88 protein-coding genes and 2 tRNA genes (2 of these 90 only partly in view) are annotated in these 115343 nt (G+C 75.0%); 63 read left to right on the forward strand and 27 right to left on the reverse strand.

All coding sequences use genetic code 11. The features are described from left to right. Positions 1-69: the 5' end (the start) of a glucose-6-phosphate dehydrogenase gene (gene zwf / locus rosag_RS06605; RefSeq protein ID WP_284349268.1), read on the reverse strand. 1461 nt of this gene lie to the left of the window's left edge; the window shows 69 of its 1530 coding nt (coding positions 1-69); its start codon is at positions 67-69; the stop codon falls past the left edge of the window. Next, on the reverse strand, positions 66-1019 hold the full coding sequence (gnd, locus tag rosag_RS06610; protein WP_284349269.1) for a phosphogluconate dehydrogenase (NAD(+)-dependent, decarboxylating): 954 nt from the start codon (positions 1017-1019) through the stop codon (positions 66-68). Before gnd ends, zwf begins: the two co-directional genes overlap by 4 nt. A gap of 424 nt (positions 1020-1443) precedes the next feature. On the opposite strand from gnd, the gene rosag_RS06615 reads away from it, so the two are divergent. From rosag_RS06615 to rosag_RS06655, 9 genes are all read left to right on the forward strand, one after another. Beyond that, positions 1444-2517 (forward strand): SPFH domain-containing protein, encoded by a 1074-nt coding sequence (locus rosag_RS06615; RefSeq protein ID WP_284349270.1) that lies wholly within the window; start codon positions 1444-1446, stop codon positions 2515-2517. Further along, a complete protein-coding gene (locus rosag_RS06620) occupies positions 2514-2900 on the forward strand; it encodes an S-adenosylmethionine decarboxylase family protein (protein WP_284349271.1) in 387 nt (128 codons plus the stop codon). The genes rosag_RS06615 and rosag_RS06620 overlap by 4 nt, the downstream gene beginning before the upstream one ends. Then, entirely contained in the window at positions 2897-3559 is a 663-nt protein-coding gene (locus rosag_RS06625) for a DUF4178 domain-containing protein (protein WP_284349272.1), read from the forward strand. The genes rosag_RS06620 and rosag_RS06625 overlap by 4 nt, the downstream gene beginning before the upstream one ends. Then, on the forward strand, positions 3541-4896 hold the full coding sequence (locus rosag_RS06630) for a DUF4178 domain-containing protein (protein ID WP_284349273.1): 1356 nt from the start codon (positions 3541-3543) through the stop codon (positions 4894-4896). The genes rosag_RS06625 and rosag_RS06630 overlap by 19 nt, the downstream gene beginning before the upstream one ends. Then, positions 4893-5078, forward strand: a complete 186-nt coding sequence (locus rosag_RS06635; protein ID WP_284349274.1) for a hypothetical protein — start codon at positions 4893-4895, stop codon at positions 5076-5078. Before rosag_RS06630 ends, rosag_RS06635 begins: the two co-directional genes overlap by 4 nt. Before the next feature lie 43 nt (positions 5079-5121). After that, positions 5122-5334: a DUF350 domain-containing protein gene (locus rosag_RS06640; RefSeq protein WP_284349275.1), complete on the forward strand. Its 213-nt coding sequence runs from the start codon at positions 5122-5124 to the stop codon at positions 5332-5334. Between the two features lie 86 nt (positions 5335-5420). After that, entirely contained in the window at positions 5421-6956 is a 1536-nt protein-coding gene (locus tag rosag_RS06645; protein WP_284349276.1) for a polyamine aminopropyltransferase, read from the forward strand. A gap of 86 nt (positions 6957-7042) precedes the next feature. Continuing rightward, the gene (locus rosag_RS06650; protein ID WP_284349277.1) at positions 7043-8584 is read left to right on the forward strand and encodes an NAD(P)-binding protein; all 1542 of its coding nucleotides are present in this window, start codon (positions 7043-7045) and stop codon (positions 8582-8584) included. A gap of 83 nt (positions 8585-8667) precedes the next feature. Then, on the forward strand, positions 8668-9090 hold the full coding sequence (locus tag rosag_RS06655) for a GlcG/HbpS family heme-binding protein (protein WP_284349278.1): 423 nt from the start codon (positions 8668-8670) through the stop codon (positions 9088-9090). A gap of 76 nt (positions 9091-9166) precedes the next feature. On the opposite strand, the gene rosag_RS06660 is transcribed toward rosag_RS06655, so the two are convergent. The 6 genes from rosag_RS06660 to rosag_RS06685 form a co-directional block, all read right to left on the reverse strand. After that, positions 9167-11779 carry an RtcB family protein gene (locus rosag_RS06660; RefSeq protein ID WP_284349279.1) on the reverse strand — a complete coding sequence of 871 codons (2613 nt, stop codon included), beginning with the start codon at positions 11777-11779 and terminating at the stop codon, positions 9167-9169. Positions 11780-11888: 109 nt separating this feature from the next. Further along, on the reverse strand, positions 11889-12209 hold the full coding sequence (locus rosag_RS06665) for a hypothetical protein (RefSeq protein ID WP_284349280.1): 321 nt from the start codon (positions 12207-12209) through the stop codon (positions 11889-11891). 54 nt (positions 12210-12263) lie between these two features. After that, complete coding sequence (locus rosag_RS06670) at positions 12264-13934, reverse strand: TROVE domain-containing protein (protein ID WP_284349281.1); 1671 nt, start codon at positions 13932-13934, stop codon at positions 12264-12266. A 318-nt stretch (positions 13935-14252) separates the two neighbouring features. Beyond that, a tRNA-OTHER gene (locus tag rosag_RS06675) sits at positions 14253-14375 on the reverse strand. A 5-nt stretch (positions 14376-14380) separates the two neighbouring features. Beyond that, positions 14381-14454 (reverse strand) — tRNA-Arg (locus rosag_RS06680). Between the two features lie 269 nt (positions 14455-14723). After that, on the reverse strand, positions 14724-14954 hold the full coding sequence (locus rosag_RS06685; protein ID WP_284349282.1) for a hypothetical protein: 231 nt from the start codon (positions 14952-14954) through the stop codon (positions 14724-14726). 312 nt (positions 14955-15266) lie between these two features. Here rosag_RS06685 and rosag_RS06690 point away from each other — a divergent pair, with 312 nt between their 5' ends. Continuing rightward, positions 15267-16442, forward strand: a complete 1176-nt coding sequence (locus rosag_RS06690; RefSeq protein ID WP_284349283.1) for a metallophosphoesterase family protein — start codon at positions 15267-15269, stop codon at positions 16440-16442. A gap of 184 nt (positions 16443-16626) precedes the next feature. On the opposite strand, the gene rosag_RS06695 is transcribed toward rosag_RS06690, so the two are convergent. Next, entirely contained in the window at positions 16627-18360 is a 1734-nt protein-coding gene (locus tag rosag_RS06695) for a BamA/TamA family outer membrane protein (protein WP_284349284.1), read from the reverse strand. A gap of 321 nt (positions 18361-18681) precedes the next feature. On the opposite strand from rosag_RS06695, the gene rosag_RS06700 reads away from it, so the two are divergent. Together rosag_RS06700 and rosag_RS06705 are read left to right on the forward strand one after the other, a co-directional pair. After that, the gene (locus tag rosag_RS06700; RefSeq protein ID WP_284349285.1) at positions 18682-18966 is read left to right on the forward strand and encodes a hypothetical protein; all 285 of its coding nucleotides are present in this window, start codon (positions 18682-18684) and stop codon (positions 18964-18966) included. Positions 18967-19294: 328 nt separating this feature from the next. Then, a complete protein-coding gene (locus rosag_RS06705) occupies positions 19295-19474 on the forward strand; it encodes a hypothetical protein (protein WP_284349286.1) in 180 nt (59 codons plus the stop codon). Here rosag_RS06705 and rosag_RS06710 read toward each other — a convergent pair. The 5 genes from rosag_RS06710 to rosag_RS06730 all read right to left on the reverse strand — a co-directional run bounded on the left by rosag_RS06710 (position 19458) and on the right by rosag_RS06730 (position 23299). Then, positions 19458-19925: an ester cyclase gene (locus tag rosag_RS06710; protein WP_284349287.1), complete on the reverse strand. Its 468-nt coding sequence runs from the start codon at positions 19923-19925 to the stop codon at positions 19458-19460. The two genes, rosag_RS06705 and rosag_RS06710, sit on opposite strands and share 17 nt — an antisense overlap. Positions 19926-19952: 27 nt before the next feature. Continuing rightward, on the reverse strand, positions 19953-20741 hold the full coding sequence (locus rosag_RS06715) for a class I SAM-dependent methyltransferase (protein ID WP_284349288.1): 789 nt from the start codon (positions 20739-20741) through the stop codon (positions 19953-19955). Beyond that, positions 20728-20928, reverse strand: coding sequence for a hypothetical protein (locus tag rosag_RS06720; protein ID WP_284349289.1), 201 nt, complete (start codon positions 20926-20928; stop codon positions 20728-20730). The genes rosag_RS06715 and rosag_RS06720 overlap by 14 nt, the downstream gene beginning before the upstream one ends. 179 nt (positions 20929-21107) lie before the next feature. Then, positions 21108-21806, reverse strand: coding sequence for a response regulator (locus rosag_RS06725; protein ID WP_284349290.1), 699 nt, complete (start codon positions 21804-21806; stop codon positions 21108-21110). Then, positions 21803-23299 (reverse strand): GAF domain-containing sensor histidine kinase, encoded by a 1497-nt coding sequence (locus rosag_RS06730; RefSeq protein WP_284349291.1) that lies wholly within the window; start codon positions 23297-23299, stop codon positions 21803-21805. Before rosag_RS06730 ends, rosag_RS06725 begins: the two co-directional genes overlap by 4 nt. A 192-nt stretch (positions 23300-23491) precedes the next feature. Between rosag_RS06730 and rosag_RS06735 the strand changes: the two genes are divergently transcribed. The 7 genes from rosag_RS06735 to rosag_RS06765 are packed head-to-tail and all read left to right on the forward strand — an operon-like array spanning position 23492 to position 34306. Further along, positions 23492-24085 carry a superoxide dismutase family protein gene (locus tag rosag_RS06735; RefSeq protein ID WP_284349292.1) on the forward strand — a complete coding sequence of 198 codons (594 nt, stop codon included), beginning with the start codon at positions 23492-23494 and terminating at the stop codon, positions 24083-24085. Between the two features lie 32 nt (positions 24086-24117). Further along, the gene (locus rosag_RS06740; protein WP_284349293.1) at positions 24118-24846 is read left to right on the forward strand and encodes a PEP-CTERM sorting domain-containing protein; all 729 of its coding nucleotides are present in this window, start codon (positions 24118-24120) and stop codon (positions 24844-24846) included. Between the two features lie 2 nt (positions 24847-24848). Then, the gene (locus tag rosag_RS06745) at positions 24849-26012 is read left to right on the forward strand and encodes an OmpA family protein (protein WP_284349294.1); all 1164 of its coding nucleotides are present in this window, start codon (positions 24849-24851) and stop codon (positions 26010-26012) included. A 26-nt stretch (positions 26013-26038) separates the two neighbouring features. Then, positions 26039-26773 carry a hypothetical protein gene (locus tag rosag_RS06750; protein WP_284349295.1) on the forward strand — a complete coding sequence of 245 codons (735 nt, stop codon included), beginning with the start codon at positions 26039-26041 and terminating at the stop codon, positions 26771-26773. Between the two features lie 10 nt (positions 26774-26783). Next, a complete protein-coding gene (locus rosag_RS06755) occupies positions 26784-27734 on the forward strand; it encodes a phosphodiester glycosidase family protein (protein ID WP_284349296.1) in 951 nt (316 codons plus the stop codon). A 48-nt stretch (positions 27735-27782) separates the two neighbouring features. Further along, positions 27783-32783, forward strand: a complete 5001-nt coding sequence (locus tag rosag_RS06760; RefSeq protein ID WP_284349297.1) for a hybrid sensor histidine kinase/response regulator — start codon at positions 27783-27785, stop codon at positions 32781-32783. 17 nt (positions 32784-32800) lie between these two features. Then, entirely contained in the window at positions 32801-34306 is a 1506-nt protein-coding gene (locus tag rosag_RS06765; protein ID WP_284349298.1) for a hybrid sensor histidine kinase/response regulator, read from the forward strand. 141 nt (positions 34307-34447) lie between these two features. Here rosag_RS06765 and rosag_RS06770 read toward each other — a convergent pair whose 3' ends face one another. Further along, positions 34448-35077 (reverse strand): response regulator, encoded by a 630-nt coding sequence (locus tag rosag_RS06770; protein ID WP_284349299.1) that lies wholly within the window; start codon positions 35075-35077, stop codon positions 34448-34450. Positions 35078-35289: 212 nt separating this feature from the next. Between rosag_RS06770 and rosag_RS06775 the strand changes: the two genes are divergently transcribed. From rosag_RS06775 to rosag_RS06785, 3 genes are all read left to right on the forward strand, one after another. Then, entirely contained in the window at positions 35290-35871 is a 582-nt protein-coding gene (locus rosag_RS06775; RefSeq protein ID WP_284349300.1) for a superoxide dismutase family protein, read from the forward strand. A gap of 261 nt (positions 35872-36132) precedes the next feature. Beyond that, a complete protein-coding gene (locus tag rosag_RS06780) occupies positions 36133-37215 on the forward strand; it encodes a mechanosensitive ion channel family protein (RefSeq protein ID WP_284349301.1) in 1083 nt (360 codons plus the stop codon). A 340-nt stretch (positions 37216-37555) separates the two neighbouring features. Next, positions 37556-37951: a cupredoxin domain-containing protein gene (locus tag rosag_RS06785; protein ID WP_284349302.1), complete on the forward strand. Its 396-nt coding sequence runs from the start codon at positions 37556-37558 to the stop codon at positions 37949-37951. Here the strand turns inward: rosag_RS06785 and rosag_RS06790 are convergent. After that, positions 37948-40653, reverse strand: a complete 2706-nt coding sequence (locus rosag_RS06790) for an ABC transporter permease (RefSeq protein ID WP_284349303.1) — start codon at positions 40651-40653, stop codon at positions 37948-37950. The two genes, rosag_RS06785 and rosag_RS06790, sit on opposite strands and share 4 nt — an antisense overlap. Next, complete coding sequence (locus rosag_RS06795) at positions 40650-40988, reverse strand: PadR family transcriptional regulator (protein WP_284349304.1); 339 nt, start codon at positions 40986-40988, stop codon at positions 40650-40652. Before rosag_RS06795 ends, rosag_RS06790 begins: the two co-directional genes overlap by 4 nt. A 253-nt stretch (positions 40989-41241) precedes the next feature. On the opposite strand from rosag_RS06795, the gene rosag_RS06800 reads away from it, so the two are divergent. The 10 genes from rosag_RS06800 (at position 41242) to rosag_RS06845 (ending at position 66203) form a co-directional block, all read left to right on the forward strand. Further along, on the forward strand, positions 41242-41712 hold the full coding sequence (locus rosag_RS06800; protein ID WP_284349305.1) for a hypothetical protein: 471 nt from the start codon (positions 41242-41244) through the stop codon (positions 41710-41712). A 19-nt stretch (positions 41713-41731) separates the two neighbouring features. Next, the gene (locus rosag_RS06805) at positions 41732-42895 is read left to right on the forward strand and encodes a sensor histidine kinase (RefSeq protein ID WP_284349306.1); all 1164 of its coding nucleotides are present in this window, start codon (positions 41732-41734) and stop codon (positions 42893-42895) included. After that, positions 42892-43767, forward strand: coding sequence for a LytR/AlgR family response regulator transcription factor (locus rosag_RS06810; RefSeq protein ID WP_284349307.1), 876 nt, complete (start codon positions 42892-42894; stop codon positions 43765-43767). Before rosag_RS06805 ends, rosag_RS06810 begins: the two co-directional genes overlap by 4 nt. A gap of 344 nt (positions 43768-44111) precedes the next feature. Continuing rightward, positions 44112-44420, forward strand: coding sequence for a hypothetical protein (locus rosag_RS06815; protein ID WP_284349308.1), 309 nt, complete (start codon positions 44112-44114; stop codon positions 44418-44420). 157 nt (positions 44421-44577) lie between these two features. Next, a complete protein-coding gene (locus tag rosag_RS06820) occupies positions 44578-45180 on the forward strand; it encodes a hypothetical protein (RefSeq protein ID WP_284349309.1) in 603 nt (200 codons plus the stop codon). Next, positions 45177-55394: a DUF6603 domain-containing protein gene (locus tag rosag_RS06825; RefSeq protein WP_284349310.1), complete on the forward strand. Its 10218-nt coding sequence runs from the start codon at positions 45177-45179 to the stop codon at positions 55392-55394. The genes rosag_RS06820 and rosag_RS06825 overlap by 4 nt, the downstream gene beginning before the upstream one ends. Then, entirely contained in the window at positions 55381-57540 is a 2160-nt protein-coding gene (locus tag rosag_RS06830) for a hypothetical protein (RefSeq protein ID WP_284349311.1), read from the forward strand. The genes rosag_RS06825 and rosag_RS06830 overlap by 14 nt, the downstream gene beginning before the upstream one ends. 19 nt (positions 57541-57559) lie before the next feature. Beyond that, positions 57560-58555: a hypothetical protein gene (locus tag rosag_RS06835; RefSeq protein ID WP_284349312.1), complete on the forward strand. Its 996-nt coding sequence runs from the start codon at positions 57560-57562 to the stop codon at positions 58553-58555. After that, positions 58552-62448 (forward strand): hypothetical protein, encoded by a 3897-nt coding sequence (locus tag rosag_RS06840; protein WP_284349313.1) that lies wholly within the window; start codon positions 58552-58554, stop codon positions 62446-62448. Before rosag_RS06835 ends, rosag_RS06840 begins: the two co-directional genes overlap by 4 nt. A gap of 56 nt (positions 62449-62504) precedes the next feature. Next, positions 62505-66203, forward strand: coding sequence for a cell envelope integrity protein TolA (locus rosag_RS06845; RefSeq protein ID WP_284349314.1), 3699 nt, complete (start codon positions 62505-62507; stop codon positions 66201-66203). Positions 66204-66245: 42 nt separating this feature from the next. Here the strand turns inward: rosag_RS06845 and rosag_RS06850 are convergent, their stop codons facing one another. Beyond that, positions 66246-66575 carry a hypothetical protein gene (locus rosag_RS06850; RefSeq protein ID WP_284349315.1) on the reverse strand — a complete coding sequence of 110 codons (330 nt, stop codon included), beginning with the start codon at positions 66573-66575 and terminating at the stop codon, positions 66246-66248. Positions 66576-66924: 349 nt separating this feature from the next. Between rosag_RS06850 and rosag_RS06855 the strand changes: the two genes are divergently transcribed. From rosag_RS06855 to rosag_RS06865, 3 genes are all read left to right on the forward strand, one after another. Then, positions 66925-67212 (forward strand): DUF2934 domain-containing protein, encoded by a 288-nt coding sequence (locus rosag_RS06855; RefSeq protein WP_284349316.1) that lies wholly within the window; start codon positions 66925-66927, stop codon positions 67210-67212. Between the two features lie 160 nt (positions 67213-67372). Next, positions 67373-67603 carry a YgaP family membrane protein gene (locus tag rosag_RS06860; protein WP_284349317.1) on the forward strand — a complete coding sequence of 77 codons (231 nt, stop codon included), beginning with the start codon at positions 67373-67375 and terminating at the stop codon, positions 67601-67603. Positions 67604-67717: 114 nt separating this feature from the next. Next, a complete protein-coding gene (locus tag rosag_RS06865; protein ID WP_284349318.1) occupies positions 67718-69082 on the forward strand; it encodes a universal stress protein in 1365 nt (454 codons plus the stop codon). Positions 69083-69221: 139 nt separating this feature from the next. On the opposite strand, the gene rosag_RS06870 is transcribed toward rosag_RS06865, so the two are convergent. From rosag_RS06870 to rosag_RS06885, 4 genes are all read right to left on the reverse strand, one after another. Continuing rightward, positions 69222-69914: a hypothetical protein gene (locus rosag_RS06870; RefSeq protein WP_284349319.1), complete on the reverse strand. Its 693-nt coding sequence runs from the start codon at positions 69912-69914 to the stop codon at positions 69222-69224. Between the two features lie 336 nt (positions 69915-70250). Then, positions 70251-71684 (reverse strand): hypothetical protein, encoded by a 1434-nt coding sequence (locus tag rosag_RS06875; RefSeq protein WP_284349320.1) that lies wholly within the window; start codon positions 71682-71684, stop codon positions 70251-70253. Positions 71685-71747: 63 nt separating this feature from the next. Next, entirely contained in the window at positions 71748-72374 is a 627-nt protein-coding gene (locus rosag_RS06880) for a YceI family protein (protein WP_284349321.1), read from the reverse strand. A gap of 223 nt (positions 72375-72597) precedes the next feature. Continuing rightward, positions 72598-73386, reverse strand: coding sequence for a DUF3108 domain-containing protein (locus rosag_RS06885; protein WP_284349322.1), 789 nt, complete (start codon positions 73384-73386; stop codon positions 72598-72600). 292 nt (positions 73387-73678) lie between these two features. Between rosag_RS06885 and rosag_RS06890 the strand changes: the two genes are divergently transcribed. The 8 genes from rosag_RS06890 to rosag_RS06925 all read left to right on the forward strand — a co-directional run bounded on the left by rosag_RS06890 (position 73679) and on the right by rosag_RS06925 (position 80913). Further along, positions 73679-74239, forward strand: a complete 561-nt coding sequence (locus rosag_RS06890) for a CBS domain-containing protein (protein WP_284349323.1) — start codon at positions 73679-73681, stop codon at positions 74237-74239. 70 nt (positions 74240-74309) lie between these two features. Further along, the gene (locus tag rosag_RS06895) at positions 74310-74825 is read left to right on the forward strand and encodes a hypothetical protein (RefSeq protein ID WP_284349324.1); all 516 of its coding nucleotides are present in this window, start codon (positions 74310-74312) and stop codon (positions 74823-74825) included. A gap of 313 nt (positions 74826-75138) precedes the next feature. Beyond that, the gene (locus rosag_RS06900; RefSeq protein ID WP_284349325.1) at positions 75139-75795 is read left to right on the forward strand and encodes a GNAT family N-acetyltransferase; all 657 of its coding nucleotides are present in this window, start codon (positions 75139-75141) and stop codon (positions 75793-75795) included. Continuing rightward, positions 75792-76892 carry a flavin-containing monooxygenase gene (locus rosag_RS06905; RefSeq protein ID WP_284349326.1) on the forward strand — a complete coding sequence of 367 codons (1101 nt, stop codon included), beginning with the start codon at positions 75792-75794 and terminating at the stop codon, positions 76890-76892. The genes rosag_RS06900 and rosag_RS06905 overlap by 4 nt, the downstream gene beginning before the upstream one ends. A gap of 65 nt (positions 76893-76957) precedes the next feature. After that, positions 76958-77743 (forward strand): helix-turn-helix domain-containing protein, encoded by a 786-nt coding sequence (locus rosag_RS06910; protein ID WP_284349327.1) that lies wholly within the window; start codon positions 76958-76960, stop codon positions 77741-77743. Positions 77744-78169: 426 nt separating this feature from the next. Beyond that, positions 78170-78604 carry a FixH family protein gene (locus rosag_RS06915; protein WP_284349328.1) on the forward strand — a complete coding sequence of 145 codons (435 nt, stop codon included), beginning with the start codon at positions 78170-78172 and terminating at the stop codon, positions 78602-78604. After that, the gene (locus rosag_RS06920; protein ID WP_284349329.1) at positions 78604-79881 is read left to right on the forward strand and encodes a cytochrome-c peroxidase; all 1278 of its coding nucleotides are present in this window, start codon (positions 78604-78606) and stop codon (positions 79879-79881) included. Before rosag_RS06915 ends, rosag_RS06920 begins: the two co-directional genes overlap by 1 nt. A 297-nt stretch (positions 79882-80178) precedes the next feature. Beyond that, positions 80179-80913 carry a Bax inhibitor-1/YccA family protein gene (locus rosag_RS06925; protein WP_284349330.1) on the forward strand — a complete coding sequence of 245 codons (735 nt, stop codon included), beginning with the start codon at positions 80179-80181 and terminating at the stop codon, positions 80911-80913. Between the two features lie 233 nt (positions 80914-81146). On the opposite strand, the gene rosag_RS06930 is transcribed toward rosag_RS06925, so the two are convergent. Further along, the gene (locus rosag_RS06930; protein WP_284349331.1) at positions 81147-82238 is read right to left on the reverse strand and encodes a S41 family peptidase; all 1092 of its coding nucleotides are present in this window, start codon (positions 82236-82238) and stop codon (positions 81147-81149) included. A gap of 145 nt (positions 82239-82383) precedes the next feature. Here rosag_RS06930 and rosag_RS06935 point away from each other — a divergent pair, with 145 nt between their 5' ends. Further along, entirely contained in the window at positions 82384-83658 is a 1275-nt protein-coding gene (locus rosag_RS06935; protein ID WP_284349332.1) for a PHP domain-containing protein, read from the forward strand. A gap of 393 nt (positions 83659-84051) precedes the next feature. Here the strand turns inward: rosag_RS06935 and rosag_RS06940 are convergent, their stop codons facing one another. Both rosag_RS06940 and rosag_RS06945 read right to left on the reverse strand, forming a co-directional pair. After that, positions 84052-84978, reverse strand: coding sequence for an endonuclease/exonuclease/phosphatase family protein (locus rosag_RS06940; RefSeq protein ID WP_284349333.1), 927 nt, complete (start codon positions 84976-84978; stop codon positions 84052-84054). Then, entirely contained in the window at positions 84975-85763 is a 789-nt protein-coding gene (locus rosag_RS06945) for a hypothetical protein (RefSeq protein WP_284349334.1), read from the reverse strand. Before rosag_RS06945 ends, rosag_RS06940 begins: the two co-directional genes overlap by 4 nt. A gap of 196 nt (positions 85764-85959) precedes the next feature. Between rosag_RS06945 and rosag_RS06950 the strand changes: the two genes are divergently transcribed. The 11 genes from rosag_RS06950 (at position 85960) to rosag_RS07000 (ending at position 99905) form a co-directional block, all read left to right on the forward strand. After that, positions 85960-87171, forward strand: a complete 1212-nt coding sequence (locus tag rosag_RS06950; RefSeq protein ID WP_284349335.1) for a Gfo/Idh/MocA family protein — start codon at positions 85960-85962, stop codon at positions 87169-87171. Continuing rightward, on the forward strand, positions 87168-88193 hold the full coding sequence (locus rosag_RS06955) for a sugar phosphate isomerase/epimerase family protein (RefSeq protein ID WP_284349336.1): 1026 nt from the start codon (positions 87168-87170) through the stop codon (positions 88191-88193). Before rosag_RS06950 ends, rosag_RS06955 begins: the two co-directional genes overlap by 4 nt. 433 nt (positions 88194-88626) lie before the next feature. Then, positions 88627-91233: a prolyl oligopeptidase family serine peptidase gene (locus rosag_RS06960; protein WP_284349337.1), complete on the forward strand. Its 2607-nt coding sequence runs from the start codon at positions 88627-88629 to the stop codon at positions 91231-91233. A gap of 286 nt (positions 91234-91519) precedes the next feature. Further along, positions 91520-92941: an ATP-binding protein gene (locus rosag_RS06965; protein WP_284349338.1), complete on the forward strand. Its 1422-nt coding sequence runs from the start codon at positions 91520-91522 to the stop codon at positions 92939-92941. Beyond that, positions 92938-94593, forward strand: a complete 1656-nt coding sequence (locus tag rosag_RS06970) for an FAD-dependent oxidoreductase (protein ID WP_284349339.1) — start codon at positions 92938-92940, stop codon at positions 94591-94593. The genes rosag_RS06965 and rosag_RS06970 overlap by 4 nt, the downstream gene beginning before the upstream one ends. 263 nt (positions 94594-94856) lie before the next feature. Then, a complete protein-coding gene (locus rosag_RS06975; RefSeq protein WP_284349340.1) occupies positions 94857-95864 on the forward strand; it encodes a sugar ABC transporter substrate-binding protein in 1008 nt (335 codons plus the stop codon). Further along, entirely contained in the window at positions 95846-96814 is a 969-nt protein-coding gene (locus rosag_RS06980; RefSeq protein WP_284349341.1) for an ABC transporter permease, read from the forward strand. Before rosag_RS06975 ends, rosag_RS06980 begins: the two co-directional genes overlap by 19 nt. Next, positions 96811-97596, forward strand: a complete 786-nt coding sequence (locus rosag_RS06985) for an ATP-binding cassette domain-containing protein (protein WP_284349342.1) — start codon at positions 96811-96813, stop codon at positions 97594-97596. The genes rosag_RS06980 and rosag_RS06985 overlap by 4 nt, the downstream gene beginning before the upstream one ends. Before the next feature lie 234 nt (positions 97597-97830). Then, positions 97831-98226 (forward strand): GxxExxY protein, encoded by a 396-nt coding sequence (locus rosag_RS06990; protein WP_284349343.1) that lies wholly within the window; start codon positions 97831-97833, stop codon positions 98224-98226. A 69-nt stretch (positions 98227-98295) separates the two neighbouring features. After that, positions 98296-99111: a cyclase family protein gene (locus rosag_RS06995; RefSeq protein WP_284349344.1), complete on the forward strand. Its 816-nt coding sequence runs from the start codon at positions 98296-98298 to the stop codon at positions 99109-99111. Between the two features lie 2 nt (positions 99112-99113). Next, on the forward strand, positions 99114-99905 hold the full coding sequence (locus rosag_RS07000; protein ID WP_284349345.1) for a BtpA/SgcQ family protein: 792 nt from the start codon (positions 99114-99116) through the stop codon (positions 99903-99905). 18 nt (positions 99906-99923) lie between these two features. On the opposite strand, the gene rosag_RS07005 is transcribed toward rosag_RS07000, so the two are convergent. Then, positions 99924-100187, reverse strand: a complete 264-nt coding sequence (locus rosag_RS07005) for a hypothetical protein (RefSeq protein ID WP_284349346.1) — start codon at positions 100185-100187, stop codon at positions 99924-99926. A 163-nt stretch (positions 100188-100350) separates the two neighbouring features. Between rosag_RS07005 and rosag_RS07010 the strand changes: the two genes are divergently transcribed. Together rosag_RS07010 and rosag_RS07015 are read left to right on the forward strand one after the other, a co-directional pair. Further along, on the forward strand, positions 100351-100992 hold the full coding sequence (locus tag rosag_RS07010; RefSeq protein WP_284349347.1) for a sigma-70 family RNA polymerase sigma factor: 642 nt from the start codon (positions 100351-100353) through the stop codon (positions 100990-100992). After that, positions 100989-103598, forward strand: a complete 2610-nt coding sequence (locus rosag_RS07015) for a protein kinase domain-containing protein (RefSeq protein WP_284349348.1) — start codon at positions 100989-100991, stop codon at positions 103596-103598. The genes rosag_RS07010 and rosag_RS07015 overlap by 4 nt, the downstream gene beginning before the upstream one ends. Before the next feature lie 2 nt (positions 103599-103600). Here the strand turns inward: rosag_RS07015 and rosag_RS07020 are convergent, their stop codons facing one another. Beyond that, on the reverse strand, positions 103601-104296 hold the full coding sequence (locus rosag_RS07020; RefSeq protein ID WP_284349349.1) for a hypothetical protein: 696 nt from the start codon (positions 104294-104296) through the stop codon (positions 103601-103603). A gap of 323 nt (positions 104297-104619) precedes the next feature. On the opposite strand from rosag_RS07020, the gene rosag_RS07025 reads away from it, so the two are divergent. The 6 genes from rosag_RS07025 to rosag_RS07050 all read left to right on the forward strand — a co-directional run. Next, a complete protein-coding gene (locus rosag_RS07025) occupies positions 104620-107352 on the forward strand; it encodes a CHAT domain-containing protein (RefSeq protein WP_284349350.1) in 2733 nt (910 codons plus the stop codon). Beyond that, on the forward strand, positions 107349-110054 hold the full coding sequence (locus rosag_RS07030) for a CHAT domain-containing tetratricopeptide repeat protein (RefSeq protein ID WP_284349351.1): 2706 nt from the start codon (positions 107349-107351) through the stop codon (positions 110052-110054). Before rosag_RS07025 ends, rosag_RS07030 begins: the two co-directional genes overlap by 4 nt. A gap of 93 nt (positions 110055-110147) precedes the next feature. Further along, positions 110148-111539 (forward strand): SWIM zinc finger family protein, encoded by a 1392-nt coding sequence (locus rosag_RS07035; protein WP_284349352.1) that lies wholly within the window; start codon positions 110148-110150, stop codon positions 111537-111539. Then, entirely contained in the window at positions 111536-113095 is a 1560-nt protein-coding gene (locus rosag_RS07040) for a DUF5691 domain-containing protein (protein WP_284349353.1), read from the forward strand. The genes rosag_RS07035 and rosag_RS07040 overlap by 4 nt, the downstream gene beginning before the upstream one ends. A gap of 11 nt (positions 113096-113106) precedes the next feature. Next, positions 113107-114204, forward strand: coding sequence for an ATP-binding protein (locus rosag_RS07045; RefSeq protein WP_345784825.1), 1098 nt, complete (start codon positions 113107-113109; stop codon positions 114202-114204). A gap of 18 nt (positions 114205-114222) precedes the next feature. Continuing rightward, positions 114223-115343 carry the 5' portion of a DUF5682 family protein gene (locus rosag_RS07050; protein ID WP_284349355.1) on the forward strand. It continues 1132 nt past the right edge of the window, so 1121 of the gene's 2253 nt are visible here — the first part of the coding sequence; its start codon is at positions 114223-114225; the stop codon falls past the right edge of the window.

Consider the following 115343-nt stretch of genomic DNA (forward strand, 5'->3'; position numbering starts at 1 on the left):
CACCGCCGGATCGCACGCGCGCGTGTCGTCGTGCCGGCTGCCCTCCGCCGGCGCCGTCAGCGCGCTCACGGCGTCGTTCCCGTCGCTGACGTCTTCTGCACCGCGTGCCCGCCGAACTGGTTGCGCAGCGCCGCCAGCATCCGGTCGCCGAAGCCCTCGGCGTCGCGCGAGCGCAGGCGCGCGATGAGCGCGTGCGTGATGACCGGCGCCGGCACGTCGAGCGCGATCGCCTCCGCGACCGTCCACCGTCCCTCGCCCGAGTCGGCGACGACGGGCGCGATCGCGGACAGCCGCCCGTCCTCGTGCAGCGCGCGCGCGGCGAGATCGAGCAGCCAGCTGCGCACGACGCTGCCGTGGCGCCAGATCTCCGCCACCTGCGCGAGGTCGAACGCGTGCGGCGCGTCGCCCATCGTCTCCTTGTGCCGCAGGATGGCGAAGCCCTCGGCCATCGCCTGCATCATGCCGTACTCGATCCCGTTGTGGATCATCTTCGCGAAGTGGCCCGCCCCCACCGGGCCGACGTGGCCCCACCCGCGGTCGGCGGCCGGCGCGAGCGTCTCGAGCGCGGGGCGCAGCGCGGCGATCGCGTCGTCGTCGCCGCCGACCATCAGCGAGTAGCCCTCGGCGAGCCCCCAGATGCCGCCGCTCGTGCCCGCGTCGACGAAGCGCACGCCGCGCGCGCGCAGCGCCTGCGCGCGGCGGATGCTCTCCTGGTAGTTGGAGTTACCGCCGTCGACGACGACGTCGCCACTGTCGAGGAGGGCGCCGAGCGCGGCCACCGTCTGCTCGGTGGGGTCGCCGGCGGGGACCATCACCCACGCCACGCGCGGGCCCGCGCCGAGCTTGGAGACGAGCTCCTCGAGCGCGCCCGCGCCCTCGACGTTCGCGCCCGCGGCGGTGACCGCCGCGCGCACCGCGTCCGGCGACCGGTCGAACGCCACCACCTGGTGCCCGCCGCGCGCCAGGCGCGCCGCCATGTTGGCGCCCATGCGCCCCAGCCCCACCATGCCGATCCGCATCGCGATCCTCCGTGGAGTTGGGGGCAAGATATCGCGGGAGTCAGGCCACGAAACCGAGCTCCACGGCACGGTGCTGCGTACTGCGGATCTTGGTTCGTGCCCTCGGCAGCCGTCGTCGCACCTGGGCTGTTGGCCTTTGGTGAGGATACGGATGCTCCGGATCCGTCGGATCATGCGGATCGATTTTCGATGCGCACAGGACGTCGCCGCCACGCGGAGCGATCCGAAGCATCCGCTGCATCCGGAGCATCCGTATCCTCCCCAAGAGCCCAAGGGGCCCGGCGCGACGGTGCATGCTCAGGATCCGCAGCCCCGCGCACACCGGATGCCGCCGTAACAGGCGACCGCCCCCGTCCGTAGTCTTCCCCAGGGACCGCCCGTCCGGCACATTAGGCCGTCCCCGTCCTCCTCTCGGAGCTTTCGCATGGGCCTCGGCGGCTTCTTCCGCAAGCAGTTCATCGACGTCATCCAGTGGACCGAGAGCGAGCAGGGCGTGCTCGCCTGGCGGTTCCCGATGGCCGACATGGAGATCCAGAACGGCGCCTCGCTCACCGTCCGCGAGTCGCAGCTGGCCGTCTTCGTGAACGAGGGGCGCGTCGCCGACACGTTCCAGCCCGGCCGCTACACGCTCGGCACGCAGACGCTGCCGCTGCTCACGAACCTCATGAACTGGGACAAGTTCTTCGAGTCCCCGTTCAAGTCCGACGTCTACTTCTTCTCCACGCGCGTGCAGACCGCGCAGCGCTGGGGGACGCAGAACCCCGTCACCATCCGCGACAAGGACTTCGGGATGGTGCGGCTGCGCGCGTTCGGCATGTACAGCTGGCGCGTCGCCGACCCGGTGGCCTTCATGCAGGCGATGAGCGGCACGCGCGAGGAGTACCGCGTCGCCGACGTCGAGCCGCACCTGAAGAACCTCGTCGTCTCGCGCATGTCCGAGGCGTTCGCGCAGAGCGCGGTGCCGTTCCTCGACATGGCGGCCAACACCTTCGCCGTCGGCAAGGCGATCGAGGCGCAGCTCGCGCCCGCGTTCAAGGAGCTCGGCCTCGCGCTGGAGTCGTTCACCGTCGAGAACCTGTCGCTCCCCGAGGAGCTGCAGAAGCGGCTCGACGAGCGCATCGGCATGAACATGGTCGGCAACCTGGGCGACTACACGCGCTTCCAGGCCGCGCAGGCGATCCCGATCGCCGCCGCCAACGAGGGCGGCGGCGGCGTGGCCGGCCTGGGCGCGGGGCTTGGCGCCGGCGCGATCATCGGGCAGTCGATGGCGCAGGCGATGGGCGGTGGCGGTCAGGCCCCGCCGCCGCCGACCGCGCCCGGTGGCGTGCCCACGCCGCCGAGCGGGCCGCCGACCGGCGCCGGGATGTCGCCCGGCGCGCCGGCCGACGCGCCGGCGTCGCGCGCCGCGGGCGCCGACACGAAGTTCTGCATGCACTGCGGCAAGTCGATCCCGCGCAGCGCCAAGTTCTGCCCGGAGTGCGGAGGGACCCAGGAGTGACCCTGCCCGCCGACGTGGGCGGCGTGGAGTGGGTGCTCGAGGCGTTCGGGTGCGACGCGGCGCGCCTGCGCGACGCGCGCGCGCTCGGCGCGCTCGTGGACGAGCTGGTGGCGACGCTCGCGCTGCGTCCCGTGGCGCCGGCGCAGTGGCACCAGTTCCCGGGGCCCGCGGGGATCACGGGCCTCGTGCTGCTGGCCGAGTCGCACCTCGCCGTGCACACCTTTCCCGAGCACGCGTCGCTCTGCCTGAACCTGTTCTGCTGCGTGCCGCGCGCGGAGTGGGACTGGGCCAACGGCCTCGCGCGCCACGTCGGCGCGACCGACGTGCGCGTGCGGCGGCTGGAGCGGGCATACGCGGGGCGACCGGCGACCGTCGGCGCATGACCGGACGCACCGCCAACTGCCCGAACTGCGGCGCGCCGGTCCTCTTCATCTGGTCCGGCGCCGTGCAGACCACGTGCGCCTACTGTCAGTCGGTGCTCGTGCGCCACGACGTGGACCTGATGCGCGTCGGCACGGTCGGCGACGTGCCGCCCGACGCGTCGCCCATCCAGCGCGGCGCCACGGGCCGCTGGCGCAACCGCGGCTTCACGGTCGTCGGCCGCATCGTCTACGAGCACGCGCGCGGCGCCTGGAGCGAGTGGCACCTGCGCTTCGACGACGGCAAGGGCGGCTGGCTCTCCGACGCGCAGCTGGAGTGGGCGGTGACGGAGCTCGTCGAGCCGACGCCCGCGCTGCCGCGCGATCCGCTGGGGCAGGGGCGGGGGATCATGCGCGGCATGACGCTGCAGCACGGCGGCGAGATGTACACCGTCACGTCGGTGACGCGCGCGCGCTACCGCGGCGTCGAGGGGGAGCTCCCCTTCGTCTACTGGGACAAGGCCGAGGTGCCGTTCGCGGACCTGCGCACGCCGTCGGCGCGCTTCGCGACCATCGACTACAGCGAGGACCCGCCGCTCTTCTTCGCCGGCGAGTTCGTGACCTTCGAGAGCCTGCAGCTGGGCGGGCTGCGCGAGTTCGAGGGATGGCCGCTCCCGCGCTGACCGCGCGCGCCGTCCGCGCGCTGAGCTGCCCCAGCTGCGGCGCGGCGATCGTGCTGCGCGGCTTCGCGTGGACGCAGACCGTCGCCTGCGCGAGCTGCACCGCGGTGCTCGACGCGAAGGACCCGAACCTCGCGATCCTCCAGGGCGCCGCCGCGCGCATGCGCGTCGCGCCGCTGATCCCGCTCGGCGCCCGCGGCGAGTGGCGCGGCGCGCCGTACGAGGTGATCGGCTTCCAGCAGCGCACGATCCGCTCGGGCGGGGGGACGTGGTCGTGGCGCGAGTACCTGCTGTTCAACCCGTACCACGGCTTCCGCTACCTCACCGAGTACGACGGCCACTGGAACGACGTCGTGCCGCTGCAGGCGCTGCCCGAGGTGGGCGGGCTCGCGCACCCGGTCGCGCGCTACGGCGGCGAGAGCTTCAGGCACTTCCAGACGGCGCGCGTCGAGACGACGTTCGTGATCGGCGAGTTCCCGTGGGAGGTGCGCACGGGCGACCACGTCGAGGTGCGCGACTACGTGGCGCCGCCGCGCGCGCTGAGCGCCGAGTCGACCGACGACGAGACGACGTGGTCGCTGGGGACGTACGTCGACGGCGACGCGGTCTGGCGCGCCTTCAAGGTCGAGGGGAAGCCGCCCGCGCCGAAGGGCATCTACAGCAACCAGCCGTCGCCCCACAGGGGGAAGGTGGCGGCGCTGTGGACGACGTTCGCGGTGCTCGTCGCGCTGCTGATGGTGACGCTGCTCGGCCGCGCGGTCACCGCGCGCAACGCGGAGGCGTTCTCGCGGCAGTACGTCTTCCGCGGCACGTCGGCGGACGTCGCGGCGCCCACGTCGGCGATCGACTCGGTGACGCGCGGCGCGGGGACGGCCTTCGTGACGCCCGCGTTCACGCTGGACGGCGCGCAGTCCAACGTCGTCGTCGAGACCGACGCGAGCGTGGACAACCAGTGGCTCTACGTGGAGTACGCGCTGATCAACGAGGCCACCGGGCAGGTGTACGACTTCGGCCGCGAGGTGAGCTACTACAGCGGCACCGACAGCGACGGCCGATGGAGCGAGGGCTCGCGCACCGACCGTGCGCGCATCGGCGCGGTGCCGGGCGGGCGCTACTTCCTGCGCGTCGAGCCGTCGGGCGACGCGGCGGGGCGCAGCATCGCGTACACGGTGCGCGTGCGCCGCGACGTCCCGAACCTCGTCTACTACCTGCTCGGCCTGATCGCGCTGGCGATCCCGCCGGTGCTCGGCACGCTGCGCGCGGCGAGCTTCGAGACCCGGCGGTGGGCGGAGAGCGACCACGCGCCTTCCAGCAGCGACGACGAGGACGACGACGAATGAGGACGCCGCTCTACGCCATCTTCGGCCTGCTGGTGCTGGCCGGCGCCGCCTGGGCCGACCTGCGCGGCTGGACGCCGATCCGCGCCGGCGAGGCGCGCGTGGGCCCGCGCTCCGTGCGCGAGAACCCCGGCGCCTACCGGACGGTCTACCGCAGCTCCACGCGCTACCGGCTGGGCAAGTAGCCGAGCATCCGCCAGCCGCCGCCTCCCCGACCCGGACCCGAGCATGACCTACGACCTCTCGACCAACCTGATCGCGGCGGTGCTGTTCGCGCTGCTCGGCATCGTCATCTTCGTGATCGCCTTCGTGGTGGTGGACAAGCTGACGCCGGGCGACCTGTGGCACGACATCATCCGCGACAAGAACACCGCGATGGCGATCGTGATGGCGGGGATCGCGATCGGGCTGTCCATCATCATCGCGGCGGCGATTCATTGAAGGCTGCGTGCATCGTGCTGCGTGAACGTCCTCGGGACGCCCCTCACGCAGCACGGAGCACGCAGCACGCAGCTTCCGTAGCCGAGATGGAATCCAAGGCAGAGAGTGCTCGTCCAATGGCGGTGGCGTTGTTCGTCACCGTGTTGTTGATCGCCGCCTGCGGGCTCGTCTACGAGCTCGTCGCCGGCGCGCTCGCCAGCTACCTGCTCGGCGACAGCGTCACGCAGTTCTCGACGGTCATCGGGACGTACCTGTTCGCGATGGGCATCGGCAGCTGGCTGTCGCGCTACGTCGGCCGCGGGATCGTGGCGCGCTTCGTCACCATCGAGCTGCTGGTGGCGGTCGTGGGCGGGTTCAGCTCGACGCTGCTCTTCCTGGCGTTCGCGTACACGGACGCGTTCCGGCTGACGCTCTACCTGCTGGTGGGCGTGATCGGCACGCTGGTGGGGCTGGAGGTGCCGCTGCTGATGCGCATCCTGCGCCACCAGTTCGACTTCAAGGACGTCGTCGCGAACGTCCTCACCTTCGACTACCTGGGCGCGCTCGGCGCGTCGCTGCTCTTTCCGCTGGTGCTGGTGCCGCGGCTGGGGCTCGTGCGCGCGGCGCTGCTGTTCGGGCTCGTCAACGCGCTGGTCGCGGTGTGGAGCATCTGGCTCTTCCGCGACCGGCTGGGCGCGCGCCGCGGGCTGGTCGCCGCGAGCGCGGTCGTGCTGCTCCTGCTCACCGCCGGCATGTGGCGCGCCGAGCGGATCACGCAGTTGGCCGAGGAGAGCCTGTACGCGGACGACGTCGTGCTGGCACGCAACACGCGCTACCAGCGCATCGTGCTCACCGCGTGGAAGGACGACCTGCGGCTCTTCCTCAACGGGCACCTGCAGTTCTCGTCGCGCGACGAGTACCGCTACCACGAGGCGCTCGTGCATCCGGGGCTGAGCGCGCTCCCGAACGCGCGACGCGTGCTGGTGCTGGGCGGCGGCGACGGGCTCGCGGTGCGCGAGATCCTGCGCTACCCGGGCGTGCGGGAGGTCGTGCTGGTGGACCTCGACCCGGCGATGACGCAGCTGTTCACGACGCACCCGCGGCTGACGGCGCTGAACGCGAACGCGCTGAAGGACCCGCGCGTGCGCGTGGTGAACGACGACGCCTTCGTCTGGCTGGCCGCGAGCCCCGACGTGTTCGACTTCGTCGTCGTCGACTTCCCCGACCCGTCGAACTACGCGGTGGGGAAGCTGTACACGGTGGCGTTCTACCGCCTGCTGGCGCGCCACGTGAGCCGCGACGGGCTGGCGGTGGTGCAGAGCACCTCGCCGCTGTTCGCGCGCCGCTCGTACTGGAGCATCGTGGCCACGCTGCGCGCGGCGGGGATGGCGACCTATCCGTACCACCTCTACGTGCCGTCGTTCGGCGAGTGGGGCTTCGCGCTCGTGCGCCCGAACGGCGGCGAGGGCTACGTGCCGCCCGCGACGCTGCCCGCGGGGCTGCGGTATCTCACGCCGCGCGAGCTGCCGCAGCTGTTCGCGTTCGCGACCGACATGCTGCCCGTGCCCGCGCGCCCGAACCGCCTCAACGACCAGGCGCTGGTCCGGTACTACGAGGAAGATTGGGCAGCGATGAATCGATGAGCGTCGAGCGTCGAGCGTCGAGCGACGAGCGAGACCCCTCGACGCTCGTCGCTCGACGCTCGACGCTTTCCCGACGTGAGCTGCTGGTGGGCGCAGCCGCCATGGCCGGCGTCGCGGCGCTCGCGGGCGCGCCTGCCCTCGTCCGCCTCACGCGCAAGGCTCCCCGCCCCCTCGCGGGCGCCCTCCTCGACGACTCCAGCGCCGCCGGCCACGGGCTGCGCGACGGACGCGCCGACGTCGCGGTGCGCCGTGTCGTGCGCACGCCCGTCGTCATCGTCGGCGGCGGCGTCGCCGGGCTCTCGGCCGCGTGGTGGATGCAGCGGCAGGGGATGCGCGACTTTGTCGTGCTGGAGCTGGCGCGGAACGCGGGCGGCAACGCGCGCGGCGGCGAGAACGCCGTCAGCGCGTACCCGTGGGGCGCGCACTACGTGCCGGTGCCGCATCCGCGCGCGGAGCACGTGCGGCTGCTGTTCGCGGAGATGGGGATCCTCGGCGCCGACGGGACGTGGAGCGAGACCGACCTCTGTCACGCCCCCAAGGAGCGGACCTTCATCCACGGGCGGTGGCGCGAGGGGCAGCTCGAGGCGTTCGCGATGGACGCCACCGAGCAGGGCGAGCTGCGGCGCTTCGAGGAGACCGTCGAGGCGCTGCGCGCGAGCGGCGCGTTCACGGTGCCGCTGGCCCTCGGCGCCGCGGAGCACGACGTCGCCGCGTCGCCGCTGGATGGGCTGACGGCCGACGCGTGGCTGGCGCGCGAGGGCTACCGTTCGCCGGCGCTGCGCTGGCTGGTGGACTACGCGTGCCGCGACGACTTCGGGACGCGCGCGCGCGACGCATCGGCGTGGGCGGCGCTGCACTACTTCGCCGCGCGCGACCACGACGAGGACGGGCCGCTGACGTGGGCCGACGGGAACGCGCGCCTCGTGCGGCACCTCGCGTCGCGCGTGGGCGACCGCGTCGTCACGGGCGCGCCGGTGCGCCGCGTCGAACGGCGTGGTGGCGGCCTGCGCGTGCTGGCCGGCGATACCGCGTGGGAGTGCGACGCGGTGGTGTGGGCCGCGCCGACCTTCCTCGCGCCGCACGTGGTGGAGGGCGCGCCCGCGGTGCCGTGGCGCTACGCGCCGTGGATGGTCGCCAACCTGACGCTCGACCGGCGGCCGGCCGCGCGCGCGCAGGACGCGCCCGAGGCGTGGGACAACGTGATCGCCGACTCGCCGGCGCTGGGCTACGTCGTGGCGACGCACCAGGCGCTGCGCGGCGTGCCCGACGAGCGTACGGTGTGGACGTACTACTGGCCGCTCGCCGACGCGGCGCCCGCGGACGCGCGCCGCCGCCTGCTCGCGCTGGACTGGCGCGCGTGCGCCGAGCATGCGCTGACGGACCTGGAGCGTGCGCATCCGGACCTGCGCGCCTGCGTGTCGCGCGTGGACGTGCTGCGCTACGGGCACGCGATGCCGCGTCCCGAGCCGGGCTTCCTGGCGGCGCGGCGCGCGTGGTGGGATCCGCCGCGCGACGCGCGCGTCCTCTACGCGAACTCGGACGTCAGCGGGCTGTCGCTGTTCGAGGAGGCGCAGTGGCGCGGGATCGCGGCGGCGGAGCGGGCGCTCGCGCTGGTGGGGCGCGTCTAGCGCCGCAGAGCGCCCCGGCGCGCCGCTGGAACGGGCGATGCGGGGCCGGGGCGCCACCTCACCCTTTCACCCGGGAGGCTCCCATGTCGAAGCCGCAGACCTCGCCCGCGCCCCTCACCCTGGAGGATGCGCGGCGCATCATCGCCGCCGGGGAGCGGAAGGCCGACGACATCGGCCAGCCGATGAACATCGCCGTCGCCGACGCGGGCGGGAACCTGATCGCGCACGTGCGCATGGACGGCGCGTGGATGGGCAGCATCGACATCTCGATTAAGAAGGCGTGGACGTCGCGCGCCTTCGACATCAGCACGAAGGAGCTGGCGACGCTCACGCAGTCCGGCGGCGACTTCTTCGGGCTGCACGCCTCCAACGACGGCCGGGTGATGATCTTCGCCGGCGGCGTCCCGCTGAAGCGCGACGGCGTGGTGGTCGGCGCGGTGGGCGTCAGCGGCGGGAGCGGGAAGCAGGACCACGAGGTGGCGGAGGCGGCGGCGAAGGCGCTCTGAGTCGGCCCGGAGACGCGAACGTCCGGCGGAGCGTGCTGCGCTCCGCCGGACGCGTCCTTCCATTCCTCCCCCACGCTCAGTCCTTGTACGGGTCGAACTCGTCCGCGCCGGCCATGACGACGATCAGCGGATGCAGCGTGTGCACGATCTCGATGGTGCTGCCCTGCGCCGCGAGCACGTCGGGCAGCCGACGGTAGGCGTGCGGGCTCTCGTCCAGCCCACCGCCGCGCAGGATCACGCCGCGCTCGCGCATCCAGCCGTCCATCATCTCCTGTGTCACCGCGCCAGGCTTGAGGATGCGGCCCGTCTTCCGGTCGCGCTTCCCCGCGGCGGCCGTGCGCGACAGCACCCGTCCGGCGCCATGCACCGTGGAGTGGAGCGCCGCCCGCTGCGCGTCGCGCACCGTGTCGGCCGCCGCGCCGCTGCCCGTGGGCGTCGCACCCCGGATGATCACCGCGTCGTCCCCCATCGAGCCGCCGACGAAGCCGAGCTGCCCCGGAAATGCCGGCGTCGCGCCCTTGCGCACCACCAGCAGCTCCTCGCCGCCGTGCACCTCCTTCCACGCGAAGTTGTGGTGGTTGTGCACGAGCTCCAGCTCGCGCGCGCCCATCAGCTCCACGACCTTGCGCGCGACCCACTCGCGCCCCGCGTAGGCGTAGCGGCCGGCGAGGTGCATCAGCGTCCAGTAGTCCTCGCCCATCGAGGTGCGCAGCGACAGCAGCGTCTCCTGCTCGCCCGCGCGCTCGCCCCACCGCTTTCCCTGCCCGAGCGCGTTGAAGCCCATCGCGATCGTGTGGCCGAGGCCACGGCTCCCGAAGTGGACGCCGACCCACAGCGCGCCCGTCTCGTCGGCGAACACGTCGACGTAGTGGTTGCCGCCGCCGATGGTGCCCAGCTGCTGCCGCGCCTTCGTCTTCAGCGCGGCGACCTCCTTCTTGCTCCCGGGCACCTCGCGCCACGCGGGATCGTCGAACAGCGGATCGTCCGTGGGTGCGTCGTCGGCGCGGTTGCGGCGGCCCATGCCGAAGCTCATCGACCCCGCGATCTCGTCGGCCAGCCCCTCGAGCGTGCGGCGCTGGCGTTCCGGCGTGTCGCCGAGGCTCGCCAGTGTATGGTTGGTGCGGATCGCGGCGTTGCCGCAGTTGTGGACGACGATGCCGCTCGCGAGGAACGAGTGCGCCGGGTCGCCCGTCACGACGTCGAAGACGTCGCACGAGCCGTGTGGCTCGACGCCCGTCACACGCACCCAGCACACCTCGCCCGTGACGTCGGGCTCCACCGCCGCACCGGGCGTGCGTCGCGATGGCCCGCGCCGGTCGTAGATCGCATGGTAGACGAAGCCCTCGGCCACGTCGTGCCGTGCAGCGACGTCGCGCACGACGTCACGCCAGTGCTCACCCCGTGCATGCCGCGCGCGCGCCTCCGCTTTCGCGGCCTCGCGCGCGCGCACCAACACGTCGCGCTCCCACACGACGCTCGCCACGCGTGCCGCCGCTCGCCGTTTGGCCGGCGCGTGGCAGAAGCCTACCTCCGTGGCGAAGCGCACCTGTGCGTCCTGTCCACCAAGGATCTGGAGCACCCAGGTGCACCGGTCGGCGCGCATGGGGCCGCTGATCGCGACGCTGGTCGGGAAGCCCAGCGAGTCGAGCAGCGCGGCGATGAACTCGATCGCATGGCGGTCGCTGCCGGCCTGCTTCACCTGGAGGTTCGGCACGACGCCGTTCGCATGCAGGCGCGGCGTCATCATCTCCGCGCTCGCGAAGCCCGACAGGAACTGCGCGCGCGCCCACGCCGGAAGGTCTGACAGCCAGGGCATCGGTCGCGCCGGCCATGCCTTCTTGCCGACGGGCGCCCCGAGCGACGCGAGCAGATGGTGCAACGCGGTCGACGCGACGCGAGCGTGCACCTCGGGGCGGTGCTCCCGGCGGCGCTGCCGGCGGTAGATGGTCGCGGGAAAGCCGATCGCCGCGAAGTCGGCGGCGAGTGCGGCGCCATCCTCCTCCGACGTCGTGTACGCGCTCACGAACTTCCCGTCGCGCGTGAGGTGCCCGTCTCCGCAGACGTAGCCCAGCAGCCGCAGCAGCGCCGGGAAGCGCGCGTCGTCCGTCCTCACGGGCAGCCAGCCGCGCTCGCGCAGCATGCGCGCGGCGTGCGGAGGCGGCGTCCCGACGTCCAGTACCGTCGTCGCGGGCGCCTCGTCCGGCAGTCCGACGTGAACGACGCACGCTACGCGGTCCCCGACACGCAGCGTGCCGGCCTCACGCCAGCCGTCGCGCGTCATGATGGCGTGGTCGTCCGTCGCCGTGAGCTCCCGCCCGTTCGACAGCACGAGGCGGAGCACCGCGCGGTGACCGCGCGCCACCGCGCCCACATGCGGGGAGACCGGCCGGACGTGCGTGCCATCCCAGCACGTGACCGGATCGCGGCCGCACACCGTCTCGATGGCGCGGCACCGCCCATCGGCGCCCACGACCGGCGTACCGGCCGCGAGGCAGGCGATGTCCACTCCCACGCCCATCACCGACACCTGCTCGTGGTACGCGGCGACGCCACCCACCGGCATCACGTAGCCATGGTGCGCGTCCGCCATCAGCGCGGACGCGGCCGCGTGGCGCGCCACGTCCCGCATCTGCGCCAGCGTGCCGGGCTCGTGCTCCCCGAAGACCGCGATGTTGTCGATGTGACGCACGTGCTCCTCTCCAGTGATAGATCGACGCGGTGCGCCATCAAACGCAGATGGCGCGCCGCGCGACGCATGACGGTCCGGGGAAGCAGGCGAAGGTGAGATCGAGGTGAGATCAGAGCGGGTCTTCCCACGGGTTCGCGTCCGTGCGCTCCTCCGCCTGCCGCGCACGCTCCAGGCGGCGCTCCGCGGCGCGCTGCGCGGCCGTGGACTCGAACAGGCTGTGCACGAGCGACGTGCGCACCCGCAGGCGCGAGCCGACGAGGTCGCGGAAGGTGAGCCAGCGCGGCGGCCAGCGCCGGTCGAGCTGGCGCTCGATCGTGCGCGCGGTCTCCGCCGACAGCTGGTGCCACCCGAACGCGCCGCGGAGCACGTAGTAGTCGCCCAGCGGCGCCTCCTCCTCCGGCGCCTCGAGGACGTTGGTCAGTCGGTTCATGGTGCGTGAGGGATGGGCCGACGCCGGGCGCAGGGCCGGTGACGTGCCCGGACCCTACGCCACGAAGTCGGCGATGACGTGCGGCGTCGCGGTGTCGAAGCCCACGACGTCGAGCATGCCGGCGTCGTCGGGGTCCGCGATGCTGAACCCGTTCGACGCCATCGCGACGACCACCAGCTTCGCCGCGATGCCCATGCGCTCCCGGTACGCGCGGAGCGCCTGCGCCGGGTGCACGGCCCCGGCCCACGTCTCGCTGTCCGTGTAGACGACGAACGCGTCCACCGCCCAGCGATGCTTGCGCGCCTCGATCATCGGGAGCGCGCAGTCGGTGCCGCCGAACGGCAGCGCGGCCGTGCGGGCCACGACGTCGTCCAGCCGCTGCCGCGCCGACAGCGCGAGCGGCGTGAGGCCGGTGTTGTAGCCGATCGCCGAGTGCAGCGACGGGTACGTGCCGTTGGTGAAGGCGACCGTGCGGCACGACGGCTCCGTCGCCACCGTCACGAGCGCCATCGCCGCCGACGCCTCGCGGCACGACAGGTACGGCAGCCCGTGCACGGGCGCCGCCATCGAGCCCGAGACGTCGAGGGCGAGCATCAGTCGCTTGCCCGTCGACGGCACGTTCCCGAAGGCGAGGTAGAACGCCGCGTCGAGCGCGTCCACGATCGCGGGCACCGGCACCCACCGCCCGGCGCTGCGCATGCCGTGGCCCTGCGCGTACGTCTTGGACGCCGCGAGCAGCGCCATCGGATGCACGCGCGCACGACGGATCGCCTCCACGTCGCCGAGGCGCGCCACGACCGCGCGGGTCGCGTCGCTCTCCGGCGCGAGCAGCCCGACGCGGCTCATGACGCCCAGGTTGCGGACGAGCGCCGTGAGGGGCATCCCCTCGAGCAGCGCCGCCCAGACCACCGCGTCCGTCAGCAGCTCGGTCGGCACCATCTCGCGCGTGAGCCCGTAGATGCGGATCACGCGCGCCGCGTCGGCCGGCGTCATCGTGCGGATCGCGTGCATCGCCTCGATCCGCTCGACGACGTCGGTCTCGACGTTCTCACGCCGCGTCGACGCGTCGGCCCACCCCTTCACGGCGTAGCGGAAGAGGAGGTCGTGCGTCGCGCTGGGCGGCGCGGGGTGCGCCAGCCGCAGCGCGTCGCGGTGCGACCAGCCGTCGCGCGCCTGGTACTTCATGACCTGGTACGCCAGGTCGCGCGCGCCGCGCTGCGTGTACCACCGCCCGACGGCGGTGCGCACGCCGCGGCCCCAGCCGCGGAACGCCTTCAGGTACTGCAGGAAGTGGAAGAGGTGCGTGCCGGTGCGCGCCACGCGCGGCAGCGCGGCCAGCGCCGCAGCGCGCGTCTCCACGTCGTCCGCGGCCGCGGCCAGCGCCAGCACGAACAGCGCGGGATCGTTGCGCGCGGCGCGGCCCGCCGCGCTGATCTCGACCACGCGCGCCACCGCGCGCGGGCCGTCCTCCGCGATGCAGGCCAGCGCGGCGGTCGCGCTCTCGCGCGTCAGCGCGCGCTCGCCGACGTGGAACGTCCCGCCCTCGGAGCCGAGGATCAGGAAGCGGTCGAGGCGCGTCCACTGGTCGACGGCCCAGGCGAAGCCGCCGGCCGAGTTGGGGACCTGCGTGCTGCCGGGGATCGGCTCGGCCTGCGGCGTGGTGCCCGCGACGCCGGATGCGAGGCGCCGGAGGCGCGTCGCGACGTGCTGCGTGAAGTCGAACATGCTCGCCCTCCTGAGGTCGAGTGGTGGTGCGCGTCGCACGCGACCGGTGTGTCGCGCGCGGGAGAATCGGACGGAGAAAGGGTGCGCTCGGCCCTGGGTCGCTCGTTCCAGGTAATGGCAGCGATAACCGAGTCGCGGCGCCCCGTCCGACAGAGACCGTCACACGAGCGGGCCGGGGAGTCGAACCCCTCGGCTTGCGCCTTGACCAGGTAACCCTCGACCGACGGCCCACCGCGCGACACACGCGGCGGACGAGGAATGGCGAGGGCATGACCCGTCGTGCGACGGAACGTGCTGCGTGGTGCGTGGTGCGTGGTGATGACCCGGCGGGACTCGAACCCGCGACCACCGTCGTCAGATCGAGAAGCCTCGCGCGTCGGCCCGCCGGAGCGGGCGAGGGTGTGAACGAGGCCGGCGCTCTACCCACTGAGCTACGGGTCACCACACATCGCCGGCACGATTCGAACGTGCGACCTCCTGGTTCGTAGCCAGGCGCTCTGCTCCGCTGAGCTACGGCGATTCGAGAGTGGTCCGCCGCCGAGCGACGGGTCGGCGCGCACGGGCAGGGGAGTCGCGTGTCTCGCTGCACGCACGTCCTCCCCGCCGGCCGACGACGGACCACGGGTACTGCAGGTATTGCAGGTACTGCTCATGTACTGCTGCTGCTTCCCCGAACCATCACTTGTCAATCAGCGATTGCAGGCGAGGGAGGCACATGCAAAACGCCCCACCTGGCCGATGGCGCAGGTGGGGCGAGGGTTCGCTCCCGGAGCCGGTGTGACGCGCGCGCTACCGCGGGCGCGCCCTCGTCCGGCCTCCTGCACCGATGTGGTCCTGCTGCAGCGACTGCTGCTCGTTGCGCGCGTACCGTCCCGCGACGCCGCGTCGATCGAACGACGGGACGAAGCCGACGCACCGCGGCGCCTCGCCCGTGCGCACGCTGCGCGCGTCACGCGCGGCGAGGCCGGCGTGCTGCGAACGCAGCGAGCGGATGGCGGGATCGGAGGCTCTGGCGGTCATGGAACGGGAGCGTCGGTGATGGGGAGCGTGGGGCCGCGAGGCCCGGAAACACAAAATCGCGCCGCCGATGGTCGGCCCGAGGCGGCGTGCTGTGCCTCGGGGTGAGGGCGAGCGCTCGCACGCGCATCGAATCATGACGCGCAGCGGTGCAGCTCGACTCGTGAACATCAGGACGCGACTCCCAGGGCGCCGATTCTACGGCGGCCACGCGCACTTGTCAACACCCTGCTACCATCTCGCGTAGTCGAGAACGCATCGTCGTGCATCGCGCGCGACGATCGCGACCGCACGCCCCACGACCGCCCCACGCCGATGACGTCCCGCCTTCTCGCCCGCGCCGCCGCGCACTTCGCCGGCGTCGCGCTCGCCGCCCCGGTCCTCGGCGCACAGCAGCCCGCCACCGCGACGCCTCCAGCCGCGCCGCCCGCCGAGCGCGTGGCCGCGATCGCGCCGCCGAAGCGCCCGCTGCCGCCGGAGCCCGCGAGCGCCAACGTCACGCGCTTCTCGTACATCGTCTACGGCGACACGCGCGGCCGCCGCGACGGCACGGCCGAGCAGTACGAGCACTCGCTGGTGGTGGACGGGATGATCCGCGCGATCCGCGCGCTCGAGAACGGCCCCGATCCCGTGAAGTTCGTGCTGCAGAGCGGCGACGCGGTGGTGAACGGCCGCGACCCCAAGCAGTGGAACGTCAGCTTCGTGAGCCTCATCAACCGGCTGACGACCGACGGCGGCGTGCCGTACTTCCTCGCGCCCGGCAACCACGACGTCACGGGCTCCGCGGACCTCGCGTCGCCCGGGCGGCAGGAAGGGCTGCGCAACTACCTGAGCGCGGTGAGCCAGCTGATCCCGCCCGACGGCGCGACGCGGCGGCTGCCCGGCTATCCCACGTACGCGTTCGGCTACGGCAACACCTTCGTCGTCGCCTTCGACTCCAACATCGCCGAGGACTCGACGCAGTACGCGTGGGTGGAGGCGCAGCTGAAGGGGCTCGACCGCAAGCGCTGGCAGCACGTCGTGGCGTTCTTCCACCATCCCGCGTTCTCGTCCGGGCCGCACGGCGGCGCGATCGTCGAGCGCCCGACCGCCGCGGTGCGCGCGCGCTACATGCCGCTCTTCCGCCGGTATGGCGTGACGCTGCTGTACACGGGCCACGAGCACCTCTTCGAGCACTACGTGGAGCGCTACCGGGACGCGAGCGGGCAGCAGCGGCGGATGGACCAGATCGTGAGCGGTGGCGGCGGCGCGCCGCTGTACGCGTACCAGGGCGAGCCGGACCTCCGCGCGTACCGCACGGCCAGCGGCGCGGACTCGTCGCGCGTGCAGCACCTCGTGCGGCCGGGCCCAAACCCGGGCGACAATCCGTACCACTTCCTCGTCGTGCACGTCGACGGGGCGCGGGTGTGGTTCGACGTGGTGGGGGTGGACTGGGGATCGAGCTATGCGCCGTACCGTTCCAATCGCGCGGTGCTGGGGGATGCGCCGTGACGGCGGAGGACGGAACGGCGGAGGACGGAACGGCGGAGGACGGAACGGCGGAGGACGGAACGGCGTGAGACGAAACAGCGGATGCTACGAGCCTGAAGCTCAGCGCATCCGCTGTTTCGTCTCACGCTTCATCGTTCTCCGCGGTTCCGTTCTCCGCCGTATCGTCCTCCGCCCGCGCGCGCGCTCACGGCCACCCAAGAATGGTCGCCGGCAGGTTGATCGCGCGCGCTCTCGTCACATCGTCCGGGTCCCGCCAGAACGCCCGCGCCGCGCTCGTCGTCGTGAACAGCAGGCGGTAGCGGCGCGGCGCATCCGGCGTCACGGGCACCGCGAGGTCCACGCGCAGCAGCCGGCGTGAGCGCGGCGGCACGGCCAGCAGCAGCCCCGCGCCCGCGCTCGCGCGCGCCACGGTGGTGACGCCGTACGGCACGTCGCCCGACCAGGTGCGGCCCGCGTCCGCGAACGTCGCCACGCCCCAGTGCGCGTAGCGTCCGATGCCGCCGACCGCGCGCCGGCTCTCGACGCGCACGACGGCGCGCCGCCCGCCCGCGAGCCATGTCCCGCGATAGCCGCGCACGCCCGCGTTGCGGTCGCCCAGCGCGAGCTGCACGGGCAGCCGCTCGCGCCACGCGCCGGAGAGCTCCGCGCTCGTCACCAGCGTGCGGCTCGCCGACGCCTTCAGGTACCACGCGGCGCGCCCGCTGGCGACGACGTCCTCCCACCGCGCGCGGTCCGACGCGCGCCGCCCCTCGCCGATCAGGCGCAGCCCGACGAACGAGCGCGCGGTGCCGGCGCCCGCGTACACGTCGGTGGAGAGCGCGTGGTCCGCGTCGTCGCCGCCGAACGCGCGCACGCCGCGCGCGGCCACGATCGCCGCCTGCACGCCGCGCGCGACGTCCTGCTCCGCCAGCAGCGCGTCGAAGCCGCGCGCCGTCGTGAAGTTGAGCAGGCGGACGCCGAACGCCGCGCCCACGCGCGCCGCCGTGTACGACGGGTAGCGATCGCGCAGCGCGTCGTCGTCCAGCGGCGCGACGCCGGAGTCGGTGAGCGCGACGCCCTCGGCGGCCGGACGCGAGCGGTCGTACGTCAGCAACGGCCCCGCGAACGCGCCCAGCCCACGCCCGCCGATGCGCGCGACGCCGCCGGCGACGAGGGTGCGGCGATCGAGCGCGAGCGCGGCGGTGGGCGCGTCGCGGCGCGCGAAGCCGCGGTACGCCGTGCCGTCCTCGAGGCCGACGTGCCAGCCGACGCGCTGCAGGTCCGTGAAGAAGGGGCGCGCGAGCGACGTCGCGAAGCGGTCGCCCAGCGGATCGCGCGCCGCCAGCAGGTCCAGGATCAGCGGGCGGCCGAACAGCGCGTGCTTGCGCAGGCGCAGCAGCACGCCGTCGCGGTACTGGTCGCCGTCGCGCCAGCCGCCCACGATCGACAGCCCGTACCCCAGCACGTTCGCGTTGCCGAGGGTGAGCGCGGAGGGGCCGCCGCGCCAGCCGCCGCCGATCACGAGCGGGATCTCGTCCACCGTCTCGACGGCGAGGCGCGCGGTGCTGCCGCTGTCGGGCGTCGCGGTCACGCGCACGTTGGCGAGGAAGCCCTGCGTGCGCAGCACGCGCGCGCTCTCGCGCAGCAGCGCGTCGTCGCACGCGTCGCCGGGGCGGGCGACGAGGAAGGCGCGCACCACGTCCTCGCGCGTCGCGGCCGACTGGAAGAGCGCGTGCAGCACCGCGCGCCCGAGCGGCGACCGCGTGCGCGTGACGAGGGTGGGGGGCTGCGTCGTCACGTCGATGGCGCCGATGCGCCGGCCGTCGCAGGCGGCGTTCACGGCGCCGGCGCTGTCGGGCTGGGCGCCGGCGCCGCGGGCGGCGAACATCAGCAACGCGAGCGATGCGGCGCACACGACCGGCGGATTCCACGCGCTCACCGTCGCACCTCGGACGCAGCGGAGGGACCGCGCGCCGGGTGACCATCGTCATGGCGCGCCCACGGAGGACACCGGGAGTCTACGGGCCGCGGAAGGGGCCGGCGAGCGTGTGTGGGTGGAGGCCCACGTTCTCGCCGCCTGTGTGGCCGCCGCGCCGCAGTTCGTGCGCGACGTGTGCGGGCCCGTGACGACGGTCACCCGGCGCGCGAGGAATCGGGCTGCACGGCCGTGCTCGGCGGGCCGGATCGCGTACTGTGTGATGGGACGTGGCGAGCGCGAGCGTGCGCGGTCGCGGTCCCGACGGCACCAATGGGGGATGACATGGGCACGGACACGATGCGGCGGGGAGGGGAGCGGCGCGGCGCGCGCTTCAGGCTCTGGGTGACGGGCGAGCGCTCCGCGCCGGCGCCGCGCTCAGGCCAGGCCGGCCGCGCCTGGACGTCGCGCCCGCCGTACGCCGTCGCCGCCGACGATCCGCAGCTCGCCGTCCTCCGCCGCGAGGCCGCCGCGCGGCTGCGTCGCGTGTGCGCCGGGATGCCCGACGACGCCTTCGAGGCGCTCGTGCGCGACGTCGCCGCCTTCCGCCTCCGGTGGTCGCCCTGTTGACAAGTCGCGGTCCGGGCGTTCGATAGCCTCGATAGACCCGGGCGATCTCGCGGCGCGTGCGGCGTGGGTCACACGCCGCCGGGCGCCCGATGCCGATCATGCGCCGGCGCCGGCATTCCCGTCGGCGGCCGGCCGCGGCGTCGGACGGCAGGAGGCCCGGGAGGGAGGACACATGGACAGGACTGGAGCGCGAGCGGGGGGCGGCAGGCCCTGCCCCGACTGCGGCGCCAAGCTGCCGCCCGGCGCCTACCTGTGCACGTCGTGCGGCGCGTGGCGTCCCTACCGGACGCGCGTGCGGTCCACCGCTCCGCTCACCGAGCCGACGCGCATGCCGCCGGACCTCCGGCTGATCCTGCGCGTGGCGCTGCTCATCGTCGCGCTCGGCGTCGCGGGCGCGTTCGCGCACACGCGCGGCGTGCTGCGGCTGGCGCGGGCGGTCCCGACGTCGTCGTCGCCGGCCACGCCCGCCACCCTCCCCGCCGACAGCACGCTCACCCGCGCGCGCTAGACCGCAGGCGCATCACGCGGCGATCGCTCCGCCGCATCGGCGGCGGCACCAGCCGCGCGCCCAGCTGCAGCACGCGTCCCAGGTCGTCGGCGTTGCGCCACGTCGTCAGCACGCGCCCGTCCGCGATGCGGAAGACGAACGTCGCGGTGAAGGTCTGCGTCCGCCGGGCGCCGGGGATGCCGAGGAACTCGTCCTGCACGCACCGGTTGGTGGCGCGCACCGCCACGCGGTCGCCCTCGGCGATCACGTCCTCGATCGTCCAGCGCTGCCGCACCGGGCCGATGGCGCGGAAGAGCGCGCGCACCCCATCGGGGCCCGCGGGCAGCGCGGGCGGGCCGCCGTGCATCGTCCATCCGGGCGCCGTCAGCGCGCACAGCGCCTCGACGTCGTGGCGGCTGACCAGGTCGAGCCACATGCAGGCGACCAGCTTGTTGCGCTCGAGATCGGACATCAGAAGGTCCTCCACGGTGTCGGGTGATCAGCGCGCCGTCGCGACGAGCACGGGCTGGAAGAGGATCCCGTCGCGCCGCTCGACCGACGCGAAGCCCGCCTCGCGCAGCAGCGCGCGCAGCCGGCAGACGGACGCCGCGTAGAGACGCGTGCGCAGCACGCGCGCGTCGCAGCCGCCGTCGGGACGCTCGGACGTGAGGTAGAGCCGCAGGTCGTAGTGGTCGGCGTCGGTCCACTCCCACACCTGCACCGCGACCAGCCGCCGGTCGCCGTCGTGGCGCAGGCCGTACGGATGCACCTCGGGCCCGCGGCGCGCGTGCGCGAGGTGCTGCGCCTGATGGTCGCGCATCGAGACGACGGCGACGCCGCCCGGGCGCAGCACGGCGCGCATCGCGCGGAAGGCGCGCAGGATCTCCGCGTCGTCGGGAAGGTGCGGCAGCACCTCGTCGCACGCCAGCACCGCCGACACGGGCGCGGACAGCACGCCATCGAGATCGCGGACGTCGGCGACCCTCGCCGCGACCGACAGGCCGCGACACGCGAGCTCCGCGCGCGCCCGCGCGACGGCCACCGGCGCCAGATCGGACGCGCTCACCGCGAAGCCGTGCTGCGCGAGCCCGATCGCCTGCGTGCCGATGCCGCACGCCGCGTCGTGCACCGCGTCGCCCGGCCGCACGTCGTGCTCGCACAGCAGCCCCGCCAGCGCGGCGCCCTGGCGCGCGACGCTCGCCGCCCAGTCCTGGTAGAGCAGGTGGTACGCCGGCGCCAGCGCGTCGAAGAACGTCCGCGCGTCGCCGATCGCGTCATCGGCGGGCACGGGCCCTCCCGCGCGCGATGGCGATCACCAGAGCGAGGAGTCGCGCGATCGGGGACGGCGTCCCCGCGGCGACGGCAGGGCGCCGGATCGAGCGGATGTCGTACGCCGCGGTCCGCGTCGCGAGGAGCGCGAGCTCCTCGGCGCCCAGCAGGACGGTCGGCTTGAGGGCGTGTTCGGCGGTGTGCATGGTGTCCTCCCCCTCCACGGATGCGCGCGGCGCGCGGAGCCTCCGACGCGTCGCGGCCCCAATTCCGTGCAGGAGGGCCTCGCGCGCACTCCCACGCAGGGGTGGACCGCGGCCCGACGATGGCTGGTCGCGTCCCCGACTTCCGACAGGGACGGGCGCGACCGTGGGCCGCGCGACGCCTACTCGAGCCCGTGCCGCGTCGCGAACAGCGCGGCCTGCGTGCGGTCGCCGACGCCGAGCTTGGGCAGCATCGCGCTCACGTAGCCCTTCACCGTGCCGAGGCTGAGCGAGAGCGCGGCGGCGATCTCCTTGTTGCTGCGGCCGCGCGCGATCAGCCGCAGCACGTCGCGCTCGCGGCCCGTGAGCGCGTCGAACGGCGAGGCGGGCGCGGGCGCGTGCAGCTGCCGCATGAGGAGCTGCTGCGCGCGCGGGTCGAGCGTCGGCACGCCGCGCGCGGCCCCGTACACCGCGCGCACCAGGTCGTCGCGCAGCAGGTCCTTCAGCAGGTAGCCGAGCGCGCCGGCCTGGATCGCCTCGCGCACGCGCGCATCGTCGCCATAGGTCGTGAGGATCAGCACCGCGGGCCGCTCGCCCGCGGGCTGTCCGCCCGCGGCGCGCAGCCGCCGCGTCGCCTCGATGCCGTCGATGCCGGGCATCGCGACGTCCATCAGCACGACGTCGGGATGCAGCGCCGCGGCCAGCCGCACCGCCTCCTCGCCGGTGGACGCCTCACCGACCACCTCGATCGTCTCGTCGTCGGGCGAGGGCGGCGCGTCGGCGAGGATCATGCGCAGCCCCGCGCGCAGGATCTGGTGGTCGTCGGCCAGCAGCACGCGCACGACGCGCGCGGAACGCGCATTCGCATGATGCGCGCTCACGGCGTCCCCTCGGCGTCCAGCGGCAGCTCGACCTCGACGACGGTGCCGCGCCCCGGCGCGCTGTCCACGCGCAGCGCGCCGCCCTGCTCGGCCGCGCGCTCGCGCATCGAGCGCAGGCCCAGCCCGTAGCCCGCCGGCCGGCGCGCGCCGCGGGCCTCGTGCGCCGCGAAGCCGATGCCGTCGTCGCGCACCACCAGGCGGCCCACGCCCGCGCGCACCTCCAGCCGCACGTCGGCGTGCCCCGCGTGCGCGTGCTTGACGACGTTGTGCAGCGCCTCGCGCGCGATGCGGTAGAGCGCCTCCTCGCGCGGCGCGTCCTGCGGCGCGTAGCCGTCGGCGTCGATCTGCACCGGGAGCCCGCCGAGCGCGCCCGATTCGGCGTGCGCGTGCAGCGCCGCCACCAGCCCGTCGTGGCGCAGGCGCGCGAGCCCCGCGTCGGCGGGCGGCGGCGCGGAGGTCTCGCCCGACGCGGCCGGGCGCAGCTCCGCCAGCAGCGCGCGCATCTCGGCCAGCGCGCCGCGCGTCAGCTCCAGCACCATGCTCGCGCGCCGCTCGCCCTCGTCCGGATCGCGCGCGTACGCGGTGCCGAGCGCCTGCGCCACCAGCGTCGCGGTGAAGAGCTGCTGCGTGACCGAGTCGTGCAGCTCGCGCGCGAGGCGGTGGCGCTCCTCCAGCACCGCGGCGCGCTGCGCGGCGTCGTGCAGGCGCGCGTTGTCGATCGCGACCGCGAGCTGGTCGCCGACGATCGTCAGCGCCTCGACGTCGTCGGCGCCGAAGGGCGCGGGCCGCTCGACGTTCAGCACGCCCAGCACGCGACCGCCCAGCAGCAGTGGCACCGCCAGCTCGGCGTGCGCGCCCGCGGTGCCGGGCGTCGCCACGTAGCGCGGGTCGGCGGTGGCGTCGTCCACGCACACCACCGTGCGCGAGCGCGCCGCGGCGCCCATCAGCCCCGCGCTCAGCGGCAGGCGGTGCTCGCCGAGGATGAGCTGCTTGTACGCGCCCCCGAAGCTGCGCAGCCGCAGCGCGTCGGGATCGTCGGGCCGGATGACGGCGATGGCGACGTTCTCGTAGCCGAGCAGCTCGTGCGTGGCGTCGGCGGCACGCTGCAGCAGGTCGTCGAGCTGCAGGTCGGTCGTCACGAGCCGCGCGACGTGCGCGATGAGCGCCAGCCGCTCCGCGCGCCCGCGCTCGCGCGCGACCTGCTCGGCCCCGCGCACGACGATCGCGGCCACCTCGGCCAGCGCGGCGAGGCAGGTCGCGTCGCCCGCGGTGAACGGCGGGCCGTCGGCGCGCGCGACCTCCAGCACGCCGATGGAGGCGCCCTCGCCGTGGACGCGCGTGGCGAGGGCGTACGCGCCGGCCTCGCGCCCGCAGGCGCAGCGCGCGCCGTCCGCCAGCGCGACGGCGCCGCCGTCGGCCGCGAGGACCGCACACACCTGCGCCAGGACGCGCGCCAGCTGGGGCGCGGCGTCGGCGGACGCGGAGGGCGACATGCCGCCAGTGTGCCACCGCCGGAGCGCACTGTCAAAGCGCGCCGGACGGTCGGCCACCGCTGGCACGCCCGAAATGAGCAGTTCCGATCATGCGGCGCGCGGACGGCCGGTCGTACCATGCCTGCGCCGGCTGCTCCGTCGGGTCGCGACGACGCGCGGACGGGAGCCGGCCTCCCATCACCGACCCATTCCATGTCCCGTCTCGCCACCACGCTCGCCACCACGCTCGTCCGCGCCGGCACGGCGGCGGCGCTCCTCGCCGGCTGCCGCGCCGACGAGTCCACCCTCGCGCCGCGCCCGCTGGCGACGGCGGCGCGCGCGGCGCAGGCCGCGACGCAGCTGACGGCGCAGCTGCAGGACGCCAGCGGCGCCGCGATCGGCACCGCGCGCCTCACCGAGGACGCCACCGGCGCGGTGCACCTCACCGTGCACGTGAAGGGCGTCACGCCCGGGCTGCACGGGCTGCACCTGCACGCGGTCGGCAGCTGCGTCGGGCCGGCGTTCACGTCGGCGGGCGGGCACTACAACCCCACCGCGCGCGAGCACGGCCACCTCAACCCGGCCGGCTTCCACGCGGGCGACCTGCCCAACCTGACCGTCAACGCGGCGGGCGTGGGACAGCTCAGCACCACCGTCGCGCAGTTCGCGCTCGCGCAGCTGCAGGACGCCGACGGCAGCGCGCTCGTGCTGCACGCGAACGAGGACGACCGCCGCACGAACGCGGGCCCGCAGGGTCCCGGCAACAGCGGCGCGCGCATCGCCTGCGGCGTCATCGGCGCCGAGTGATCGGCCGCACCTTCCTTCACGAGATCCGATCCATGCGACCGACCGTCTACCTCTCCAGCGCCGCCGCGGCGCTCCTCACGCTCGCCGGTGCGCCCGCCGCGCACGCGCAGCAGATCGCCACGCGCACCGACCTCGCCGCCATCCTCGGCGCCAGCATGCGCGTCGAGACCTTCGACGACGTGACCGATCCGGCGCGCGGCGTCTACGCGACGACCACGCACGGCTCGCAGCCGGGCCAGGGGCTGGCGCTGACGAGCGAGACCAACATGCGGGACCGCGGCCCGGGCCTCATCGAGCCCGGGATCGCGTTCACGAACCCGAACAACGGCCACTGGTTCTGGCCCACGGGCTGGGGCTCCTACGGCAACACGAGCACGGTGTACGCCGCGGGCCACCACGAGAACGACATCACGTTCACGTCGCCCACGCGCGCCTTCGGCGTCGACCTGTTCGTGTTCGCGGGCCAGCCGATCGCGACGACGCTGACGTTCTTCGACGTCGGCGGGCAGCTCATCGGCTCGACGACGCTGAGGCCGACGCCCGGGCAGTTCGTCGGCTGGCAGCACGAGGCGGGCATCGGGCGCGTGCACTTCTCGGGCGGCAGCAACGACGCCGTCAGCGTGCGCATGGACAACGTGACGTTCGGCGCGGGGGCCGCGGCGCCCGTGACGACGACGCCGGAGCCGGCGACGTTCGCGCTGCTGGGCGGCGGGCTGGCGGCGGTGGGCGTGGTCGCGCGCCGTCGCCGCCGCGAGGCCTGACCGTGCGCCGCCACACGACGCTCGTCGCGGCGCTGCTCGTCGTCGCCGCGTCCGCCCCGCGCGCCGCGCACGCGCAGCTGGGCGACCGGCTGCGCCGCGCCGCGGAGGCGGCGAAGCGCCGCGCCGGCGAGCAGGCCGAGGAGCGCGCCGAGCGTCCGAAGGTGTCGAAGGACGCGGCCGCGGAGGCCCCGGCCGAGGCGTCCGAGGCGAAGGCCGACACCGCGGCCGCGCCGACGGTGAACAGCGGCCGCGACTTCACGCCCGGCACGCGCGTGCTCTACGCGACCGACTTCACGCGCGACGAGCTCGGGGACTTCCCGCGGGCCTTCCGGCTGCGCGGCGGCAACACCGAGGTCGCCGAGATCGGACGTGCCCGATGGCTGCGCGCGACGAGCTTCGGCGAGTTCGAGATCCCGCTGTCCGAGAAGCTGCCCGAGCGCTTCACGATGGAGTTCGACTTCATCGGGCCGAGCGGGTGGAGCCAGTACCTGTACTTCACGCCGCACGACCCGAACGGCGACGAGCCGTACCACCTGCACCTGAGCGCCGAGGAGGGCGGCGTCGGTGGCCCGAACGGCTACGACGTCGCATCCGCGCCGCCCAGGGGGCGTGAGGGCGCGCCGCTGCGGGTGCAGGTGATGGCCGACGGCGACTACGTGAAGGTCTACCTGAACGGCGTGCGCGTGGCCAACGCGCCCAACGCCGCCCTCGGCCGCTCGCGCGTGATCCGCGTGCGGGTCAGCGCCAGCGACGAGGCACCGGTGATGATCGCGAACCTGCGCATCGCCGCCGGCGGCAAGGACCTGTACGCGGCGCTGGAATCCAGCGGGCGCGTCACGGCCGACGGCATCCTGTTCGACACCAACTCCGACCGCCTGCGCGCCGAGAGCACGCCCGTGCTGCAGGAGATCGCGGCGATGCTGGCCGCGCATCCCGAGCTGCGCGTGGCGATCGAGGGGCACACCGACGACGCGGGCGCGGCGGCCGCGAACCAGTCGCTCTCCGAGCGGCGCGCCGCCGCCGTCCGCCGCCACCTCGTGACCACGCTCGGCGTCGACGCGGCGCGGCTGACGTCCGCCGGCTTCGGCGCGACGCGCCCCGTCGCCCCGAACGACTCCGAGGCCAATCGCCAGCGCAACCGCCGCGTCGAGCTCGTGAAGCGCTGACGCGCCCGCATCCCATAGAGCATCCGATGATGATCCGCATCCTCTACCGCGCCGCGCTGCTCGCCGGCGCCGTGCTGACCCTCACGCCGGGCGCCGCGCACGCGCAGCTCGGCGGCCTCCGCAAGCGCCTCGAGGACCGCATGCTCGGTCAGGGCGCGACGGCGCAGCGCGCGCCGACGTTCGACGACCGCGTCCTCGAGATCACGGACGCGCGCCTGGAGCAGCTGCTGCGCGGCCTGAAGGCCGAGCAGGCGGCCGTGGCGAAGCAGGAGCAGGCCAACGCCGCGGAGAACGCGCGCATGGCCGAGGCCGAGAAGCGGAACGAGGCGTACGGGAAGTGCGCCGAGCCGTACACGAAGGAGCTGCTGCGCTACACCGGCATGACGATGGGCCTCGCGTTCGCCGCCAAGCGCGAGCAGGACAAGACCGGCAAGATGACCGGCCCGATGCAGGACTCGGTGAAGGCCGTCACCACGCGCATGCAGCAGGTCGCGCGCGACCTCGAGGCGAAGTGCGGCAAGAGCCCCGAGCAGCCGGAGTTCGACGCGATGGGCAGCGAGGGGAGCGATCCCGAGGCGCTGGGCGCGAAGGCGGCGGGGCTGAAGGACGAGCAGTACGCGGTGCTCCGCGAGCGCGCGGCGGCGTTCCTGCTCGCGCGCGGTGGGCGCACGGGCAGCTACGTCTACGTGGCGGGCGAGCGCGCCGCGCTGGAGCGGCGTGCGGGCGACCTCGCGGCCTTCCGGAAGCTGCTCGGCGAGTGACGTGAGCAGGATGAGTCGCGCGCTCGCGCGCGTGGCGGTGCTGCTGGCGGCGAGCGTGCTCTGTGGGGGGCTGCTGTGGGCCGCCACGCCGGGCGCGCTGCCGTCGTCGGCGCTCGCCGTGTGGCGCGACGGCCGCTGGGCGACGTGGTGGCGCAGCGACCGCGCGCCCGCGACGTGGGCGCCGCCGCACGCGCTGGGCGACGCGGTGCGGTGGCGCGCCGGCGCGCCCGGCGTCGAGTGGGGCGAGCTGCGGATGGCGGGCGACGGCGAGGCGTGGCGGCTGCGCGTGATCGTCGCGCGCGTGGACCCACGGCGCGTGCGGCTGTCGCTGGCCGCGTCGCGCACCGCCACGCGCGGCAGGTGGACGGTGGACAGCGCGGGTCCGCGCGCGGTGCTCGCGCTCAACGCCGGCCAGTTCGGCGGCGCGACGCCGTGGGGCTGGCTGGTGCACGCGGGGCGCGAGTACCGGCCGCCGGGCCGCGGCCCGCTCGCGCCCGCGGTGGTGATCGACACGGCGGGGCGCGTGCGGCTCGTGCCGCCCGACTCGCTGGATGCGCTGCGCGCCGCGCTGCAGACGGCGCCGGGCGCCGTCCGTGAGGCATTCCAGAGCTATCCCGCGCTGCTGGCCGGCGGCGCGGTGCCGGCCGCGCTGCGGGCACCCGGCCGCGGCGTGGACGTCGCGCACCGCGACGCGCGGCTCGCCCTCGGCACGCTCGCCGACGGGCGCGTGCTGATCGCGCTCACGCGCTTCGACGGATTGGACGGCGCGCTGGACGTGGTGCCGTTCGGGCCGACGGTGCCCGAGATGGCGGCGGTCATGGGCGCCCTGGGCGCGCGCGACGCGGTGCTGCTGGACGGCGGGATCTCGGCGCAGCTGCTGGTGCGCGACGCGCGCGACGGGCCGCGCCGGTGGCCCGGGCTGCGCCGCGTGCCGCTCGGCCTCGTGGGGACCGGCGGATAGATTGCGGCTCCCCCGCGTCTCCCGCCGCAGTCCCCGCGCAGTCCCGCCGTGTCTCCCGCCGCTCCCGCCCCAGCGCCCGCCGCGCTCCATGTCCTCTGCGCGACGGCCGCGCGCGCGCTCGCGCGCCCCGTGCGCATCACGCTGCACGACGTCCGCGGCCGCAGCACCTGGACCGCGGACGCCGGCCCGGATGGCGGCGCGACGCCGACGCTCGACGAGACGGCCGCGCACTGCGTGCCGTTCGGCGGCGCGCTGGCGAAGGGGACGCTGCACGTGGGCGGCGCGCCGTGCGACCACGCGGCGCGCGCGCTGGCCGAGTCGTTCGCGGCGCTGGCCGGCGCGACGCTGGCCGACGACGAGGCGGCGCGCCTGCGCGCGCGGCTCGCCGAGCAGGCGCGGCACGCCGACGAGATGCAGGCGCTCGCGGCGCTCGGCAGCTACGAGTGGCACGTGGCCGAGGATCGCCTGGAGTGGTCGGCGGAGCAGCTGCGCATCCACGGGCTCGACGCACGCACGCACCCGCGCACCTTCGACGACTTCCTCGCCTGCGTGCACCCGGACGACCGGGACGTCATCGCCGCGCAGACCCAGCAGATGCTGCGCGACGGCCGCGCCGAGGCGACGTACCGCGTGGTGCGCCCCGACGGCGAGACGCGCACGCTGTACGCGCGGAGCGAGGTGGTGCGCGGCGAGGACGGGCGGCCGGCGCGCGTGGTGGGCACGTCGCTGGACGTGACGCCGCTCCACGAGGTGGAGCGCGAGCTGCGCGCGGCCAACGAGCGGCTGGAGCAGCGCGTCGCCGAGCGGACGATCGCGCTGCAGCGCAGCGAGGAGCACTTCCGGCGCATGATCGAGCACGCGCACGACCTGATCGTGATCATGGACGAGACGGGCGTGACGCGCTACGGCAGCCCGTCGGTGCGCCACATCCTCGGCTACGCGCCGGAGGAGTACCAGGACACGTCGCTGGTCTCGTTCTTCCATCCCGACGACGCGCCGCGCGTGGTCGCGTGGCTCGGCGCGCTCGCGGCGCGCCCGGGCGAGACGCACCGCATCGAGTTCCGCTTCCGGCACGCCGCCGGGCACTGGGTGGACCTGGAGGCGGTGTGCGCCACGAGCGCCGGCTACCGGCCGGGCACGGGGCACGTCATCAACGTCCGCGACGTGACCGAGCGGCGGCGCGCGGAGGAGGAGCTGCGGCGCAGCGAGGAGTACTTCCGCACGCTGACCGAGAACTCGCACGACATCATCGTCGTCATCGACGGCGACACGGGGCAGCTCACCTACCAGACGCCGTCGATGCAGCGCATCCTCGGCTACGCGCCGGAGGACCTCGAGGGCCGCAACGCGTTCTCGCTCGTGCATCCGGACGACCTGGGACGCGTCATCCCCGAGATCGCGGCCGCGGTCGCGCAGCCGGGCGTCACGCGCCACGCCGAATACCGCTACCGGCACAAGGACGGCAGCTGGCGGCACCTGGAGACGTACGGGCGCACGCTGTCGCCCACATCGGCCGCGCAGGGGCTGGTGTTCAACACGCGCGACGTCACCGAGCGCACGCGCGCGGACGAGGCGCTGCGCGAGAGCGAGGCGCGCTACCGGTCGCTGATCGAGCAGCTGCCGGCGATCATCTATACCGCGTCGGTGGAGGCCGGGAACCCGACGCTGTTCACCAGCCCGCAGAGCGAGCGGCTGCTCGGCTTCTCCGAGGCGGAGTGGCTGGAGAATCCGCGCCTCTGGCTGGAGCGCATCCACGAGGAGGACCGCGCCCGCGTGGAGGCGGACTGGGACGCCGCGCACGCCGCCGGGCGCCGCTTCGCCGCCGAGTACCGCATGGTGACGCGCGACGGGCGCGTGCTCTGGTTCCGCGACGAGGCGGTGCTGCAGTGCGACGCGCAGGGACGCCCGCTCTACATCCAGGGCGTGATGCTCGACGTCACCGAGCGCCGCGAGGCCGAGCGCGCGCTGCAGGCGAGCGAGGAGCACTTCCGCCGCCTGATCGAGAACGGGAGCGACCTGCTCATCATCTCCGACGTCGCCGGGCCGCTGACCTACGTCAGCCCGTCGGCGGAGCGGCTGCTCGGCTACTCGCCGGCGGAGATGCTGGGCGCGGTCCCGCTGGACTTCGTGCACCCCGACGACGTGCCGCGGATCCACGCCGTGCTGCAGGCGGCGGGCGCGGAGCCGGGGAGCATCCGGCCGGTGGACTTCCGCATGCGGCACCGCGACGGGAGCTGGCGCCGCTTCCAGTCGCTGGCGCGCACGCTGCTGCCCGACGCCGCGGGGGCGGGGATCGTCTGCAACGCGCGCGACGTGACCGAGCAGCGCGCGGCGGAGGAGGCGCTGGCGCGCAGCGAGGAGCACTTCCGGCGGCTGATCGAGAACGGCAGCGACCTGCTGATGATCTCCAGCCCCGAGTTCGCGCTCACCTACGTGAGCCCGTCGGTGGAGCGGCTGCTGGGCTACACGCCGGAGGAGATGCTCCTCAAGACGCCGCACGACCTGGTGCACCCGGACGACGCGGACGCGGTGGTGGCGGTCACCAGCGCGATCCTCGCCGAGCCGGGCACCGTGCGCCGCATGGCGTGGCGCATCCGGCACAAGAACGGGAGCTGGCGGCTCATCGACGCGATCGGGCGCACGCTCGACCCGCACTCCGCGGCGGCCGGCGTCGTCTGCAATGGCCGCGACGTCACGGAGCAGCGCGCCGCGGAGGAGGCGCTCCAGCGGAGCGAGGAGCACTTCCGCGCCCTGATCGAGCACTCGTACGACCTCGTGCAGGTGATCGACGCGCAGGGGCACATCGCGTACACCGGCCCGTCGGTGCAGCGGCTCCTCGGCTACACGCCGGAGGAGATCGCGGGGATGACGATCCCCGACTTCATGCACCCCGACGACCTGCCGGCCGCGGGCGAGCTGGTGGCGCGCATCCTCTCGAACCCCGGCACCTCGGGCTCGCTCGAGTACCGCGTGCGCCACAAGGACGGCTCGTGGCGCTGGCTGGAGGCGTGGGCGCGCACGCTCTCGCCGACGTCCGCCGAGCAGGGGCTGGTCGCGAACGCGCGCGACGTCACCGACCGCAAGGCGAGCGAGCGCGCGCTGCAGGAGAGCGAGGAGCACTTCCGGCGCATGATCGAGCACGGCAGCGACCTGCTGCTGATCTCGCGCCGCGACGGCCGGCTCACGTACGCCAGCCCGTCGGTCGAGCGGGTGCTCGGCTGGACGCCGGAGGAGATGATCGCCGCATCTCCCGAGGAGCTGCTGCATCCGGACGACCTCGCGCACGTGATGGCGTCGATGCGGCGCGCGGCGGAGGCGCCGGGCGAGATCCACCACGTGGACTTCCGCGTGCGGCACCGCGCCGGCGGCTGGCGCCGCTTCGAGGCGCTCGCGCGCGCACTCGCGGCCGACCGGCCGGAGGCGGGCGTCGTCTGCAACGCGCGCGACGTCACGGAGCAGCGGGCCGCGGAGGAGGCGCTGCAGCGCAGCGAGGAGCACTTCCGACGGCTGATCGAGAACGGGAGCGACCTGCTGATGATCGCCGCGTCGGACCTCGCGCTGACCTACGTGAGCCCGTCGGCGCAGCGGCTGCTCGGCTACTCGCCGGCGGAGATGATCGGCTGCCGGCCGGACGACCTGCTGCATCCCGACGACACGTGCGCGCTTGAGGAGAACATGCGCCGCGTGGCCCTCGACCCGACGTACGTCACGCGCGCCACCTGGCGCATCCGCCACCGCGACGGCACGTGGCGGCTGTTCGAGGCGCTGGGGCGCTCGCTGCCGCTCGCCGACGGCTCGGTGGGCTTCCTCGTCAACGGCCGCGACATCACCGACCGGGTGGCGGCGGAGGAAGCGCTGCGCCGCGCGAGCGCGGAGGCGGAGCAGGCGCGCGAGGAGGCGGAGCGCGCGAACCGCGCGAAGAGCGAGTTCCTCAGCCGCATGAGCCACGAGCTGCGCACGCCGCTCAACAGCATCCTCGGCTTCGCGCAGGTGCTGGAGGACCTGGAGCTGCCGGCGGAGTACCGCGGCGGCGTGCGCCACATCCTGAACGGCGGGCGCCACCTGCTGAACCTGATCAACGAGGTGCTCGACATCGCGCGCATCGAGGCGGCCGAGCAGCCGATGTCGATCGAGCCGGTGCGCGCGGAGGGCGTGATCCGCGAGGCGATCGACATCGTGCGCCCGCTGGCGGAGCAGCGCGGCGTGTGGGTGGCGGAGCTGCCGCACCCGTCGGCCCAGCGGTTCGTGCGCGCGGACCGGCAGCGGCTGACGCAGGTGCTGCTCAACCTCCTGAGCAACGCGGTGAAGTACAACCGGCCCGAGGGCGCGGTGCGCATCGGGTGCGAGCCGGTGCGCGGCGCGGACGGCCGCGAGTCGCTGCGCATCCGCGTGCACGACCAGGGCGCGGGGATCGACGCCGCGCTGCGCGACCAGCTGTTCGTGCCGTTCGCGCGGCTGGGCGCGGAGCACACGGGCGTGGAGGGCACGGGGTTGGGGCTGGCGCTGTCGCAGCGGCTCGCGCAGGCCATGGGCGGCACGCTGTTCCTGGAGCGCAGCGACGCGGAGGGGAGCGTGTTCGCGGTGGACCTGCCGACGACGGACGGCCCGCTGGCGGCGCTGCCGATCGTCGCCACGCGCGCGGACGCGGCGGCCGGCACGCACTCGGCCGCGACGCTCCTCTACGTCGAGGACAACCTCGCGAACCTGTCGCTGGTCGAGACGATCCTGCTGCCGCGTCCGCAGTGGCGCGTCCTCCCGGCGCTGCAGGGGCGGCTGGGGCTCGAGCTGGCGGCGCAGCACCGGCCGGACGTGATCCTGCTCGACCTGCACCTCCCCGACCTGTCGGGGCGCGAGGTGCTGCGCGCGCTGCGCGCCGACGCGCGCACGGCGGAGATCCCGGTCGTCGTCATCAGCGCCGACGCGACGCCGCGCACGCGCGCGGCGCTGGAGGAGGACGGCGTGGCGGCGTTCCTCACCAAGCCGCTGGACGTGCGCGCGTTCCTGGCGACGGTGGAGCGCGTGCTGGCGGGCCGGCCGCGCCGGCCGTGAGCGTCGTGGAGACGGCCATGGACACGACGGACTGCACCATCCTGCTGGTGGACGACGAGGTCGCGAACCTCGACCTGCTGGAGGTGGTGCTGCGGCCGAAGGGCTATCGCCGGCTGGTGCGCGTGAGCGACGCGCGCCGGGCGATGGACGCGTTCGACGCGGCGCGGCCGGACCTCGTGCTGCTCGACCTGCACATGCCGCATCGCGACGGCTTCGCGGTGCTGGCGGACATCGCCGCGCGCGTGAGCGCCGACGCGTTCGTGCCGGTGCTGGTGCTGACGGCCGACGTCACCGCGGCGGCACGCGAGCGCGCGCTGGCGGGGGGCGCGCACGACCTCGTGCTGAAGCCGTTCGACCGCGTGGAGGTGCTGCTGCGCGTGCGCAACCTGCTGCGCACGCGGCTGCTGCACGAGTCGCAGCGCCGCGCGCGCGCGGCGGCGGAGCTGCTGGCGGACGCGGGCCGCGTGCTGGTCGCGTCGCTGGACGGCGCGACCGCGCCCGCGCAGCTGGCGGCGCTCCTGGCCGACCGCGTGGCGGACGCCTGCGCGGTGGAGCTGGTGGTGGACGGCGCGTGCGTGCGCGTGGCGGAGGCGGGCATCGGGGCGGCCGATGCGTCGTGGGAGGTGCGCGTACCGCTGCACGCGGCGGACGCGGCGCCGATCGGGTGGCTGTCGCTGGCGCGCGGCGCGACGCGCGCGCCGTTCGACGACGACGACCGCGCGCTGGCGGCGGAGGTGGCGCGGCGCGCGGGGCTGGCGCTGGAGCGCGCGCGGCTGCTGCAGGCGACGCAGGCGGCGGTGACGACGCGCGACCACGTGCTGGCGGTGGTCGCGCACGACCTGCGCGGCCCGCTGGCCGCCGTGCGCTTCGACGTCGAGATGCTGCGCGCGGCCGAGACGCTGGCGGAGCCGGACGCGCGGACGCTGGCGCGCGTGGAGCGGGCGGCGGCGCGCATGGACGGGCTGATCGAGGACCTGCTGGACGTCGCGCGGTTGGACCGCGACGCGCTGGCGCTGGAGCGCCAGCCGCAGGACGTGCACGCGCTGCTGGAGGAGGCGGCGACGACGCTGCGTCCGCTGGTGGCGTCGTACGGGCTGCGCTTCGAGGTGTCGTTCGACCTGCCGGGCGACGCGGCGCTGCCGGCGATGGACGTCGACGCGCGGCGGCTGCTGCAGGCGGTCTCGAACCTGGTGGGGAACGCGGCCAAGTTCGCGGCGCACGACGGGTGCGTGGCGCTGACGTGGACGGTGACGGACGGCGAGCTGCGGATCGCGGTGCGCGACGACGGGCCAGGGATCCCCGCCGATCAGGTGCAGCACATCTTCGGCGCGTTCTGGCAGGCGCGGCACGCGGACCGGCGCGGGCTGGGGCTGGGGCTCGCGATCGCGCGCGCCGTGGTCGAAGCGCACGGCGGGCGGCTGTGGGTGGAGAGCGTGGTGGGGGAGGGGTCGACGTTCGTGATCGCGCTGCCAATCGCGCGGTCGGAGGGGCAGGGGCTCCGTGAACTGCATCTGCAAGGATGAAAGTCTGACAAGATCTGATAACGACGGATGGCTCCGCGTGGCTGCGAGGGATCTCGCCCTCCACAGGAGCCATCCGTCGTTATCAGACGTTATCCGATCTTCATCCTTGCATGTCGTTCGGGTCCGGCGCGCCGACGCCCGTCAGCCCGCGTCGCGCAGGATCGGCCCCACGCGCGCGCGCTTCGACGTCCCGAGCTTCGCCAGCACGTGCATCGTGTGGTTGCGCGCGGTGTGCGCGCTCACGCCCAGCCGCTCCGCGAGCTCCGCGTTCGAGCACCCCTCGGCCAGCAGCCGCGCGACGATGACCTGCCGCGGCGTGAGCCCGAACCGCTCGCCGATCTGCGCGTCCGTCGGGCCCGCGGCGACGTCGGGCGTGGGCGTCGGGGCCTGCACCGCGGGCACGCGCGCCGTCGCGCGGCGCAGCAGCGCGTCCACGCGCGCCAGCAGCTCCATCGCGCTGAACGGCTTGGTGACGTAGTCGTCGGCGCCGTGCGCGAAGCCCTGCAGCTTGTCCGTCTCGTCGCGCCGCGCGGAGAGGATGAGCACCGGCGTGTCGAGCCCGCGCGCGCGCAGCTGTTGCAGCACCGTGTGCCCGTCGCGGTCCGGGAGGCCGAGGTCGAGCACGATCAGGTCCGGACGCTCGCTGGCGATCATCGCGGCCGCCTGGGCGGCGCGCGTGGCGAGCGACGTGTCGTGACCGCGGCGGCGCAGGTGGTCCTGGAGCGCCTCGGCGATCTCGGAGGTGTCTTCGACGATGAGGATGCGCGGCACGGAGCGTCGAGGAGCGGCGGCGGCCTGGTGGGACGGGGCCGCCGGATGCGCGGCCACCGGGAAGCTTAGCGGCCGCGACCATGTGGCGTCGACGCCACGACCTTCCCCATGGGCGGCGGGCCCGGCGCGCGCTATCGTAGCGGACCGCTGCGCCGGGCGATCCGCCGACGGGCGCGGGGCGGTCCCCTTCACCCACCAGCCGCGAGCATCCCATGACCCGTCCAGCCGCCGCTCTGACCGCCGTCGCCGCCGCCGCCGTGCTCCTCGCGGGCTGCCGGAGCGACGACGCCGGCATCGCCCCCCAGCAGCCGTCGGATGCCCCGTCGCTGGCGCGCGCCGCGGCGGCCTCCGGGGGCGCCACGCGCCTGACGGCGGAGATCGTCAACAGCGCCGGCGACGTGATCGGCGACGCGCGCCTCACCGAGGACGCGACCGGCACCGTGCACCTCACGGTGCACGTGAAGGGGCTGACGCCGGGGCTGCACGGCCTGCACGTGCACGCGGTCGGCAGCTGCGTCGGGCCGACGTTCACGTCCGCGGGCGGCCACTACAACCCGGCGTCGCGGCAGCATGGGCACCTCAACCCGCTCGGCTACCACGCGGGCGACCTGCCGAACCTGATCGTCAACGGGGCCGGCGTGGGGCACCTGAGCGCCAACGTCGACCAGTTCTCGCTGGCCGCGCTGCAGGACGCCGACGGCAGCGCGCTGGTGATCCACGCGAACCAGGACGACTACCGCACCGATCCGACGGGGAACAGCGGGGCGCGGATCGCGTGTGGAGTGCTGGAGTGAGGCGCTGCGGGAGGCGGGCTGCGGACTGCGGGTGCTGAGTCTGCATCCGCGCGCCGGACCCGCACTGCAACGGAAGCAAGGATAAAAATCTGAGAAGATCTGATAAGAGCGGAGGGCTCCGCGAGGCGGCGAGGAACGTCGCCCGACGCGGAGCCCTCCGTCGTTCTCAGATCTGTTGAGATCTTCATCCTTGCCATGCCGTTCGTCGTTCAGATCCGCCGTCCGCAGCGTTCGGAGTGCCGCTTGCAGGGAGCCCTCCCGATGTCGCTCCCCGACCTCCTCGGCCCGCTGCCGCCGACGCTGCGCGCGCTGGCGATCGTCGCCCTCGCGGCGCTCGTCGGCCTGCTCGCGCACGCGCTGCTCTACCGCGGGCTGCTGCGCCTGGGGCGGCGCGTGCCGGGCGTGCTGGTGTTCGACGGCGCGCTGCTGCACCGCACGCGCACGCCGATGCGGGCGTTCCTCCCGCTGCTCGCCATCCAGACGGCGCTGCCGCTGCTGCGCGCCTCGATGTCGCGGGCGGCCGAGGAGACCGCGGAGCGCGGGCTGTACGTGCTGCTGGTGGGCGCGGGCGCGTGGGTGCTGCTGGCGCTGACGCGCGTCCTCGACGACGTCGTCGAGCGGCGCTACGACATCGAGGTCGCCGACAACCTGCACGCGCGCCGCGTGCGCACGCGCGTCGGGCTGCTGCGGCGCGTGCTGGTCGTCGTCATCGTGTTCCTCGCCCTCGGCGCGGTGCTGATGCGCTTCCAGGGCTTCCGCGCGCTCGGCGCGGGGCTGCTGGCGTCGGCCGGCGTCGTCGGCATCATCGTCTCCATCGCGGCCCAGCGCCCGCTCGGCAACATCGTGGCGGGGGTGCAGCTCGCGCTGTCGCAGCCGATCCGCGTGGGCGACGCGGTCGTGATCGAGAACGAGTGGGGGACGGTCGAGGAGATCAACCTCACGTACGTGGTGGTGCGCATCTGGGACCAGCGCCGCCTCGTGCTGCCGATCAGCCACTTCTTCGAGCGGCCGTTCCAGAACTGGACGCGCTCCTCCGCGCAGGTGATCGGCACGGTGTTCCTGTACGTGGACTACACGGCGCCGGTGGCCGCCATCCGCGCGGAGTTCGACCGCGTCGTGCGCACGTCGCCGCACTGGGACGGCCGCGTCGCGCAGCTGCAGGTGTCGGACGCCAGCGAGCGCACGATGCAGCTGCGCGCGATCATGAGCGCCGGCAACGCGGGCGCCGCGTGGGACCTGCGCTGCGACGTGCGCGAGCGGATGATCGACTGGCTACAGCGGGAGCATCCGGAAGTCCTGCCACGCGTGCGGCTGGATGGAGCGGCCGGCGCTCTCGGAACCTGACGCTGCGTGCTGCGTGAACGGCCTCCGGACGCGTCGTCGCGCCGCGGAGACGGTGCCTGTTGGGGGGATGCGGATGCTCCGGATCTGAACGGATGCTTCGGATCGCCCCGCGTGGCGGCGACGCTCCCCGCACCCGCGAGGAATGATCCGTCTGATCCGTTCTCATCCGGAGCATCCGCATCCCCCAAAGGCCAAAGGGGGTCCGGCGCATCGAGGCCGGCCAAGCAGCACGGAGCACGCAGCGGGTTGGAAGGGTTGGGATGAAAGCGCGCCCCCGTGCCGTCAGCGGTCGGGGGCAGCCCATCGGCGTGGCGGCCCCGATCCCCTGCCAGGAGCTTCCATGCGCATCGCCCGCGCGCTCGTGCCGTTCGCCCTGCCGCTCGTGCTCGTCGTCCTCTCGGCCTGTGGTGGGGGCGGCAACGGGGGAGACGGCGGCACTGACTACTCGCCCGTGGAGCCGAGCGGCGGCGGCACCACCTCCACGCCGAGCACGAGCAGCGACATCCGCGTCTCGGACAACGCGTTCTCGCCCGCCGCCACCACCGTCGCGCCCGGGACCACCGTCACGTGGACGTGGGCCGCGAGCAGCGACCACGACGTCACGTTCACCGACGGCCCGCGCTCGCCCATCCAGCGCACCGGCACCTACCAGCGCACCTTCGCGACCGCGGGGAGCTTCCCGTACCGCTGCTCCATCCACGGCGCGGCGATGTCGGGCACGATCACCGTGCGCTAGTCGCGCCGCAGCGCCTCCACCGGCGGCAGCGCGGCCGCGCGGCGCGCCGGCAGCCAGCTCGCCAGCAGCGCGACGACGAGCAGCAGCGCGCACGTCGCGCCCAGCGTCAGCGGATCGGTCGGGCTCACGCCATACAGCAGGCCGCGCAGGAAGCGCGTCACCGCCAGCGCGCCCGCGAGCCCGATCGCCACGCCCGCGGCGGCCAGCGCCACGCCCTGCCGCGAGATCATGCGGCCGACGTCCAGCGGGCGCGCGCCGAGCGCGAGCCGCACGCCGATCTCGCGCTGGCGCAGGCTCACCCCGTACGCCATCACGCCGTACATCCCCACCGCGCCCAGCAGCAGCGCGACCGCGCTCGCGACGCCGAGCAGCAGCGTCGTGAAGCGCGTGCGCGCGGCGGCGGCGCGCAGCGTATCCGCCATCGGCCGCTCGTCGTACGTCGGCACCGCCGGGTCGAGCGCGTGCACCGTGCGACGCACCGCCGCCACCAGCGCCGCCGGATCGCCCGCGGCGCGCAGCGCGAGCGTGACGCTCGTGGGCGCCCACGCGGTGTCGCGCTCGAACGCGTGGTACGGCAGGTAGAGCGCCTCCTCCGCCGGCCGGTCGAGCGCCGCGAGGTGCACGTCGCCCACGACGCCGACCACGGTGAGCCACGGGCTGACGAGCCCCGCGCGCACGCGCTTCCCGATCGCGCTCTGCCCCGGCCAGTAGCGCTGCGCGAACGCGCGGCTGACGATCACCTCGGTGGAGGCGCGCGCGGGATCCTGCGGCGCGAAGGTGCGCCCGGCGAGCAGCGGCGTGCCGACCGTCGCGAACCAGTCGCGGCTGACGTGCACCTGCTCGTGCACCGGCGGCACCGCGTCGCCGACCATCGGCCGGTCCTCCACGAACACCGTGCCGTTGTTGTGGTCCTCGGAGAGCGGGAGCCACGACGTGAGCGCCGCGTCGCGCACGCCCGGCAGCGCGTCCAGCTCGCGCAGCAGGCGGTCGTGGAAGCGTGCCACCGACGCCGCGTCGCGGTAGCTCGACGGCGGCAGCGCGATGCGCACCGCCAGCACGCGCGCCGGATCGAAGCCGGGCGCCACGTCGCGCAGCCGCGCGAAGCTGCGCGCCATCAGCCCCGACGCGGCCACGAGCACCAGCGCCAGCGCGACCTGCGCCACCACGAGCGCCTTGCGCGCCGACTGGCGCCGCACGCCCGCCGTGGCCGCGCGGCCCGCGTCGCGCAGCACCGCGGCCACCGGCACGCCACGCGCACGCAGCAGCGGCAGCGCGCTCGCCGCCACCGTCGCGAACGCCGCCGCGGCCAGCGCGAACAGCAGCACGGGCCCGTCCACGCCCACCTCGCTCAGCCGCGGCAGGTCCACGCCGCTCGGCAGCGCGCGCAGCAGGCGCACGCCGGCCACCGCCAGCGCCACGCCGCCCGTGCTCCCCAGCACACCGACCACCGCCGCCTCGGCCAGGTACTGCGCGGCCGCCGCGCGCCCCGCGCCGAGCGCGCTGCGCACCGCGAGCTCGCGCTGTCCCTCCTCGGCGCGCACGAGGAAGAGGCTCGCGACGTTCGCGCACGCGATCAGGAGCACGAGCCCCGCGCCGCCCAGCAGCACCCAGAGCAGCCCGCGCACCCGGCCGACGATCGCCTCGCGCAGCGGCGCGACCACGGGCGCGAGCCGCGCCTGCGCCCACATCGCCGGCGGCACGTCGCCCGGATACTCCTCGATCACCCGCGGCAGGATGCGCGCGAGCTCCGCGACCGCGCGCTCGGGCGTGACGCCGGGCTTCAGCCGCGCGACCTGCGTGTAGTTGAAGTTGCCCGGCGACGCGGTCGCCGCGTCGAACGGGAGCGGATACCAGAGCTGCGTGCTCGCCGACGGGTACTGGAAGCGCGCGGGCATGATGCCCACGACCTCGCGTGGCGAGCCGTCCACGACGACCTGACGGCCCACGACCGACGGATCGCCGCCGAAGCGCCGCCGCCACAGCCCTTCCGAGAGCACCACCACCGGCCGCGCCCCGCGCCGGTCCTCGCCCGCGACGAAGGTGCGGCCCTGCAGCGCCGTCGCGCGCAGCGTCGGGAAGAGGCTCGCGCTGACGCCGGCCGCGACCAGCCGCTCGGCCTGCATCGCGCCGCCGGCCGTCGCGACGAGGTTCACCTCGGTGGCGCGGTGCACGCCCGTGCGCTCGAACGCCGTCGCGCGGCGCTCGTAGAGCAGGAAGCCCGCGTCCGACTGCTGGACCTCGGGCACGCCGGGGACGGCCGTCGTGTGCGTGACGGCGAGCAGGCGCTCGGGCTCGGGGAAGGGGAGCGGGCGCAGGAGCACGCCGTGCACGAGGCTGAACACCGCCGTCGCCGCGCCGATCCCGAGCGCCAGCGTCCCGATCGCGACCAGCGCGAACGCCGGACGGCGCGCCAGCGCGCGCGCCGCGAGCCGCGCCTGCCGCGCCGCCGCGCCCCACCACTCGCGGCGCGACCGCGTGCGCTCGCCCGCGGCGTCGATGGCCTCGCACTCGGCGCGCACGCCGGCCACGTCGCCGAAGCGCGCGCGCACCTCGGCCTCGGCCTGCGGGCGCGCCATGCCGAGTGCCACCAGCTCGTCGACGCGCTCCTCGATGTGGAAGCGCAGCTCCGCGTCGACGTCGCGCAGCCGCGTGGCGCGCGTGCGGCGCAGGAGCGCGAGGCGGAAGCGTCGGCGCGCGGTCACGCGCGCGGCGCGGCGAGCACGAGCCCGACCGCCTCCGTGTAGCGGGTCCACTTCGAGAGCTCGGCCGTCAGCGCGTGGCGTCCCTCGGGCGTCAGCCGGTAGAACTTCGCCTCGCGGTTCCGCTCCGTGACGCCCCACTCGGCGTCCAGCCACCCGCGCTGCTCCAGGCGGTGGAGCGCGGGATACAGCGCGCCCTCGGTGACCTGCAGCTGCGCCTGCGACGCCCGCTCGATCCAGCGCAGCACGCCGAGGCCGTGCATCGGGCCCCAGGACAGCGCCTTGAGGACGAGCAGGTCGAAGGTCCCGCGCACGAGGTCCAGCTCGGTCGATCCCATCGGTGGCTCCAAGCCTAAGGTTCTTAGGCTATGGTGCCGCCGCCCCGGCGCGAAGTCAAGGCGGCGTGACGTCCGTGCGTCGTCATCGGTCTGTCAGCGCCAGCCGGCCCGGGTCGAGCGCGCGGCTGGCGGTCCGCGGCGCGCGGCGACCCATCAGGCCCGTGCGGCGTCCATCTCGCGTCTCCGGATGACACCCGGTGCCGCGCGCGCCTACTCTGGGTGCATCACCAACCTCGAGCAGGAGCGCACCACCATGTCCGATGCCATGGATCGTCACCGGCGCCACCCGGCGCGGCTCGCCGCGACGCTCGCGGCGGCGTCCGTCGCGGCGCTGGCCGCCACCCTGTCGGCAGCCGGGACGGTCGGCGCGCAGGCCGCCGCACACGCGCCCGCGCCCGCGGCCGGCCCCGACCTGCAGGGGGTCTGGGACTTCACGATGCGCGTGGGGGAGCGGACGTCCCCCGGCTTCCTCGCGCTCGGGCCGGTCGAGCGGGGATGGGCCGGCTCGATCACGATGTACCTGACGAACACGCTGGCGATCCGCACGCTGACCGTGGACGGGGACTCGGTGCGGATGGTCGTCGCCTCGCGGGAGGGCGACGTGCGCTTCCTGGGGCGCTTGGCCGACGACGCGCGCACGATGGCGGGCATCGTGGAATACCACGGCGGCGCGCGCCTTCCGATGACGGCCACCCGCCGCGCCCTGCCCGTCGCGCCGCGCTGAGTCCCGACCCGGCTCCCGAATGGTGACGACCCGCGTGGAGGGGATGGGGAACGTCGGCGCGCCGGAGTCCGCCCCGGAGTCCCCCATGGAGCGGCGCCTCGTGCCGGTGGGGGCCGTCGTGCTGACGACGTTCTTCGCGCTCCTCTACGCGCTGCGCGGCGGCATCACGGCCATCGACCGCGGCGAGGACCCGCGCTGGGCCCAGCAGGTCGTCTGGTCGCTCGCGATGTGGTGGACCTGCCTGCCGCTCCTGCCGCCGCTCGCGGCCCTCGTCCGCCGCTTTCCGGTCGGACGCCCGCGTCCCTGGAGGAACGCCGGCGTCCTCCTGCTCGGCACGCTCGCGGCGGCGTGGCTCCGCCACGTCGTGATGAGCCCCGTCGTGGTAGCGATCAGCGGCGTCCCCGACGTCGCGGCGAGCGCGCTCGCGCGGATCCTCACCTACCTCACCGTCTTCCTCGTGATGGTCGCGCTCCTCCACGCGGTCCACTACTATCGCGCGGAGCGCGCGCGCGAGGTGCGCGAGGCCGGCCTTGCCCGCGGGCTCGCCGAGGCGCGGCTCGCGGCGCTGCGGACGCAGCTGCAGCCGCACTTCGTCTTCAACGTGCTCAATGCGGTCACGACCCTCGTGCACGCCGATCCGATGGCGGCCGACCGCATGCTCACCCGCTTCGCCGCGCTCCTGCGCGTGATCCTGCACGAGGGGACCGAGGAGCACGCGCTCGAGCGCGAGCTCGATCTGCTGGCGCGCTACGTCGAGCTGATGCAGCTGCGCTTCGGTGACCGCATCGCCGTCGAATGGGCCGTGGCCGATGCGGCGCGCGGCGCGCGCGTGCCCTTCCTGGTGCTGCAGCCGCTGGTCGAGAACGCCTACGAGCACGGGCTCGCGTGGCGCGAGACGGGTGGACGCGTGCGCATCGGCGCGGCACGAGCGGGCGACACGCTCGAACTCGTGGTCGAGGACGATGGGGCGGGGCCCGACGTGGAGGCCGGGTCGATCACCGATCGCGCGACTGCGGGAACGGGCAACGGCATCGGCCTGCGCAACACGCGCGATCGCCTCGCGCAGCTCTACGGCGCGCGCGCCTCGCTGGTGCTGGAGCGGCCGCCTGGCGGCGGCACGCGCGCGCGGGTGACGCTGCCGTTCGTCGGCGGCGCGCACGGGAACGGGGAGGCGCGTCCATGAGCGGGGGCCGCTGGAAGGTGCTGGTCGCCGACGACGAGCCCCTCGCGCGCGCGCGCCTGCGCGCGCTGCTCGCGCGCCACCCCGAGTTCGAGCTCACGGCGGAATGCGGGAGCGGTGCGGCCGTTCTCGCCGCGCTGCGCGATGGACCCGCCGACGTGCTGCTCCTCGACATCCGCATGCCGGGCCTCGACGGCATCGCGACGGTGGAGGCCCTCGCCCGGGAGGCGCCGTGGTCGCGGGAGCGCCCGCCGTGCGTCGTCTTCGTCACCGCGAGCGAGGAGCACGCGATCCGCGCGTTCGACCTCGATGCGGTCGACTACCTCGTCAAGCCGGTCGACATCGACCGCTTCGACCGGGCGATGCGGCGGCTGCTCGAGACGCTCGGGGCACCGTCGCGGACCCCCGATGCCGGCGCCCTCGCGGCGGCCGATGCCGCGCTCCGGGCCGCGCTGCAGGCGCTCCGCGGCGATGCCCCCGCACCGGCCGTCGACGCGGCGGGTGGCGCCGCCGCCCACGCACGCAATGGCGCCGGGCCGGAGGACGGGTACGCGAAGCGATTCGTGATCCGCGACGCCCAGGGGATGTACTTCGTGGCCGTCGCGGACGTCGACCGCGTGGAGGCGGACGGCAACTACGTCGCGGTCGTCGCCTGGGGGCGACGCCACCTCGTGCGCGAGTCGCTGCACGTCCTCGCCGCGCGGCTCGACCCCGCGGAGTTCGTGCGGGTGCACCGGTCGCACATGGTGCGCATCGACCGGATTCGCCGGCTGGAGCCGTGCGGCCACGGCGAGTACGAGCTGACGCTGGCGGACGGCACGCGGCTCACGTCGAGCCGGAGCTATCGGGAGCAGATGCGGCGGCTGCTCCGCTGACGCGCGCGAGAGCGCGTCGTGGCCGCGCTCGCCATGATGTGTCGCGCGTCACACGATCGCGTCTCGACATGACCGAACGCGCATGTTCGGTGTGGACGCGATGCCACAGGTGTCGTATGCTAGGCCGCGCACGACGCACTGCACGATGCATGGCGCGATGCATGGCGCGATGCATGGCGCGATGCATGGCGCGATGCATGGCGCGATGCATGGCGCGATGCGCACGTGCATCTGCTGCACGATCGTGCACGCAACGCGACACCGCACTGCGACACTGCAGCGTGGGACGCCGCGCACGGCCCTGATCCGTGCGCCCCGCCGCGCGCTCGTCACCGGAGGTTCGCATGGACGAGTGGCTGCCCGCCGTACTCGGATGCACCTGGGGACTCCTCGCCGCCGCGCGGCCCGGTGCGACGCCACGACTCGCCCGCCGCGAGCACCGCCGCCGTCCCTCGGCGCACCTCGTCCTCGCGCTCGGCGTGCTCGCGATCGGGCTGCTCGTGCCGCTCGTGAACGGCGAGCTCGCGGTCAGCGTGTGGTTCGTCGCCATGGACACGATCAGCGCCGCCGCGGGCGCCGCGATCGGCGTCGTCGCGCGGCGCCTGCAGAGCGCCCCGCTCGCGCGTCCCGCACCACGCCGCCGCATCGGCTGATCCACGCCCGCACCACCGCCCCGAGGTCGTCCGCTCTGCAGGAGGGTGTCTCATGAAGCCGGGTCGCGCGAGCTCGGGGAAGGCGAGTGCGGGACGTACGAGGGCAGCGAGCGCGAGGTCGGCGAGTGCGAGAGCGACGAGGGCGGGCGGCGATGCCATGCTGCATCTGCCCGCCGGCGACGTCGCGGTGCCGACGCTCGACTGGCTCGCGCCGCTCGACGCGCGCGCGCGGCTCGCCACCGGCGCCGCCGCCGAGATGGTGCGCGTGCCCGTGGCGATCGCGAACCGGCTGCTGCGCACCACCATCCGCCTCGTCGCCGACCTGCCGCCGCGAGCGTCCGGCGCGACGGTGTGGGTGCAGGGCGACAGCGAGCTGCTCGTCGACGCGCTCGCGGTGCAGCTCACGTGCGCGCCCGCGCTGGTCACCGTCGGCGTGCCCGTGACGTGCGACCAGCTGCAGAACAGGCCGGCCGTCATCCCCGTGCCGATCGCCGTCGGCACCGCGGAGCGGCCCGCGGGGCTCGTGATGGCGACGTTCGACCGCCTCGCGGGCCCCGAGGTCGTCACCGCGCGCTGGTCCGAGGCGATCGCCGCCTTCGCGTGGGAGGCGCTCGTGCACCTCGCGCAGCAGCTCAGCGCCGCCGTCGGCAAGGACGCCGCCGGCCGCCCGCTGGTCCCCGCCGCGATCGGGGCCGAGCAGGGCGTGCTGCTCGTGCAGCCGATGGCACGCCACGACCTGAGCGTGAGGATCACGCGATGAGCTTCACCGGCACCCAGCTCGACGCGTTCGCGCAGCTCGCCACCGCGCTCGGCATCCTCGACGACGGCGGCAGCCCGAACACCGCGTGGTTCGGCGATCCCGTGGGCCGCGCGCCCGGCAGCAGCACCGGCAATCCGCGCGGGCTGCGCAGCGTGCTCTCCGACGACGACCAGCGCGACGCGCTGCTCGCCTTCGTGGACGAGGTGCTCGGCGCGCCCGACCGCGAGGAGCGCGACGGCGCGACGTGGGTGCCGCTGTTCAGCGAGTCGTCGCCGCAGGTCACGATCTTCGCCGTCGTGCGCCCGGTCGCGAACGCGGTGCACCTCGGCATCGGCATCGAGCACGCGACGACCGGAGCCACGCCGACCTCCACGCCCACGGTGGCGACGCGGCTGCACGTGCCGCTCTTCCAGCTCGCGCGCGGCACCGGCCCCGCGCCCGCCGACTCGGGCGGGCTGCCCGGCTGGCTGCTGCTCGGGCGCGTGGGCGGCCGCATCCAGCTCGCGGTGGACCTCACGCTGGCGACCGGCGCGCCATCGCCGGGTGCGGCGTCGCTCGGCGGGCTCGCGCTAGGTCTGCAGGTCCCCACCGCGCCGGCCGACACGCTCGGCTTCGCGCTCTCGCTGCGCGACCTGCAGCTGCCCGGCGCGAGCGCGCCGCGCACCTTCGCGCTCGACGGCGACTCGCTCGCGGAGCTGCAGGCGGACGCGTTCGCGCTCATCGTGGGGCTCGTGCGCGCGCAGGCGGAGGCGCTCGACGTCACGCAGCCCACGCTGCGGCCGTTCGCCGCGCTCACGGGACTGCTCGGTCTGCGCGAGGTCACGGGGCTGCCGCCGCTGCCGCTCGCGGAGCTGACGACGCAGGGGCTGCCCGCGCTCGTCGGCTGGCTGGAGGCCGTGCTGCTGGCGACGCCCGCGCGCACCGCGTGGCTGCAGCAGCTCGCGCTGCTCACCGGTGCGACGGTGGACGTGCCGCGCACCGCGGTGACGTCGACGGTCGGCCCGCTGACGTTCAGCATCGGCGTGCGCGTCGCGCCGGGCACGGGCGGGCATCCGGTGCTCACGCCGTGGGCGGAGCTCGCGCTCGAAGGGCGCGCGGGCGCGCGCGTGCGGCTCGCGGCCGACCTGCTGCGCGCCGACACGCAGACCAGCTCCGTCATCGCGCTGCCCGACCTGCGCGCGGAAGCGGTGTTCGGGCAGGACGCGGGCGGCGCGCCGCTGCTGACCGGAAATCCCGCCGTCGGCAGCCTGCACGTCGGTGTCGCGGTCACGGGTCTCACGACCGAGGCGCGGCGGCCGACGTTCGTGCTCACGCTCGAGGAGGTGACGCTCGCGGGGCGGCACCACGCGCACCTCGACCTCTCGTCGCCCGAGGCGGCGCTCGACGCGGCGAGCACCGTCGTCGACCAGGCGCTGGCCGACGCGCTCGCGGGCCTCGGCGCCGCGGGCACGCTCGTGAGCCGGCTGCTCGGCCTCACGCCGCCGGCGGGGATCCCGGCGATCTCCGCGCCCGCGCTCGTCGCCGATCCGGTCGCGGAGATCGCGCGCTACTGGCGCGACCTGTCGCTCGCGCCGCCGGCGATGGCCGACGTGCTGGGCGCGCTGCGCGCGCTGCTCGCGGGCGGCGCGAGCGCGCCGGTGCCGGGTGCCGGCACGCGCGCCGATCCGTGGCGCGTGTCGCTGGTGGGACCGCTCGCGCTGCGCGCGTGGCGCGACGGCGACGAGCTCGCGGTGGACGCGGCGGTCGCGATCGTCACGCCGGTGATGCAGGCGATGGAGGTGGAGGCGACGCTCGGCGTGTCGCTCCTGCGCTCGGGCTTCGCGCCGCGGCGCGCGACGTTCGCGGGCGAGGCGCACGCGCGCCTCGAGCTGCGTCGCGCCGACGGCGAGCTGGCGACGCTCGACCTCGCGAACCTGACGCTGGAGCTGCGGCGGCTCGCGCTCGACGTGCGCTGGACGTCCGCCACGGGCGTGCGCGCCGCGCTCGACGCGGAGGAGCTGGCGCTGCTGGTGCGCGGCCTCTCGCCCATCGACGCGGCGCTGACGCGGCTCGACGTGCCGCTGCCGACGTTCGACGCGAGCGGCAACCTGACCTTCCCAGCGACTGCATGGGACGCGGTGCAGGACGCGCTCGTCGCGCTCGCGTCGCAGCTGCGCGTCCCGGCGCTCGACGTCGCGCTGTCGCTGCTCGGCTGGACGGGCACCGGGCCGCGGCTGCGGCTCGCCGCGCTCGTCGGCGCCGATCCCGCGTTCCCCGACGTCGGCGTCGCGATCCGCGCCTGGCTCGGCGACCTCGCGCTCGACTGCGCGCGGCTGGAGGCGGCGCTCGGTCCGGTGGCCGCGCTGCTCAGCGGCTTCACCCGCTCGCGCCCGTTCGGCACCGGCAGCGCACGCACGCCGTATCGCTGCCCCATCGCCGGCCACCGTCGCGCGCCCGGGCTGATCGCGTGGCTGGAGCCCGGCTGCCCGCCGACCGCGGACGATCTCGTCTCCGCGTTCAACGCGATGCACGCCAGCGAGCCGCCCGAGCCGGCGGTGCTGGTGGCCGAGCTGCGCGAGGCGATCGACACGCTGCCGGACGTGGCGGAGCTGCTGGTGGGGCGCGACGCGCTGCCCGACGGGCTGACGCAGCTCGTCGCGCGCTGGACCAACACCGACGGCATCGTCGCGATGCCGACCGCGCTGCCCGCGGGCGTGCGGACCGTGACGCTGCCCGGCTACTCGTACGACGAGCTGGTGGCGCTCGGCAGCGTCGGCGCGCTGCTGGGCGACGTGCTCGATCCGCTGCCCGCGGCCGTCGTGCACGTGGGCTGCGAGGCGACGTGGAGCACCGATCGTCCCGCGGGCCGCGCGTTCGACGCGACGGGTGCGACGGTCAGCGGCGCGCTGCCGGCGACGGGCACCGGCGAGTGGTTCGTGCGCCTGCCGCTGCCCGCGGACGCCGCGACGCTGCGGCCCGATCGCGGCGCGGTGGGCGAGCAGGCCGCGCGCCTCGCGCAGCTGCTGGCCGCGCGCACCGCGCCCATCGTGATCATCGGCTACGGCGCGGCGGGGGCGGCCGCGGTGCGTGCGGCGAGCGCGGTCGCGGCGGTCAGCGACGTCGTCACCGTCGGCACGCCATGGGCGGGGCTGGCGATCGACGCGCTGCGCACCGGCACGAGCGGCGACGCGCTGCGCTTCCTGGAGCGGATGCTGCGCCCCGACGCGCCCGCGTGGCCCGACCCGCTGCTGGCGCACGAGGCGACGCCGCTGCGCGTGATGCGCGGGCTGGTGACGCGCGCGCTGTCGCTGGTCGCGGAGAGCGATCCGCTGCCGTCGGCCGGGAGCGAGACGCCGCGCGCGGGGCTCGCGCTGCACGCGGCGTTCGGCGTGCTGGATGCCGACACGCTGGCGATGGGGCTCGCGGCGGTGTTCGCCGACGGGCTCGCGGCGCGCCTCGAAGCCGCGCAGGCCGCGGCCGGTCCCGAGCTGCCGCACGTCGCGCTGCACGTCGGCGCCGACGTGCCGGTGCTCGACCTCGACCTCGGCGGGCTGCTGGTGGGGGCGGGCGTGCGGCTGGAGCTCGCGTCGCTCACGCGTCCCGCCGCCGGCGCGGGGCTCGACGTCGCGGGCGTGCGCGGCATCGGCGTCGAGGTGCACCTGGGCGTGCACGACGGCTGGCTGGTGGGCGGGCCGGGCGCGCTGCAGCGCGACGTGGACGTGCGGTGGATGTCGGCGCACGTGCGCCTGCCGCTCGACGGGCGGCCCGCCGGGAACGACGACGTGGAGCTGGTGCTGCACGAGGCGCGCGCGTTCGGCGCGTACCGCGAGCGCTGGGTGGTGCGCGCGGACGGCGACGGCGTCCTCGCGACGCCGCCGCTGCCGGAGGTGCGCGTCATCCTCTCGGCGGTCGTCGCGCGGCTGCGCGCCGCGTCGCCAGCGCTCGCGCAGCTGCTGGAGATCGCGGGCATCGCGCGCGACGGCGGCCTCGATCCCGCGGGGCTCGACCGCCTGCTGTACGACGTGCAGGAGACCGCGACCGTCGCGATGGCGCAGGCGGAGGCGCTGGCCACGTCGCTGCGCGCGCTGGTCGCGGGCGCGACGGGCAGCGGCTCGTCGGTCGGATGGACGCTCGACGCGGGCGTGCCGGGTGGCAGCGGCAGCGCGACGCTGCTGTTCGACCTCGCGACGCGCACCGCGACCCTCACGGCCACGCGCGACGGCGGTGGCGTGCCGCCGCTCGCGATCAGTGCCTCGCTGTCGCCCGCGGGGCCGCGTGCGGAGCTCGCGTTCGGCGCGCTCGACGCGCGCGCGGGCGGGCTGCGGCTGGTCGCGCGCGCAGGCAACGGCGTGAGCGGCGGCGCGGTGCTGCAGCTGGAGTGGCAGCGGCCCGCGGCCGTCGGCGCCGCGACGACGCGCCTCATCCCGATCCTGCCCGCGCCCGACGCGGACGGGCTGCGCGCGCTGGCGACGGTCGCGCTGCCGGCGCTGCTCGCGCAGGCGGCGGCGGAGCTGGCGCGCTCGCACGTCGCCGCTGCCGCGCGGCCGGTGCTCGACGGCGCGCTCGACGTGCTCGGGCTGCTCGCGACGCCCGACCTCGCCGGGCTGCGCCACGTGCGGCTGCCGCTCGGACTGCTGGACGCGCCGGGCGCGTGGCTGCGGCACGGCGTCGCATCGTGGCGCGCGGATCCGGTGGGCAGCGCGGTCACGTTGCTCGACGCGCTGACGCCGCTCGTCGCGCCGGGCGCCGCGCCGGGCACGGGCTGGGCGCTCGCGCCGGGCGTCGCGATCCGCTACGGCAGCGACGCGGGACGGCTGCGCCTCGCGCTCGACGTGGCGATGGACACGAGCGTCGGGCCCGCGCCCGCGACGCCGGTGGCGACGCGCGTGCTCGCAGGCCTGCTCGTCGGACCGACGGGCAGCGCGGCGCCGATCCTCGAAGCCGGCGTGACGGTCGCGGGGCGCGGGCTGCAGCTCGCGATCGCGCCGAATGTTCGCGTCGATCTCCTGCGTCCGCCGCCGGCGGTGCCTCTGCAGCTCTATCCCAACGGGCCCGGGCTCGGCGCCGCGCTGGGCGCGGTCGCGGAGTCGGTGCTGCCGCCCGTGCTCGACGCGCTCGCGGGCCACCGCACCGACGCGGGCAGCTCGCTGCTGAAGGACGTCGGCGTCGCGGTGTTCGACCTCGGCGGCGCGATGGCGCTGCGCGACGGCGACGCGTTCACCGCCGCCAAGCTGTCCGAGTTCGCGGCCGATCCCACCGCGCGCCTGACCGCGCGACTGCCGCACCTCGTGAACGCGGGCGCCGCGGCGCTGGCGCACGCGCTCGATCCGGCGGCGTCGCGCGTGGCCGTTGCGGGACCCACCGACGGGAAGCTCACGCTCGGCTTCGGCGGCGCCGGCGCGGCGACCGCGCGCCCGGTGCGCGTGGTGCTCGACGGCGCGGCCGCCGCGATCGTGCTGCAGGCGACGCTCGCGCTTCCCGACGTCGGCAACGTCGTCGTCGAGGAGCTGCGCCTCTCGGCCGCCGGCGTGCGGATCGCGGCGCGCATCGGGCCCGCGCCGATCACGGTCGGCGCGCTCGTGCTGCGCCCGCTGGTCGTCGTGCGCGCGGGCGTCTCCGGCGCGGGCTTCACGCGCGCGCTCGGCATCGGCCTCGCCTTCGACGACGCGGCCGCCAGCTCGGTGGAGCTCCGCTGGACGCTCGACGCGAGCCCGCCGTCGCTGCGCGTGATCACGCGCGGCGCCGCGGGCGCGGTGCCCGACGCGACGCCGCTGACGGTCGCGACGCGGCTGCTCGCGGTGGCGGCGTCGCTCGCCGGCAGCGTGGCCGTCGAACGGCTGCGCCCCGTGCTGCCGCCGCGGGCGCGCGGCGCGCTGCGCGGCGTCGTCTTCACCGACGTCGCGGCGTCCACCGCGCTCGATCCGCAGCTCTTCCTCGACCTCGCCGACGGCATGCGGATGCTGGCGCGGCTGGAGCGGCTGCTGCTCAACCTCGCGACCGCGCCCGCCGCCGACGGCGGCCCGCTGTCGCTAACGATCGATGGCACGGTGACGATCGCGCTCGCGGGGCGCGACGTGGCCGGCGGCCGCAAGCAGCTCGGCGTCAGCGTGTCGCTCGTGCCCAACAAGCGCTACGCGATCGCCAGCGGCGACCCGACCGTCGAGCTGGAGGTCGACGCGTCGTGGGTCGATCCGGTCGTGCCGCCGGGGCTCACGATCTACGCCGTCGAGGCGACGACGGGCGGCGCGCCGACGTTCGCGTTCGTGCCCGCGGTGCAGATCGGCGGCATCGGGCTGCGCTTCTCGAAGCAGAGCGGCCCGCTGCTCGACCTGGGCGGCGTGTCGCTCGACGCGATCGCGGTGCACGTGTACGGCGAGGCCGCGCCCGCGGGCGTCGGCGCGGGCGTGCAGCTGGAGCTCGCGGGCTTCGCGATCTCGCCCGCCGGCGCGGGCGGATCGAACGCGGTCGCCAACGGGATCCTCGACGAGGCGGGCGGCGCGAGCCCGGCGAACCGGCCCGCGTTCAGCCCGGCGCTCGCGGTGCAGAAGCATCCGGGCGGGAACGCCGGCGTGTCGTTCCGCGCGGGCAGGCCGCCCGGCCCGTGGTGGGTCGTCGTGCAGCGGCAGCTCGGCCCCCTCTACGTCGAGCAGGTGGGGCTCGACACGGCCGAGACGAACGGGCGCGTGAGCCGCGTCGCGCTGCTCTTCGACGGGCGCGTGTCGCTGTTCGGGCTCACCGCCGCGGTGGACCAGCTGTCGCTGACGTGGCTCGGCGGCGACGTCTTCGACATCCGGCAGTGGGCGGTCGATCTGCAGGGCCTCGCCGTGTCGGCCGAGATGTCGGGCGTGTCGCTCGCGGGCGGGCTGCTGAAGACGACCGTGGGCGGCGGCGTCGGCTACGTCGGCATGCTGCTGGGGCGCTTCGGCGTCTATGGCCTGTCAGTTTTTGGAGGCTATTCAACCGTCGCGGGCGCGCCGTCGTTCTTCGTGTTCGGCGCGGTGAACGGCCCGATCGGCGGGCCGCCCGCGTTCTTCGTCACCGGCATCGGCGGCGGGCTGGGGATCAACCGCGCGCTGCGCGTGCCGAACGACATGGCGCGGTTCAACGAGTACCCGTTCATCCAGGCGCTCGACCCCGCGGCGACGGTGCCCGAGCCGATGGAGAAGCTGCGCGAGCTGACGCAGTACTTCCCGCCGCAGCCCGGCAACTTCTGGTTCGCGGCCGGCATCAGCTTCACCTGCTTCGCGCTGGTGGACGGGATCGCGGTCGTCGCGGTGAGCTTCGGCGCGGGGCTCGAGATCAACCTCATGGGCCTCGCGCGCATGGCGCTCCCGCGCCCGCAGGCCGCGCTGGTGTCGATCGAGCTCGGGCTGCTCGCGCGCTTCTCGACGGTCGAGGGCGTGTTCGCGATCCGCGCGCAGCTGACCGAGAACTCGTGGCTGCTCTATCCCGAGGTGCGCCTCACCGGCGGCTTCGCGCTCGCCACGTGGTGGAAGGGCCCCCTCGCCGGCCAGTTCGTGCTCACGCTCGGCGGCTACCACCCGAGCTTCCACCGCGAGGGCTATCCGGTGGTGCCGCGACTCGGGCTGATCTGGCGCATCACCGACGAGATCGTGGTGAAGGGCGGCGCGTACTTCGCCCTCACGTCCGAGGCGCTGATGGCGGGCGTGGACGTGGAGGTGAGCGCCAACTTCGGCTGGGCGTGGGCGCGCATCGCGTTCGGCGCGCACGGCATCGTCTACTTCGATCCGTTCTGGTACGAGGTCAGCGCCTACGCGCGCATCGCGGCGGGCATCAAGATCAAGACGTGGCTCGGCACGATCCGCTTCAGCGTGTCGAAGGGCGCGACGATCAAGGTGTGGGGCCCCGAGTTCAGCGGCGAGGCGACGATCGAGGTCGGGCCGTGCGACGTCACGGTCGGCTTCGGGAGCGAGCGCCGCATCGCGCCGCGCGTGCTCGACTGGCTGGAGTTCACGCGGAAGTACCTCGAGGATGCGGGTGACGCCGCGCGCGTGCTGTCGTCGATCACGGGCAAGGGGACGCTGCCCGCGTCCACGAAGGGCGGGCAGAGCGCACCGACGCCCGACGGCACCGACGCGCTGCCGTTCGAGGTGTTCGCGGAGTTCGAGCTGACGGTCGTGACGACGGTGCCGACGCAGCGCTTCGAGCTGGGCGGGCCGTCCGCCGTCGTCGTCGCGGTCCGGCGCTCCGACGGCGCGAGCGCGGCGCTCGGCCTCAAGCCGATGCGCGCCGGCAACCTCACGTCCACGCTGCGCTTCGAGCTGCACAAGCTGACGCGCAACGCGGCCGGCGCGGTCACCGCCGCGACGCCGATCCCCGCGCAGCTCGCGAAGGTGGCCGCACACAACGAGACCGGCACCGACGCGTTCCCGATCGGCGCGTGGGGCGCGCCCGATCCCGTGGGCCTGCCCGCGCCGCCGCTGCCGGCGGGCGACGTGCTGTTCGCCGGCAACCGCGTGCGCGTGGAAGCGGTGGCCGAGCAGCTCGATCGCGGCCCCGAGATCCCGTACCGCAAGGTGGAGGCGTCGCGCCGCCCGCTGCCGCTGCAGGCGAGCGGCAACAGCCGCGGGCTGCTGCTGGACCGCGCGAACACGGTCGCGCTGCCGACGGTCGCCAACGCGCAGCAGGCGCTGCTCGCCGCGCGGGCGCAGCTGTTCGCGCCGCGCGCCGCCGCGCCGACGCCCGGCGTGCTGCCGCGCGGCGAGCGCTCGCACCTGGCGCGCGCGACGTTCGCGGGCGACCGCGCCGCGCCGCCGATGTTCGGCACGCTGGCCGACGGCCTCGCGCGCCGCAACGCGGACGACGCCGCGGCGGAGGTGCAGGTGCCGCCGCCGCCCGCCGCGCCGCCAGCGATGCGCCCGCCGCGCGTGCTCGCGCTGATGACCGCCGGCACCGGCGTCGCGCGGCGCGAGACGCCGATGACGGTGAAGGACCGCCGCATCAAGCGCCGCGTCGCGCCGACGTGGCCCTCCGTGCAGACGCGCCTCGCGGTGCACCTGCCGGTGAAGATGGTCGCCACCGCGCGCCCCGCCGCGGAGCGCGGCCGCACGGTCATCGCGACCGCGGTCGTGCCGCGCACCGACGCGCCGGGCGCGCAGCGCTCGTACGTCGCGGGCCGCGCGGGCGGGCTGCGCGGGCTCGACGGGATCGTCGGCGGGCTGGCGCCCGCGCCCACCGATCTGCGTGGCGCGCGGAAGTCCGCCCGTGCCGGCACGCGTGCGGCCGAGCAGGAGCCGCAGCGGCTCGCCGCGGGCGACCTCGTGGTGCTCAACCTCCCCGATGCCGCGCTCGACGTCGACGAGCGCGCCGAGGCGCGTCCGGTGCTCGCGGTCGCGGGCGGCGCGCGCGTGACGATGGTGCGCGGCGACGGCACCGTGCTGCTCGACGCGCTCACCGGCCGCGAGCCGAGCGAGCGCGTGAGCAGCGTGCGCGTGCCGGTGGGCACGGCGCTCGTGAGCGTGCAGGCGGACGGGCAGCTCGACGTGGCCGAGGGCCTCGCCGGCTGGCACGAGCAGGCGCGCGTCGCCGCGCTCGGCTCCCACGTCGCGCTGGGCACCGGCTGCACGCTCGCGATCGAGGCGCCGCACGCCGCGCCGCAGCTGGGCTGGATCACCGCCGCCGACGCGGTGCGCGGCGCCGCGCGCGTCACCACGCGCTTCGACCGCGCGGGCGACCGTCCCGTGCGCACGGTGGTGGTCGTCGTCGCGGACGCCGAGGGCGACCGGCTGGAGGGGCTCGATCTCGTGTTGCGCGGCGCGGCGCGCGCGAAGGAGAGGGACGGGACGCTGCGCGCGCCGGCCGTCGTGCTGGTGGGCGGCCATGCGGCGCTCGTGTACGCCGTCGAGCCGGAGCGGAGCGCGCCCGTGCTGGTGGGCGTGCGCGCGGGCGGCGATCGCCGCATCGCGGGCGTGCTCGCGGGCACGACGCCGGTGGACGACGTCGCGCGGCTGATCGCGGAGCGTGGCATCGTCGCGGTCGCGGGCCGCATGCTCGCAGGCGCGGGCGCGGGCTGCACGCTGCGCTGGGTCGGCGGTCCGGTCGTCGCGCCGCCGTCGCGCGGCGGTGGCGGCCGCAAGACCGCGAGGAAGGCGACGAAGAAGACGACCACGAAGGGTGCGGTGAAGAATGGCGTGAAGGCGCCGGCGCAGGGGCTGCCGACCGCCGTGCGGAAGTCCACCACTCCGAGCGGAGGGCGCGGCAATGGCCGTCGGTGAGGGCAGGTTCGTCCTGTACACGCGCATCGAGCCGCCGCTGGAGGCGGGCGACTACCGGCTCACCGCGCGGCAGGTGCTCGCCGCGTCGGGCCCCGACGGGCCGCTCGACGAGGACGACCTCAGGGTCGCCGCGCTGCCGACGCACTTCCGCGTGCGCGCGCCGCGCTACCAGCTGCCGCCCGACCAGGTGCTCTCGACGTACCCGCCCGCGAACAGCGAGGGCGCCTTCGGGATGCGGCTGCCGCAGGTCGTCATCAAGCGCCGCACGCTGCCGTGGGAGCGGCTGCTGTCGCCCACGCGCCGCGGCACGCCGTGGCTGGCGCTCGTGCTGGTGGCCGAGGGCGAGGCGGAGCTGCGGATGAACGAGAAGGTCGCGGACTGCGTGACGCCGGGCGTCGTGCTCGACGGGCTGCCCGACGTCGAGGTGGGCAACACGCTCGTCGTGCAGCGCTCCGTCGTGCACCGGATCTTCCCCACGCAGCTCGACGTGCCGCTGCTCGCGCATGCGCGCGAGGTGGACATCCACGACACGGAGCTGATGATGGGCGACGACGACGGCTTCCTCGCCGTCGTGATCTCCAACCGCCTGCCGCTGCCCGGGAAGGACGCGCGCGGCGACGAGGCGCCGGTGAAGTACCTCGCGTGCCTCGTGAACCTGGAAGGACAGTTCGACCGGCTGCTGGAGCGCGCGCCCGATCCGTCGCCGTTCACGGTGCGGCCGCTCGTGCTCGCGAACGCGGTGATGAGCGTCGCCGCGTCGGACCACCTCGCGATGGGCGCGTCACCCGTGTCGCCGCCCGCGGGCGTGGGCCCGTTCCTTGGCGGGCTAGCGGTCGCGGGCGGGCTGGCCGCGGCGGAGGAGGCGTCGGCGGCCGAGGCGGCGCTCGCGGCAGCGGCGATCGACGGCGCGACGGTCATCCGGCCGCGCACCGTCACGCACGACGACGTCGGCACGACGGGCACGCGCTCCGACTGGTCGCGCGCGGACGTGCGCGCGGGCAGCGACGTGTACGTCGACATGGCGCGGCCGTTCTCGCGCGCCGACCGCTTCGATCCGTCGGTCGTGCTCGACCCGACGTACCGCTTCCCGGTGCTCCTGCACTGGAGCTTCACGTCCACGGGGAGCACGACCTTCCGCACGCTGATGGAGCACCTCGACTCGGGCCTGCTCGGCACGCTGCCGGAGGTGCCCGCGGGCGAGGAGCCGCCGCGGCTCGAAGGGCGTCCGCCGCTCGAGATCGTGGAGACGGGCCACGTGGGCCTCGTGCACCGCACGCGGCGCGGCGACGAGGCGCGCATCTGGTACCGCGGGCCGTTCGTCGCGCACCCCACCGTCGATCCGCCGGAGGGACGCCTCGCGCTCGCGCACGCGGCCGACCAGCTGCGCATCGTCGTGCCGGACGGCCGCGAGGACCTCTCGCTCGCGGGCGCGTTCGAGATCGGCCGTCTCATGGCGCTGGCGCGGCCGAGCATCGTCGCCGCGCTGCTGCGGTGGCGGCAGGTGCACTACCAGAGCGCGCGGCGGCAGGCCATCTGGGACGCGCAGCGCCCGTTCCTCGTCGCGCTGCTCGGCGCCGCGCTCCCGGAGCGCATCCCCGTGGACTTCGGCGTGCACCTCGGCCGCGCGCTCGCGGGCGCGATCGCGGCGCGGCCCGAGACGTTCGTCGGTGCGCCGCGCCCGCTGGTCGACGCGGGACGCCCGCTCAGCGTCGACGCGAGCACGATCGAGGCGCTGGCGGCGGGCTACGCGCTGCCGCCCGCCGTGCTGCGCGGCGACCTGCCGACGGTGCTCGGCCGCCTGCGCGCGACGGCGCCGGAGGCCGCGCCGATCCCGTCCGCGGTCGGCATCGACCGCGTGACCGGTGGGAACGGCAGGAACGGCGTGAAGCGCACCGCACGCACGGCGGCCACGCGCGCGGCGGAGCGGGCCGCGCAGCTGGAGCGCGACACGCTGGTGGCCGCGCTCGACGCGCAGGTCGCGCAGCTGGCCGCCGACACGCTCGCGCACGAGCTGCGCGCGGCGGCGTACGCGCGGCGCGGGCGCGGTGCCACGAAGGCCGCTGCCGCCGCGGCGGCGCCCGATGCGCTCGACCGGCTGATCGACGCGCTGGGCGGCTTCGCGCCCGACGACAACGATGACGCCTGACGACGAGGGCTGACGCGCCATGAAGATCGACGCGACCGTGCTGATGACGTCCCTGCCGCTGCGCGTGGCGGCGCCCACGCCCGACGTGCTGCGGGTGGACGAGCGCGCCGACACGCGCGCCGCCGCGGCGCCGGGCCTCGACGGGATGCCGCCCGAGCTGCGCGACTGGCTCGTGCGCCTGCGCCTGATGGACGGCGTGCCGTTCGCGTACCTGGTGGCCGACACCGCGCTGCTGCCCGAGGAGTCCATCCGCTGGTTCTACGTCGACCGGCGGTGGACCGACGCGCTGGTGCAGGGCGCGCTGAGCGTCGGCACCGTGAACTCCGACGACCGCACGCAGCTGACCGCGGAGTATCCCACCATCCGCGAGTCGCTCGACCGCGCGGAGCGCAACCAGCGCCGCCGCACCGGCGCGATGTGGCTCGACGGCCCCGCGGGCCCGGTGAGCGGCTTCATCCTGCGCTCGCGCGCGGTGAGCGGCTGGCCCGCCCTGCACGTGCGCGCCTTCAACGTCGATCCCGCGGAGGGCGACGAGGCCCCGTTCGAGGAGGGCGATCCGCAGCGCATGCGGCTGCTGCGCCTGGAGCGCCTCGCGCCCGCGGTGCTCCTCTGCCTGTTCGACGGCATCCCGACGGTGGTGCACGTCGAGGAGCCGCGGCAGGGCGTGCAGTTCGGCTTCGATCCCGCGGAGGCGAACGGGCAGCTGCGCCCCACGCTGCGTCCGCGCAACGCGACGACGTTCGAGTACCTGGGCGGCGCGGCGATCGACGTGCCGTTCCGCGCGGGCGCGTCGGGCGTGGTGGACATCCAGCAGCTGGAGCGGCGGCTGAAGGCGCGGCCGGGCACCGGCGCGGGCGACGGGTTGTCGAGCGCGGAGTACGCGCTGCAGCTCGTGCGCTTCCCGTTCCGGCAGGTGTTCGGCGACGTGAACCGCCCGCCGGTGCCGACGGTGTTCCGCCCGACGGTGTCGTACGAGACGATGGTGCGCCTCTTCACCGCGAGGGTGCAGCCGTGAGCGACACACCGCTGACCGGCGCGCTGGTCGCGCGCGCGGTCCTCGACCGCCGCTGGACGGTGCTCGCGCGCACCGGCATCGACCTCGCGGGCGTCGCGACGTGGGACCGGACGCTCGATCGCCGCACGCGCATCCTCGTGCCGGTGGACGTGCAGGCGTTCGTCGTGCCGAGGACGGGCGGCGAGCCGACGGTCGCGGTGACCGGCACGCCCGCCGGCGACGGCAGCCCCGGCGACCCGCCGCCGTTCGCGGCCGGCGCGGTGCGTCCGTCGGGCGTGCACCTGCACTGGGCGATGCCCGACGCGCTGCTGCGCGGGCGGCAGCGCAAGCCGTCGACCAACGGCGCCGACGATGCGCGCGACGCGGCGCTCGAGCTGCCGCGGCTCCCCGACCGCTGGGTGGTGTTCCGCGCGCTGATGCCCGACGGCGCGGCGCAGGCGCAGCTGCGCGGCTGGGTGATCGACGCGCGCACGCAGTCGGTGACGCCGCTCGCGACGTTCAGCGGCACGCCGGCGGCGCCGCCCGCGGGCGCGCTCACGCTCGATCCGCTCGACGGCATGGCGGGCGGCTCGCTGCTCTGGACCGCGTCGTACGGCGCGAGCGCGGGGCGCTTCGCGTTTCACGATCCGCTCGACGACGTGCCGAACGCGCAGGCATCGCACGGCGGCCAGGCGGTGTACGTGGTGGGCGGCTGGTGGGACGACGTCGCGCAGGATCCGCTCGCCGCCGCGCGCGGCACGAAGGGGCTGGACGCGCGGCTCGCGGAGCTGGGCTGGAGCGTCGTTCACGACGTCGCGGACACGGTGCAGCAGGCGCAGGAGGACCCGCGCGTCGTCACGATGCGCAACGCGATGGGCCTCACGTCGCCGCCGAGCGAGCCGATGGTCAGCGTCATCACGGCCGAGGGGCGCCCGGTCGCGCGCTCGCTCGGCGCGGCGTCGGTGCGTGCGGCGGTCCCGGTGAGCAAGGCGACGAAGGTGATGGTCGGCCCCTCGCTCCCGACCTATGCGTCGCTGCTGCACGGCGCGGTGCTCGGCGTCCCGATCGGCGGCAGCGTGCCCGCGGGCGTCGACGACCGCCCCGCGTCGGCCGACATGCAGGTCGCGATGGGCCTCGACGACGACGACCTGGTGGGCGCGTTCGGCGCGACGACGCTCGGCACGGGCGCGCAGCATCGCGCGTCCGCGGAGCGGCTGGCCGCCGCGTTCACGAGCGACCTGCTCGACCGCCTCGCGACGCCCGACGGCGTGGACGACCTCGCGGAGCGCGAGCACGGCGACGGCTTCCTCTCGTTCCCCGGCACGCCGCTCCCGGGCACGCGCCCCGATCGGCTGCGCGCGGAGGACGCGGCGCCCATCGGCCCGACGGGGATCGGGCGGAAGGGGCGCGGCGCGCTCGCGGCCAGCGTGCAGGAGCGGCTGGGCGCGGAGCTGCGCTGGAAGTCCGACGCGATCGACCTGATGGAGCGCAAGCGCGGCGCGCCGTCGCGCGCCGAGCAGTCGCGCGCGGGCGCGCTGCGCGACGCGCAGGAAGGCATCGCGCGCGAGCGCACGTCACGTCCACAGGTGCGCGAGGTCGTGCGCCCCGCGCCGCGCTGGTTCCGGCCGCTGCCGCCGATGGTCGCGATCCGCGGCGCGCATCCCAGCCATCGCCATCACGGCGACGGGCTGTTCGACAGCGAGGGGCGGCTGCGCTGCCGCTATCCGCGCGAGTGCGTGCCCGCCTGGAAGGGCGTCGTGCGCGGGCAGGACGTCGTGCCGTCCATCAGCTCGGGCGCGGTGCCGCCGGAGATGCTGGCGATCGTGCGCGAGGCGGTGCTGCTCGATCCGTACGCGCACGCGTGGCTCGCGGCCGCGGGCGCCGCGGCGAGCGGCGGTGGCCGCACGCGCGTGCCCGCGCTGGAGACGCGCCTCGCCGGCGAGATGGTGCGGCTGTACGGGACCGAGGGGCGCTACGACGGCGGCAGCCACCTCGCGCCGACCGGGCGCAACGCCGCCGCGCGTGATTCATGGCAGGGCGTTGGTGTGAGGGAGAGAATGCTCGACCTCGAGGTCGCGACCGAGCTGTCGCGCCACGCGCTCCTGGAAGGGATGCCGCCGAGCCCCGTCGCGATCACGACGTGGCGCCAGCCGTGGGTGCCGCTCTGGCTGGAGTGGCGCGTCACGCTGCGCGGGCGCGAGGACCTGGAAGGGTGGACGCTCGACGGCCTCGATCTCGAGGCCGCGACGCTCGCCGCGCCGACACGCACGCTCACGTACCAGGGCCGCAGCCCCATCGGGCAGGGGCTGTCGAAGGCGCTGCACGGCGCCATCCTGCGGTGGCTGGAGGCCGAGCAGCAGCGCGACGCCTCGCCGGCCGGTGGATTCATCAGCGACGCGGACGAGGCGGCGCTGGCGCGACTCGCCGACCTGCTGCTCCCGCTCGACCTGGTGTCCGCGTCGCTCGACGGCATCCGCGAGCAGCTGCTCGGCATCCCGTACGACGGCAGCGAGCCGCGCGGCACGCCCGGCCCCGACGGACGCGAGCGGCTGCGCGCGACCGCGGCGCCGATCCCGCTGTTCGGCGGCACGCTGACGCTGGATGCGTTGCGGCTGGTGGACGCGTTCGGCCGCGTGGCGGACGTGCCGACGGCGACCGTGCGCACGACCGCGACGCTGGAGGTGGATGGCGCGCCCGCGGCGATGCGGCTGCGCCCGCGCCTGCAGCATCAGGCGCGCTGGCTGTGGCGGCTCGTCGATCCCGCGCATCCCACGACCGCCGATCCCGCGCTCGCGCCCGAGGCGTTCGTCGACCAGCTCGATCCGCAGCTCGCGGTGAACCCGGTCGCGGGCTTCCTGCTCCCCGACCACATCGACGAGGCGCTGGAGCTCTTCGACGTGCACGGCACGCCCCTCGGGCAGCTCGCACACGATGCATTGAGCGGCGCGGTGTTCTGGGAGCCCGCGCCCGGCCGCCCGCTGCCGCCGGATGCCGGTCCGCTGGCGGGGCTCGCGCCGCACGACGTGCTGGTGGGCGAGCTCGCGTCCGGCGTCGTGGTGTCGGATGTCGCCGCGCGCGCGCAGGCCGCCGCGCCGGATTCGAGCGCGCTGTCGGCGATGCTGCGCGCGATCGACACGACGCTCTGGTCGGTCGACACCTTCGCGTCGGTCGGCTCGCCGACGGTCGCGGGATTGGTGGGGCGCCCCATCGCCGTCGTGCGCGCGACGCTCACGCTCGACGCGCCCGACGATCTCCCGGACGTCGACGTGACGGCGCCCGGCGGCGCCGACGCGCGGCGCGCCGCGTTCGCCGCGATGCGCGAGCAGCGCGTGCCCGTGCAGCTCGGCGCGCTCACGCGCAGCGACGACGCGTTGCTCGGCTTCTTCGTCGACGACGACTACACGAAGCTGCACCTGGTCGACAAGGTGGTGGCCGCGACCGCGCGCGACACGGGGCGGCACCGCGGGCAGCTCGGCCTGCTCGGCGCCACCGACGTGCCGGACGTCGTGCCGCTGGCGCACCCGTACGTGGTGGCGGAGGACCAGCTGCTGCTGCGGCCCGGCCAGACGGTGCGCCTCACGCTGCTGATGCTCCCCGCGGGCCAGGTGCACCTCACGTCGGGCGTGCTGCCGCGCAAGTCGCTCGCGCTCGCGCACGACTGGGTGATGCCCGGCCTCCAGGCGCTGATGCCGAGCGTGCGCGTGGGGCCGCTGCTCGTCGATCCGTCGGAGATCCGGCTGCCGCTCGTCGCGTCGCTCGGCGAGCGGCAGACCTTCACGCGCCGCACGGGACCGCTGACGTGGCGCGACGACCCGATCGTCGCCGCGACGCAGACCGCGCTGCTCCCGCGCCTCCCGCACGAGGCGCAGGAAGGGTGGATCCGCGTGCTGCCCGAATCGGGAGGTGCCCCGTGAGCGCGCAGCGACGGAAGACGACGACGAGGAAGCGATCCGCGCGCTCGCGCGACGCCGTGCCCGACGAAGCGCTGGCGGCGGTGGAGGATGCCGCGGTGCAGCGCGCGGTGGCGCAGCGCGCGAGCCGCAAGGCGCAGCGCCGCGGCCGCGCGCTGCAGCGCGCCGCGTTCCTCGCCGAGCGCGCCGGCGTGTTCGACGAGCGCGCGCTGAGCGAGGCGATGGCGAGGCGGCTGGCCGCCGATGAAGAAGGTGCGGGCGACGACATCGCGAGCGCGCTCCCCGGCAGCGACGTGAAGCGCTGGGTGCCCATCGGCCCGTCCGTCGTGCGGCGCGGGCAGGCGGAGGGACGGCCGCGCGTCACGGGCCGCATCCGCGACGTGCAGCTCAGCGCCGACGGCCGGCGCGCGTACGCCGCGAGCGCGAAGGGCGGCGTGTGGTACAGCGACGACGCGGGCGCCAGCTGGTCGCCCGTCGGCGGCTGGTCCGATCGCGCCGCGCGCGCGGGCGGCAACAACAACGCGAAGACGTGCGGCTGCCTGCTCGCGCACTTCGGCGCCACGCCCGCCGACGACTACCTGCTGGTCGGCACCGGCGAGACGATCCCGTGGACGCTGTCGAACCTGCCCGTGCGCTCGACGTCGAAGCAGGGCGGCGTGGGCATCCTGGCCGCCGCGGCGCCCGGCACCGCGGCCGTCGGCGCCGCGGTGTGGGAGCCCGAGGCGGGCATCGCGCAGCTCGAGGGGCTCGGCGTGTTCCGCATGGCGCGGCATCCCGCGAGCGTGCCCGGCAAGGCCACCGGCGCCGATGCCGACCGCGTCGTCGCCGCGACCAGCGGTGGGCTGTTCCTGGGCACGCGCGCGATGGTGGGCGGCAACGCGCAGTGGGCGTGGGCGAAGCTCGCGGGGCTCGACACCTTCGTGGGCGGCGTCGCGACGGCCACCGACGTGCTCTGGCTCCCCGGCGGCGCGAACGGGCGCCTCGTCGTCGCGGTGTACGGGCGCGGCGTCGCCATCAGCGACACGCTCGGCGCCGCGGGCGGGTGGCGCTGGATCACGGGGCTCACGCCGTCGCCGCTGTTCAACCGCGGCCGCATGAGCATCGCCGGCCCGATCGGCACGCGCGTGTACGTGCTCGGCGAGCGCACGGTGGCGGGCACGCAGACGCCGACGCTCTGGCAGGTGGCGGACGTCACCATCGCCGCACCGGCGGCGACGGTCGTCGCCGGCGTGCCCGCGAACCTGTGGGGCACGCAGATCGACTACGACCAGTGCGTCGCGGTGCTCGACGCCGCAGGGACGGACCGCGTCTTCTTCGGCGGCAGCACCGTGAAGCCGTTCGGGACGGCGGAGTGGTCGGCGTCGCTCTGGTGCTTCGACGTCGGCGCGGGGCCGGCGCTGAACGCGGCGCCCGGCATCTCGCAGGTCGGCGTGCCGACGACCGCGGCGTCGCCGCAGGCGGGCGCCGACGTCGCGGGGCTGATCGGCAACAACGTGCACGCGGACATGCACGTGATCCGCCTCGTGCGCCCGCCCGGCACGCCGCCGGATCGCGTGCAGGTGTGGGTCGGCTGCGACGGCGGCGTGTTCTGCTCGGCGCTGGGTGGGCGCGTCAACACCTTCGCCGCGCGCGCCGTCGGGCTGGCGACGCTGGAGCCCGGCTACATCGCGCACCATCCGGGCTCCGCCCACTACGTCGCGATGGGCGCGCAGGACAACGGCACGCAGGTGCGCACCGGCGACACCGTGTGGGAGGAGGTGCTGGTGGGCGACGGCGGCGGGCTGACGTTCCACCCCGTGCGTACCGACTACCTCGTCGCGCAGTACCTCGGCGGCGTGTGGCTCGGACGGCCCACCGCGGGCTTCCGCGATCCGCTGAACCGCGTCGCGGGCGGCTCGTACGCGCGCGGCCGCGAGTCGGGCGTGTCGAGCTTCTACTCCGGCCCCGCGGCCGTGCGCGCGTCGGCGACGCAGGGACGCATCGCGATCGGCACCAACCGCGTCTGGCTGAGCGACGACGTCGGCGGCGCGTTCAACACGTGGGGCGTCATCCCCCAGGCGGCCGGCACCGTCGTCGACGCGAACCCGCTCGGCACCGATCCGGTGGCGCAGCAGGCCGTCGGCGTGCCGGTGCCGGCGATGGGACCCGTGGTGCAGCTGCGCTGGGTGTCGCCGACCGAGCTGCTCGCGCTCTACGCCAGCGGCATCGTGCGCCACGTCGAGAACCCGACGACGAACGTGTGGACGTCGACGGTGCTGGTGCCCGGCGCCGCCGGCGGTCCGACGCTGGCGTCGAACCTGATGACCGACATCTGGCCGATCGCGGGCACGCAGGACTTCTACGTCACGTGCGTCGGCAACGTCACCGCGTCGGCGGCGGCGCGCGAGGACACGTGCTGGTTCTACGAGCAGGCCACCAACACGCTGCACCCGACGGGACTGCGGCAGGCGCTCGACGGGCCGGGCACGCCGCCGGTGCCGGTGGGGCCGCTCGATCCGGCGTACGCGGTCGTCGTGGATCCCGCGGCGACGACCGACGTCTACGTCGGCACGGTGACGGGCGTGTGGAAGGGGCTGCGCGCGGCGCCCACCGGTCATCTCTGGTCGCCCTTCGTCAACGGGCTGCCGCAGGCGACGGTGCAGGACCTCGCGCTGTGGACCGATCCGGCGGGCGCCGCCGGCGCGCCGCGGCTGCTGCGCGCGGCGGTGCAGTCGCGCGGCCTGTGGGAGGTGCGCCTCGACGCCGACGAGGTGCAGCAGACGTACGTGCGCGTGCATGCGCGCGACGACCGCCGCGTCTTCCCGACGCCGATGGCCAACGCGCGCCGCGCGCCCGGCGCGACGCCGCACGTCGTGCACGCGAGCCCCGACATCGTCGTGCGCCCGCGCGCGAATCCGGTCGCGGCGCCCGCGTGGCAGCTGGGATCCTCGGGGAAGATCTTCGGCGGCAGCGTCCCGCACTACCAGCTGTGGACGTTCCAGACGGCGTTCCGCTGGCACTATCCCAGCCTCCCCGCCGACGGCGTGTTCAGCGACCAGCTCGGGGACCTGATCGAGCTGCACCGCGCGAAGCTCGGGCTGTCCGCGGGCCGCTTCATCGACCAGGCGCTGTGGAACGCGGTCGTCGGCGGCACGCGGCTGGACGCGTCGGGCGCGGTGAGCACGACGGCGACCGATCCGCTCGCGGTCTACCGCGCGCCGTGGCAGTCGCCGGCGGCGCTCGACGCGCTGGCGACGGAGGTGGACCTGATGGAGAGCGTGGTGCCGCGGCGCGACGTCGGCGACGTCTGGGAGGTGTTCAGCGAGCGGTGCACGGTGGACGTGCTGATCCACCACCGCGACACGCGCCCGCTGAACGCGAACGACGCGTTCGTGACGCTGCTCTGGCGCTCGGGGCCAAGTGCGACGGCGCTGCTGGCGAGCGCGATCGGGACCCTGCCGGCGTACGCGGCGAGCCTGCTCACCGGCACTCCCATGGCGACGCCCGCGGGGTGGATCCTCGGCGGTCCCGGCGCGGGTGTGGCGATCCACCGGCTGAACGCGACGCTCGACGCGCGGCTGCCGCGCGCGGTGCCGATCGACGTCGACCTGTCGACGGTGGCGGCGGGCCACCGCGTGCTCTTCCTCGGGCTCGTCGGCTCGAACGTGGATCCGTTCACGACGGCGCCCGTCGGCACGCCGGCGACGGTGTCGGACCTCGTGCGCGCGTGGCCGTACGCGGCGATGCGGCTGGTGCGCGTCTTCCCGCGGCCGACGTGAGGCGCGCGGTGAGGCGCGCGGTGAGCGGACGATGAGCCGCGATCAGCCCACGGGGCCGGGCGGCAGGCGGCGCTCGGGCGCGCCGGACACGCGCGCGTCGTCCGGCCCGCCGTCGCGTGCGAAGACCTCGCGTGCCGGATCGCGGACGAACACCTCGCGCGCGAACGCGCCGCGTGGCGCATCGACCGGCGGCAGCGCGCGGCCGCGCAGCACGCGCCGCGCGAGCAGCGCCGCGCCGCCCACGACGGCCGCACCGGCGAGCAGCGTGACCCCGACGGCGAGCACCGCGGCCAGCAGCGCCAGCACGACGACGAGCACGAGCGCGGCGACGACGGGGTTCCGCGAGCGGAGCTGAACGATGCGTACCTGCATGCGCCGAAGTTAGCGCACGGAGCAGCGCGCCGGACCCGAACGGCGAACTGCACTTGCAAGGATGAAGATCGGATAGAGTCCGATAACGACGGATGGCTCCGTGTCGCGCGACGTACCTCGCACCCGCATGGAGCCATCCGTCGTTGTCAGATCTTGTCAGATCTCATCCTTGCAAATGCTGTTCGGGTCCAGCGCGCCTCAGCTCGCATCCGGCAGGAAACGTCAGCAGCGTCCGCCCGCGCTGCGCGTCACCGCGAGTGCGACGCCGGTCACCGCGTCTGGACGCCGGACGCGCGAGTCATGGGGCGACGCACGCCACGACGACGCCCGCACCAGCCCGAGGAACTCGATGAAGCCTCCGCGCCCCCGGACCGGCAGGTCGCGCACCCGACCCGCCGACGCCACGCCCACGGCCGCGCCCACCGCGGCGCCCACCGCGGCGCCCGACACGCCCTCCACGCACGCCGCCACCCCGAGCGTCGACGTCATCCGTGCGCGCGCCTACGAGCTGTACGAGGCGCGCGGCCGCTCGCCCGGCTCCGACCTCGACGACTGGCTGACGGCCGAGCGTGCGCTGCATCCGGGGCCGGACACCGGCGACGGCCGCGGACCGTCGGAGGCGTCTCCCGCGCCGTAGGGCGCGGACCCGGCGGACCCGGCGGACCCGGCGTGCGCGTCGGGAATCCGCCGGACGCCGTGCGGTGCAGTCGCCCGACTTCGCGCCTTCCGCCCGCGTCGCATCGTGGCGCAGGGCAGGCCACTCCGGCCCGCTCGCCGGCCCGGACGTCGGAGGACGTATGGAGCACGTCAACCTCGGCACCATGGAGCGCGCCATCCGCATCGTCGTCGGCGTCGCGCTGTTCGCGCTCGGCATCCTCCAGGACCCGCCCGCGTGGTGGGGCTGGCTGGGCATCCTGCCGCTGGCGACCGGCCTCGCCGGCTTCTGCCCCGCGTGGGCCGCCCTGGGCTGGTCGACGGCCGGCCCCGTGGCCGACGCGGTGGGACCCGACGTCACCGGACGCGCCTGATGCGCGGACGCGCGATGCGGCGAATCACCGGCATCGCGCGGGCGATTGACCCGACACCGGGAGCCCCGGGGAATCTGTAACCTTCGCCCCGTACGCCACTCCGCCGAGGCCCCGATGTCCGCCGCCGTGATCCCCACCCCCCTCGCCACCCTCCCCACGCCCGTCGCGCCCGAGCGCGCCGCCGGCGCGCTGCTCGTCGCCGCCGACGGCCGCGAGGACGTGCGCCCGGCCATGCAGGTCGCCGCCGCGGTGTCGGCGCGGCTGCGCGTGCCGGTGCGCGTGCTGGCGGCGCTGGAGCCCTCGACGCCGGACGGCGCGGACGGCGCGCTGCCGGTCGCCGACCGCCACGAGCGCGACCGCCTGGCGACCGTGCGCGCCGTCATGCGCCGCCGGGTGCGCGAGAGCGTCGGCGGCGAGGCCGCGTGGCCCGTCGAGGCGGTGCAGGGCGCGCCCACGGCCACCATCGCGCGCGCCGCGCAGGACGCGGCGCTCGTGCTGGTCGGCGCCGGGTGGAGCGACCGCAGCGTGCGCCCGCTGGGGACGGAGCGCGCGCTCGCGGTGGCGGGCAGCGGTGCGGCGCCGGTGCTCGCGGTGGGCGCGGACGCCGACGGCGCGTTCACGCGCGCGGTCGTCGCGCTCGACTTCGGCCCCGCCAGCGTGCACGCCGCGGAGCTCGCGTGCCGGCTGCTGGCGCCCGGCGGCACGCTGTCGCTGGTCCACGTGAAGGAGCGCCTCGAGTTCGTGGGCCCGGCGGGCGAGTCGTGGGACGCGCTCTGCACGGCGCAGATCGCGGAGCTGTTCCGCCGCCTGGTCGCGGCGCTGCAGCAGGGCGGCGCGGCGCCCATCGCGCGCGACGGCCGGGTGGTGGAGGGCGGGGGCGCCGTGTGCGCCGGCCGCCGCGACGTCACGATCGGGACGGCGACGCTCGTGGGCGACGCGGCCGAGGAGCTGCTGACGTACGCCGCGCTCGTGGGCGCCGACCTGGTGGCCGCCGGCACGCGCGGCGACGACTGCGTCCCGCGCCGCCGGCTGGGCAGCGTCTCGGGCGAGGTGGCGCGCCGTGCGACCGCGACGATGCCACGCGCGTCGGTGCTGGTGTGCCCGGTGCCGCGCACCGCCGGCGCGGCGGCCGCCCGCGACGCGCTGGACGAGACCGAGTGGCGCCTCGCGCTCGACGGCTTCTGGCGCCGCAACGCGGGCCGCCCCGCGACGGTCGAGGTGGACGAGGCGCCGAGCGGCACGCGGCTGCTGGCGCGCGGCGCGACGCTGGTACGCGCGGGCTACGATCCGCGCGCGCGCCGCGCGGAGCTGGTGCTGGACGACGCCGACGACCGCACGTGCCGCCTGACGCGCGCGATGGGCGACGTGCGCGCGGTGGCGGTGCTCACCGGCGTGGACGGCCGCGACGTGGCGCTCCGCGTGAAGCACGGGCGCGGGCAGACGCTGGTCACCTTCCTGCCCGACGACGCGGCGGCGTGACGCGCGGCACGCGAGCGACGAACGGCATTGCAAGGCTGAAGATCGGATAGGGTCTGACAGGAGCGGATGGTTCTGCGTGGTGGCGAGGGATCTCGCACTCCGCCGGCGCCATCCGTCGTCATCCGATCTTCTCGGACTTTCATCCTTGCTGCAGCTGTCGTTCGGGTCCAGCGCGCCGAAGCAGCGGCAGCGCCAGCGCGCCCGCGACGGCCGTCGCCAGCAGCAGCCCCGCGATGGTCACGACGACCATCGTGAAGCGCGCCTCCGCGTCCGGGGCGCCCACGCGCCACCCGGCCGCGTCCATCGCGACGACGAGGGTGAGGAACACGGCCGTCGCCGCGAGCGCGCACCGCCCCGCGACGCGCAGCGCGCGCCCCCTAGCCACGCGGGCGCCGAGCCCTGCGGCGAGCACGGTCGCCAGCACGACGAGGCCGGTGGCGGCGGGGAAGAGCGCCGCGAACGCGAGGTGCATCGGCACCGCGCCGCCGGCCTGCGCGTGCGCCAGCAGCGCGGTCTCGATGCCGGTGAGCGCCATCACGGCCGTCACGGTGGAGAGGCCGAAGCCGAGCCCCGCGTGCGCGGCCACGCGCGTCGCGCGCGCACCCGTGACGCGCGCCACCATGCGTCCCCACAGCGCGCCGCCCGCCGCGGCACACATCAGCGTCACGACGCGGAAGATGGTCGGGCTGACGCCGAGCCCCACGCGCGTCGCCGCCTCGGTGGCCAGGAGGCTGGCCGGGAACGACAGCGCGACGCTCCCCGCGAGCCACAACAGCGCGAGCGCGCCGCCGCGGACCGCGAGCGATGCGCGCGATGCGTGTTGATCGGACATGATGGAGTGCATCGGTGTGGGCGCGCGAGTGGGTGCGTGCTGCGTGCTGCGTGCTGCGTGTGGCTCCGTGCCCTCGGCGCCCGACGTCGCGCTTGGCCTGCACGCACTACGCGTCTGGATACGGATGCTTCGGATGAGACGGATCGTTCGGATCTCCTCTGCACCGGCGCACGGGACGTCACCGCCGCGTGGAGCGATCCGGAGCATCCGTCTCATCCGGAGCATCCGTAGCCCCCCAAATGCCAATGGGGGTCCGGCGCGCTGCCCAGCTTACGTGCGCGAAGCGGGGCGCCGCCTGGGCGCCCCGCTCCATGCCGGGAGGTGATGCTGGAAGGATCAGAAGGCGACGCCGCCCTCGACCACGAAGCCCCGGAACTTGCCGCCGTTGCGGATGTCCGTCGGCGGGAAGTCGTCGTACTGCTGGTTCACCCACTCCGCCTTGAGGACGATCAGCGGGTTGATGAACCATCCGCCGCCGAACTGCGTCCGGTCCACCGAGACGTCGTTCGCCATCCCCGCCAGCCGGCCGCTCACGCCGTTGTACCGGGCGCTCGCGTAGAGCCGGTCGTGGAAGAGGCGGTACGTGCCCTCGACCACCGTCTGCGTCAGGTCGCGCCGCGCCGTCTCCGTCACCGCCTTGCCGCGCGCCCGCTCGAGCTGGCCGAAGAGCTCCAGCCCGCGGAACTTCACGAACGGGTTCACCGCCAGCGCGTGCAGCTCGTTCATCCCCGGGTTGAGCGCGCCCGACGTGTGGTTCGCCGTCTCCGTGGACGTCGTGTTCTCCAGCACGTCGTAGTAGCGCGAGCCCGCGCGGTCGCCGCTGTAGAGCGTCTGGTTCGCGCTCCGCGCCTGCGCGAAGCTCGAGCCCGTGAGCCGCACCCGCAGGTCCTTCGACAGCTGCCGGTCGATGCCGACCTTCGTCAGGTACGCGGGCGAGCGCTTCGTCGGGTTGAGGATCGTGCCGCGCACCTCGCCGTTCGTCATGCCGCCCATCACGAACGCGCCGTCCAGCAGGCCGCGCCCGCGCAGGTACACCTCGCCGCCCACCTGCGTCGTGAAGGCGTCCAGGATGTAGTTGCCGACCAGCGGGTTGTACATCGAGTTCCCGTTGTCGGTGCGGCGGAAGTGGCCGTCGCCGTAGTTGATCTCGAAGTGCCCCGCCTTCACGGTCGTGTACTGCATCAGCGTCACGAGCGGCGCGACGTCGAGCGGGCTGTCGTCGATCTGCAGGTAGCCGTCCTTCACCCACGTCTCGTTGTGGTGGCGCGCCGACAGGTAGCTCGTCATCGAGACGCGGATGCCCTTCGCCAGCTGCGCGTTCACGTACAGGTTGGCGACCGCGTTGTTGAAGCCGTGGCCGATCTGGATCAGCTGGTTCGCGTTCGTCTGCGGCGCGCCGGCCGTGGCGCCCGCGACCATCTTCGGCGCGGCCGTGTTCTCGTGGCCGAGGCCCTGGAACTGCTGCGTGAACGCGGCGCCGAAGGAGAGCTTGAACCCCGCGTACTCGACCTTGTCGTTCTTCGGCGCCTCGAAGACGTTGATCCCGCGCTGGTCGTTCGCGCGGATGTGCTGGATCTCGATCGTCGGCACGACGCTGATCCCCGTCGCCTCCTTCTTCTCCGGCGTCTTCGCCTTCGCCGAGTCGGCGGTCGTCGTGGTCGTCGTGTCCTTCGTGCCCGTGGTCGCCGAGGCGACCGTCGTCTCCTGCGCGGCCAGGGGCGCGCTCGCGAGCGCGGCGCCGAGGAGCAGGAGTCTGGTGGGAGTGCGCATGGTGGATTCCGACAGGAGAGAGAAGACGGAGGAGACGTACGTCATTCGATGGTCACGCGGCGGTCACTCGGTCGTCGCGACGCGGGGCTCGCCCCGGAGCACCAGGTCGAAGCCCACCTTCACGACGTCGCCGACCTTCATCGTGCCGAGCATCAGCGTCGGCGGCTTGAGACCATAGTCGGTCATCTTCAGCTCGTGCACGCCCGCGATGCGGAGCGTCCCGTCGGCCGCGCCGCGGCCCGTGGCGGCGACGCTGATCGACTTCTGCACGCCGCCCAGCGTCAGCGTGCCGGTGAGCGTGCCGCGCACGCCGTCGCCCGTCTTGTCGACCTCGTAGCTGGCGACGCGGAAGGTGATCAGGCCGTGCTCCTTCGCCTTGAGCGCCTTCAGCATGTGCTCGTTCATCGTGCCGTTGCCGCAGTCCATGCGCGCCGCGGGGACGCGGAGCTCGACGCTCCGCACCACCTTCTCGCCGGCGAGCACCGCGCCCACCGGGTTCGGCGCGCCCGGCGCGGAGGCGATGTCGGCTTCGACCACGACCGCGCGGCACTTGAAGCTGCGGACGGTGGAGGTGCCGTCGACCCACAGCCGGCTCTCGGGCTGCAGGGTGAGCGGGGCGTCGGTGGGCGTCCATGCGCCGGCCGGGGCCAGCAGGAGGGCGGTGAGGGCGCCGAGCGAGTGTCTGCGCATGGTCGGGCTCCGGAGCGAGGGTGGTGCGAGGTGTTGCCAGTGCTGCGGCTGCTGCGATTGCTGCGATCCGTGTGGCGGCGGTCGTGGCGTGCCGCTCTCTGGACTCAACTTCGGGCACCCGGGCCGCCGCCGAAGTCGGGGAGTGCGCGCGGCTTTTCGGGGGAGATGCGACGTCGCGTGTCGGCGATTCCCCTGCGCGCCGCGGTGCGCGTGCCGCGGGCCGTCAGGGCGCCGCCGAACCGTGCGTGTACGACCGGAGCGTCAGCACCGCCGCGCCCACCAGCGGCATGCGGCTCTGGATCCGCACCGGGATCCGGCACGCGTCGTCCGTCAGGTTGATCCAGAGGACGCCGTCGCCCTTGTAGCGACGCGCGTCGCGCACGCGCATCTCGACCAGCAGCGTCTGGAAGGTGCCGGCCGGCGTCACCACGGGCTCGCGGCCCACCGCGCGCACCGTCGTCGGGTTGCGCTCCGCCTCGAAGTGGCGGTCGAAGCGGTACGTGCTGTCGATGACGAGCGGCAGCGTGCGGATGAAGTACAGGTACGACAGCTCGTCGAGCGGCGCGTCGGTGGACGTCGTGCCCGCGCTCCCGTCGGCGGCGTCCCAGCGCCGCTCGTCGGGATGGAGCTCCACGCGCTGGTCGTGCTTCGACAGCGGCTGGCGCTCGTGCTTGTGGAAGCGCAGCGCGCGCAGGCGGCGCGGGTCATGCGCGTCCAGCCACGACTCGGTCCGGTTCGTCACGCGGACCAGCCCGACCTTCGCGTCGAAGTCGAAGTGCAGGCGATACGTGGGCTGCCCGCGCACGTCCGCGGGTCCCTCGATCCACATCGTGCCCTGGCCGATCTCGCCGAAGCGCGCGACGCGCGTGCCGTACACCAGCCGCTCGCCCACGCCGAACGGCAGCCCGTCGTGCGCCGCCGCCGAGGGCGTCGCGACCGGCTGCGCGGCGAGCGTGGCGGCCGTCAGCATGCCGACCGCGAGTGCGGTGAGCCTGTCGCGCGTGTCGCGCATCGTTCCTCTCCGTGGTGAACGCGTGATCTCACCGCGGAAGCTGGGCGCATCGCGTGGCGCTCGGAGTCGGGGCGCGCCCGCGAGCGACGCCGGGGACGCGCGCGGCGCCCGTCGGCGAATCCCCGACGCGTGCGAACGTCCGCGAGCGTCGCGCGAGCGGCGCGCGAGCTTCGCCCGACGTGCTGTCCGCGAGCGCCCGATGGTGGGCGCCGCCGCGGCGGGCCTACCTTCGCGAACGACGGCGCGATCCCGCTGCCGCGTGCACGCCGCCGCGCTCACCAATGGAGGCCCCATGCTGCGCCTGCGAGACATCATGACGAGGGACGTCCTCACGGTCGGCCCGACCACGACGCTGCGCGAGGCGGCCGAGCTGCTGGCGACGCGCCACATCGGCGGCGTGCCGGTCGTCGAGGGCTCGCGCCTCCTCGGCGTCGTCTCGGCTACCGACATCCTCGCCTTCGCCGCCGCGGCGACCGACGAGCCACAGGAGCCGCCGATGGACGACGCCGACGAGTGGATCGAGCCCGGCGGCGGCGGCGAGTCGCCCGCGCGCTGGATGGCGTCGCTCGTCGAGCACGCGGAGCTGGACGTCGCGCCGGACGACGCGCCCGACGGCCCGAGCCCGCTCGACCGGCACACCGTGGCCGAGGTGATGACGCGCCGCGTGGTGGCGCTGCCGCCGGACGCCGACGCCGTCACCGCGGCCGCGCGCCTGCGCACCGCCGACGTCCACCGCGTGCTCGTGGTCGACGCCGACCGCCTGCTCGGCATCGTCACGACGACCGACATCACGCGCGCCGTCGCCGACCGCGCACTGGAGCGCCGCACGTACGTCTTCGCCGCCGCGCGCTGACCGCGCCGCGGGCCACGCGGGCGAGGTCGCGCTGCTCCCCGACCCCCGAGATCGCGACCTGCTGGCGCGCGTGCGGCTCGGCGCGCCGCACGTGCCGTCGAAGGCGGACCGCGTGCTCGCCGACGCCATCGTGCGCCGCCACACCGACCGCCTCGCGTACGAGGAGCGCGCGCTGGCGCCGCACGTGCTGGCGCTGCTGCTGGCGTCGGCCGCCGCGGAGGGCGCGTGGCTCGTGCCCGTGGAGACGCCCGCGCGGCGCGCCGTGCTCGCGGCGCTCGTCGCCCCCGCCGACCGCACGCGCGTGGAGTGCGCGCCGGTGATGGCCGTGCTGGCGACCGTCGGCGACGCGCCGCGCGACTGGCTGGTGGCCGGTCAGGCGCTGGGACGCGTGCTCCTCGCCGCGTGCGCGTCCGGCGTCGCCGCGTCCTTCATGAACCAGCCGCTCGAGGTGCCCGCGCTGCTGCGGGCGGCCGACGATCCCGCGTCGCCCGGCGACGCCGCGGTGCCGCAGCTCGTGCTGCGCTTCGGCTACGCGCCCGAGGGGCGCACGACGCCGCGCCGTCCGCTGCACGACGTGCTGCGCTGATCGCATCGTCGTGCCCGAGGCCCCGGGAGGCGCGCGCCGGACCCGAACGGCATTGCAAGGATGAAAATCTGAGAAGATCGGATGACCGCCGATGCTCCGCGTGCGGGCGAGGGACGTCGCACCACGCGGAGCCATCCGTCGTTATCGGATCTTGTCAGATCTGATCCTTGCAATGTCGTTCGCCGTTCGGGTCCAGCGCGGCACGCACGTCAGCCCCTGCGTTCAAGCGGTGGCGTCCGGTGGGGGCGTAGCATGGTGGCGCGCACCACCGCGCCCGCGCCACGCTCACCGAGCGCTCACCGAGGACCGCGCCATGCCGTTCGCCGCCCGCCACCGTTCCGATCCCGCGCCCGCGCTCGATCCGCTGCCGGGTCTCGTCGTCCGCCGGGTGCACGACGCGGCCGCGATGGCCGCGCTCCAGGAGCGCGAGGTCGCGACGATGCACGCGCGCTTCGAGGCGGGCCATCGCGCCTACGTCGCCGATCGCGGCGGCGAGCCGGCGGCGTGGGGCTGGGTCGCCACGCGCACCGCCACCATCGGCGAGCTGGGCTCCGTCTTCGCGATGCCCGACGGCGAGCGCTACCTCTGGAACTTCGTCACGCGGCCCGCGCACCGCGGGCTCGGCGTCTATCCGCGGCTGCTGGACGCCATCGTGCGCGCCGAGTCGCGCGAGGCGGAGCGGTTCTGGATCGCGTACGCGCCGGAGAACCACGCGTCGGGCGCCGGCATCCGCCGCGCGGGCTTCGCGGCGCTGGCCGAGCTGTCGTTCGATGCCGACGGACGCGCCGCGCTGCGCGGCCTCGTCCCCGATGGCGGGCGCGTCGCGTCGCGCGTGCTCGGCCTGCCCGAGATGGCGGATGCGCTCGCGCCGTGCTGGCGGTGCGTGCGCGCGGGGCGCGGCGCGATGGCGTGCGCGGAGGGCGCCTGCCGCTGCGACTACCAGGTCGCCGCGTCGGGCTGCGCCGCGTGACGGCCGTGATCGGCGCCGTGCGCACGGAGCGCTACGACGCGATCGTCGTCGGCGGCGGGCAGGCGGGGCTCGCCGTCGGCCGCGAGCTGGCCGCGCGTGACCTCGACTTCGTGATCCTCGACGCGATGCCGCGCGTCGGCGACGCGTGGCGCGCGCGCTGGGACTCGCTGCGGCTGTTCACGCCGGCCGCGTACAGCGGGCTGCCGGGGATGCCGTTCCCCGCGCCGCCCGCGCACCTCCCCGACAAGGACGAGGTGGCGGACTACCTCGCGCGCTACGCCGAGCGGTTCGAGCTGCCGGTGCGGTCGGGGACGCGCGTGAACGCGCTGACGTGGGACGGCGCGCGGCACGTCGCGCACGCGAGCACGCACGCGGGCGACCTGCGCTTCGAGGCGGAGAGCGTCGTCGTCGCGACGGGGCCGTTCCAGCGCCCGCGCCTCCCCGACGTCGCCACGCGGCTCGCGCCCGACGTGCACCAGCTGCACTCCAGCGCGTACCGCAGCCCGTTCGACCTCCCTGACGGGCCGGCGCTCGTCGTCGGCGCGGGGAACTCGGGCGCGCAGATCGCGCTCGAGCTGGCGCGCGTCCGCCGCGTCTGGCTCGCCGGCCGCGAGACGGGCCGGCTGCCGCGCCGCGTGCTGGGCCGCGACGTGTACGACTGGATCTGGCCCGTGCTCGCGCGCGCGTCGGTGGACACGCCGCTGGGCCGCCGGCTGCGCACGCGCGCGCGCCGCGGCGATCCGCTCGTCGGCATCCCGGCGCGCCAGCTCGCGGATGCGGGCATCGCGCGCGTGGGCCGCGTCACCGACGCGCGCGACGGCAGGCCCGTGTGCGACGGCGTCCCGCTCGACGCGCGCGTGGTCGTGTGGTGCACGGGCTTCGCGCCCGACTACGCCTGGATCCGGCAGCCGGTGCTCGACGCGGACGGCTGGCCGCGGCACCGGCGCGGCATCGCGGTCGGCGTGCCCGGCCTGCACTTCCTCGGCCTCCGCTTCCAGCACACGATGACGTCCGCGCTGCTGGGCGGCGTCGGCGCGGACGCCGCGTTCGTCGCCGACGCGGTGGCGCGGCGCTGCGAGGCGGTCGTGCCGGCTTGAGCATCCGCACGGCGCGCACGTAAGATTGGCCGCATGCGCGATCGCATCCGCGACCGTGGGTCACGATGAGCGCCGTCGTCGGCGGCGTGGGGCACTACGTGCCGTGGGACGGCGGCTGCCTGCTGATCGGCCGCGACGTCGGCGTCGTGCCCGTGCACGCGCACTACGCCATCCAGATCGCGTTCGGGCTGGTGCCCGGCGTGCGCTTCCGCACGCGCGACGACGAGCCGTGGACCGCGTACAGGGGCGCGATCATCGCGTCGCGGCAGCCGCACACGATGGACGCCCGCGCCGTGGGGGCGAACGCGGTGCTGTTCGTGGAGCCCGAGACGCGCGCCGGCCGCGCGCTCGCCGAGCGATACCTGCACGCGGGCATCGCGCCGATTCCGGAGGAGCGGCTGGCCGAGGTCGGGCCGGCGCTGTTCGCGGCGTGGCATGCGCGCAGCGCGACGGCCGTCGCCGCGGCGGCCGCGCGCGTCGTGCACGCGCTCACCGACGGCGTCGAGCCCTCGGTCGTGTCGGACCCGCGGATCCTGCGCGCGGTGGCGTACGTCAACGCGCACCTCGGCGCGCCGCTGACGCTGGAGGAGGTGGCGGCGGAGGCGTTCCTGTCGCCGAGCCGCTTCCGGCACCTGTTCGTGGAGGAGACGGGGATGGCGCTGCGGCCGTACATCCTCTGGCGCCGCTTCCTGCGGGTGTGGGAGCTCGTGTCGGCCGGCGGGTCGCTGTCGGCGGCGGCGCACGCGGCGGGCTTCGCGGATGCGGCGCACCTGTCGCGCACGTCGCGCCGGATGTTCGGCTTCCCGCCGTCGGCGCTGCAGATGGCCGAGCCGCTGCGCACCGGACGCTGAACGGCGAACGGCTTTGACAGGATGACAGGATGAGCCAGGAGGCTCCGCGGTGCGCGACGTCCCATGCGCTACATGGAGCCTCCTGGTCATCCTGTCATCCTGTCTCATGTCGTTCGGTCCTCGTGCGCTGGACCCCTTTGGCTCTTGGGGGGATACGGATGCTCCGGATCGGAACGGATCATTCGGATCGCTCCGCGCGAGTGCATGGAGCGTCGCCGCCACGCGGAACGATCCGCCGCATCCGCACTCATCCGAGGCATCCGTATCCTCCCCAATGGGCAAACGGGGTCCGGCGCACAACTCAGCCCCTTCGTTCAAACGCCCAGCCGCTCCGTTCAAGTCCGCACGCCCTCGTCGCCGGCACCTTGGAGCCACGTCCCCCGCGGACGTGGCTCCCCGCGTTTCCCCCTTCGCGACGAGGCTCCCGTGTCCCACTTCGCTCGATTCGCCCGCGCCGTCGCCGGCATGGCCGCTGGCGCGCTGCTCTCCGGCTGCATGCTGTTCGCGCGCCCGCCCAAGGACCTCGACTACTCGCGCACGCGCGCCAGCGCGGGCGGCGCCTACCGGGCGACGATCGTCCCGCAGGGCGACAGCATCCCGCGCAACCGGCTGCACCGCTGGACGCTCCACCTCGAGACCGCCGCCGGCGCGCCCGTGGACTCCGCGACCGTCGCCGTCGACGGCGGGATGCCGCAGCACGGCCACGGCCTCCCCACGAAGCCGCGCGTCACGCGCCACGTCGGCAACGGCGACCACGTGGTCGACGGGATGAAGTTCAACATGGGCGGCTGGTGGGTCGTGACGTTCCGCGTCGCGGCCGCCTCGGGCACCGACTCCGTCGTCTTCAACCTCAAGCTCTGATGCGCCCGCCGCGTCTCGCCCTCGTCGTCGCCGCGCTGACCGCGCTCGTGCTGACGTCCGCCGCCGTGCACGCGCTCACCGCAGGTGCGCGCACTGCCGGCCCCCGCTGGTCGGCGGCCGAGCGCGAGACGCTGCGCACGCTGTCGCTCGCGAGCCTGGGGCCGCTGCCGAAGGATCCGTCCAACCGCGTCGCCGACGATCCGCGCGCGGCGGCGCTCGGCCACCGCCTCTTCTTCGACGCGCGCCTGAGCGGCGACGGCCGCGTGTCGTGCGCCACCTGCCACGTCCCCGCGCGCGAGTTCCAGGACGGCGTCGCGCTGGCGGAGGGGATGGGCACCACCGCGCGCCGCACGATGCCCGTCGCCGGCACCGCGCACTCGCCCTGGCTCTTCTGGGACGGCCGCGCCGACAGCCAGTGGGCGCAGGCGCTCGGCCCGCTGGAGAGCGCGGTGGAGCACGGCGGCAGCCGCACGCAGTACGCGCACGCCGTCGCGGCGCACTACCGCGCGGACTACGAGGCCGTGTTCGGGCCGCTGCCCGCGCTCGACGGGCTGCCGGAGAAGGCGGGGCCCGTGGCGGACACCGCGTGGCGCGCGGCGTGGGCGCGCATCCCGCCCGCGCGGCAGCAGGACGTCAGCCGCGTCTACGCGAACATCGGCAAGGCGATCGCGGCGTACGAGCGCACCATCGGCTTCGCGCCGACGCGCTTCGACCGCTGGGTGGACGCGGAGCTCGCGGGCCGGCCGCAGACCGCGGAGTCGGCGCTCACCGACGACGAGGTCGCGGGCGCGCGGCTGTTCATCGGCAGGGCGAGCTGCGTCAACTGCCACAACGGCCCGCGCTTCACGGACGACCACTTCCACAACACGGGCGTGCCGCGTCCATCCGTCGCGCTCCCCGAGGACAGCGGCCGGGCGACCGGCGTGCGGCAGGCGCTGGCGTCGGAGTTCGCGTGCACGGGGCGCCACAGCGACGCGGGTCCCGACGACTGCGCGGAGCTGCGCTTCGCCACCACCGAGGGCGAGGAGCTGGTGCGCGCCTACAAGACGCCGTCGCTGCGCGGGGTGGCCGGGCGGGCGCCGTACATGCACGCGGGGCAGGTGGGGACGCTGGCGGCGGTCGTGGCGCATTACGACCGCGCGCCCGCCGCGCCGGCGGGGCACTCGGAGCTGAAGCCGCTGCGGCTGACGGCCCGCGAGCGCGCGCAGCTGGAGGCGTTCCTGCGCACGCTGTCGGCCCCCGTCGCGGCACCGCCTGGATTCCTCCGTCAGCCGTGAGGGGCGCCGGACCCGAACGGAAACGGCAGCAAGGATGAGAGCTGACAGGGTCTGATGGCGACGGATGGCTCCGCGTGGTGGCGAGGAACGTCGCCCGACGCGGAGCCATCCGTCGTTATCAGATCTTATCCGAACTTCATCCTTGCCAATGCCGTTCGCGGTTCGGGTCCGGCGTGACGCACCCCGGACCCGCGCCGCTCGTCAGGGCACGGTGACCCCGTGTTCGGGGTAGTATCTTTCGCGGGTACGGCCGCCCGTCGGCTGGCCGCCTGCTCCCAACCCCTCACGCCCCTGCGCATGGAATCCTCCAACCCGATGCTCTCCCGGATGGCCAAGGCCACCGGGCTGCGCGCGGCCGGCGACACGATGACCGTCGCGGGCACCGCGTGGAAGACGCTCGTCCTGCTCGCGCTGGTCGTGTTCGGCGCGGCGTTCACCTGGCAGGCCGTCGCCGCCGGGAACTTCGGCGTCGTCACGCCGGCGCTGCTCGTCGGCGGGATCGGCGGCTTCGTGCTCGCGCTCGTGACCGTCTTCAAGCCGCAGCTCGCGCCGTTCACGGCGCCCCTCTACGCCGTCCTCGAGGGGCTGCTGCTCGGCGCCGTCTCCGCGCTCTACGACGCGCGCTACGCGGGGCTGCCGCGCACCGCGGTCGTGCTGACGCTCGCCACCGCCGGCGGCATGTACCTGCTCTACGCCACGGGCGTGATCCGCGCGACGCCGATGTTCCGGAAGATCGTCATCGGCGCGACGCTCGGCATCGCGCTCGCCTCGCTCGTCGCGCTGGTCGCCCGCCTCTTCGGCGCGCAGCTCCCCTTCCTGTGGGACAGCTCCCCGCTCGGCATCGGCATCAGCGTCGTGATCGTCGGCGTCGCCGCGCTCAACCTCGTCCTCGACTTCGACTTCATCGAGCGGGGCGCGCGCGAGGGCGCGCCGCGCGTGGCGGAGTGGTTCGGCGCGTTCGGGCTGCTCGTCACGCTGGTGTGGCTCTACCTCGAGATGCTGCGCCTGCTGAGCCGCCTGCAGCGGCGCTGAGCACGACACGCCAGGCACGAGCGCGACGGGCCGCGATCCAGTGGATCGCGGCCCGTCGGCGTTCTCATCGTCCTTGGGAGAGGTTACGGACGCTTCGGATGCGTCGGGTCGTGCGGATCGCGCCTCGTCGGTGCACGGGACGTCGCCGGCACGCGGGACGATCCGAAGCATCCGCTCCGATCCGGAGCATCCGTATCCCCCAACAGCCCCACGGGCCCGGCACGCGAACCGCCTCAGCGGACCGCGCTCGTCCCTGGCGCCACGCGCTGACGGGCCAGCGCCAGCGCGCGCGTCAGCGCGTCGGCCGCCGGCACCGCGACGTCAGGGACCACGCCCGTCTGCTCCCAGCCCGGTCCGGTGAGGATCTGCCGCTCGGGGACGAACAGCTGCAGCCCCGCGCCGATCGTGTGCGGCCGGCCGCCGTTGCCGGCGCCGCTGGTCGTCTCGCCCACCACCGTCGCGACGCGCGACCGCTGCCCGACGTACGCCAGCATCTCGGCCGCCGACGCGCTGCGCGCGCTCGTGAGGATGTAGAGCGGCTTGCCGCCCAGACCCCGCTCGGCCAGCGCGGGGACGCTCCAGAGCGAGTCGGCGACGTTGTCCGCGCGCGCGAACGAGGCGTGCAGCAGCGTCGCGGGGCCGGTCACGAAGTGGCTCAGCAGGTACTGCATCATCTGCGGCGCGCCGCCCGGCACGTCGCGCACGTCGAGGATCACCGCCTCGGTGTGGCGCAGGAAGGCGAGCGCCGCGTCGGCCGTCGCACGGGCGTAGTCGGGCGGCACCAGCAGGTCGAGCTTCACGTAGCCGACGTTCCCCTCCAGGCGCTCCACCTTCGCGAAGCCGAAGTTGGTGCGCGCGATGGTGGCCGAGTCGCGCGGGTCCACGCGGCCGGAGCGCCGGACCATGACGGGACCCGCGCCGCCGGCCGGCGCGACGCGCGCGTCGACGATGCGCCCCGCGCCCGCGCCGCCCACGTACTCGACGTTCGGCACGTGGCGCAGGTAGAGGTGCTTGTCGGCGACGACCGTGCGCAGCGCGCGGCCCAGCGTGTCGGCGAGGCGCGCGGGATCGGCGACCGTGGCGAAGGCGTCGCGCCGCGCCCAGGCGCGCAGCGAGTCGGCGAGGCGCCGGCCGGCCGCGGGATCCAGGTAGCGCGCGGACAGCAGCACGGCCGCGCTGTCGAGCGCCTGCCGCCGCGCGGCGGCGGTGAGGGGCGTGGGCGCGGGGGCCTGCGCGTGCAGCGCGGGGGCCGCGGGGAGGAGCAGCGGCAGCGCGGCGGCGAGCAGGCGCGTGCGGGGGAGGCGGGAGCGGCGGGAGGGAGGCATGCGGATCGATACCGTCCGGCCGCCGCCGGAGACATGGGTCAACTGTCCCAGCGTGCCCCGGCGCGAGCGGTGCGCTACGCTTCCCCGTGCATCCCGACCACCGCCGCCGGCCGATTCCCTGACCCGCTCCACCGCGCGAGACCGCATGCGCACGTTCCCCCACGCCGTCCGCGCCGTCGTCGTCGCCCTCCTCGCCGCGACCGCCTGCCGCACCGCGCCGCACGCGGCGTCGCCGCCGCCCGCCGCGACGTGGTTCAGGGGGAACACGCACACGCACACGCTGTGGAGCGATGGCGACGACTTCCCCGAGATGGTCGCCGACTGGTACCGCGCGCACGGCTACCACTTCGTCTCGCTCACCGACCACAACACGCTCGCCCGCGAGGAGCGCTGGTGGCGCGTGCCGGCGACGGGCCTCGGGCGCGATGCGTACGCGCGGTACCGCGCGCGGTTCGGCGCGTGGGTGGAGGAGCGCCGCACGGGCGACACGACGTGGGTGCGCCTGCGCCGGCCGGACGAGTATCGCCCGCGGCTGGAGGAGCCGGGTCGCTTCGTGCTGGTGGAGGGCGAGGAGATCACGCAGTACCTCGACCGGCGCGGCGCGCACGTGACGGCGCTCAACCTCGCGGAGCTGGTGCCCGCGCAGCCCGGCGCGACGCTGGTCGAGATGTTCCGGCGCGACCTCGCGCAGCTGGACGCGCAGGCGCGACGCGCGGCGCGGCCGATCGTCGGCGTGCTGAATCACCCGAACTTCCTCTGGAGCCAGACGGCGGAGGACCTGCTCGAGCTCGAGGGATTGCGCTTCTTCGAGGTGTACAACGGCCACCCGCTGGTGCACGTGCCGGGGGATGCGCTGCACGCGGGCAACGAGCGGATCTGGGACATCGTGCTCGCGCACCGGCTCGCGCGCGGGGGCGCGCTGCTCTACGGCGTCGCGACGGACGACGCGCACGACTACCATCCGCCCGCGCCCGAGCGGCGCTACACGGGGCGCGGCTGGGTGCAGGTGCGCGCGACGACGCTCACGCCCGACAGCCTGATGGCGGCGATGCAGCGCGGCGACTTCTACGCCAGCAGCGGCGTGACGCTCGCCGACGTGCGGCGCGACGGGCGGACGCTGTCGCTCGCGATCCGCGGCGAGCCGGGCGTGACGTACACGACGTCCTTCATCGGCACGCGGCGCGGCTTCGACACCACGAGCGTCGCCGTGCGCGACTCGACGGGCCGCGCGCTGACGCGGCGCTACTCGGCGGACGTCGGCGCGGTGCTGGCGACGGTCGCGGGGACGTCGCCGTCGTACACGATGCGCGGGGACGAGCTGTACGTGCGGGCGCACGTGGTGTCGTCGCGCGTCAAGGCGGATCCGGCGTACGAGGGCGAGGTGGAGTCGGCGTGGACGCAGCCCGTGCGGCCGGAGTGACGGCGCGCCGGACCCGAACGGCGAACGGCATTGCAAGGATGAAGTTCGGATAAAATCTGATAACGACGGATGGCTCCGCGTGGGTGCGAGATCGGTCGCGCTTCACCGGAGCCATCCGTCGTCATCAGATCTTGTCAGATTTTCATCCTTGCTGCTGTTGTCGTTCGGGTCCGGCGCGCGGTGCACGGGTCGGCGAACGGGGGATGCGGATGCTCCGGATCTGAAGCGCGATGCTCCGGATCGCTCCGCGTGGCGGCGACGCGCCGTGCTCGCGAGCGGAGCGATCCGAACGATCCGTCGGCATCCGAAGCATCCGTATCCTGATGAGTAGTTCGTGCACGCATGGTGCGACGTCGCCTGCCGAGGGCACGGAGCAGGACCCGCAGCTCGCAGTCATCGACACGCCACCGCCAGCGACGCCAGCACCGGCAGGTGGTCCGACGGGAAGCGGCCGTCCCAGCTGTCGGGCAGGATGCCGTGCGTGCGCACCGTGATCGGCCCCGAGACCAGCACGTAGTCGATGCGCTTCTCCGGCTCGATCGCCTTGAACGCGTTCCACGTCGCGGTCGGTCCGTAGTGCCCGATGCGGCTCGTGAGGAACGCGTCCGTCAGCGGCGGCAGCGCGTCCGCGATCGTGTCGCGCGTGAGGATGCGGTACGGTGCGCTCCGCGGATCGGCGTTCAGGTCGCCCGTCATCACCACCGGCAGCCCCTGCGCGAGCGTCGCGAGGCGGCGGCGGATCAGCCGCGCGCTCTCCTGGCGCGCCTGCTCGCCCACGTGGTCGAAGTGCGTGTTAAGGTGCACGTGCCGGCAGCCCGTGCGCCGGTCGCGGAAGCGCGCCCACGTCGCCACGCGCTCGATCGCCGTGTCCCACCCCTTGCTGCCCGGGACCTCGGGCGTCGTCGACAGCCAGAACGTCCCGCTGTCCAGCACCTCCAGCCGGTCGGCGCGGTAGAGGATCGCGCTGAACTCGCCGCGCGTGCGTCCGTCCGTGCGCCCGACGCCGACGCGCGCGAAGCCCGGCAGCCGCGCGTCGAGGTCCGTGAGCTGCCGCTGCAGCGCCTCCTGCACGCCCACCACGTCCGCCTCGTGGAAGCGGATCAGCCCCGCCACCCAGTCGCGCCGGTGCGGCCAGGCGTTGCCGCTGTCGCCGGCGTTGTCGTAGCGGAGGTTGAACGTCATGACGCGCAGCGGTGCGGCGTCCGCCGCCGCGGTGGTCGCGGTGGCTGCGCGCGCGCCGCCGCTCGCACAGCCGGCGACGGTGACGCTGGCGGTGACGACGAGGAGTGCGGCCAGCGCCGCGTGTCGTGCGTGGATCATCGGATCTGGCGGGCGAGGTGGCGTGCGATGAGGTGTGGCCATCCGAACGGATCCGGTGGCGCCATCGTCAGCACCGCGGTGCGCGCGGCCGACGCCTCCGCGGCCTGTCCGCTGGCCGCGGCGCAGCGCGCGCGCGCCGCGAGGACGATCGCGCCCTGCTGGTCGGCGGCGAGCGCGGTGGCGCGCAGCGCGTCGGCGCAGCGCCCCGCCATCGCCAGCGACAGGCCGCGGAACGCCGGCACGAACTGCGCGGCGCGCGGCGTCGACGCGAGCGCGCGCAGCGCCGTGTCGGTCGCCTCGACGCGGCCGAGGAGCGCCGAGAGCATCGCGCGATCGCGCGCCCGGACCAGCGCCGGGTCGTTCCCGGGCCAGTCGCCCGCGCGCTCCGCGGCCGCGAGGTGCGCGTCGGCCTCGCGCGCGCGGCCGCTCATCGCCTCCACCAGCGCCATGCCGTAGTGCGCCGCGCCCGCCATCGAGTCCACCTTCGCGCGCGTCGCCGCCGCGGCGGCCGCGCCGTACACGCGCAGCGCGGCCTTCAGGTCGCCCTCGTACAGGTGCGTGTCGCCGAGGATTCCCTGGTAGAGCAGGCGCGCGTCGGCGCGCGTGGCGCCGCGGATGCCGCGGGCGAGGATCGCGCGCGCCTCGTCGCCACGGCCGGCGAGCTGGGCGCGCGTGGCCGCCGCCACGATGCTGTCCGTCGCGGGCGCGGCCGCGGGCTGCGCACCGAGCGGCGCGTGCGGGAGGAGCGCGAGCGCGAGCGGTGCGAGCAGGCGAGCGGTTCGCATCGGTGGCTCCGGCAAGGGGCGGTGGCCGTGGCGCACGGACGGGCCGGTGCGCGCTGCACCTTCGGCCGTGGCGGACGCGGCGTCAAGAGCGGCGGCAGGAGCGCCGGCAGGAGCGGGCGGTCGCCTGGCGGGTGGCGCGCGGCGCGCCGGCATGTGATCCTCCCCGCATCACCGTCCCTCTCACATGCCGCCGTCCATGAGCGCACCGACGCCCGATCCGATGATGACCCGCAGGTTGCGCTACGGCATGGTGGGCGGCGGCCCCGGCGCGTTCATCGGCGCCGTGCACCGCCGCGCCGCGTCGCTCGACGGGCTGGCCGAGCTGGTGGCGGGCGCGTTCTCGTCGGACGCGGCGCGGTCGCGCGCGCAGGGTGCGGAGCTGGGGCTCGACCCGCGGCGCGTGTACGCGAGCTTCGAGGAGATGGCCGCGCGCGAGGCCGAGCTGCCCGAGGGCGAGCGGATCGACTTCGTGGCGATCGTCACGCCGAACCACATGCACTACGCCAACGCGCGCGCGTTCGTGGAGCGCGGCATCCACGTGGTGTGCGACAAGCCGCTGACGACGACGCTCGAGGACGCGGAGGCGCTCTGCCGCCTGGTGGCGGAGCGCGACGTGGTGTTCGCGCTCACGCATCCGTACGCGGCGTACCCGCTCGTGAAGCAGGCGCGCGCCCTGGTCGCTTCGGGCGCACTCGGCGTCGTCCGCAAGGTGATCGTCGAGTACTCGCAGGGGTGGCTCGCGACCGCGATCGAGGAGACGGGCAACCGCCAGGCGGACTGGCGCACCGATCCGGCGCGGGCGGGCGCGGGCGCGATCGGCGACATCGGCACGCACGCCGAGCATCTCGCGCGCTACGTGACGGGGCTCGAGATCGAGCGGCTGTACGCGGACGTCAGCACCTTCGTGCCCGGCCGGCGCATCGACGACGACGCGAACATGCTCGTGCACTACCGCGGCGGCGCGAAGGGGATCCTCGTCTGCTCGCAGATCTCGGTGGGCGAGGAGAACCGGCTCGCGCTGCGCGTCTACGGCACCGACGCGTCGCTGGAGTGGCACCAGCAGACGCCGAACGAGCTGCTCGTGCGCCGCGCCGACGGTCCGACGGAGCGCTTCACGCCGGGGCACGCGTTCCTGGTGCCCGAGGCGCGGCGCGGCACGCGCATGCCGCCGGGGCATCCGGAGGGATTGCTGGAGGCGTTCGCCAACATCTACGCGAACGTCGCGCGGGTGATCATGGCGCGCCGCGCGGGCGTCGCGCCCGACCCGCTGGACCTCGACTTCCCCACCGTGCAGGACGGCGCCGCGGGCGTGCACTTCGTCCACGCCGCGCTGGCGAGCGGCCGCACGCACGCCTGGGTGGACGCCGCCTACACGCCGCCGACCGCAGGAACGGGAGCCACTCGATGACCGCGAGCACGCACACGAACGCCACGCGCCCCGTCACGCTGTTCACCGGCCAGTGGGCCGACCTGCCGCTGGAGACGCTGGCCGCGAAGGCGCGCGACTGGGGCTACGACGGGCTGGAGCTCGCGAGCTGGGGCGACCACTTCGACGTCGAGCGCGCGCTCACCGAGGACGGCTACTGTGAGGAGCGGCGCGCGCTGCTGGCGCGCCACGGGCTGCAGGTGTGGGCGATCAGCAACCACCTCGTCGGCCAGGCGGTGTGCGACCGCGTGGACGAGCGGCACCGCGGCATCCTCCCGCCGCGCGTGTGGGGCGACGGCGATCCGGCGGGCGTGCAGGCGCGCGCGGCCGAGGAGATGATGCGCACCGCGCAGGCGGCGGCGCGGCTGGGCGTGCAGGTGGTGACGGGCTTCACCGGCTCGTCGATCTGGCCGCTGCTCTACAGCTTCCCGCCGGTGCCCGACGCGATGCTCGACGCGGGCTTCCGCGACTTCGCGGACCGCTGGCACCCGATCCTCGACGCGTTCGACGCGGCGGGCGTGCGCTTCGCGCTCGAGGTGCACCCGACGGAGATCGCGTTCGACATCGCGACGGCGGAGCGCGCGCTGCAGGCGCTCGGGCGGCGCGAGGCGTTCGGCTTCAACTACGACCCGAGCCACCTCGGCTACCAGGGCGTGGACTACGTGGGCTTCATCGACGCGTTCGGCGACCGGATCTACCATGCGCACATGAAGGACGTGTGGTGGTCGGACGTGCCGAAGCGCTCGGGCACCTTCGGCGGGCACCTACCGTTCGGGCATCCGGACCGCGCGTGGGACTTCCGCTCGATCGGGCGCGGGCGGATCGACTTCGAGGCGGTGGTGCGGGCGCTCAACCGCGCCGGCTACGCGGGCCCGCTGTCGGTGGAGTGGGAGGACCCGGGGATGGAGCGGGAGTTCGGCGCGCGCGAGGCGTGCGCGCACATCCGACGGGTCAACTTCGCGCCGTCGCGGATGGCGTTCGACGCGGCGTTCGCGCGGGAGTGAGGAGCGATCAGGGCTCCTCGGCGCGGACCCGAACGGCGAACGGCATTGCACGGATGAAGATCGGATAAGGTCCGATAACGACGGATGCTCCGCGTTGGACGACGTTCGTCGCCGCCACGCGGAGCATCCGTCGTTATCGGACCTTATCCGATCTTCATCCTTGCTGCCGTTGTGGTTCGGGGCCGGCGCGCCGGATCTGTTCGCCCTTTGGGGAGGATACGGATCGTCCGGATGCGCCGGATGCGCCGGATCGTCCCACATGGTGGCGACGCTCCATGCACCCGTGAGGAGCGATCCGAATGATCCGCTCCGATCCGAGGCATCCGCGTCCTCCCCATAGGTACAGACGTCCGGCGCGCCGAACGCTTGACTTGGCGCGTGCACGCCCGGTCATTCCGGGGATCGTTCCCGCCACACCCCCTGGAGGATCGTGATGCCCTCGTCCGTCCGCCCGCGGCGCGCCGCCGCCGGCGCCCTGTCGCTCGCGCTGCTCGCCGCGTCCGCCCTCGGCGCGCAGACGCCCGCGCCTCCCCCGGCGGCCACTCCCGCGGCCCCCTCCGCGCCGCGCCCCGCGCGCGTCTCCGCCGAGCAGGTCGCGCAGGCCGAGGCGGACGCGCGCTACGTGCGCCCGCCGGCGCCCATCGCCGAGTGGTTCGGGCGCGACGCGAGCTTCGCCGTGCTCGACGCGCCGGCGCCGGGCGGGCGCTGGTTCCTGGTTCCGCGCGCGACGCAGCTCTCGACGCTCGCGCTCATGTCGCGCCCGACGCTGCGCCTCGCGGAGCTGGAGATCCGCCCCGCGACCGACCGGCTCTGGCACCTCGACACGTTCGGGGTGCGCGCGCTGCAGATCTACGACCTGCAGGCGCGCCGCTTCCACGACGTCGCGCTCCCCGCGGGGACGTTCGTCAGCGACTGGACCTGGTCGCCGGACGGCGCGCGCGTGGCGTTCCTCGCGCACCGCCCCACCGGCACCGAGGTGTGGACCGCCGACGCGGCGACCGGCCGCGCGCAGCGCGTCAGCGACGCGCGCGTCCTCGCCACGCTCGGCACCTCGTCGCACGTCGACATCTCGCCCGAGGTCGAGCAGCGCCCGTCGCGCATGCTGCAGTGGACGCCCGAGGGGACGCTGCTGACGCTCGTCGTCCCCGCCGACCGCGGCGCGGAGCCGACGCAGGGGCGCGTGCCCGAGGGGCCGCGCGTGCGCCTGTCGCGTCCGACCGCCACGCCGACGCGCACCTTCTCAAACCTGCTCGGCGACACGCACGACGCGGCGCTGTTCGAGCGCTACACGCGCGCGCAGCTCGTGGAGCTGGCGCCGGGCCGCGCGCCGCGCCGGCTGGGCGAGCCGCGCATGTACGAGTCGATCGCGCTCAGCGCGGATGGGAAGCACGTGCTCGCGCGCTGGGTCGAGCGGCCGTTCTCCTTCCTCACGAGCTGGCGCGGCTTCCCCGGGAAGACGGCGGTGCTCGACCGCGCGGGCGCGGTGGTGGCGACGCTGGAGAAGCGTGCGCTGCGCGAGGGGAGCAGCGACGGGCCGGGCGGCGGTGGACAGGGCGGCGGTGGGCTGCGCGGGCTCGCGTGGCATCCGGCGGGCGCGGGGCTCGTGTACCTCAAGCGCGTGACGGGCGGCGGCGACCAGGTCGTGCTGCTGCGCGCGCCGTTCGACACCGCGAAGGGCACCGTGCTCGCCGCGAGCGAGGACCCGATCGCCGAGGTGCGCCTGGACAGCGCGGGGCGCCGCGTGTTCGGGACCGTGACGCGCACCGGGCGCCGCGCGCTCGCGTACTGGGATCGCACGCGCGGGGACTCGGGCGCGGCGCCGGCGCGCCGCATCATCGTCGGCTTCGCGCATCCGGACAGCATCCTCACCGCGCCGGGCGACCTGTGGACCGAGCGCACGCCGAACGGCATCGCGTACGCGCTCGTGTCGGCGGCGGGCGAGCCGTACCTGCAGGGCGACGGGCTGACGCGCGACTTCCGCCCGCGCCCGTTCGTGGACCGCGTGTCGCTCGCCGACACGACGCGCGCGCGCGTGTTCCAGGGAGCGGCGGACACGTGGGATCGGCCGCTCGTCGCGCTCGACGCGGACCTGAAGCGGATGATCGTCGCCCGCGAGGGGCGCGCGCTCTTCCCCGATTCGTATCTCTGGACGCCGGGCGGCGCGCTCGAGAACCTGACGCGCAACGCGAACCCGTTCCCCGAGCTGGCGAACGTGCGGCGCACGGACTTCACGTTCACGCGCCAGGACGGGCTGGAGATCCAGGGGAACATCGCGCTGCCGGTGGGCTACCGCGACGGGCAGAAGGTGCCGGCGATCTTCTGGACGTATCCACGCGAGTTCACGACGCCCGACGGCTACCGGCGCGCCGCGCTGCGCGCGCGCAACCGCAACGCCTTCCCGCACCTGACGTGGCTGCGCTGGTCGGAGCTCTGGCTGACGCAGGGCTACGCGCTGGTGTATCCCGACATCCCGATCGTCGGCGAGAACTACAACGACACCTACGTGTCGAGCATGGTGGACGCGATGTACGGCGCGATGCGCGCGGTGGAGCGCATGGGCACCGTCGACATGGACCGCGTCGGGCACGGGGGCCACAGCTACGGCGCGTTCGCGACCGCGAACCTGCTGGCGCACACGCCCTTCTTCAAGGCGGGCATCGCCGGTGACGGCGCGTACAACCGCTCGCTCACGCCGACGGGCTTCCAGGCGGAGCCGCGCAGCATCTGGGCGGCGTCGGAGACGTACCTGGAGATGTCGCCGTACTTCAAGGCCGACCAGATCCGCGCGCCGATCCTGCTGTATCACGGCGGCGACGACAACAACACGGGCACCTGGCCGCTGCAGTCCGAGCGCTTCATGCACGCGCTGACGAGCCTCGGCAAGACGGCGGCGCTGTACGTGTATCCGTACGAGTCGCACACGCCGCGGTCGATGGAGAACACGCTCGACCTGTGGGCGCGGTGGATCGACTGGTTCGACCGCTACGTGAAGAAGTCCGGCGGGCCGGCGACGACGGCGACGGCGGGCGGAGGAGACTGACGGGCGTCGGTCGCGCCGGACCCGAACGAGAACTGCAGCAAGGATTGAAATCTGAGAAGATCTGATAACGACGGATGGCTCCGGTGGCGTGCGACCGACCTCGCACCCACGCGGAGCCATCCGTCGTTATCAGACCTTATCCGATCTTCATCCTTGCAAATGCCGTTCGGGTCCGGCGCGCCGGCGCAGGACGGACGCGACTCTGGCCCCGCGCCCCGAAAAGTCGTACCGTCGCGGAGCGTGCGCGCGGGCACCAGTCGCGTGCTCCCCATCGCCCCGGCGACCCATGCCCGACGATTCGCTCCTCGAGCGCCTCGCGGCGCACCGCACCCTCGCGGCCGTGCCCCGCGAGCAGCTGGAGTGGCTGGCGCGCACCGGGCACCTGCGCGTCCTCGAGCCCGGCGACATCCTCACCGCCAGCGGGCCGCCGGTCGCCGGGCTCTACGTCGTCCTCGACGGCCACCTCTCCATCCGCGTCGACCGCGGCGCCGGCCCGCGCATCGTCATGGAGTGGCACGGCGGCGACGTCACCGGACTGCTGCCCTACTCGCGCATCAAGACGCCGCCCGGGAACGTCGTGGCCGAGCGGCGCACCGAGGTGTTCATGGTCGAGCCGCCGGACATCGCGCGCATGATCCGCGAGTGCCACGAGCTCACGGCCGTGATGGTCCACGTGATGATCGACCGCGCGCGCGTCTTCAAGTCGAGCGAGCTGCTCGACGAGAAGATGGCCTCGCTCGGCCGGCTCGCGGCGGGGCTCGCGCACGAGCTGAACAACCCCGCCTCCGCCGTCGCGCGCAGCGCCAAGACGCTGGTGGCCGAGCTGAAGCGACTCGAGGATGCGACCAAGGCCGTGTGCGAGCTCGACGTCTCGGACACGCAGTACTTCTCGATCGCCGCGCTGCGCGACGACCCTGCCACCGCGCGACGCAGCCGCTCGCCGCTGGAAGCCGCCGACCGCGAGGATGCCCTCGCCGACTGGCTCGACGACCGCGGCGTCGCCGGCGTCTCCGACGACACGCTCGCGGAGCTCGCCAGGTCGGGGTTCGGCGTCGCGGACGTGCAGGCCGTGGAGGCCAGCGTCGGCACCGGCAACGTCGGCACCGTGCTCGAGCACGTCGCGGTCGGCCACACGGTGCGCCGCCTCGCGGACGAGATCTGCAGCGCCGCGTCGCGCATCCATGCGCTCGTCGACGCGGTGAAGGGCTTCACGCACATGGACCAGCAGGCGACGCTGAAGCCGGTCGCCATCGGCCGCGGCCTCTCGGACACGATCACGATGCTCGGCGCCAAGGCGCGCGACCGGTCGGTGGCCGTGGACCTGACGATCGCGCCCGACCTGCCGCCGGTGGACGGCTACGGCGGCGAGCTCAATCAGGTGTGGGTCAACCTGCTCGACAACGCGATCGACGCCGCGCCGGGCGGCCACGTGCACGTCACCGCGGACGTGGAGCTGGGCAAGGTCGTCGTGCGCGTCGCCGACGACGGCCACGGCATCCCGGCCGAGGTGCTCGCGCGCGTCTTCGATCCGTTCTTCACCACCAAGGAGGTGGGCGCGGGCACGGGGCTCGGCCTCGACATCGCGCGCCGCATCGCGCACCGGCACCACGGCGTGATCGACGTCGCGTCGGGCGCGCAGGGCACGACGTTCAGCGTCACGCTGCCCACGTCGACGGAGCAGGAGCCGGCGCAGGAGCAGGCCTCGTGACGACCAAGCCCGTCATCCTCGCCGTCGACGACGACCGCGAGGTCCTCGGCGCCGTCGAGCGCGACCTGCGCCGGCAGTACCGCCAGCGCCACCGCATCGTCGCGGCCGCGTCGGGCGCGCAGGCGCTGGAGACCGCGCGCGAGCTGAAGCGCCGCGGCGCGCCGGTCGCGCTCTTCCTCGTCGACCAGCGCATGCCCGACATGACCGGCACGCAGCTGCTCGGCCAGCTGCGCGCGCTGTTTCCCGACACGAAGCGCGCGCTGCTGACGGCGTACGCGGACACGTCGGCCGCGATCGCGGCGATCAACGAGGTCGGCGTCGACCACTACCTGCTGAAGCCGTGGGACCCGCCGGAGCAGTGCCTGTATCCGGTGCTCGACGACCTGCTGGCCGACTGGACGGCGCACGCGGTGCTCCCGTTCGACGGGCTGCGCGTCGTCGGCTCGCGCTGGTCGCCGCAGAGCTTCGCCACGCGCGACTTCCTCTCGCGCAACCAGGTGCCGTACCAGTGGGTGGACCTGGACGAGGACGCGCAGATGCGCGCGCTCGTGCTGGAAGGGCGCGACGCGACGCCGCCGCTGCCGGTGGTGCTGCTCCAGGACGGCCGCATGCTCGTCGCGCCGAGCAACGCCGAGCTGGCGGCGACGGTCGGGCTGCAGACGGTGGCGCGTCCGTTCTACGACCTGGTGGTCGTCGGCGGCGGGCCGGCGGGGCTGGCGTGCGCGGTGTACGGCGCGTCGGAGGGGCTGAAGGTGCTGCTCGTGGAGCAGAACGCGCCCGGCGGCCAGGCCGGCACGAGCTCGATGATCGAGAACTACCTCGGCTTCCCGAACGGCGTGACGGGCGCCGACCTGGCGCGGCGCGCGGCGACGCAGGCGCGCCGCTTCGGGACGGAGATCCTCGTCGGCCACGCGGTCGTGGGGCTGCGCCGCGAGGACCCGTACCGCATCGTCGAGCTGGCGAACGGCACCGAGGTGGCGTGCCACGCGCTGATGCTGGCGTCGGGGATGGCGGCGGTGAAGGAGCTGGCGGTGCCCGGCGCCGAGCGGCTGGTGGGCGCGGGCGTGTACTACGGCGCGGCGCTGTCGGAGGCCGCGATGTACCGCGGCCAGCACGTCCACGTGCTCGGCGGCGCGAACTCGGCGGGGCAGGGCGCGCTGTTCTTCTCGCGCTACGCCGAGCGGGTGACGATGATCGTGCGCAAGCCGACGCTGTCGCCGCAGATGTCGCAGTACCTCGTGGACCGCATCGCGTACACGGCGAACATCGAGGTCGTGGGCGACTCGGAGATCACCGCGGTGTACGGCACCGACCATCTGGAGTGCCTGGATCTGCACAACGCGGAGACGGGCGAGACGCGCACGGTGCCGGCGAGCGCGCTGTTCGTGTTCATCGGCGTGGCACCGCGCACGGAGGCGTTCCGGCCGCTGGTGGCGACGGACGACAAGGGCTTCATCCTCACGGGCGCGGACGCACGCGAGGCGGCGCGCGGGTGGGGCCCGGCGCGCGAGCCGATGATGTTCGAGACGAGCGTGCCGGGCGTCTTCGCGGCGGGCGACATCCGCGCCAACGCCAACCGCCGCATCGCGGCCGCGGTGGGCGAGGGCTCGGCGGCGATCTTCTCGGTGCACCAGTACCTGCGCGGCGTGTGACCGATCGTTGCGCCGGACCCCTGCAGCTGTTGGAGAGGATGCGGATGCTTCGGATGGAACGGATCGTACGGATCGCTCCTCGGAGCGCACGGAGCGTCGTCGCCACGCGGAACGATCCGCAGCATCCGTTCAGATCCGGAGCATCCGCATCCCCCAATAGGCATAGGAGCCCGGCGCGCGGACGCGTCCCGAGGGCTCCCCCCACCGCAACCCGGGCCGTATGCTGGTGGCGTCCGCCGGTCACGCCGCCCGCACCGCCGCCCATGCGCGCCCTGCACGCCCTCCTGCTCATCGCCCTCGCCGCCTCGCTGGCCGCCGGCTGCGCGCGCGAGCAGTCCTCGCAGCCCATCATCGGCCTGATCACGAAGACCGAGACCAACCCCTTCTTCGTGAAGATGCGCGAGGGCGCGGAGGCCGCGGCGAAGGCGCGCGGCGCCCGGCTCCTCTCCGGCGCCGGCCGCAACGACGGCGACAACGCCGGCCAGGTGACCGCGATGGAGAACATGATCGCCGCCGGCGCGCGCGTCATCCTCATCACCGTCAGCGACGCGAAGGCCATCGTCCCCGCGATCGCGAAGGCGCGCCGCGACGGCATCCTCGTCATCGCGCTCGACAGCCCCACCGATCCCGTCACCGCCGTCGACGCGCTGTTCGCCACCGACAACTACCGCGCGGGGACGCTCATCGGGCAGTACGCACGCGCGGCGCTGGCCGGGAAGCCCGCGCGCATCGCGACGCTCGACCTGCTGCCCGGCCATCCCGTCGGCGCGCAGCGGCACAACGGCTTCCTCGCGGGCTTCGGCCTCGCGGCACCCGACGCCGGCAGCACGACGCTCGGCACCGCGCAGGAGGTCGTGTGCAGCGTCGACACGTACGGCGACCAGACGCGCGGCCAGACGGCGATGGAGAACTGCCTCCAGCGCGACCCCGGCATCAACGTCGTCTACACCGTCAACGAGCCGTCCGCCGCCGGCGCGCACAAGGCGCTCGTCGCGGCGGGGCGCGAGAAGGACGTGATCGTCGTCTCGGTGGACGGCGGCTGCCAGGGGGTGCGCGACGTCGGCGCGGGACACATCGCGGCCACCGCGCAGCAGTACCCGCTGCGCATGGCGGAGCTGGGCGTCGAGGCGGGCGTCGACTTCGTGAAGAGCGGGAAGAAGCCCAGTGGCTACACCGACACCGGCGTCGCGCTCGTGGCGGCGCGGCCGGTGAGCGGCGTGGAGAGCCTCGGCGTCGACGTCGGCCTGCAGCGGTGCTTCGGCGACCGCTAGGCGTCGCGCCCGCGCGCGCGCTGTCGTCCATCGGCCCGCTGCTCGCGCTGCTCGCGGCCTGCGCCTTCTTCGCCGCGCGGAGCGACCGCTTCCTCACCGGCGGCAACCTCTCGCTCGTGCTGCAGCAGGTGATGGTGGTGGGCGTGCTGGCCATCGGGCAGACGCTCGTCATCCTCACCGCCGGCGTCGACCTCGCGTGCGGCGCGATCATGGCGCTCGGCGGCATCGTCATGACGACGCTCGCGGCGCGCCTGGGCGTGCCGGTGCCGCTCGCGATCGCGGCGGGGATGGGCGTCACGACGCTGTTCGGCGTCGCGCACGGCCTGCTGATCACGAGCCTGCGCCTGCCGCCGTTCATCGTCACGCTCGGCACGCTCAACATCGCGTTCGCGCTGACGCAGCTCCACTCGCGCGGCCAGACGGTGACGGGCATCCCCGCGGCGCTGGGCGCGCTCGGCGACACCTTCCAGCTCGGCGGCACGCGCATCGTGTACGGCGCGGTGCTGATGCTCGTGCTGTATGGCGTCGCGTGGTTCGGGCTGCGCGAGACGGCCGCGGGCCGCCACGTGCACGCGGTCGGCGGCGCGCCCGAGGCGGCGCGGTTGGCGGGGATCCACACACGCGCGCTGCTGATCGGCGTCTACGCGCTGGCGGGGCTGCTGTACGGCGTGGCCGCGCTGCTGTCGGTGGCGCGCACGGGCGTCGGTGACCCGAACGCTGGCCAGACCGACAACCTCGACGCGATCACCGCGGTGGTCCTCGGCGGCACGAGCCTGTTCGGCGGGCGCGGCTCGGTGCTCGGCTCCCTCGTGGGGGCGCTGATCGTCGGCGTCTTCCGCAACGGGCTGACGCTGATGGGCGTGTCGTCGGTCTACCAGATCCTCGTCACGGGCGTGCTGGTGATCCTCGCGGTGGCGACGGACCAGCTGACGCGCGAGGGCAGACGATGAGCGGGTCGATCGTGCTCGAGGCGCGCGGCCTGGTGAAGCGCTACGGCCACGTGACCGCGCTCGACGGCGCGGACTTCGCGCTGCGCGCGGGCGAGGTGCTGGCGGTCGTCGGCGACAACGGCGCGGGGAAGTCGTCGCTGATCCGCGCGCTCTCGGGCGCGCTGCTCCCGGACGCGGGCGAGATCTTCATCGATGGACGCGCGGTGCGCTTCCGCGGCCCGATGGACGCGCGCCGCGCGGGCATCGAGACGGTCTACCAGGACCTCGCGGTCGCGCCGCAGCTGTCGATCGCGGAGAACCTCTTCCTGGGCCGCGAGCCGCGGCGCGCGGGCTTCGCGGGGCGCGTGCTGCGGATGATCGACCGGCGCCGCATGCACGCGGAGGCGGCGGCGCACCTGCGCGCGCTGCGCATCGACGTGGGCGCGACGACGCAGGCGGTGGAGACGCTCTCGGGCGGCCAGCGGCAGGGCGTGGCGGTGGCCCGCGGGGCGGCGTTCGCGCGGCACGTGGTGATCATGGACGAGCCGACCGCCGCCCTGGGTGTGAAGGAGAGCGGGATGGTGCTCGACCTGATCCGCCGCATCCGCGAGCGCGGGCTGCCGGTGGTGCTGATCTCGCACGACATGCCGCACGTGTTCGAGATCGCGGACCGGATCCACATCGCGCGCCTCGGCCGCCGCGCCGCGGTGGTCGATCCGGCGCGGATCGGCATGCGCGACGTCGTGGCCGTGATGACCGGCGCGCTGCGACCGGAGGAGCTGACTTCGGACGTTCTCGCCTGAGTCGCGCCTGGCCCGTCGGCTATTGGAGAGGATGCGGATGCTCCGGATCTGAACGGATGCTACGGATCGTCCCGCGTCGCGGCGACGCTCCACGCGCTCCGAGGAGCGATCCGTCGGATCCGCTTCATCCGCAGCATCCGCATCCCTCCAAAGGCACAGGCAACTGCGGTGGATTGCTCCCCGCTGCGTCCTGGCGGTGACTTGAAAAGGCCGCACCTGAGGCACGTTGACGGCATGCTGCGCGACGGACTCCGCGACGAGGCGCTGACCGGATCGGTCATCGGCGCATTCTACGAGGTCTACAATGTCCTCGGCTTCGGCTTGCTCGAGCAGCTCTACGGCGCGGCGCTGGAGCGGGAGCTGACCGCCCGAGGTCATCACGTCGGCCGGGAGGTGAGCGTCGCGGTGACCTACAAGGGCGAGGCGATCGGTTGCCAGCGACTCGACCTGCTGGTGGACGGACGCCTCGTCGTCGAGGTCAAGTCGACGGTCGTGCTGGCGCCCGCCGCCACCCGCCAGCTCTACAACTACCTCCATGCAACGCGCTTGAAGATCGGTCTACTACTGCACTTCGGACCCGAGCCACAGTTCTACCGCGTCGTTCGCTTGCGGGACAACCCGGGCGCTTGACGACGTCCGCGGACGGTCGCATGTATGCCGCGGACCGAAGGGCGCGCCACGAGCTCCGGAGAGTCAGGCATGCGACGACCGACGACGACCATCGCCGCGAGCGCCCTGCTGGCGGCGTGCACCGGTGGGCAGACCGCGCAGCCCGCGCCGCGGGCCGGCTTCGATCCCGCCGCCTACCGCATCGTCGACCTCACGCACGCCTTCGACGCGCGCACGCTCTACTGGCCCACGTCGCCCACCGGCTTCCGCCTCGACACGCTCGCGGCCGGGACGACGCCCGGCGGCTGGTACTACTCCGCCAACGCCTTCAGCGCGCCCGAGCACGGCGGCACCCACCTCGACGCGCCCATCCACTTCGCCGCCGGGCACGCGACCGCCGACCGCGTCGCGCTCGAGCGGCTCGTCGCACCCGCCGTCGTGATCGACGTGAGCGCCAAGGCCGCGTCCGACGCCGACTATCGCCTCACGCGCCAGGACGTCCTCGACTTCGAGGCGCGCCACGGCGCCATCAGGGCGGGCACCATCGTCCTCCTGCGCACCGGCTGGAGCGCGCGCTGGCCCGACCGCAGGCGCTACCTCGGCGACGACACCCCGAACGACGCCTCGAAGCTCCACTTCCCCAGCTTCGGCGAGGACGCCGCGCGGCTGCTCGTCGGCGAGCGGAAGGTGGGCGCGATCGGCGCCGACGTCGCGTCCATCGACTTCGGGCAGTCGAAGGACTTCGTCGTGCACCGCGTCGCCAGCGCGGCCGACGTGCCCGGCCTCGAGAACCTCACCGCGCTCGACGCGCTGCCGCCCACCGGCGCGACCGTGATCGCGCTGCCGATGAAGATCGCCGGCGGCTCCGGCGGGCCGCTGCGCGCGATCGCGCTCGTGCCGCGGTGAGCGTGTTCGCGTCGCCCAAGCCCGTGATCGCGATGGTGCACGTCGGCGCGCTCCCCGGCACGCCGGCCGCGCGCGAGTCGCTGCGCGAGCTGGAGGCGCGCGCGGTGGCCGAGTGCGCGATCTACCGCGACGCGGGCGTGCACGGCGTCGCGCTCGAGAACATGCACGACGTCCCCTACCTGCGCGGCGGCGTCGGCCCCGAGATCACCGCCGCGATGACCGTGCTCGCGCTCGCGGTGAAGGGCGCGAGCGGGCTCCCGTGCGGCATCCAGATCCTCGCCGGCGCCAACCACGAGGCGATGGCCGTCGCGCACGCCGCGGGGCTCGACTTCGTGCGCGTCGAGGGCTTCGCGTTCGCGCACGTCGCCGACGAGGGCACGATCCAGTCGTCCGCCGCGTCGCTGCTGCGCTTTCGCCGGCACATCGGGGCCGAGCGGGTGCAGGTGTGGGCCGACGTGAAGAAGAAGCACGCGTCGCACGCCATCACCGCCGACGTCGGGATCGGCGAGACCGCCGCTGCGGCCGCCTTCATGCGCGCGGATGCCGTCATCGTCACCGGCTCCGCGACGGGCCAGGAAGCCAGCGTCGACGACGTGGCCGAGGTGCGCCGCCACTGCGCGGTGCCGCTCTATCTGGGCTCCGGCATCACCGCCGCGAACCTCGCCCGCTACCACGATGCGGCGGACGGCTTCATCGTCGGCTCGGCGCTGAAGGAGGACAGACGGTGGGACGCGCCCGTCGATCCGCGGCGCGTGGGCGCGCTCATGGCGGCGCACGCGCGCTGCGGCGGGTGAGCCGTTGCCTGGCCGTCGCTAGAGCGTGGGCCGTGCCCGCGGCACGATCACGGGACTGACGTGCGCGGCCATCGGCCGCTGCGGTGCCGGGCGCATGCGCTCGCGCCACGTGTTGAGCCCGGTCTCGTCGTCGATGCGCCGTCGGTCGTCGACGTTCGCCGTGGCGGCCGCCGTGCCGTCGGGCCGCGGCGCGGGCGCCGGAGACGTGGGGTCGCTACCGCACGCGGCGGCGAGCAGGGCAGCGAGCACGGACGGGGTGAGGAAACGGCGAGTGGTCGACATGGGATGGGTCCTCCGAAGTCGGTTCCCGAGCATTCCCGGTCTCACGAAGAGCCGCGGAAAGCGCGCGGAGATCGGCTCACCGGATGGCCCGCCGGATTGACCGCCGCTCCGGGGCTTCCTATGCTCGGGGCGCGCGGCGCGTCCACGAGCGGTCAGGTGTGCCATGGTCCTCCCTCCGCACTCGCCATCGGAGCGCACGTCCGACTCGGGGCCAGTCGCCCCGCCGGGCAGCGTCACCGAGCGGCTCCTCGCCTGGGGCGCCGGCGACGCGTCCGCCTTCGATGCGCTCCTGCCCACGGTGTATGCCGAGCTGCGTCGACAGGCGCGGCGCGCGCTGCGTCGCGAGTCCGTGGGTAACACGCTCGAGCCGACGGCGCTCGTCCACGAGGCGTACCTGCGGCTCGCCGGGCAGGAGCGCGGACAGTGGCGAAGCCGCGAGCAGTTCTTCGGGATCGCCGCGCAGCTCATGCGTCGCATCCTCGTCGATCACGCCCGCGCCCGGCATGCGGCCAAGCGCGGCGGCGCGCAGCGCGTGTGCGTGACGCTGGCGGACGGCGACGCATCCGGCGGACCCGACGCCGAGGAGCCGCGCGTCGATCTCCTCGCCCTGCACGACGCGCTCTCGCGCCTGGCGGCGTTCGACGCGCGACAGGCTCACGTCGTGGAGCTGCGCTACTTCGGCGGCCTGACGATCGACGAGACGGCCGCCGCCCTCGGCCTGTCGCCGGCCACGGTCAAGCGCGAGTGGGCGGTCGCGCGCGCCTGGCTGCGACGCGAGCTCGCCGGCGACGCGAGCGGCGGGTGAGCGAGCCCGCGCGCCCGCCGCTGCCTCCCGTGCGCTGGCAGGAGGTCAAGGCGATCGTCGCGGCCGCGCTGGAGCGTCCGCCCGCCGAGCGTGCCGCACACGTCGCGCAGGCCTGCGCCATCGATGAGGAGCTGCGGCGCGAGGTGGAATCGCTCCTGCGCGCGCACGAGGCGGCCGGCGCGTTCCTGGAGCGTCCGGCGATCGAGGACGCCGGGCATGCGCCGCTGGCCGATGCGGACGACGAGGACGCGGCGCTCGCCGCACGCCTCGCCGCCGCGCTCGCGGACCGCTACGCGATCGAGCGGGAGCTTGGCGGCGGCGGCATGGCGCGCGTCTACGTCGCGACGGAGCGCGCGCTCGGTCGCCGCGTCGTCGTCAAGCTGCTCTCGTCCTCCACGGCCGCCGGGCTCTCCGTCAGCCGCTTCAGGCGCGAGATCGCGCTCGCGGCCCGCCTGCAGCATGCCAACATCGTCCCGCTCCTGGCCGCCGGCGAGGCGGACGGGCTGCCGTACTACACGATGCCCTACGTCGAGGGGCTCTCGCTTCGCGCGCGCCTGCAGCGCGGCGACGCGATCGGCGTGGGCGAGGTGGTCTCCATTCTCCACGACGTGTCGCGCGCGCTCGCGTACGCGCACGCCCACGGCGTCGTGCACCGCGACATCAAGCCGGACAACGTGCTGGTGGCCGGCGGCTCCGCCGTCGTGACGGACTTCGGCATCGCGAAGGCGCTCTCCACGGCGCGCACCACCTCGGCGGAGCACGCCCGCGACGACCGCGAGACGCTCACGCAGCACGGGACGACGCTCGGCACGCCGGCCTACATGGCGCCGGAGCAGCTCGCGGGCGAGGCGGCGGTGGACGAGCGCGCGGACGTGTACGCGCTCGGCTGCACCGCGTACGAGCTGCTCACCGGGCATCCACCCTTCCACGGCTACGCGACGCGTCAGCTTCTCGCGGCACACCTCACGGAGCGGCCCGCGCCGGTCGCCGATGCGCGCCCCGACGTACCGTCGGCGCTCGCCGCGCTGGTGACACGCTGTCTCGAGAAGGATCCCGCGCGCCGCCCCTCGGCCGCCGAGCTCGCGCAGGCGCTCGACGCGGGGATCGCGGTCGACGCCGGACCACGGCGCGACGCCGACCGCCCGCGCACGCGGCTGGCATTCGCCGCTGCCGCGCTGGCCCTCGCGGCCGCCGGTGGGCTCTTCACGTCCGTCCGCGACCGGACCCGCGGCGCGGGCATCCGGCTGCGCACCATCGCGGTACGCCCGCTGACGCACCTGGGTGGCGACACGGCCGACGCGTACTTCGTCACGGGCCTCGCCGACGAGCTGACGAACGCGCTCGCCAAGATCGACGGACTGCGGGTCACGCCGCCGGGCGCGGGTAGCGCGGCGAGCGGCGCGGGCGCGCGCGAGCTGGCGCGCATGCTCGGCGTCGAGACGCTGCTCGACGGCAGCGTGCAGCGCGCGGGCGACCGGTTGCGCGTGCGCGTGCGCCTGGTGAGCGGCGACGACGGGCACGTGCTCTGGTCGCACGAGTACGACGATCGGGTCGCCGACCTCCTCGCCGTGCAGCGGGACGTCGCCGACTCGGTCGCGGCGAGCCTGCGCGTGACGCTCAGCGGGACCACGCAGGCGCGCGTCGCGCGCGCGTCGGGGACGCGTGACGCGGACGCCTACCTGCTGTACCTGCAGGGGCGCCACGCGGCGGCACGGTACACCGAGGCGGACCTGCGGCGCGGCATCGCGCTCTATCATCAGGCGATCGGCCGCGACTCGGGCTTCGCGCGCGCGTGGGCCGGCGTGGCCGACGCCTGGGTGAGCCTCTCGGGCGACTTCGTCCCGGCGCCCGAGGCGCTGCCGGCGGCGCGGCAGGCCGCGCACCGCGCGCTCGCGATCGACTCGTCGCTCACGGAGGCGCACGTCGCGCTCGGGAACGTGCTGCTCGCGAGCTGGGACGCGGCCGGCGCCGCCCGCGCGTTCGCCCGCGCGGTGTCGCTCGAGCCGCATGCGGCGGCGGCGCACTACTACGCCGCGTCGGCACTGCTCGCGCAGGGTCGGCTCGACGAGGCGCTGGCGCACGCCGACACCGCCCGCCGCCTGGAGCCCGCACAGGCCGCATATCTGACGGCCGTCGCGCTGGTGCAGCTGCGTGCGGGGCAGCTCGACTCCGCCGTCGCCACCGCGCGCCGCGCGCAGGCGCTGGACTCCGCCTTCACCTATGCGGCCACCGTGCTCGGTGACGCGCTGCGGCTTCGGGGTGCGGCTCGCGAGGCGCTGGACGCCTACGCGAGCCGCGGCCCGGCACAGACGGCATACGATCTCGTCGGCCCCGCGCTGGCGCGCGTGGCGCTCGGCCAGCCCGATGAGGCGCGGCGCACCGTGCGGGAGATCGTCGCGCTCGGCACCCGCCAGCACGTGCCCGCCGACGCGGTCGCCATGGTCCACGCGCACCTCGGCGCGCGGGACAGCGCGTTCGCGTGGCTCGAGCGCGCGCTCGCATCGCGGACCGCCGCGCTCATCGCGCTGCCGGTGGATCCGGACTGGGGCCCACTGCGCGGCGATCCGCGGTTCGCCGCGCTCGTGCGCCGCGTCGTGCCGCGCTGACGTCAGGACCGGCGCTTGAGCGCGGCCAGCTCGCGCTTCGGCTGGTCCCAGCGCGGCGCGGCGCTCACGACCTCACGCAGCAGCCGCGCGGCGGTGTCCGCGTCGCCGGCCGCGCGCGCGGCGACCGCCCGCGAGTAGAGCGACATCGCGACGAGCGGCACGGGCGGCCGGGGCGGCCGGAACACCGGGCCTCCACCTCGCCTGAGCGTGCCCGCCGGCGGCGGGACCAGGTCCAGCGCCTCCGTCACCGCGTCGGCGAGATCGTCCACGAGTCGCGGGACCTCGTCAGATGCCACGGCGAGCGTGTCCAGCGCGACGACCGTCGAGTCGCGGAGGCGAAGGACGCGCGCCGTCACGCGCACGCTGTCGCCGACGCGCAGGATCTCGCCGTGCACGGCATGGCTCGCCGGCGTCGCCGGCGTCGCTGGCGCGGGCGCGATGCGGATCCGGGAGTCGGCGACGAGCGCGGATTCCAGCAGCGCCGCGATCCCGGGCGCGATGGTCACGCTGTCGGCGCGCGTCGCGGCGGGGTGCACCACCAGCGGGAGCACGGCGACGACGGCGCGCCGCGCCTGCTGAGCGCCGGCCGACGCCGGAGCCGCGGTCTGCGATGCGGCCAGCGCGGCGAGCAGCACGACGCCTGTCGCGGCCGAGCGGTGCGCCGACGCGAGGGTCGGGGACGAGGGATGGCCTGGCACGAGTCGGCTCCTGCGAGGTGGCGCGCCCCGGCATGGTCGGCACGCATCTCACTATGCAGTACCGCGTGATGCCGCGACATACCGGCTCACGGGCCATGCGGCGTGTCGCGGTTGGCGTGCTGAACCTTCGCGGCGCCCGTCGTTGACACGACCGGCAGGCCGGTGAGAATTGGCCGACCGGCCTCCGGCACTGCGCGCACGCTCGCGCCGCCGCACGATGCCATCGGTGAGCCAGTGCGGGGACGGATCGCGCGGAGCAGTGGTGGGACCGCCGGCGCGTGAGGAGCCGGACCGTTGTGCATCGCGGAGCGAGGAGGTACGCCATGCGATGGCACGTGCTCGTGCGCGCGGCAGTCGTGCTTTGTCTCGCGGCGCCGCTGGTCTCGCAGGCGCAGCCCCCGTCGACCGCGCTCGCCGACAGCGCGCGCCGGCTCGATTCGCTCGCGACGGCGATCTTCTCACAGGGCACCCCGGAGCGTCGCCAGCGTGGAGCGCGGATGCTCGCCGAGGCTGCCGACCTGTTCGGACGATCCGGCGACCGCCGGCGGCAGGGAGCGACCCTGCTACGACTCGCGCGACTGCACGACCACGGTGACACGTCGCGCGTCCATCTCCACGCGTCACTCGTCGTTGCGCGCGAGGCAGGCGACCGCGACACCGAGAGCCAGGTCCTGCTGGAGCTCGCGTATCGTCAGATGAGGCTCGGGCAGGCCGACTCGGCGCTGCTGCTGCTCCAGTCGGCGGTGCAGCTGACGCGGACGCTCGGCGTGGAGCACGACCCGACCCATGGCCTGGCGATCTACTGGCTGGCGCACGTCTCGTGGCGGCTTGGCCAGCTCGATTCGGCCGAGGCGTACTACTGGGAGGCCGTCAGGGGTGCCCGTACCGTCGGGGATCACGTGGCCGACGGGCGGGCCATCGGCGATCTCGGCAACATCCACGCACACCGGGCACGTTTCGATTCGGCGCTCGTGTACTTTCACGCCGCCCGCGAGAGCTTTCGCGCGGCTGGGGAGCGCGCGATGGAGGCCACGTGGCTGAACAACATCGGAACCACGCACTTGGCGTTGGGCCGCGCCGATTCGGCACTCTGGTACTACAGCACCGCGCTTCCGATCGCCCGGGAGCACGGGCACCGGCCGCTGGAAGGCGCGCTGCTCTCCGGCCTGGGCGACGTTCACGAGCAGGTCGGCCGTAAGGATTCCGCCGCCGCCAACTTCCGTCGCGCCGCCGAGATCGCGCATGTGGTCGGCGTGCGCGGAGACGAGGGGCAGGCGCTCACCTCTCTCGGCCGCGTCCAGCGCGATCTCGGCCAGCCCGACTCTGCGCTGCAGACGCTCCGTCGCGCGCTCGACCTGCTGCGGGCCGCCGGCTACCGGATGTACGAGGCGGATGCGCTCGACGTGCTGGCAGGGACGCATGACGTCATGGCGCGGGCCGATTCCGCGGACGCCGCGTACCGCGAGGGGCTGCGCGTCGCGCGGGCTGGCCGCTACGCGCTGCAGGAGGAGACGTTGCTCCGTCACCTCGGCGATCACTACAGGGGCGTTGCAGGTCGATCCGATCTGGCACGTGCGGTGGCCTACTTCGATTCCGCGGCCGCGGTCCGGTCGTTCATCACGGCCACGGCAGGCAGTGACAGCCGACGCGTGAGCTTCGCGGAGACCGGTGTCGAGCTCTACGACCACTGGGCGCTGGCGTGGCTCGCGCGCGCGCCGGAAGTCGGCGAGGAGCAGAGCGTGCTGGCCGCGCTAGCGGTCACCGAGCGGGGGCGCGCGCAGGCGCTGCTGGAGCTCATGCGGCGTGGCGTCGGTGGCGACTCCACGAGCATGGCGCGGGTGCGCACGCTCACGCGTCGCGACGGCGTGGATGCCGTCGCGGAGGGGCGCGCACTCGTGGCCGCGATCCGCACGTCCGGAGCCCCGGTGCTCACGTACCTCGCGACGGCGGACACGCTGCTCGCCTGGCTGGTGCTTCCCTCGGGCGAGGTGGCGATGCACCGGCAGGCGCTCGCGCGCGACTCCGTCGCGCGGCTGGTCGCCGACTTCCGTGCGGGCATCGGGGCGGACGAGGTGGCGACGCGCGCGCGGTCGATCCTCGACGCGAGCGATGCGCCGACGCACGCGACTGCGGCGCCGACACTCGCGCGGCGTGGCAGGACCACGCGCGCTTCCGTCCGCGCGCTTGCCGACGTGCTGCTCCCGCCGACCATCGCGCGGAAGCTCCCCGCGTCGGGGCCGCTCGTCGTCATCCCACAGGGTCAGGTGGCGCTGACGCCGTTCGTCGCGCTGCCATCCGTCGCGGCGCGCGGAATCGGAGAGCCGCTGGGCGCGCGCCACGCCATCCGCTACGCGCCGTCGATCGAGACGATGCGTGCCACCGACGCGGCACCGACGACGCGGACGAGCGTCGCGCTCGTGGTCGGGAACCCGGTCATGCCCAGCGTGCGCCTGCCGAGCGGCCGGACCGCGCGGCTGCCGGCGCTGCCGGGCGCGGCGCGCGAGGGGCAGTGGATCGCGCGTGCGCTCGGCGTCGCGCCGCTCACGGGCGCCGCCGCGACCGAACGGGCCGTGCTGGCGCGACTCGGCGACGCCGGCGTCGTGCACCTCGCGACGCATGGCTTCGCGTACAGCTCCGACGCGCGCGCGCTCGACTCGTTCGTCGCGCTGGCCGCCGACTCCGCCGACACGCGGGCGAACAACGGGCTCCTGACGGTGGGCGAGATCCTCGACGCGGGACCGCGGCTCGTGGCCGATCTGGTCGTGCTGAGCGCCTGTCAGACGGCGCTCGGGAACCTCAAGCAGGCCGAGGGCACGGTGGGGCTGCAGCGCGCCTTCCTGGCGAAGGGCGCGCGCAGCGTGCTGGTGAGCCTGTGGAGCGTGTCGGACGCGGCGACGGAGCTGCTGATGCGGCGCTTCTACACGCACTGGCTGCGCGACGCGGACCGCCCGGGCAAGGCCGAGGCACTGCGTCGCGCGCAGCGTGACGTGCGTGCGACGCCGCGCTTCGCGGAGCCGCGCTACTGGGCCGCGTTTCAACTGGTGGGTGCGCAGTGACGGCGCGCGCGACGCTGGTGACGGCGCTCGTCGCGCTGGCGCTCGGGATGGCGGGCGACCCGGCCGCCAGCATGGCGCAGGCGACGACTGCGAGCCTCTCCGACAGCGCGCGCCGGCTCGACTCGCTCGCCATGGCCCTCCGCCAGCCGCCGCTGCCGGCGAACCGCCGCCGCGCCGTGGAGCTGTGGACCGACGCGGCGGCGCTCTACCGGCAGCTCGGGGATCGTGCGCGCGAGGGCGCGATGCTGCGCAACGCCGCGCTGCGCCACACGAGCGCCGACACGGCGGCGACCTACCTGCACGCGGCCCTCGGCCTCGCACGCCAGGCAGGCGACCGGGCGGGCGAGGGCCGGGCGCTCTTCCACCTCGGGGCCAACGCCTTCGCGCGGGGACAGTTCGACTCCGCCGGCGCCCTCCTGCCGCGCGCCGCGCAGATCGCGCGCGAGGTCGGGGAGCGCTGGAGCGAGCGGGCCGTGGTGTTCCACGCCATGGGATGGATGCTGTGGCAGCTCAGCGACCTCGATGCCGCGGACGCCAGCCTGCGCGATGCGCTCGCGCTCGTGCGTCGGGTGGGCGACCGTCGCGCCGAGTCGGCGGCCCTCGGCGACATCGGCAACGTCTTCGCCCAGCGTGGCCGCCACGACTCCACGTTCGCGTACTTCCAGGCCGCGCTGGACGTCGTGCGAGCCATCGGCGACAAGGGGGGAGAGGCGCTCTGGCTGTACAACCTGGGTGCCCTGCACGAGGAGCTCGGTCGTCCCGATTCGGCGCTCGTGTACCTTCGGTCGAGCCTCGCGCTCGCGCGCGGCGCGGGCCGGACGCACATGACGGCCGCCTCGCTCAACGGCATCGGGAACGTCCTGCGCGATCTCGGGCGCCCCGACTCAGCGCTCGTGGCCCTGCGCGAGGCGGAGCAGGTGGCGCGCACCCACCAGCACCCCGACGTGCTCGCCGAGATCCTGCGGAACCTCGGCAAGCAGGAGCAGCTGCAGCACCGGTGGGACGCCGCGCGTGCGCGCTTCCAGGAGGCGCACGACCTCTATCGCGGCGTCGGGCGGGCGCCGGGCGTGGCCTCGACGCTGGCCGCCATCGCCGAGCTCCACGAGGCCGTCGGCCGCCTCGACTCGGCGCGCATCGCATATGACGAGGGGCTCGCGCTCGCGCGAGCGTCGCAGAAGCCCGCCACGGAGGCCGAGATCCTGCGGAACCTCGGCGCGCTCCACGCACGCGTGGGCGACCGTCAGGCGCTCGCGCGCGCGGTGGCCCACTTCGACTCGGCGGCCGCCATCCGCGGTGCGCTGCTCGTGCGCGTGGGGACCGACGCGTCGCGCGTGAGCTTCGCGGAGACCGGCACCGGCCTGTTCGAGCGCTGGGCGCTGGCGTGGCTCGCGCGCGCGCCCGAGATCGGAGAGCGGGAGAGCGCCCTCGCGGCGCTCGCGGTGGCCGAGCGCGGGCGCGCGCAGGCGCTGCTCGAGCTGCTGCGTCGCGGCGAAGGCGCGGAGGCCGTGCGGCGGCGCCTCGGTACGGAACGCAGTGATACGCCCGGCGCGGACCTCGTGCGGGAGGGCGAGCGGATCGCCGCGACGGCGCGCGCGACCGGCGCGCCCGTGCTCGCGCTGCTCTCCACGCCGGACACGCTCGTCGGCTGGCTCGTGCTCCCCTCCGGCGAGGTCACCGTGGCGCGGCAGTCGATCGGTCGCGACTCCATCGGCCAGCTGGTGACGGCGGTGCGTGCGGCGCTCGGCGTCGACGAGGGGGGCGCACGCGCGCTGCGTGCGGTGGAGCCGTCGACGCGACGTGTCGGGCGTCGGGCGACCGCGGCGATCGGTCGGCTCACTGGCTTCACCCTTCCCGTCGAGCTGACGCGTCGCCTCTCCACTGCGGGCGATCTCGTGATCGTGGCAAGCGGGCCGCTCGCGCTCGTGCCGTTCGCGGCGCTGCCGCTCGGTCCGGCGGGCGAGCCGCTGGGCGTGCGTCACGCGGTGCGCTATGCGCCGTCGATCGCGACGCTCGGCGTGATGCAGGCGTCCGCGGGCGGGATCGCGGCGCGGCGCGACGCCATCGGGAGCGCGCTCGTGGTCGGCAATCCGCTGATGCCGAGCGTTCGCTCGTCGACCGGGCGCACGCTGCGCCTGCCCGCCCTCCCTGCCGCGGAGCGCGAGGCGCGCTGGGTGGCCGACATGCTGCGCGCGTCGCCGCTCACCGGCCGAGACGCGACGGAGCGCGCGGTCCGCGACCGCCTCGCCGCTTCGCCGGTGGTCCACCTGGCGACGCACGGCTTCGCGTTCAGCGCGGAGGCGCGCTCGCTCGACTCGTTCGTCGCGTTCGCGCCCGATTCGGCATCGGATGGCCTGCTCACCGTGGGCGAGGTGCTCGGCGACGCGTCGCGACTCACGGCGGAGCTGGTGGTCCTCAGCGCGTGCCAGACCGGCATGGGGAACCTGCAGCAGGCCGAGGGCACCGTCGGATTGCAGCGCGCCTTCCTCGCGCGCGGCGCGCGCAGCGTGCTGGTGAGCCTGTGGAGCGTGAGCGACGACGCCACCGAGCTGCTGATGCGCCGCTTCTACTCGCACTGGCTGCGCGACGCGGACGCGCCGGGCAAGGCCGAGGCGCTGCGTCGGGCGCAGCGCGACGTGCGTGCGACGCCGCGCTTCCGTGCGCCGCGCTACTGGGCCGCGTTCCAGCTGGTCGGCGCGTCGTAGCTCCCGTGCGGCGCGCGACGATGGCCGACCGCCTCGCGCGACCGTAGCTTGACGCTCCCCGGCCCAGCGACGACCGCACTCCGCCCGCGCCCCGTGTCGGCCACGCCGCTCTCCACCGACCAGGTGCTCTCGCTCGCGCCCGACGCGCCGTCCGCGAAGGCGGGCGCCGCGCTCGCCGTCGCGCGGAAGTGGACGGGCGTCGGCGGCGACGGCGAGGGGCGCGTCGTGTGGGGCCTCTGCCAGGGGAGCGGCGCGCAGCCGTACCGCACGCAGGTCGACCTCGCGGACGTCGCGTCGCGCTGCTCGTGCCCCAGCCGCAAGTTCCCGTGCAAGCATGCGCTCGGGCTGCTGCTCCTGCTGGTGCACGAGCCCGAGCTGTTCGCGGTCGGCGAGCCGCCCGCGTGGGTGGCCGAGTGGCTCGCGGAGCGCGCCGGGCGCACGGAGCGGAAGCGGCAGCGTGAGGCGGCGGCGCCCGTCGCGGACGATGCGGCATCCGGCGCGGCGGTGGAGAAGGCGCGTGAGCGGCGCACCACCGCGCGCGCGAACAAGGTCGCCGCGGGCCTCGTCGAGCTGGCGCGCTGGCTCGAGGACCTGACGCGCGGCGGGCTCGCCGCGTCGGCGTCGCGGCCCGTGAAGTTCTGGGAGACGGCCGCCGCGCGCCTCGTGGACGCGCAGGCGCCCGGGGCCGCGCGACTGGTGCGGCAGCTCGCGACGATCCCTTCCACGGGCGCCGACTGGCCCGAGCGCATGGTCGCCGCCGTCGCGCGGCTGCACCTGCTCACCGAGGCGTACGCGCGCCTCCCCGAGCTCCCCGAGCCGCTGCAGGCCGACGTGCGCGCGACGCTCGGCTGGGCGACGACGGAGGATGCCGACGACGCGCGCACGATCACCGACGAGTGGACGGTGCTCGGCCAGGTCGTCGAGGAGGAGGAGCGGCTGCGCGCGCGGCGCACCTGGCTCGCGGGACGACGCACCGGCCGGCACGCGCTGCTGCTGCACTTCGCGCACGGCGCCGCGCCGTTCGCCGAGCCGGTGCCGCCCGCGGGCGGGACGATGGCGGCGGAGCTGGCGTTCCTCCCCGGTAGCGCGCCGCTCCGCGCCACGGTCCGCACGCTCGGCGCCCCCGCACCGGACGATGCGGCCGTGCTGCCCGCGGGACACGCGCGCATCGCCGGCGCGATGGGCGACTGGGCCGCGACGCTCGCCGCGAATCCGTGGACCGAGCGTGTCGCGCTCGTGCTCTCGGCCGCGGTGCCCGAGCCGGACGGCGAGCGGTGGCGCGTGCGCGACGCCGACGGCGACGTGCTGCCGCTCGCGCCGCGCTTCCACGCGGGCTGGCCGCTGCTCGCGCTCTCGGGCGGGCATCCCGTGTGGATCGCCGGCGAGTGGGACGGCGACGCGCTGCTCCCGCTCTCCGCGTCGGACGGCGGACGGCTGCTGTCGCTCACGCAGCCCGTCGCGCACTCGGTCGGAGCGCCCGCATGACGTCGCGCGCCTCCGCCGTCGCCGCCTGGGCGGGCGTCGTGCAGGCCGCGCTGCTCGGGAGCACGCGCACGAGCGCGAGTCTCGACGCCGCGCCGCCGGACGTCGCCGCGCTCCTGCATGCACTCGATGCGCGCGACACGTCCACCGAGCGACGGCTGCTCGCGCGCGCGGCCGTGCTGTCGGCGTACGTGCGCGCGGGACGCCTGCCCGCGCGGCGCGCGACGCCGCCGGACGATCCCGCGCCGGTGGATGATGCGCCCGTCGTCCCGCCCGCGGCGGCGCGGCTGCTCGCGACGCTGCTCGTGGGCGAGCACCGCGACGTGCTGCCCGAGTGGCTCGCGCGCGCCGCGGCCGGCGGATGGCGCGCGCCGTCGCCGCTGCTGCCCGCGCTGCTCGACCTCGCGCGCGCCGCGCCCGCGCTGCAGCCGGACGTCGTGCGCGTGCTGGGCGCGCGCGGGCGCTGGCTCGCCGCGCGGCATCCCGACTGGAGCTGGGCCGCCGGCACCTCGTCGGACACCGCGCGCGCGACGTGGGAGACGGGCGCGCCGCCCGCGCGCGTGATGGCGCTCGCCACGCTGCGCGCCGACGACGCGGCCGCCGCGCGCGAGCTGCTCGCCGCGACGTGGCGCACCGAGAGCGCCGCGGGACGCGCGAAGCTGCTCGCCGCGCTCGAGACGTCGCTCGGTCCCGACGACGAGCCGTTCCTCGAGGCGGCGCTCGACGACCGCAGCCGCGAGGTGCGCGCGGTCGCGGCGGGGCTGCTCGCGTCGCTGCCGGGGAGCGCGCTCGTCGCGCGCATGACCGAGCGCGCGCGCGCCGCGCTGCGCTACGAGGCGGGCGGGCTGCTGCGGCGCGCGCGGCTCGTCGTCACGCTTCCTGGCGCGCCGGACGAAGCGGCCGTGCGCGACGGCGTGCAGCCCGCGCCGCCGCCCGGCATCGGCGAGCGTGCGTGGTGGCTGTCGCAGATCGTCGCGGCGGTGCCGCCGGCCGCGTGGACCGCCGCCTGGGGGCTGGGCGCCGAGCGGGTCGTGACGCTGCTGCGCGACGACGAGTGGACGCAGCCGCTGGCCGACGGCTGGGCGCGCGCCGCGCTCCGCCATCGCGACGCCGAGTGGGCCGACGCACTGCTGCGCGCGAACGTCCTCGTCGATCGCCATGCGCGCCTCGCGCCGCCGCGCGCCGCCCTCCTCGGCCTGCTGCCGCCGGCGCGGCGCGAGGCGCTGCTCGTGGACGCGCTCGTGGGACGCGTCGGCGTGTCGCCCGTCGAGCTGCTGCACGGCGCCCCGCCGCCGTGGGGCGACGCGCTCGCGCGCCACGCGCTCACGTGGTACCGCCGGCGCGCCACCGGCGCGACGGGGCTCGGCGTCACGTGGGCGACCGATGCGCCCGTGGCCGAGTCGCTCCCCATGCTCGCGACGCGCATCCCACCCGCGCTCGCCGACGAGGCATCGAATGGTTGGCCCGCCGAGCCGGCGCCGCCGTGGCCGCGCGCGATCGAGCGGTTCCAGTCCCTGCTCGCCCTTCGCCGCGCGCTGCACGCGGCCTTCACTCCGTGACGCCCATGTCCATGTCCGAGACCAGCAGCGCCGCCGACCTCCTGCGGCGGCACGCGGAGCACGAGTACGCGGGCGAGCTCGATGCGCTCGCGCGGCACGACGAGCGTCCGCGTCCGCCCGGCTGGCGTCTCTCGCCGCAGGCGGTCGTCACGTACCTGATGGGCGGCACGCTCGCGGACGGATCCGTCGTGCGGCCCAAGTACGTCGGCGAGCGGCGGCTGATGGAGACCGCCGTCGCGACGCTCTGCACCGACCGCGCGCTGCTGCTCCTCGGCGTGCCCGGGACGGCGAAGACGTGGGTGGCCGAGCATCTGGCGGCGGCCATCTCGGGCGACTCGACGCTGCTCGTGCAGGGGACCGCGGGCACCGGCGAGGAGGCGCTGCGCTACGGCTGGAACTACGCGCGCCTGATCGCCGAGGGGCCGTCGCGCGCGGCGCTGGTGGCGAGCCCGATGCTGCGGGCGATGGAGCGCGGCGCGATCGCGCGCGTCGAGGAGCTGACGCGCATGCCCGCCGACGTGCAGGACACGCTCATCACCGTGCTGTCGGAGAAGTCGCTGCCGATCCCCGAGCTCGGGGCCGAGGTGCAGGCGCGCCGCGGCTTCAACGTCATCGCCACCGCCAACAACCGCGACCGCGGCGTCAACGAGCTGTCGAGCGCGCTCAAGCGCCGCTTCAACGTCGTCGTGCTGCCGACGCCCGCGACCGCGGAGCAGGAGCTGGAGATCGTGCGCCGCCGCGTCGCGGAGCTGGGCGAGGCACTGGCCATTCCGGCCGAGCCGCCGGCGCTGGAGGAGATCCGCCGCGTGGTGACCGTGTTCCGCGAGCTGCGCGAGGGGCGCACCGAGGACGGGCGCACGAAGCTCAAGCAGCCCACGGGGACGATGAGCACCGCGGAGGCGATCTCCGTCGTCGGCTCGGGGCTCGCGCTCGCGGCGCACTTCGGCGACGGGCGGCTGCGCGCGGACGAGATCGCGCCGTCGTTGATCGGTGCGGTGGTGAAGGACCCCGTGCAGGACGACGTCGTCTGGCGCGAGTACCTGGAGACCGTCGTGAAGGAGCGCGACGGATGGCGCGACCTCTATCGCGCGTGCCGCGCGCTGGGCTGACGACGCGTGAGCACGCGCGTGCCCGCAGACGTTCGCGTCTTCGGCATCCGCCACCACGGCCCCGGCTCCGCGCGCAGCCTGGACGCGGCGCTCGGCGCGTTCGCGCCGGACGTCGTGCTGGTGGAGGGACCTCCGGAGGGCGACGCGGTGCTCGCGCTCGCGGCGCACCCCGACATGCGTCCGCCGGTCGCGCTGCTGGTCTACGCGGCCGACGAGCCGCGGCAGGCGGGCTACTGGCCGTTCGCGGTGTTCTCGCCGGAGTGGATCGCGGTGCGCCACGCCCTCGCGCGCGCGGTGCCCGTGCGCTTCATCGACCTGCCGGCGGCGCACCAGCTCGCGCTCGACGCGGAGCACGAGGTCGCGCATGACGCGCAAGTCGAGCCGACCGTCGATCCCGTGCGCCGCGATCCGCTCGGCGCGCTCGCGCGGGCGGCCGGCTACGCCGACGGCGAGCGGTGGTGGGAGCACCTCGTGGAGGAGCGGCGCGACCACGCGGGCGTGTTCGACGCGGTGGCGGACGCGATGACCGCGCTGCGCGCCGCGACGGATGGCGACGACGATCGCGACGCGACGGGACCGCGCGCACGCGTCGAGGCACTGCGCGAGGCGTGGATGCGGCAGGGCATCCGTCAGGCGACGCGCGAGGGCCACGCGCGCATCGCCGTCGTGTGCGGCGCCTGGCACGTGCCGGCGCTCGCCGCGCCGCTGCCGCCCGCGTCCGCCGACGCGGCGCTGCTCAGGGGACTGCCGAAGCTGAAGGTGCAGGCGACGTGGATCCCGTGGACCGCCGCGCGCCTCGCGCGCGAGAGCGGCTACGGCGCCGGCGTCGCGTCGCCCGGCTGGTACGCGCACCTCTGGACGCACGGCGCCGGCGCCGACGCCGCGACCGCGTGGATGACCGACGCCGCGCGCCTGCTGCGCGACGAGGGGCTCGCGGCATCCAGCGCGCAGGTCATCGACGCCGTGCGCCTCGCCACCACGCTCGGCGCGCTGCGCGGGCGCCCGGTGCCGGGGCTCACGGAGCTGACCGAGGCCGCGGAGTCGGCGCTCGTCGGTGGCGACGCGACGCCGATGGCGCTCGTGCGCGACCGCCTCATCGTCGGCACGGCGATCGGCGCGGTGCCCGCGGACGCGCCGTC

The sequence above is a fragment of the Roseisolibacter agri genome (genome assembly GCF_030159095.1).
GTDB lineage: Bacteria > Gemmatimonadota > Gemmatimonadetes > Gemmatimonadales > Gemmatimonadaceae > Roseisolibacter > Roseisolibacter agri.

Bases quoted from the DNA above. Each gene is read 5' to 3' on its own strand.
- rosag_RS06785 (WP_284349302.1), top strand. From the start codon at position 37,556: ATGCGCATCGCCCGCGCGCTCGTGCCGTTCGCCCTGCCGCTCGTGCTC.
- rosag_RS06795 (WP_284349304.1), bottom strand. From the start codon at position 40,988: ATGGGATCGACCGAGCTGGACCTCGTGCGCGGGACCTTCGACCTGCTC.
- rosag_RS06730 (WP_284349291.1), bottom strand. From the start codon at position 23,299: ATGTCGCCCTCCGCGTCCGCCGACGCCGCGCCCCAGCTGGCGCGCGTC.
- rosag_RS07010 (WP_284349347.1), top strand. From the start codon at position 100,351: ATGGTCCTCCCTCCGCACTCGCCATCGGAGCGCACGTCCGACTCGGGG.
- rosag_RS06955 (WP_284349336.1), top strand. From the start codon at position 87,168: ATGACCGCGAGCACGCACACGAACGCCACGCGCCCCGTCACGCTGTTC.
- rosag_RS06810 (WP_284349307.1), top strand. From the start codon at position 42,892: ATGAGCGGGGGCCGCTGGAAGGTGCTGGTCGCCGACGACGAGCCCCTC.
- rosag_RS06765 (WP_284349298.1), top strand. From the start codon at position 32,801: ATGGACACGACGGACTGCACCATCCTGCTGGTGGACGACGAGGTCGCG.
- rosag_RS06655 (WP_284349278.1), top strand. From the start codon at position 8,668: ATGTCGAAGCCGCAGACCTCGCCCGCGCCCCTCACCCTGGAGGATGCG.
- rosag_RS06950 (WP_284349335.1), top strand. From the start codon at position 85,960: ATGAGCGCACCGACGCCCGATCCGATGATGACCCGCAGGTTGCGCTAC.
- rosag_RS06885 (WP_284349322.1), bottom strand. From the start codon at position 73,386: ATGCGCGACACGCGCGACAGGCTCACCGCACTCGCGGTCGGCATGCTG.
- rosag_RS06965 (WP_284349338.1), top strand. From the start codon at position 91,520: ATGCCCGACGATTCGCTCCTCGAGCGCCTCGCGGCGCACCGCACCCTC.
- rosag_RS06815 (WP_284349308.1), top strand. From the start codon at position 44,112: ATGGACGAGTGGCTGCCCGCCGTACTCGGATGCACCTGGGGACTCCTC.
- rosag_RS06635 (WP_284349274.1), top strand. From the start codon at position 4,893: ATGAGGACGCCGCTCTACGCCATCTTCGGCCTGCTGGTGCTGGCCGGC.
- rosag_RS06830 (WP_284349311.1), top strand. From the start codon at position 55,381: ATGGCCGTCGGTGAGGGCAGGTTCGTCCTGTACACGCGCATCGAGCCG.
- rosag_RS06985 (WP_284349342.1), top strand. From the start codon at position 96,811: ATGAGCGGGTCGATCGTGCTCGAGGCGCGCGGCCTGGTGAAGCGCTAC.
- rosag_RS06820 (WP_284349309.1), top strand. From the start codon at position 44,578: ATGCTGCATCTGCCCGCCGGCGACGTCGCGGTGCCGACGCTCGACTGG.
- rosag_RS06855 (WP_284349316.1), top strand. From the start codon at position 66,925: ATGAAGCCTCCGCGCCCCCGGACCGGCAGGTCGCGCACCCGACCCGCC.
- rosag_RS06825 (WP_284349310.1), top strand. From the start codon at position 45,177: ATGAGCTTCACCGGCACCCAGCTCGACGCGTTCGCGCAGCTCGCCACC.
- rosag_RS07045 (WP_345784825.1), top strand. From the start codon at position 113,107: ATGTCCGAGACCAGCAGCGCCGCCGACCTCCTGCGGCGGCACGCGGAG.
- rosag_RS06670 (WP_284349281.1), bottom strand. From the start codon at position 13,934: ATGTTCGACTTCACGCAGCACGTCGCGACGCGCCTCCGGCGCCTCGCA.
- rosag_RS07025 (WP_284349350.1), top strand. From the start codon at position 104,620: ATGCGATGGCACGTGCTCGTGCGCGCGGCAGTCGTGCTTTGTCTCGCG.
- rosag_RS06920 (WP_284349329.1), top strand. From the start codon at position 78,604: ATGCGCCCGCCGCGTCTCGCCCTCGTCGTCGCCGCGCTGACCGCGCTC.
- rosag_RS06910 (WP_284349327.1), top strand. From the start codon at position 76,958: ATGAGCGCCGTCGTCGGCGGCGTGGGGCACTACGTGCCGTGGGACGGC.
- rosag_RS06625 (WP_284349272.1), top strand. From the start codon at position 2,897: ATGACCGGACGCACCGCCAACTGCCCGAACTGCGGCGCGCCGGTCCTC.
- rosag_RS06735 (WP_284349292.1), top strand. From the start codon at position 23,492: ATGTCCCGTCTCGCCACCACGCTCGCCACCACGCTCGTCCGCGCCGGC.
- rosag_RS06960 (WP_284349337.1), top strand. From the start codon at position 88,627: ATGCCCTCGTCCGTCCGCCCGCGGCGCGCCGCCGCCGGCGCCCTGTCG.
- rosag_RS06750 (WP_284349295.1), top strand. From the start codon at position 26,039: ATGATGATCCGCATCCTCTACCGCGCCGCGCTGCTCGCCGGCGCCGTG.
- rosag_RS06870 (WP_284349319.1), bottom strand. From the start codon at position 69,914: ATGTCCGATCAACACGCATCGCGCGCATCGCTCGCGGTCCGCGGCGGC.
- rosag_RS06740 (WP_284349293.1), top strand. From the start codon at position 24,118: ATGCGACCGACCGTCTACCTCTCCAGCGCCGCCGCGGCGCTCCTCACG.
- rosag_RS06710 (WP_284349287.1), bottom strand. From the start codon at position 19,925: ATGTCCGATCTCGAGCGCAACAAGCTGGTCGCCTGCATGTGGCTCGAC.
- rosag_RS06640 (WP_284349275.1), top strand. From the start codon at position 5,122: ATGACCTACGACCTCTCGACCAACCTGATCGCGGCGGTGCTGTTCGCG.
- rosag_RS06975 (WP_284349340.1), top strand. From the start codon at position 94,857: ATGCGCGCCCTGCACGCCCTCCTGCTCATCGCCCTCGCCGCCTCGCTG.
- rosag_RS06935 (WP_284349332.1), top strand. From the start codon at position 82,384: ATGCGCACGTTCCCCCACGCCGTCCGCGCCGTCGTCGTCGCCCTCCTC.
- rosag_RS06755 (WP_284349296.1), top strand. From the start codon at position 26,784: ATGAGTCGCGCGCTCGCGCGCGTGGCGGTGCTGCTGGCGGCGAGCGTG.
- rosag_RS06705 (WP_284349286.1), top strand. From the start codon at position 19,295: ATGCCGCCGGACCTCCGGCTGATCCTGCGCGTGGCGCTGCTCATCGTC.
- rosag_RS06990 (WP_284349343.1), top strand. From the start codon at position 97,831: ATGCTGCGCGACGGACTCCGCGACGAGGCGCTGACCGGATCGGTCATC.
- gnd (WP_284349269.1), bottom strand. From the start codon at position 1,019: ATGCGGATCGGCATGGTGGGGCTGGGGCGCATGGGCGCCAACATGGCG.
- rosag_RS06995 (WP_284349344.1), top strand. From the start codon at position 98,296: ATGCGACGACCGACGACGACCATCGCCGCGAGCGCCCTGCTGGCGGCG.
- rosag_RS07040 (WP_284349353.1), top strand. From the start codon at position 111,536: ATGACGTCGCGCGCCTCCGCCGTCGCCGCCTGGGCGGGCGTCGTGCAG.
- rosag_RS06925 (WP_284349330.1), top strand. From the start codon at position 80,179: ATGGAATCCTCCAACCCGATGCTCTCCCGGATGGCCAAGGCCACCGGG.
- rosag_RS06865 (WP_284349318.1), top strand. From the start codon at position 67,718: ATGTCCGCCGCCGTGATCCCCACCCCCCTCGCCACCCTCCCCACGCCC.
- rosag_RS06780 (WP_284349301.1), top strand. From the start codon at position 36,133: ATGTCGCTCCCCGACCTCCTCGGCCCGCTGCCGCCGACGCTGCGCGCG.
- rosag_RS06630 (WP_284349273.1), top strand. From the start codon at position 3,541: ATGGCCGCTCCCGCGCTGACCGCGCGCGCCGTCCGCGCGCTGAGCTGC.
- rosag_RS06685 (WP_284349282.1), bottom strand. From the start codon at position 14,954: ATGACCGCCAGAGCCTCCGATCCCGCCATCCGCTCGCTGCGTTCGCAG.
- rosag_RS06835 (WP_284349312.1), top strand. From the start codon at position 57,560: ATGAAGATCGACGCGACCGTGCTGATGACGTCCCTGCCGCTGCGCGTG.
- rosag_RS06775 (WP_284349300.1), top strand. From the start codon at position 35,290: ATGACCCGTCCAGCCGCCGCTCTGACCGCCGTCGCCGCCGCCGCCGTG.
- rosag_RS06860 (WP_284349317.1), top strand. From the start codon at position 67,373: ATGGAGCACGTCAACCTCGGCACCATGGAGCGCGCCATCCGCATCGTC.
- rosag_RS06850 (WP_284349315.1), bottom strand. From the start codon at position 66,575: ATGCAGGTACGCATCGTTCAGCTCCGCTCGCGGAACCCCGTCGTCGCC.
- rosag_RS06945 (WP_284349334.1), bottom strand. From the start codon at position 85,763: ATGCGAACCGCTCGCCTGCTCGCACCGCTCGCGCTCGCGCTCCTCCCG.
- rosag_RS06940 (WP_284349333.1), bottom strand. From the start codon at position 84,978: ATGATCCACGCACGACACGCGGCGCTGGCCGCACTCCTCGTCGTCACC.
- rosag_RS06700 (WP_284349285.1), top strand. From the start codon at position 18,682: ATGGGCACGGACACGATGCGGCGGGGAGGGGAGCGGCGCGGCGCGCGC.
- rosag_RS06645 (WP_284349276.1), top strand. From the start codon at position 5,421: ATGGAATCCAAGGCAGAGAGTGCTCGTCCAATGGCGGTGGCGTTGTTC.
- rosag_RS06720 (WP_284349289.1), bottom strand. From the start codon at position 20,928: ATGCACACCGCCGAACACGCCCTCAAGCCGACCGTCCTGCTGGGCGCC.
- rosag_RS07005 (WP_284349346.1), bottom strand. From the start codon at position 100,187: ATGTCGACCACTCGCCGTTTCCTCACCCCGTCCGTGCTCGCTGCCCTG.
- rosag_RS06890 (WP_284349323.1), top strand. From the start codon at position 73,679: ATGCTGCGCCTGCGAGACATCATGACGAGGGACGTCCTCACGGTCGGC.
- rosag_RS06690 (WP_284349283.1), top strand. From the start codon at position 15,267: ATGACGTCCCGCCTTCTCGCCCGCGCCGCCGCGCACTTCGCCGGCGTC.
- rosag_RS06875 (WP_284349320.1), bottom strand. From the start codon at position 71,684: ATGCGCACTCCCACCAGACTCCTGCTCCTCGGCGCCGCGCTCGCGAGC.
- rosag_RS06800 (WP_284349305.1), top strand. From the start codon at position 41,242: ATGTCCGATGCCATGGATCGTCACCGGCGCCACCCGGCGCGGCTCGCC.
- rosag_RS06805 (WP_284349306.1), top strand. From the start codon at position 41,732: ATGGTGACGACCCGCGTGGAGGGGATGGGGAACGTCGGCGCGCCGGAG.
- rosag_RS06880 (WP_284349321.1), bottom strand. From the start codon at position 72,374: ATGCGCAGACACTCGCTCGGCGCCCTCACCGCCCTCCTGCTGGCCCCG.
- rosag_RS06930 (WP_284349331.1), bottom strand. From the start codon at position 82,238: ATGCCTCCCTCCCGCCGCTCCCGCCTCCCCCGCACGCGCCTGCTCGCC.
- rosag_RS06900 (WP_284349325.1), top strand. From the start codon at position 75,139: ATGCCGTTCGCCGCCCGCCACCGTTCCGATCCCGCGCCCGCGCTCGAT.
- rosag_RS06665 (WP_284349280.1), bottom strand. From the start codon at position 12,209: ATGAACCGACTGACCAACGTCCTCGAGGCGCCGGAGGAGGAGGCGCCG.
- rosag_RS06615 (WP_284349270.1), top strand. From the start codon at position 1,444: ATGGGCCTCGGCGGCTTCTTCCGCAAGCAGTTCATCGACGTCATCCAG.